General features: G+C 58.1%; 90 protein-coding genes. 41 read left to right on the forward strand and 49 right to left on the reverse strand.

Annotated features, from left to right (window positions below):
• Positions 1 to 205: 205 nt before the first annotated feature.
• From MN188_RS16425 to MN188_RS16435, 3 genes are all read right to left on the reverse strand, one after another.
• A complete protein-coding gene (locus tag MN188_RS16425; protein ID WP_242110372.1) occupies positions 206 to 430 on the reverse strand; it encodes a GDCCVxC domain-containing (seleno)protein in 225 nt (74 codons plus the stop codon).
• A 193-nt stretch (positions 431 to 623) separates the two neighbouring features.
• Positions 624 to 911 carry a cation transporter gene (locus tag MN188_RS16430; protein WP_242110373.1) on the reverse strand — a complete coding sequence of 96 codons (288 nt, stop codon included), beginning with the start codon at positions 909 to 911 and terminating at the stop codon, positions 624 to 626.
• 10 nt (positions 912 to 921) lie between these two features.
• Positions 922 to 1,365 carry a mercuric transporter MerT family protein gene (locus tag MN188_RS16435; protein WP_242110374.1) on the reverse strand — a complete coding sequence of 148 codons (444 nt, stop codon included), beginning with the start codon at positions 1,363 to 1,365 and terminating at the stop codon, positions 922 to 924.
• Between the two features lie 37 nt (positions 1,366 to 1,402).
• Here MN188_RS16435 and MN188_RS16440 point away from each other — a divergent pair, with 37 nt between their 5' ends.
• The 8 genes from MN188_RS16440 to MN188_RS16475 all read left to right on the forward strand — a co-directional run bounded on the left by MN188_RS16440 (position 1,403) and on the right by MN188_RS16475 (position 9,707).
• On the forward strand, positions 1,403 to 1,798 hold the full coding sequence (locus MN188_RS16440) for a MerR family transcriptional regulator (RefSeq protein WP_242110375.1): 396 nt from the start codon (positions 1,403 to 1,405) through the stop codon (positions 1,796 to 1,798).
• Between the two features lie 404 nt (positions 1,799 to 2,202).
• The gene (locus tag MN188_RS16445; protein WP_242110377.1) at positions 2,203 to 2,541 is read left to right on the forward strand and encodes a DUF736 domain-containing protein; all 339 of its coding nucleotides are present in this window, start codon (positions 2,203 to 2,205) and stop codon (positions 2,539 to 2,541) included.
• Positions 2,542 to 2,805: 264 nt separating this feature from the next.
• Positions 2,806 to 3,933, forward strand: a complete 1,128-nt coding sequence (gene repA, locus MN188_RS16450; RefSeq protein WP_242110378.1) for a plasmid partitioning protein RepA — start codon at positions 2,806 to 2,808, stop codon at positions 3,931 to 3,933.
• A 2-nt stretch (positions 3,934 to 3,935) separates the two neighbouring features.
• Entirely contained in the window at positions 3,936 to 4,907 is a 972-nt protein-coding gene (gene repB / locus MN188_RS16455; protein WP_242110379.1) for a plasmid partitioning protein RepB, read from the forward strand.
• A 272-nt stretch (positions 4,908 to 5,179) separates the two neighbouring features.
• Positions 5,180 to 6,475, forward strand: a complete 1,296-nt coding sequence (gene repC / locus MN188_RS16460) for a plasmid replication protein RepC (protein WP_242110380.1) — start codon at positions 5,180 to 5,182, stop codon at positions 6,473 to 6,475.
• Positions 6,476 to 6,616: 141 nt separating this feature from the next.
• A complete protein-coding gene (locus tag MN188_RS16465) occupies positions 6,617 to 7,708 on the forward strand; it encodes a MarR family transcriptional regulator (RefSeq protein ID WP_242110381.1) in 1,092 nt (363 codons plus the stop codon).
• On the forward strand, positions 7,705 to 8,592 hold the full coding sequence (locus MN188_RS16470) for an antitoxin (protein ID WP_242110382.1): 888 nt from the start codon (positions 7,705 to 7,707) through the stop codon (positions 8,590 to 8,592). The genes MN188_RS16465 and MN188_RS16470 overlap by 4 nt, the downstream gene beginning before the upstream one ends.
• Before the next feature lie 215 nt (positions 8,593 to 8,807).
• Positions 8,808 to 9,707: an ArdC family protein gene (locus tag MN188_RS16475; RefSeq protein ID WP_242110383.1), complete on the forward strand. Its 900-nt coding sequence runs from the start codon at positions 8,808 to 8,810 to the stop codon at positions 9,705 to 9,707.
• 133 nt (positions 9,708 to 9,840) lie between these two features.
• On the opposite strand, the gene MN188_RS16480 is transcribed toward MN188_RS16475, so the two are convergent.
• Positions 9,841 to 10,257 carry a MerR family transcriptional regulator gene (locus MN188_RS16480; protein ID WP_242110384.1) on the reverse strand — a complete coding sequence of 139 codons (417 nt, stop codon included), beginning with the start codon at positions 10,255 to 10,257 and terminating at the stop codon, positions 9,841 to 9,843.
• 70 nt (positions 10,258 to 10,327) lie between these two features.
• On the opposite strand from MN188_RS16480, the gene MN188_RS16485 reads away from it, so the two are divergent.
• The 10 genes from MN188_RS16485 to MN188_RS16530 all read left to right on the forward strand — a co-directional run bounded on the left by MN188_RS16485 (position 10,328) and on the right by MN188_RS16530 (position 19,884).
• Complete coding sequence (locus MN188_RS16485; protein WP_242110386.1) at positions 10,328 to 11,098, forward strand: transglutaminase-like domain-containing protein; 771 nt, start codon at positions 10,328 to 10,330, stop codon at positions 11,096 to 11,098.
• On the forward strand, positions 11,098 to 11,733 hold the full coding sequence (locus MN188_RS16490; protein WP_242110388.1) for a cation efflux transmembrane domain-containing protein: 636 nt from the start codon (positions 11,098 to 11,100) through the stop codon (positions 11,731 to 11,733). The genes MN188_RS16485 and MN188_RS16490 overlap by 1 nt, the downstream gene beginning before the upstream one ends.
• Positions 11,734 to 11,824: 91 nt before the next feature.
• Entirely contained in the window at positions 11,825 to 12,280 is a 456-nt protein-coding gene (locus MN188_RS16495; protein WP_242110390.1) for a methyltransferase family protein, read from the forward strand.
• 463 nt (positions 12,281 to 12,743) lie between these two features.
• Positions 12,744 to 12,944 carry a hypothetical protein gene (locus MN188_RS16500; RefSeq protein ID WP_152456230.1) on the forward strand — a complete coding sequence of 67 codons (201 nt, stop codon included), beginning with the start codon at positions 12,744 to 12,746 and terminating at the stop codon, positions 12,942 to 12,944.
• A gap of 71 nt (positions 12,945 to 13,015) precedes the next feature.
• Positions 13,016 to 13,375, forward strand: coding sequence for a DUF2958 domain-containing protein (locus tag MN188_RS16505; protein ID WP_242110392.1), 360 nt, complete (start codon positions 13,016 to 13,018; stop codon positions 13,373 to 13,375).
• The gene (locus tag MN188_RS16510; RefSeq protein ID WP_242110394.1) at positions 13,372 to 13,599 is read left to right on the forward strand and encodes a hypothetical protein; all 228 of its coding nucleotides are present in this window, start codon (positions 13,372 to 13,374) and stop codon (positions 13,597 to 13,599) included. Before MN188_RS16505 ends, MN188_RS16510 begins: the two co-directional genes overlap by 4 nt.
• A 435-nt stretch (positions 13,600 to 14,034) precedes the next feature.
• Entirely contained in the window at positions 14,035 to 14,724 is a 690-nt protein-coding gene (locus tag MN188_RS16515) for a hypothetical protein (RefSeq protein ID WP_242110396.1), read from the forward strand.
• A complete protein-coding gene (locus MN188_RS16520) occupies positions 14,717 to 16,645 on the forward strand; it encodes a relaxase/mobilization nuclease domain-containing protein (protein ID WP_242110398.1) in 1,929 nt (642 codons plus the stop codon). The genes MN188_RS16515 and MN188_RS16520 overlap by 8 nt, the downstream gene beginning before the upstream one ends.
• 14 nt (positions 16,646 to 16,659) lie before the next feature.
• The gene (locus tag MN188_RS16525; RefSeq protein ID WP_242110399.1) at positions 16,660 to 18,555 is read left to right on the forward strand and encodes a type IV secretory system conjugative DNA transfer family protein; all 1,896 of its coding nucleotides are present in this window, start codon (positions 16,660 to 16,662) and stop codon (positions 18,553 to 18,555) included.
• Between the two features lie 171 nt (positions 18,556 to 18,726).
• Positions 18,727 to 19,884 carry an Imm7 family immunity protein gene (locus MN188_RS16530; protein ID WP_242110400.1) on the forward strand — a complete coding sequence of 386 codons (1,158 nt, stop codon included), beginning with the start codon at positions 18,727 to 18,729 and terminating at the stop codon, positions 19,882 to 19,884.
• A gap of 27 nt (positions 19,885 to 19,911) precedes the next feature.
• On the opposite strand, the gene MN188_RS16535 is transcribed toward MN188_RS16530, so the two are convergent.
• From MN188_RS16535 to MN188_RS16550, 4 genes are all read right to left on the reverse strand, one after another.
• Complete coding sequence (locus MN188_RS16535; RefSeq protein WP_242110401.1) at positions 19,912 to 20,163, reverse strand: hypothetical protein; 252 nt, start codon at positions 20,161 to 20,163, stop codon at positions 19,912 to 19,914.
• 329 nt (positions 20,164 to 20,492) lie between these two features.
• The gene (locus MN188_RS16540; protein WP_242110402.1) at positions 20,493 to 22,694 is read right to left on the reverse strand and encodes a TRAP transporter permease; all 2,202 of its coding nucleotides are present in this window, start codon (positions 22,692 to 22,694) and stop codon (positions 20,493 to 20,495) included.
• A gap of 84 nt (positions 22,695 to 22,778) precedes the next feature.
• Positions 22,779 to 23,750, reverse strand: a complete 972-nt coding sequence (locus MN188_RS16545) for a TAXI family TRAP transporter solute-binding subunit (protein WP_242110403.1) — start codon at positions 23,748 to 23,750, stop codon at positions 22,779 to 22,781.
• Between the two features lie 114 nt (positions 23,751 to 23,864).
• Positions 23,865 to 24,779, reverse strand: coding sequence for a LysR family transcriptional regulator (locus MN188_RS16550; RefSeq protein ID WP_242110404.1), 915 nt, complete (start codon positions 24,777 to 24,779; stop codon positions 23,865 to 23,867).
• Positions 24,780 to 24,977: 198 nt separating this feature from the next.
• Between MN188_RS16550 and MN188_RS16555 the strand changes: the two genes are divergently transcribed.
• Genes MN188_RS16555 through eno form a run of 4 tightly spaced genes read left to right on the forward strand, consistent with a single transcriptional unit; the run spans position 24,978 to position 30,065 of the window.
• A complete protein-coding gene (locus tag MN188_RS16555) occupies positions 24,978 to 26,051 on the forward strand; it encodes a tartrate dehydrogenase (RefSeq protein WP_242110469.1) in 1,074 nt (357 codons plus the stop codon).
• Positions 26,052 to 26,061: 10 nt separating this feature from the next.
• The gene (locus MN188_RS16560) at positions 26,062 to 27,318 is read left to right on the forward strand and encodes a glycerate kinase type-2 family protein (protein WP_242110405.1); all 1,257 of its coding nucleotides are present in this window, start codon (positions 26,062 to 26,064) and stop codon (positions 27,316 to 27,318) included.
• Positions 27,319 to 27,349: 31 nt separating this feature from the next.
• Positions 27,350 to 28,762 (forward strand): pyruvate kinase, encoded by a 1,413-nt coding sequence (gene pyk / locus MN188_RS16565; RefSeq protein ID WP_242110406.1) that lies wholly within the window; start codon positions 27,350 to 27,352, stop codon positions 28,760 to 28,762.
• Positions 28,763 to 28,787: 25 nt separating this feature from the next.
• On the forward strand, positions 28,788 to 30,065 hold the full coding sequence (eno, locus tag MN188_RS16570) for a phosphopyruvate hydratase (RefSeq protein ID WP_242110408.1): 1,278 nt from the start codon (positions 28,788 to 28,790) through the stop codon (positions 30,063 to 30,065).
• A gap of 216 nt (positions 30,066 to 30,281) precedes the next feature.
• Here the strand turns inward: eno and MN188_RS16575 are convergent, their stop codons facing one another.
• Genes MN188_RS16575 through MN188_RS16640 form a run of 14 tightly spaced genes read right to left on the reverse strand, consistent with a single transcriptional unit; the run spans position 30,282 to position 41,434 of the window.
• On the reverse strand, positions 30,282 to 31,262 hold the full coding sequence (locus MN188_RS16575) for an ATPase, T2SS/T4P/T4SS family (protein ID WP_242110410.1): 981 nt from the start codon (positions 31,260 to 31,262) through the stop codon (positions 30,282 to 30,284).
• On the reverse strand, positions 31,259 to 32,671 hold the full coding sequence (locus tag MN188_RS16580; RefSeq protein ID WP_242110412.1) for a TraB/TrbI/VirB10 family type IV secretion system protein: 1,413 nt from the start codon (positions 32,669 to 32,671) through the stop codon (positions 31,259 to 31,261). Before MN188_RS16580 ends, MN188_RS16575 begins: the two co-directional genes overlap by 4 nt.
• 2 nt (positions 32,672 to 32,673) lie before the next feature.
• Entirely contained in the window at positions 32,674 to 33,393 is a 720-nt protein-coding gene (locus MN188_RS16585) for a TrbG/VirB9 family P-type conjugative transfer protein (protein ID WP_242110413.1), read from the reverse strand.
• A gap of 2 nt (positions 33,394 to 33,395) precedes the next feature.
• A complete protein-coding gene (locus MN188_RS16590) occupies positions 33,396 to 34,052 on the reverse strand; it encodes a VirB8 family type IV secretion system protein (RefSeq protein WP_242110414.1) in 657 nt (218 codons plus the stop codon).
• A 3-nt stretch (positions 34,053 to 34,055) separates the two neighbouring features.
• Positions 34,056 to 35,081: a TrbL/VirB6 family protein gene (locus MN188_RS16595; RefSeq protein WP_242110415.1), complete on the reverse strand. Its 1,026-nt coding sequence runs from the start codon at positions 35,079 to 35,081 to the stop codon at positions 34,056 to 34,058.
• The gene (locus MN188_RS16600; RefSeq protein ID WP_242110416.1) at positions 35,081 to 35,467 is read right to left on the reverse strand and encodes a hypothetical protein; all 387 of its coding nucleotides are present in this window, start codon (positions 35,465 to 35,467) and stop codon (positions 35,081 to 35,083) included. Before MN188_RS16600 ends, MN188_RS16595 begins: the two co-directional genes overlap by 1 nt.
• A complete protein-coding gene (locus tag MN188_RS16605) occupies positions 35,464 to 36,228 on the reverse strand; it encodes a type IV secretion system protein (RefSeq protein WP_242110417.1) in 765 nt (254 codons plus the stop codon). The genes MN188_RS16600 and MN188_RS16605 overlap by 4 nt, the downstream gene beginning before the upstream one ends.
• Positions 36,225 to 37,343, reverse strand: coding sequence for a lytic transglycosylase domain-containing protein (locus MN188_RS16610; protein ID WP_420839010.1), 1,119 nt, complete (start codon positions 37,341 to 37,343; stop codon positions 36,225 to 36,227). Before MN188_RS16610 ends, MN188_RS16605 begins: the two co-directional genes overlap by 4 nt.
• On the reverse strand, positions 37,343 to 37,519 hold the full coding sequence (locus MN188_RS16615; RefSeq protein ID WP_242110418.1) for a hypothetical protein: 177 nt from the start codon (positions 37,517 to 37,519) through the stop codon (positions 37,343 to 37,345). The genes MN188_RS16610 and MN188_RS16615 overlap by 1 nt, the downstream gene beginning before the upstream one ends.
• 8 nt (positions 37,520 to 37,527) lie before the next feature.
• Positions 37,528 to 39,918, reverse strand: coding sequence for a VirB4 family type IV secretion/conjugal transfer ATPase (locus tag MN188_RS16620; RefSeq protein ID WP_242110419.1), 2,391 nt, complete (start codon positions 39,916 to 39,918; stop codon positions 37,528 to 37,530).
• Entirely contained in the window at positions 39,893 to 40,171 is a 279-nt protein-coding gene (locus MN188_RS16625; RefSeq protein ID WP_242110420.1) for a VirB3 family type IV secretion system protein, read from the reverse strand. The genes MN188_RS16620 and MN188_RS16625 overlap by 26 nt, the downstream gene beginning before the upstream one ends.
• A 15-nt stretch (positions 40,172 to 40,186) precedes the next feature.
• Positions 40,187 to 40,468, reverse strand: a complete 282-nt coding sequence (locus MN188_RS16630) for a TrbC/VirB2 family protein (protein WP_242110422.1) — start codon at positions 40,466 to 40,468, stop codon at positions 40,187 to 40,189.
• A gap of 17 nt (positions 40,469 to 40,485) precedes the next feature.
• Positions 40,486 to 41,100 (reverse strand): lytic transglycosylase domain-containing protein, encoded by a 615-nt coding sequence (locus tag MN188_RS16635; protein WP_242110423.1) that lies wholly within the window; start codon positions 41,098 to 41,100, stop codon positions 40,486 to 40,488.
• A complete protein-coding gene (locus MN188_RS16640; RefSeq protein ID WP_242110424.1) occupies positions 41,072 to 41,434 on the reverse strand; it encodes a hypothetical protein in 363 nt (120 codons plus the stop codon). Before MN188_RS16640 ends, MN188_RS16635 begins: the two co-directional genes overlap by 29 nt.
• A 127-nt stretch (positions 41,435 to 41,561) precedes the next feature.
• Here MN188_RS16640 and MN188_RS16645 point away from each other — a divergent pair, with 127 nt between their 5' ends.
• Entirely contained in the window at positions 41,562 to 42,143 is a 582-nt protein-coding gene (locus MN188_RS16645; protein ID WP_242110425.1) for a hypothetical protein, read from the forward strand.
• Here the strand turns inward: MN188_RS16645 and MN188_RS16650 are convergent.
• The 5 genes from MN188_RS16650 to MN188_RS16670 all read right to left on the reverse strand — a co-directional run bounded on the left by MN188_RS16650 (position 42,140) and on the right by MN188_RS16670 (position 47,100).
• On the reverse strand, positions 42,140 to 42,343 hold the full coding sequence (locus tag MN188_RS16650; protein WP_242110426.1) for a hypothetical protein: 204 nt from the start codon (positions 42,341 to 42,343) through the stop codon (positions 42,140 to 42,142). The genes MN188_RS16645 and MN188_RS16650 overlap by 4 nt on opposite strands.
• Before the next feature lie 34 nt (positions 42,344 to 42,377).
• Positions 42,378 to 42,599 (reverse strand): helix-turn-helix domain-containing protein, encoded by a 222-nt coding sequence (locus MN188_RS16655; protein WP_242110427.1) that lies wholly within the window; start codon positions 42,597 to 42,599, stop codon positions 42,378 to 42,380.
• A gap of 203 nt (positions 42,600 to 42,802) precedes the next feature.
• Entirely contained in the window at positions 42,803 to 44,074 is a 1,272-nt protein-coding gene (locus MN188_RS16660; RefSeq protein WP_242110428.1) for a multicopper oxidase domain-containing protein, read from the reverse strand.
• A gap of 103 nt (positions 44,075 to 44,177) precedes the next feature.
• Positions 44,178 to 44,573 (reverse strand): Cu(I)-responsive transcriptional regulator, encoded by a 396-nt coding sequence (gene cueR, locus MN188_RS16665; RefSeq protein ID WP_089894358.1) that lies wholly within the window; start codon positions 44,571 to 44,573, stop codon positions 44,178 to 44,180.
• 19 nt (positions 44,574 to 44,592) lie between these two features.
• The gene (locus MN188_RS16670; protein WP_242110429.1) at positions 44,593 to 47,100 is read right to left on the reverse strand and encodes a heavy metal translocating P-type ATPase; all 2,508 of its coding nucleotides are present in this window, start codon (positions 47,098 to 47,100) and stop codon (positions 44,593 to 44,595) included.
• Between the two features lie 149 nt (positions 47,101 to 47,249).
• Between MN188_RS16670 and MN188_RS16675 the strand changes: the two genes are divergently transcribed.
• Positions 47,250 to 47,450, forward strand: coding sequence for a heavy-metal-associated domain-containing protein (locus tag MN188_RS16675; RefSeq protein ID WP_242110430.1), 201 nt, complete (start codon positions 47,250 to 47,252; stop codon positions 47,448 to 47,450).
• A 1-nt stretch (position 47,451) separates the two neighbouring features.
• Here the strand turns inward: MN188_RS16675 and MN188_RS16680 are convergent, their stop codons facing one another.
• Positions 47,452 to 47,985 (reverse strand): hypothetical protein, encoded by a 534-nt coding sequence (locus MN188_RS16680; protein ID WP_242110432.1) that lies wholly within the window; start codon positions 47,983 to 47,985, stop codon positions 47,452 to 47,454.
• Positions 47,986 to 48,070: 85 nt separating this feature from the next.
• Between MN188_RS16680 and MN188_RS16685 the strand changes: the two genes are divergently transcribed.
• Positions 48,071 to 48,661 (forward strand): Crp/Fnr family transcriptional regulator, encoded by a 591-nt coding sequence (locus MN188_RS16685; RefSeq protein WP_275116261.1) that lies wholly within the window; start codon positions 48,071 to 48,073, stop codon positions 48,659 to 48,661.
• On the opposite strand, the gene MN188_RS16690 is transcribed toward MN188_RS16685, so the two are convergent.
• The 10 genes from MN188_RS16690 to MN188_RS16735 form a co-directional block, all read right to left on the reverse strand.
• A complete protein-coding gene (locus MN188_RS16690; RefSeq protein WP_242110435.1) occupies positions 48,646 to 49,122 on the reverse strand; it encodes a DUF411 domain-containing protein in 477 nt (158 codons plus the stop codon). The genes MN188_RS16685 and MN188_RS16690 overlap by 16 nt on opposite strands.
• A 101-nt stretch (positions 49,123 to 49,223) precedes the next feature.
• A complete protein-coding gene (locus MN188_RS16695) occupies positions 49,224 to 49,715 on the reverse strand; it encodes a c-type cytochrome (RefSeq protein ID WP_242110437.1) in 492 nt (163 codons plus the stop codon).
• 43 nt (positions 49,716 to 49,758) lie between these two features.
• Positions 49,759 to 50,925, reverse strand: coding sequence for a multicopper oxidase family protein (locus tag MN188_RS16700; RefSeq protein ID WP_242110438.1), 1,167 nt, complete (start codon positions 50,923 to 50,925; stop codon positions 49,759 to 49,761).
• Positions 50,926 to 51,059: 134 nt separating this feature from the next.
• Positions 51,060 to 51,695, reverse strand: coding sequence for a DUF3047 domain-containing protein (locus MN188_RS16705; protein ID WP_242110439.1), 636 nt, complete (start codon positions 51,693 to 51,695; stop codon positions 51,060 to 51,062).
• A gap of 20 nt (positions 51,696 to 51,715) precedes the next feature.
• Positions 51,716 to 52,459 (reverse strand): DsbA family protein, encoded by a 744-nt coding sequence (locus tag MN188_RS16710; protein ID WP_242110440.1) that lies wholly within the window; start codon positions 52,457 to 52,459, stop codon positions 51,716 to 51,718.
• Between the two features lie 13 nt (positions 52,460 to 52,472).
• On the reverse strand, positions 52,473 to 53,909 hold the full coding sequence (locus MN188_RS16715) for a multicopper oxidase family protein (protein ID WP_476726578.1): 1,437 nt from the start codon (positions 53,907 to 53,909) through the stop codon (positions 52,473 to 52,475).
• A 17-nt stretch (positions 53,910 to 53,926) separates the two neighbouring features.
• A complete protein-coding gene (locus MN188_RS16720) occupies positions 53,927 to 54,826 on the reverse strand; it encodes a c-type cytochrome (RefSeq protein WP_242110472.1) in 900 nt (299 codons plus the stop codon).
• Position 54,827: 1 nt separating this feature from the next.
• Entirely contained in the window at positions 54,828 to 55,415 is a 588-nt protein-coding gene (locus tag MN188_RS16725) for a c-type cytochrome (protein ID WP_242110441.1), read from the reverse strand.
• Positions 55,416 to 55,807: 392 nt separating this feature from the next.
• Positions 55,808 to 56,266 carry a c-type cytochrome gene (locus tag MN188_RS16730; RefSeq protein WP_242110442.1) on the reverse strand — a complete coding sequence of 153 codons (459 nt, stop codon included), beginning with the start codon at positions 56,264 to 56,266 and terminating at the stop codon, positions 55,808 to 55,810.
• Positions 56,267 to 56,298: 32 nt separating this feature from the next.
• A complete protein-coding gene (locus MN188_RS16735; RefSeq protein ID WP_242110443.1) occupies positions 56,299 to 56,880 on the reverse strand; it encodes a L,D-transpeptidase in 582 nt (193 codons plus the stop codon).
• Between the two features lie 258 nt (positions 56,881 to 57,138).
• On the opposite strand from MN188_RS16735, the gene MN188_RS16740 reads away from it, so the two are divergent.
• From MN188_RS16740 to MN188_RS16750, 3 genes are all read left to right on the forward strand, one after another.
• Entirely contained in the window at positions 57,139 to 57,363 is a 225-nt protein-coding gene (locus MN188_RS16740) for a DUF2933 domain-containing protein (RefSeq protein WP_242110474.1), read from the forward strand.
• A gap of 287 nt (positions 57,364 to 57,650) precedes the next feature.
• Positions 57,651 to 59,792 (forward strand): protein-disulfide reductase DsbD family protein, encoded by a 2,142-nt coding sequence (locus tag MN188_RS16745; protein ID WP_242110444.1) that lies wholly within the window; start codon positions 57,651 to 57,653, stop codon positions 59,790 to 59,792.
• A gap of 243 nt (positions 59,793 to 60,035) precedes the next feature.
• Complete coding sequence (locus MN188_RS16750; RefSeq protein ID WP_242110445.1) at positions 60,036 to 60,701, forward strand: L,D-transpeptidase; 666 nt, start codon at positions 60,036 to 60,038, stop codon at positions 60,699 to 60,701.
• 27 nt (positions 60,702 to 60,728) lie between these two features.
• On the opposite strand, the gene MN188_RS16755 is transcribed toward MN188_RS16750, so the two are convergent.
• From MN188_RS16755 to MN188_RS16790, 8 genes are all read right to left on the reverse strand, one after another.
• The gene (locus tag MN188_RS16755) at positions 60,729 to 61,031 is read right to left on the reverse strand and encodes a hypothetical protein (RefSeq protein ID WP_242110446.1); all 303 of its coding nucleotides are present in this window, start codon (positions 61,029 to 61,031) and stop codon (positions 60,729 to 60,731) included.
• A gap of 227 nt (positions 61,032 to 61,258) precedes the next feature.
• Positions 61,259 to 62,419 (reverse strand): c-type cytochrome biogenesis protein CcmI, encoded by a 1,161-nt coding sequence (gene ccmI / locus MN188_RS16760; RefSeq protein ID WP_242110447.1) that lies wholly within the window; start codon positions 62,417 to 62,419, stop codon positions 61,259 to 61,261.
• Entirely contained in the window at positions 62,416 to 62,889 is a 474-nt protein-coding gene (locus MN188_RS16765) for a cytochrome c-type biogenesis protein (RefSeq protein ID WP_242110448.1), read from the reverse strand. The genes ccmI and MN188_RS16765 overlap by 4 nt, the downstream gene beginning before the upstream one ends.
• Entirely contained in the window at positions 62,889 to 63,452 is a 564-nt protein-coding gene (locus tag MN188_RS16770) for a DsbE family thiol:disulfide interchange protein (protein WP_242110449.1), read from the reverse strand. Before MN188_RS16770 ends, MN188_RS16765 begins: the two co-directional genes overlap by 1 nt.
• Before the next feature lie 2 nt (positions 63,453 to 63,454).
• Positions 63,455 to 65,455, reverse strand: coding sequence for a heme lyase CcmF/NrfE family subunit (locus tag MN188_RS16775; RefSeq protein WP_242110450.1), 2,001 nt, complete (start codon positions 65,453 to 65,455; stop codon positions 63,455 to 63,457).
• 70 nt (positions 65,456 to 65,525) lie between these two features.
• On the reverse strand, positions 65,526 to 65,846 hold the full coding sequence (locus MN188_RS16780; RefSeq protein WP_242110451.1) for an SHOCT domain-containing protein: 321 nt from the start codon (positions 65,844 to 65,846) through the stop codon (positions 65,526 to 65,528).
• A gap of 19 nt (positions 65,847 to 65,865) precedes the next feature.
• On the reverse strand, positions 65,866 to 67,251 hold the full coding sequence (locus MN188_RS16785) for an ATP-binding protein (protein WP_242110452.1): 1,386 nt from the start codon (positions 67,249 to 67,251) through the stop codon (positions 65,866 to 65,868).
• Entirely contained in the window at positions 67,248 to 67,970 is a 723-nt protein-coding gene (locus MN188_RS16790) for a response regulator (protein ID WP_242110454.1), read from the reverse strand. The genes MN188_RS16785 and MN188_RS16790 overlap by 4 nt, the downstream gene beginning before the upstream one ends.
• A gap of 170 nt (positions 67,971 to 68,140) precedes the next feature.
• Here MN188_RS16790 and MN188_RS16795 point away from each other — a divergent pair, with 170 nt between their 5' ends.
• The 9 genes from MN188_RS16795 (at position 68,141) to MN188_RS16835 (ending at position 76,688) form a co-directional block, all read left to right on the forward strand.
• Complete coding sequence (locus tag MN188_RS16795) at positions 68,141 to 68,758, forward strand: EF-hand domain-containing protein (RefSeq protein WP_242110455.1); 618 nt, start codon at positions 68,141 to 68,143, stop codon at positions 68,756 to 68,758.
• 101 nt (positions 68,759 to 68,859) lie between these two features.
• Positions 68,860 to 69,246, forward strand: coding sequence for a DUF302 domain-containing protein (locus tag MN188_RS16800; RefSeq protein WP_242110456.1), 387 nt, complete (start codon positions 68,860 to 68,862; stop codon positions 69,244 to 69,246).
• A 22-nt stretch (positions 69,247 to 69,268) separates the two neighbouring features.
• Entirely contained in the window at positions 69,269 to 69,739 is a 471-nt protein-coding gene (locus MN188_RS16805; protein WP_143037449.1) for a rhodanese-like domain-containing protein, read from the forward strand.
• A 114-nt stretch (positions 69,740 to 69,853) separates the two neighbouring features.
• Positions 69,854 to 71,206, forward strand: a complete 1,353-nt coding sequence (locus MN188_RS16810; RefSeq protein ID WP_242110457.1) for a multicopper oxidase domain-containing protein — start codon at positions 69,854 to 69,856, stop codon at positions 71,204 to 71,206.
• A gap of 226 nt (positions 71,207 to 71,432) precedes the next feature.
• Positions 71,433 to 71,954 (forward strand): TVP38/TMEM64 family protein, encoded by a 522-nt coding sequence (locus MN188_RS16815; protein ID WP_338023257.1) that lies wholly within the window; start codon positions 71,433 to 71,435, stop codon positions 71,952 to 71,954.
• Complete coding sequence (gene lgt / locus MN188_RS16820) at positions 71,951 to 72,874, forward strand: prolipoprotein diacylglyceryl transferase (protein WP_242110458.1); 924 nt, start codon at positions 71,951 to 71,953, stop codon at positions 72,872 to 72,874. Before MN188_RS16815 ends, lgt begins: the two co-directional genes overlap by 4 nt.
• Positions 72,875 to 72,924: 50 nt before the next feature.
• Positions 72,925 to 75,315, forward strand: a complete 2,391-nt coding sequence (locus MN188_RS16825; protein WP_420839011.1) for a heavy metal translocating P-type ATPase — start codon at positions 72,925 to 72,927, stop codon at positions 75,313 to 75,315.
• A gap of 22 nt (positions 75,316 to 75,337) precedes the next feature.
• On the forward strand, positions 75,338 to 76,273 hold the full coding sequence (locus tag MN188_RS16830) for a cation diffusion facilitator family transporter (RefSeq protein ID WP_242110459.1): 936 nt from the start codon (positions 75,338 to 75,340) through the stop codon (positions 76,271 to 76,273).
• Complete coding sequence (locus MN188_RS16835) at positions 76,263 to 76,688, forward strand: hypothetical protein (protein ID WP_242110460.1); 426 nt, start codon at positions 76,263 to 76,265, stop codon at positions 76,686 to 76,688. The genes MN188_RS16830 and MN188_RS16835 overlap by 11 nt, the downstream gene beginning before the upstream one ends.
• 92 nt (positions 76,689 to 76,780) lie before the next feature.
• Here the strand turns inward: MN188_RS16835 and MN188_RS16840 are convergent, their stop codons facing one another.
• Genes MN188_RS16840 through MN188_RS16850 form a run of 3 tightly spaced genes read right to left on the reverse strand, consistent with a single transcriptional unit; the run spans position 76,781 to position 80,192 of the window.
• Complete coding sequence (locus tag MN188_RS16840; RefSeq protein ID WP_242110461.1) at positions 76,781 to 77,380, reverse strand: SLATT domain-containing protein; 600 nt, start codon at positions 77,378 to 77,380, stop codon at positions 76,781 to 76,783.
• Positions 77,370 to 78,686 (reverse strand): SMODS domain-containing nucleotidyltransferase, encoded by a 1,317-nt coding sequence (locus tag MN188_RS17730; RefSeq protein WP_242110462.1) that lies wholly within the window; start codon positions 78,684 to 78,686, stop codon positions 77,370 to 77,372. Before MN188_RS17730 ends, MN188_RS16840 begins: the two co-directional genes overlap by 11 nt.
• A gap of 3 nt (positions 78,687 to 78,689) precedes the next feature.
• The gene (locus MN188_RS16850) at positions 78,690 to 80,192 is read right to left on the reverse strand and encodes a phospholipase effector Tle1 domain-containing protein (RefSeq protein WP_242110464.1); all 1,503 of its coding nucleotides are present in this window, start codon (positions 80,190 to 80,192) and stop codon (positions 78,690 to 78,692) included.
• Positions 80,193 to 80,430: 238 nt separating this feature from the next.
• On the opposite strand from MN188_RS16850, the gene MN188_RS16855 reads away from it, so the two are divergent.
• The 4 genes from MN188_RS16855 (at position 80,431) to MN188_RS16870 (ending at position 84,896) form a co-directional block, all read left to right on the forward strand.
• On the forward strand, positions 80,431 to 81,492 hold the full coding sequence (locus MN188_RS16855) for a helix-turn-helix domain-containing protein (RefSeq protein ID WP_242110465.1): 1,062 nt from the start codon (positions 80,431 to 80,433) through the stop codon (positions 81,490 to 81,492).
• Positions 81,493 to 81,499: 7 nt separating this feature from the next.
• Positions 81,500 to 81,985 (forward strand): PIN domain-containing protein, encoded by a 486-nt coding sequence (locus MN188_RS16860; protein WP_242110466.1) that lies wholly within the window; start codon positions 81,500 to 81,502, stop codon positions 81,983 to 81,985.
• Between the two features lie 552 nt (positions 81,986 to 82,537).
• Positions 82,538 to 82,906, forward strand: a complete 369-nt coding sequence (locus MN188_RS16865; protein ID WP_242110467.1) for a phosphoglycerate kinase — start codon at positions 82,538 to 82,540, stop codon at positions 82,904 to 82,906.
• A 124-nt stretch (positions 82,907 to 83,030) separates the two neighbouring features.
• Positions 83,031 to 84,896: a ParB/RepB/Spo0J family partition protein gene (locus MN188_RS16870; protein ID WP_242110468.1), complete on the forward strand. Its 1,866-nt coding sequence runs from the start codon at positions 83,031 to 83,033 to the stop codon at positions 84,894 to 84,896.
• The last annotated feature ends 99 nt before the right edge of the window (positions 84,897 to 84,995 follow it).

Below are 84,995 nucleotides of genomic sequence, written 5' to 3' on the forward strand. Positions count from 1 at the left end.
AACTGGCCCCGCATCACGCGGGGTCTTTTTTTGTCCAGCGATCACCCAGGAACCTGGCCTCCAAAATTGTCCGGCGGCGGGGCAGAAGGCCAGGCCCCCTGCCCCGCCGCCGGACCGGCGGTGTCCGCGCGGGAGCACCGCTTGGGCGGTGTGGGAAACTTCAATTGAGTATCGCCAACAGTAGATGCGATCCGACGATCGCTTCTCATGCGCAGCAGGACTTGCCTTCCTGAATTGGGGGGCATGGCACAGTCGCGTAGGAACAGTAGACGCAGCAGTCACCTTCGAGTGGTTTCAACACCACGTGGCAAGAGGTGCATTCGTAAAACCACTGGCACGCGTCCGTCGGCATGGTCTCTTCAACCGAGTGGCCGCATTCCGGGCAGGTGATTGTCGATTGGAGAGTTATTTTTGCTGTCTGCGTCGCCATAAGGCATACCCCGTCAGTAGGAAGATCCCGGCCAAAAGCGGCAAGAACATATCGTCGCGATAGACGTATCCCAGTCCCCCGCTGATCCCCGAGAGCGAAGTACCGCCAGGCAACAGCGGGGATACGCAACTACTATCGCCAGTGCGCTGCCCGCCAGCCCCAAGCTTACAAAATCGGGCGACCGCGGCGCGGTCTACGAGTTACCATCAAACACCGTGGCTTCGTAACCTGCATTCGTTGACGCAGCAATGATCGCTTCAAGCGATGCGACGGCGTCGTCGTAGATCACCAAAGCCGTGCGCTGCTCTGCATCGGCAAATACCGAAACCACGCCGTCAACCTCTTGGATTGCTGCTTGCACAACGAAGGGGCAACTGGCGCAAAACATGCCTGGAACCGAGAGGTTGACGGAACGTTCCTCGGCAAAAGCTGCGGTTGCGAGTATGGCGTATGCTGCCGTGAGTTTGAGAAGCCTTTTCATCATTTTCCTTTCAGAGACCGAGCAGGATCGGGGCAACTACGGGTGCGATCCAATTCCAAAACAGAGCGATTAGCACCAATGCGGTCGACACCCAGAGCGCCGTTTTCACAAGCCGATTTGGCAAGGGGCGTGCGCAAGCTGCGCCGTCATCGCACGGCTTGGGCTGGCGATAGACCAGCCAGTAACCGTAGCCAAGGAACCCTACGGAAATTGCGATGAACTCTGGCTTATATGGCTCAAACGCCGTGAGGTTGCCGATCCATGCACCCGATATGCCAAGGCTAAACAAGAGCAGGGGGACAATGCAGCAGGTCGATGCCGCGACTGCGCCCAGAACTCCTCCAACCGCTATCCACCAGGTTTTCGTTGATTGCTCATCAGCAAAAAGCTGAGTCCCGGTCTCATTTGTGACTGTGTCGCTGCGTGTTCTTGTATTCATGGTCTCTTTATGCATCCTGTAGCTACTACAGGATCAAGTGGGATGGCATCACGTGTTTGCGATTGGAGAAGCCTCAAGACGTAGTGGCGTATCGGTCGAGACGATCCGGTACTACGAGCGCGAAGGGATTACCGCGAAACCTGGCCGTGCAGCAAATGGGCGGCGGCTTTACAGCGATGCGGAGATTTCAGAGCTGGCGTTTATCAAACGGTGTCGTGACCTCGGGTTTTCTTTGCCGGATGTTCGAGCATTGCGATCATTGTCCGGGAATGCAGAGGGTGCTTGCTCTGAGGTGTCGACCTTGGGGAAACGTCACCTTTCGGATGTTCGAAGCAAAATCTCCGACCTGAGAAAGATCGAAGCCGCTTTGGAGGACTTAGTGGCTTCATGCGAAAGCGGCGAGGCGAAATGCGCGATGCTTGAAAATCTGTTGGCAGACAAAGATTGAACCGGACTCCTCGGCCGCACCAAGCCGTTTCCTGCAGAGCGGTCGTTCGCCTGATAGCTGCAAGTCCGCGCTCAGGTCATCCACCGCTGCTGCTATCGGTGTCTGTTTCAGAGACTAGGCTTTTGCTTCTTTCCAGCTGCCGCGTTCCGCAAGACGTCTTCGAGCAGTTTAATTAGTGGCTCAATTTGCTCCTTCACTTGGAGTTGCATGACATGCTGGTCGCAGGGGTCGCCCCGGACACAAAGGGCGGTTGCCAGAATTATCCCCTGCCCCGCCAGGGCATTCCTCGCGGAACAAAATTCAGGCACCCTGCCCTTCTCCGCTTCGCTTCGCCTTCGGTGTGTTCGGGACATTGTCCCCTGCCCTCTGACCATCATTGCAACACCAGATGAAGGAGCAATCAAATGACCACCAACTGCATCAAATTCGAAAGCGCCGATGTTGAGACCGCTAAAGGCGCCGGTTCGATCTCCACCCTGACCTTCGACATCGATATCACCGTCGAGCCGGTCGTCAGCGACAATCCGATGGCCCCGACCCATCGCGTTCTCGGCCGCTCTCCCCGCGGTCGCCTGGTCGAATGCGGCGGGATCTGGAAGAAGCAGAACCGCGACACCGGTGCCGACTACTTCACGCTGACGATCCGCGACTACGGCTTCAACGCCAATCTCGGCAAGGCAGCTAACCAGGACGATGCCGCGCTTCAGGCTGTTATCCCCTGGGGACCGAAAGAGGCTGTCTGAGGAAAGCGCCGGACCGTTTTTGACGGCCCGGCGCAACCGCGTCGCCGAAGCAGTTAACAGCTGTTAACTGCATGAGGCCGTACGCCTCCCTAGTAGGCCAACGGTCTGACGGCACAAATTGTGGATAAAATCCTTGACTTAACAGGGTGAATCACTGCCATTAGAGTCAAGTTGCGCAAATAAGCGCGTTCGAGCAGAGAAATAGCAACTATGTTCCAGACGGCACCCATAGAAGCAGCCACTCAGTCTGAACTTACAAGTCAGATGGCCGCGCGTCTACACACAGCGCTTACCACGCATCTTCAGCAAGCCTATGCGCCGGATCAGCGCAAGAAATTGAGACTATTCACCGCAACAGAGACTGCTGAGCTTCTGGGGGTCACCGGACAGTTTCTGCGCAAATGCCATAGCGAGGGGTCCCTGCCTGAGCCGGAAGTCGTCAAGAACGGGCGCAGATTCTATTCCGGCGAAGAGATGCTCCAGATGCGGCGCCTCCTTGAGACGACTTCGCGTACGCCGGGCAAATACCTCCCTGGCCGTCGGGAAGGCGATAAGCTCCAAGTCATCCAGTTGATGAACTTTAAAGGCGGCTCAGCGAAGTCCACGTCAGCCATCCATCTTTGCCATTACCTCGCCTTGAGCGGATATAGGGTCCTTGCAATCGATTTGGACCCCCAAGGAAGTCTCACCGGGTTTTGCGGGATTCAAACGGAGTTGGAGTTCGAAGGCGCGTCGATCTATGACGCTCTACGCTACGACGATCCGGTGCCGATGTCTGAAGCCATCGTCGAGACCTATTTCGCGGGTCTCCACCTTGCGCCTGCGCGTCTTGTGCTGAGTGAATTTGAAACCGAAACCGCAGTCAATGCGGGACGAGGTGCTGCATTCTTTGAGAAGCTTGATCATGCCATCCAGTCTGTAGAGAGCGACTACGATGTGGTGGTGATCGACAGCCCGCCGGCACTCGGGTTTCTGACGCTAACAGGGCTCTATGCCGCGACATCGGTCATCGTCCCGATGACGCCAAGTATGCTTGATTTGGCTTCAACTCAGCAATTCGTTGAGATGACATCCGCGTATTTGGGGGTCATTGAGGATACTGGTGTTCAGCTTGACCACGACTTTTTCTCCTTTCTCATCACACGCGACGATCCGAGCGATATTCCCAGTCAGCAGATTGTGAGCTTGATGCGGGCTCTGTTTCAGGATCGTGTCGTCTCGGCGACAGGCTTGAGAAGTACGGCGATCGGTGACGCGTCAATGCTGAAGATGTCCATCTATGAGGTTTTGCGCTCGGAGATGACACGCTCGACTTACGACCGAGCGAAATCGAGCATGGACGCTGTCGGCGGCGAAGTCGCAAAGATGATCCAGCAAGCTTGGGGGCGTTAATCATGGCGATGGGGAAAAACAAAACCGGGATCATGGCCGCGATTACTGCGGCAGCCGAGGCGCCCAAGGACAGTGGATCGGATCGCGCGCACAGGACTTTGCCAAAAGGGACCATTGGTTCTGTCCGCGCAGGCTTGGGCGGCATCCAGGAGATTGATACCAATTTGGTGCTTGGCTGGGGGCCGAAAGATAGGCTCGACATCGAGTTAACAGCTGTTAACAGCGATGGGCCGCATGAATCCATCCAGGAGCTCGCGGCAAGTATTGCGGAAGCGGGGCAGCAAGTTCCAGTCCTGCTGCGCCCCTCCAAGGAGCGCGACGGACATTTTGAAGTCATTTATGGCCAGCGTCGGATCTTGGCATGCCGCCACCTCGGGATACCTGTTCGGGCGCTGATCCGAACTCTCGACGATACCGACGCCTTGATGGCGAAGGGGCTTGAAAATGCCGGCCGTGCTGAGCTTAGCTACTACGAGCGCGTTCGGTTTGCCCAAGCGATCCTCGAGCAAGGGTATTCTCGCGCTGAGGCCTGTCAGGCTCTGGCGATCAGCAAGAACACGCTCTCCCAACTGGAGAGGATCAATCGCCTGGTGCCCTCTGCTCTTGGCGAAGCGATCGGTGCGGCGCCGGGCGCCGGGCGACCTAAATGGATGATCCTCGCGACCGCTTTTGAAAAAGCGCAACTGACCGAAAAACACGTTCTCGAAATTTTGAGCGGATCTGCGGAATTGGATTCCGACCAGAAATTGGAAGTTGTGCTTCACGAAATCGGAAAGCGCGGCAAGCAGGACCGTACCACCCAAGAGCGCTCTCCGGTTCCGGGCGTGCAGATCAAGAGCGGAAAATCCGGGCTCGCAGTTACTGTCAAACGCGCAGGGGTGAACAAGAATTTCGCGAACTGGCTGGACCAGAACTTGGACCAACTAATTCAAGATTCCTTCGAACGGTTTCAATCAGAGAACCCCGAAGGGTAGGGGCGGTTAACAGCTATTAACTGTCAGAGTGAAGGCAACGAGCAGAAAGGAGGACGGCACAAAAAGAAACCCTCGAAACCGAAGTTCCGAGGGCTGCTGCGCACAAGGCGCGATTTGTTCTAACACCACAATCCTAGCAGCCCGCGAATCGCTAAACAATGAAAAACGTCTTCGGGCGAACTGGTTTTCTGTGCCGATTTAGGTAAATGACAAATTTCAATGATGCTCCACATGGAGCGACTGAGACAGGCATGCCTCAGAACAGTAGAGGTATGTCCAATATCAACCAACCGTCTGGATGGCGCAAAGCAACGGCAGGACTCGCCATTTCCGAGCAACTCGCACAAGCCGGTGAACAGGTGGCGTTTCCCAAGGCGCGGGCCTTCGTGGCCGTAAAGCGCGTGGGTGCCCATATCGGCCTCAAGGCTGGTGACATGATGCTTCTCGACACGCTCGGGGCCTTTACACAGGCCCAGGACTGGGAGGAGGGGCGCCGCCCGATCGTCTGGGCATCGAACGCCTATTTGATGGAACAGACGGGCTTCTCGCTGTCCGCGCTCAAGCGCCATGCGCGGCGCCTGGCTGAGATCGGGGTGATCTCCTTCAAGGACAGCCCCAACGGCAAGCGGTGGGGCCGCAGGGACGTGGATGGCGTGATCATCGAGGCCTACGGCTTCGATCTGTCGCCGCTGTCAGCGCGTGTCGAAGAGTTTGAGCAGCTGCGCGCTGAATTGCAGGCCGAACGCGAACTTTGTCAGCGCCTGAAGCGCCAGATCACGGTGGCGCGCCGTATGATCCGCGCCCGGATCGAGGCGGGCCTCAGTGGAGCGCTGAGCGGCCCTTGGACGCAGCTTGCAGGGCTGTTCGAGGATCTCCTGGCGCGACTTCCACGCCGCAATGAGGCCTCGGAGAGGCTGGTACGGCTCCTGGCATGGTTCAAGGAGCTTCAGGGACGCGTGGAAGCGGCCTATCTCAACGCAACTCAGGCAGATGAAGCTGTGGAAAACACCGCTGAAAACATCGAACAAGGCACTAAGAAGACTCAAGAATTGAACCCCAGGGAGGTCATTTCCGAACCTCATATACTAATTACAACTCAACTTCATCCTGTAACCTGTAATCGCTCAGAAACTGAGCAAGCGGCGGGTGTGGTGCCAAATGCGTCTCCCGAAGAGCAGGTTGATAGGGAGTTGGAGGATTGGGTTGCTGAAACCCGCAAAAAACGCGGGGCAGCGCTTGATTTACCGACTATCATGCAGGCTTGTCCTGAATTCGCGTCCTGGGCGCGCAGTATGGGCGGGTATTTGAAGGATTGGAGCGATCTTCACCGGGTTGCAGGGCAGCTCAGGCCAATGATCGGTGTCTCAGAGCACGCCTGGAACCTCGCTCAAGACCGGCTTGGGCCTCAGATCGCGACGGCAGCGCTGGTTCTCACCTTCGACAAGCACTGCGCAGGCGAAGTGGCGTCTCCGGGTGGATATCTGCGCGGCATGGTCGAAAAGGCCGGGGCAGGGGAGTTGCACCTCGAGCGCAGCTTTTATGGCCGGTTGAGCGGGCAGGCAGCATGACTGGGGCATCACTGGACTCACCACGAGGTGGGGTTGGGCTGTCTTGGTCGGGTAATCGAACCGCGCAGATTTGCTGAACAGTGAATATTGACATTTTATCAAATATGAGGAATAGAGGGCTAAATCTGCTGAACAGTGAATATGGATGAAACTGCGAACATAGAACCGGAACTCTTGGAAAGCCTGCGCAACAGCCTTGCGACGATTCCAGGCGCTCAACTGGGCGAAATCTCCTGGCAACCGGGGATTGGCGGGCGTTTGCGCCCCGATGCGGTCCTGGATGCGGTTGTGGCGGATCATGATCTTGCATTCGTGGTCGAAACCAGAGGTGATGTGTATCCGCGGGACGCGCGCGAGATTGTCTGGCAGCTCAAACGATATCTGCAGGAGCTGGATAACTCCAATCGGCGATTTGTTCCCATGATCCTCGCGAGGTCGGTGTCGGAAGGGGCGCGCAACTTTCTTCAGGACGAGCGGGTCGCATACCATGACCTGAGCGGATCGCTCTTTATCAGCGATCGCGACACGTTTGTGCTGATTGAGAGGCCTAAACCCAAGCGCGCCAAGCGTCGGGATGTGAGCGTTTTCAAGGGAACCCGGGCGCAGGTTTTGCATGTCTTGTTCAACCATCCAGGCGAATGGGTCACAGGCTCGGAAATCGCCGAATATGCGGGCGTGTCCCCGGCAACCGTTTCTGAGACCTTCAGGGATCTTGAGCGTCGCGATTGGCTTGATGTGAGAGGGGAGGGGCCGGCGAAACGGCGCAGGCTGATCCGACCGGATGTCCTCTTGGATGCCTGGCGTGACAGCATTCTGGCAAGCCGCGCGTCGAGGCGAAGCCGTTACTATGTTCCGCGAATGAAACCCGAGGACATGGCCCGCGAGATCGAACGGGAAAACTACTATGACGACTTCGATCTGGAGTTCACCGGGCAGTTTGCCGCCCAAGCCTACGCGCCATTTCTTTCCAATGTATCTGACCTGACGGTTCGGGCGTTTGGGAAGCGGACACGTGACTGGCTCATCTCAACCCTGGGTGCCCGAGAAGTCTCCGAGGGAGCAAACCTGGTCGTGATTGATGGAAAACCCACGAAGCGCCATCACAGGATGCACGATGAGAAAGAGCGTCTGCTGGCCTCGCCGCTTCAGGTCTATCTCGACCTGCTGGAAGATCATGGCCGTTCCAAAGAAATGGCAGAGCATTTGCGGTCCCAAAAACTGGTGTGGCGATGAAGAAACCGACGGCAATTCAGGGCTACAACCAAACTGTCACGGATGCCTGTGAGCGCGTTCTTGTCACGCTGATACGCCATTTGGGACCTTGGCGAGACTCCATCTTCCTCGTAGGCGGGCTGACGCCCCGCTACCTGATCAAGGAACGTCCGCCAGCGGTGCCTGCGCACGCAGGGACTGGCGATGTTGACGTTGTCGTCGATATGAAACTGCTCGCTGACACCGAGGCGTATCGAACCCTTGAGGACAACATCAGGGCCATCGGGTTCGCGCGATCGGAAAACGACAAAGGCCAGAAGCAGTCATGGCGCTGGCAGCAGGAACTGGTCGACGGCACAGTTCTGATCCTGGAGTTTCTGGCCGACGCGGGAGAGGAGAAGGGTGGGGCGCTACAAGAGCTTCCCTCTGAGGGCGCGGTCTCCGCAATTCACATCCCACATTCGGCGATGGTACTTGATCACCACGAGACCGTCGACATTACCGCGGAGTTACTCGGCGACGGCGGTGTCACAACTGAGACCATTCGGCATGCCGACATTGTCAGTTTCACTTGCCTAAAGGCCTTTGCGTTTGATCAGCGCGGCGAGTTCAAGGACGCGCATGACCTCTGCTATTGCCTCACGCACTACAAGGGCGGAACGGATGCCGTACGAACTGCTTTCGAGACAGCTCTGGCTGGCAAACACGCCGGAACAATCAAGGCGGCAATTGATATCCTGGCTCGGCGGTTCTGCGATGGCGACGGTTTTGAGGGCTATCAGAAAGACGGTCCTGTCGCTGCGGCGCAATTTGAAGGCGCAGAAGACGGTGATCGCGACAAACGGATTCTTCGGCAACGTGATTTGAGCGCCGTCGTTCAGGACACCATCGGACCTTTCATCTGAACCTGGCCAGGCGGGGTAGGGGGCTTGCAGCCTCGGTTCCTCCGTCTCATCCCCGTGCGAGCAAGGGGATCGCGGTTATGGCGGTCGCCGCCGCCCGCGCAATGGTCTGCCCACTCCATTCGCTGACGCTCCCGTGTTGACCATGCCCGGGGCGGCTAAACGCGCCCGCCATTTCCTTCCGCGTCCCGCACGGGGACGAGACAATGGAGGATCACATGGCACCGAAACCCGACATCTACACTCGCATCACCGAGAAGATCATCGCCGATCTCGAGGCTGGCACCCGGCCCTGGCACAAACCCTGGAATGCCGAGCACCTTGCCGGTCGTATCACCCGGCCCCTGCGCCACAATGGCGTCGCCTATCGCGGCCTCAACATCATCCTTCTTTGGGCCGCGTCTGTCGCCCATGGCCACGCCGCACCCACGTGGATGACGTATCGCCAGGCTCTTGAACTCGGCGGGCAGGTTCGCAAGGGGTCCAAGGGCCAGCTCGTCATCTACGCCGACAAGCTGCGCAAGACTGAAACCGATGATGTCGGCCAGGATCGCGAGGTCGAAATACCCTTCATGAAGGGCTACACAGTCTTCAACGTCGACCAGATCGAAGGATTGCCTGAGCAGTACTACGCCGTGGCCGAGCCGTTACCCGAGACCACTGAGCGCGATGCATCTGTTGAAAGGTTTTTTGCCGCAACTGAAGCCGATATTCGCAACGGCGGCAGCCAGGCATTTTACGCGGTCGATCCGGACTACGTGCAGATACCATCCTTCGAGACATTCGAAACTCCAGAGTCATATTATGCGACGCTCGGCCACGAGATCACGCATTGGACGCGCCATCCAAGGCGTCTTGATCGCAGCTTCGGCCGCAAACGCTGGGGCGACGAAGGCTACGCCCAGGAAGAGCTGGTCGCCGAACTCGGCGCCGCGTTCCTTGCCGCTGACCTGGGTCTGTCGCCTGAACCTCGAGACGAACATGCCGCCTATATCGCGCATTGGCTCGAAGGTCTTCGCAATGACAAGCGGTTCATCTTCCAGGCTGCGGCTCATGCGCAGAAGGCCGTCGATTACCTGCATGGATTGCAACCTAAATCAGACGAGGTCGCCGCTTAGGCGGCCTCATATAGAGAGGGCTTTACGCCGGACAGCGGGGAGATTTTGGACCCTCGGTGCACCTGGCGCTGATGTTGGCAGTGCGTGACTAGCCTGTCCTTTGAATTACACGCAATATGTCCGCTATCGTAGATCAGTGTTCTCTTTCGCAAAGTTCGTGATCAGCCAGTGAGGCCAGAACGTAGCAATTTTCGGACACGCCGTGTCCGTCACAGCCATCAGAAATTCGCTTGAGTTCTTTCTCCAGCAACTTCAATCGCTTGATCTTCTCACGCACGTCTGCAAGCTGCGAAACGGCTATGTCTGTCGCGGTCTCGCACGATCTGTCCGGGTGGTCTTGCAACTCGATCAGGGACAAGATCGCCTCAATCGAAAAGCCTAGATCGCGCGCATGGCGGATGAAGCTGAGCCGTTCCAGCCCGGCTTTGTCATAGCGTCTTTGGTTGCCGCTCGTGCGCTCGGCCTCCGCCAACAGACCCATTTCCTCGTAGTAGCGGATGGTCGGCACCTTGACCTTGGTGCGCCTTGAAAGCTCGCCGATGGAAAACATGAAGAAACCTCTTGAACCTCTAGTCACTAGAGATTGTAGATAGAGTGGGACACAGCTGCAAGAGACCATCATGACCGACCAATACCTGTCCCCAACATCCCTTCTGGATTTCGAGGTTGGGCCCATTCAACGCCTGATTGCTGATCGTGGCTGGATGACCCTTTCCCAAGCCGACCGTATCGGGGCGGCCTATGACTTTGTCCGTAACGACGTCCTTTTCGGCTATAACTCCGATGATGCGCTGCCTGCGTCCAGAGTGCTGAGCGATGGCTATGGGCAGTGCAACACGAAAGGCACCCTGCTCATGGCGATTCTGCGCGCCCTTGGTGTGCCGTGCCGCTTTCACGGCTTCACCATCAACAAGCGGTTGCAACGCGGGGTCGTGCCAGAGCTGGTCTATCCGCTTGCCCCTGCCAACATCATCCATTCATGGGTCGAAATCTATCATAGCGGGCAGTGGCTGAACCTGGAGGGCTTCATTCTGGATGCACCCGTCCTGGCGGCCCTGCAAAATGCCTTTCCGATGCGTCAATCGCTCTGCGCCTATGGTGCAGGCACGGATTGTCTTCAGAACCCAAACGTCGAATGGCACGGCGCCAGTACCTACATTCAAAAGACCGGGATCAACCATGACTTCGGCACCTTCGATGATCCCGATACATTCTATGCAACCCACCGTCAGCTCACCGGCGTGAAGGGGCTTCTCTATCGTCTCGTCATTCGCCATTGGATGAACCTCCGCGTCAGGAGGATGCGCAAAGGCCACGTGCCGGATATTCCCGGCGGCGAAGCAGCCCTTGTTCCAGATCAATCAACCCTTGAAACGCAGGAGGCAACCTAATGTCTGGATGCTGTGGACACGATGCCAAATTCGAAGGCGTCTCGGACGACTATAAACGGCGGCTTTGGGTCGTCATTGCCCTGAACGCAACGATGTTCGTGGTCGAGATGGCTGCGGGCCATCTGGCCAAGTCGCAAGCCCTGCAAGCGGATGCCCTCGACTTCGCAGGCGACGCTCTGACCTACGGCATTTCGCTGGCAGTCATCGGGGCGTCAATCAGGGCGCGCACGAACGCCGCCTTGTTCAAGGGGATCAGCCTTCTGTTGATGGGGGTGTGGGTCTTTGGCTCTACCATCTACCGCGTCTTCTATGTCGGTGTCCCAACCGCCGAGATCATGGGCGCAGTGGGCTTTCTTGCCCTCCTGACCAACCTGGCAAGTGTCCTTTTGCTTGTCAGATACAAGGACGGAGACGCCAACGTCCGTTCAGTTTGGCTGTGCTCGCGCAACGACGCTATCGGAAATGTCGCGGTCATGTTTGCTGCGTTAGGCGTCTGGGGAACAGCTTCTGGCTGGCCGGACCTGATCGTCGCAACTATCATGGCGGGGCTGTTTCTGTCTTCGGCCTATCAGATCGTGCGCCAGGCTCTCGCGGAGCGCCGCCAGATGATCGAACACGGGCATGTAGAAACATGATGCAGACCGTTATTATCTATCTCGGCTTCGGGATTGCAGCAGCGACGCTCACAGCGATCCTGTGGTCGATTGTCTTTCCCAAGCACCGCGTATGGCCTCCGCAACGTATACCGCCCTCACGCCGGTACTCGTCTGGGTCCCGACATTCGCCCTGTTCGTCATCCTCATTGTCTTGGGGATACTGGGCTGGGGCAACGTCGCCATTCCCGGCTGGATGCGCTTCGGTGTTGGGCTTCCGCTTCTCGTGATCGGCAATATCATCGTTTGGTTGGAGGTCTCGCACTTCGGAGTGCCCCAGACGGGTGGTGCCAAGGGCACGCTGCGCACCGAAGGCATGTATCGGTATTCTCGGAATCCGCAATACGTGGCCGATATTGCTATCGTCGGCGGGTGGATGATCTTGTCAGCTGCGCCCTGGGTGTTCGCGGTTGGCGCTTTGGTAATTGCAATATTGGTGGTCACCCCATTCGCTGAAGAGCCCTGGCTTAAAGATCGGTACGGCGGTGCGTTTGAGGATTATGCTAAACGGGTCAGACGGTTTTTCTAAGTTTTTGTCCACAACGGCAAAGCCGACCTTCGCAACCTTGCGGCATCGGTCAAAGTGAGGCCCAAATCGGCCACTCTCTGCGCCAGCCCCAAATGTCTGCGTCGGAGACGTGAACCGAAATCGCCTAGTCACAACCCGTCGTAGGTTTTGTGGCCTGTGGCTGAAGCGGACTTTCCAGCAAGTTGCTCGGTATGCGTATAACACCTGATTGCTGCACCAAGACATCCGAGCGTATCGGTGGTGGTGACGCACGTCGCGCGCCCAATTCGACCCCCTTCGTTTTCTTCCTGATGCAATCTCCGTGACCTGGCCCGGCGGTCGGGCGTGCGCGGTGCACACCCCCTTCAAGCAGAACTTTCCCCTGCCTGCTGCGCAGTCATTCCTCGCGCACCAAAGTTCCGCCTGACAGCCGGGCCGGGCGGTCCCGGTCTCCCGTTTGCATCGAAAACGAAAGGAGACCGACATGACCAAGTACTACACCGTCACCACCCCCGACACCGGCAAGGATGGTAAGACCCGCTTCCACAAGGTGGGTGTCGCCTTCCCGCAGAACGAAGGTGCCAAGTCCTTCATGACCATCCAGCTCTTCGCGAACCCGGTGAACGGCGAGCTCGTCCTCTTCGAGCCGAAAGCCGACAGCGACGACGGCCAGGTCACCGAGTAACCCGACTGGGGAGGGGCCTTGAGCCCCTCCCGCCACGCCTCGCATGCATCTCATATCGACGGACAGACATCATGGAACTTCTTCCCCAATCCATTCTCGACCAGCTGGCCGCGAACGGCCACGCCAACCAGGAGCGCATCGAAGCTGGCGAGGACACCATCCACCATCAACCGGTAGTCAAGCTCTTCACCCCCGATGGCGGCGCCACCTGGCTCCTGAGCGAAACCGATCCCGAAGATGCCGACATCGCCTTCGGGCTTTGCGATCTTGGCGTTGGGCATCCCGAACTAGGTTCAGTCCGGATCAGCATTCTTCAAGCACACCGTGGGCGCCTCGGTTTGCCGATCGAGCGCGACCTCCATTTCAAAGCCGACGCGTCACTCAGCACCTATGCCGAGCGCGCCCGCAAAGCCGGAGGGATCGTCACATGAGCACGAACATTTGCCCCGAACACATCAGCGCCTTTGAGGCGCTGACTTCGGCAGAGCGCGACAATTTCGCGCTGTTCTCCTGTTTCCTGAATGGCGAACCAGCAGTCGCGATTGTCGCTGTGACACCGCCGGAAGATGACGACGGCGAGTACCAGATCACACCGCTCTTCGTGGGTGTCACCGAGACTATGGTGCTGACAGATCACGATGGTGTCGCGGCCTGACGGTCCCGCAGTTTCGGTTCAAAGCCGCAGAGACCGCCCCATTCGGGCGGTCTCATTTTTGACGTCAATCCTCCTCATCTGAGCTGTTCCGAGTTCAGGGGCAAATCGCAATCCCTCTCTCTAAGCGTTCTGTGCTCTGGTCTTTTTGACCATCCGGACCCGCCCGGGTTATGGCATCATGTAGGCATGCCGTCGTGCTTTCATTCACGGCGTTATACTCGTGGTTCGATTGGCCATAATTCGCAATGACGGCCCGCGAAAAGACCTCATTTCTGGTGACATCCATGAGCCCGATAACGTCCAAACGACTCCCAGACTCGCCGTGTTGCTGGTAAAGACGAATTGACATGATTGTAGAAATTATATAAAACGTAGTATGAAGAGACATTGGCAGGATATGGCAAATGTATACACATTTTGTCCGAGGGGTCTGAAGTGGCGCGTACCCGGAAAAACCTGAAGCTTGAACAGCGGATTGAGATCGCACGTCGGTTCCAGGACGGCGAGGCGGCAGCGGGTTTGTCGGCGGAGTTTGGTGTGTCGGTTCGGCATGTGTCGCGGCTTGCGAAAGAGGAGATCGGCGAAGGAATTGCGGTGCGCGATCCGTCCGAGATCGTGAGTTTCCGGGCGTCCCGATCCGAGCTAGAAGCCTTCGATGCGGATTGGCAGGCACGCGGTTTTGCCAACCGCAGCCAGGCTCTGAAAGCCGTGGTGCGGGCGCGTTGCGGGTTCATGGATGTGACGGCAGATCGGCTTGACCAGTTTGTAGAAACATGGCGCCAATCTCGGGATTTGACCGACAGCGGCATGGCCTTGGCCAAGGCAGTGCGGCGCGGACGCCTGGTGCTTGCCGAGGAGGATCGGACATTGGTCTCTGAGCTTGTCGAGCTGGCTCAGAAGATGACCCGAGAGCTGAGCGCGATGAAGGAATTGGCGCAGACGCAGCGCGGGGCGGGGCTGCCGGAAGTCATTGATGACGGCGAGGCTGCGAGGGCAGGGGAGGCGGTTGCTGATGAGCGTTTCGGTTCAAAATTGGATCGGGTTTCGCTGCCTCTCGGCAAGCCTCAAACGCGAACCCCGATACATGTTTTGAGCGCCAAGAACCGGAACGCTCGACATGGCTGATCCACTTGCCCTCTACACCTCTGTCATGGGCCGCCTCTGGGAGGATGAGCGCATCCGTGGCAAGGCACAGGCACGGATCGATGCACGGCTTGCGGGACGCCGGCAGGGACGAAGCTACGCGCGTGTAGGGCGGCTCTCGGTGCGCAACATCGCCAAGGCCGCCTCGGGTCAAAGCCGGGCGGCGGTGTTCAAACGGATCAGGGCAGGGGGGTGCAAGACACGCGCCTCTCTCGGTAACCAGCTTTCCTATATCAACGACAAGGCGGTCTTCACCTATTCGACGATGACCAACCCGCTGGATGAGGCGGCGGTCCTGACGGGGGATCAGAAGGATGAGATCATTGAGGCCTGGTCCGATACCTGGCGGGGCACCACCAAGCTTGGTTTCACCTCGCACATGCTTCTGTCTTTCCCGACCGATGTCAGTACCGACAAGGTTCGTGACATCTCGCTCGACTGGGCGGAGCATTTCTTCGAGAGCGGCGAATACGGCGATAACTGGGATTACGTGCTGGCAGTCCATGACGACCGGGCGCATCGGCATGCCCACATCGTTCTGAACAACCGAGGCCGCGAGCAGGGGACCTGGTTCTCTTGCTGGGCTGAGGGGGTGATGTCGCCCCAGCTCATGCGCGAGAAGCAGGCGGAGATCGCCGAGGGCTATGGCGTCATGCTCGATGCCACCACCCGGCTCGAGCGTGGCATATTCGCGAAGGCCCCCGGCATCGAAGAAATCTACCGCGCCAAGGAAGAGGCGCGTTTGCCGCGCGACATCGCGATGACACCGGAAGAATCTTCCATCGCCCAGGCCCAGGTCGTGGGTTTTGCCAAGGACTACGCCAAGCTTGCCGATTTGCTGGATCGCATGGACCAGCGCAATTTAGCCCGCGCCGTGCGGGCAATGGCCAAGGGGCTTGGCACAAACACCCCTTACGAGTTCACCGCAGGAGAGATTGACATGAAGGACATCCAGACCGTCGGGGATGCGATCGAGTATTCCGAGCGCACCATCGAGGCCCTGCGGCTCAAGGCCGAGGACCTGGATGGTGAAGCACGCGCCAGCTTTGAGATGAAATCCGCCCCGATCATCCGCGATCTTTCCCAGATGGTGCCGGACCCGGACCTGCGGGCGCGCTTCGGGCGAGACCTAGCTGAGCCTTATCCACCGGGGGCAGGGGACACTCGCCTGATCGAGACGCTGCGGTCGGGGCAGGATGAGGTGCTGGAGGATATCCTGTCGGAGGCGCGTGAGGCCGGCGTTGATGGCGACGATCTCGTTGCCCGGATCGCGGCTGGCGGCACGACCAACTATGGCCTCGCACAGAATTGGGTCGAGCGCGATATGGGAGCCGTGCTGGCCAAGGAAGGCCTCACGGTTGAGACGGCGAATGACGACCAACTCGATGCCGCGCTCGAAAAGGTTGATGGCGTGATGGACCGCCTCATGGAACGGGCGCGTGAACTGGGTGTACCGGTTGGGGCAGGGCTCAACGCTGAGGAGGGAGAGGACCTCGCGCTGATCGACGACGCGGATCCCAACCTCAGGTCAGGCCCGAACACCTATCTGCAGGATTTGGCCGACATGCTGAAAGAGGGCCGGCTCACCGAGGAACAGGAAGAGATCGTCGAGCGAACTTTGCAGGCCGAGCTCTTCAAGGAGTTGGGTGAGGAGGGTCTGGCCGAGCTGCGAAGTGGCAATTTCGAAGTGCTGGAAAAGGTGCTGCCGAGCAAGATCGACCAAATCACCGTCACGCAGGAGTTCCTAGAGATGGCGCATGAGGAAACCGGGGACCAGGTGTTCACCGACCGCGCCGCGGCCCTGCAACAGGACAAGGTGACGGAGGTGGCGCGCCAGATGGAGGTCGAGCAGCGGCAAGGCCGTGGTCTCGGGCGCGACCTCGACGACGACCTTTCCTTCTGATCGGAGCCTCAGATATGAAATCCATTCCTCTTTGGGCCGCTTTGCCCTTCGGTCTGATCTGTGGCGCGTTGCTCGGCACCATCATCGCCAGCTTCTATCTCGCGCTTGCGCTCAGAACCGGATTTACCCAGTTCGACATGTTCGCTGTCTGGCGCGCAGGCGCGGGGGTACGTCTTGCGCATCCAGAGGCGTTCAAGGTCGCCTTCGGTGCCGTCGGGTTTGGGGCGCTTGGGCTTGGTGTGCTCGCCGCCGCCTGGAGCTGGAAGCGAGAGCAGGATGATTACGGCTCGGCCCATTGGCAGACCAGGGTGGAGCTTCGCAAGAACGGGATGCTGCAGCTACCCGGCAAGGGCTTTGTCTGCGGCAAGCTCGGAAAGCCAAAACCCAAGTCCGAGTTCATATCCTCGACCGAAATCCCCCACGTGATGATGGTGGGCCCAACCCGGGCTGGTAAGGGCGTCGGCTTCGTGATCCCGAACCTTCTGTCCTTTGCGGGCTCGGTCGTGGTGCTCGACGTCAAGGGTGAGAACTTCGACAAAACCTCGCGGCTCAGGGCACTGAACGGTGACGAGGTGTTTCGCTTCAGCCCGTTCGACTGGGCTAACAGCACCCATTGCTACAACCCACTTACCCGCATCGCCAAACACTCCAGTTTCGCGCAGCAGTTCACCGAGGTCTCGATCCTAGCCGATCTCTTTCTCGACAAGGACAACAAGACCCTCGACACCTTCTCGGAGGCCGGCAAGTCGATCTTCGTTGCCGCCTGCCTGCTGGCGATCCAGCGCGGCACGCCCACGTTGGGCGAGGTGAACAAGATTGTTTCTGCTGGCGACTACAAGAACGCCCAGTACAATGCCTATGCCGAGGAGGCGAAGGAAGAGGTTGTTCGCGAGCTCTGGACCAATGCTGCCAGTGCCTCGTCGCGCCTTCTGACCTCGAACATCCAGGCCTTGATGACCGCCGGTCTCAAGCAATGGGACAATCCGGCGGTGCGCTCTGCCACGGAGGCGAGTGATTTCGACTTCGCGCAGTTCAGGCGCAAACCGCATTCGCTTTACATTGTCGTCTCCGAGGATCACATCGCGACCCTGGCCCCACTCCTCAGGCTCATGTTTGCCGATCTCATCGCCAGCCTGCGTCTGAACGAACCCGGCCCCGACGAGCCCTGGCCCGTCATGATGATGATCGATGAATTCCAGCAAATGGGCGCCATGCCTTATCTTGAACGCGCAATCCATTCACTGGCGAGCTATGGTGGGCGTGTGGCGATGATTGCCCAGTCATTGGCGGCGTTGGACCGTATATACGGGTCCGAGGGTCGCGAGAGCCTTGAGAATGGGGCGGGGCTCAAGCTCTATATCACACCGCGGGATCAACGTACCGTGCGGGAGGTCTCGGCTGCAGTCGGCAGCACGACCCGGGAGGCGGTCACGCGCATGTATGGGCGCAACAAGGGGTTCCTAGGTGCGACCTCCACCAGCGCGCGGTTGGAGGAACGGCCGCTGCTGTCGGAAACGGAGGCACGGCTGCTAGATCCAGATGAAGTCATCATTTTGGCTTCACCCCAGCACCCGATCAAGGCTCAGCGGATCAAGTATTACGATGACCCGGTATTCACGGAGATGGTCGAAAAGCAGGAAGGGAAGGACTTTCCCTATCCGCCGGGCGTGGAGGGTGTGGGACCCTGGGTTGATGGTAGCGATGAGGATGGCGAGGACGGTGAACAGGAAGCGGCCAGTACGTTGAGATCGCGGCGGCGCGAGGCACGGGCGATGAGGGGGGCTGCTGTGAAATCTGGAAGCGAGGGCGCGCGGCTGGAAGATCTGGATCGGGAGGATGGGGTTCCGCCGGAATGGGAGCAAATGCTGGATCGGCAGGAGAGCTTCATTGAGGATCTGTTGGGCGAATAACGGCCCATTGCTGCCGTTCACTCCACCGTCCCGATGCTGCGGTTGCAGCCCGCATAGCCGCCGTTCGCCGCATCGCCGAAAACAGATGAAGGTCAAACTTACATATCGCGGGACAAAGTGACCGTTGGGTGCCGTGGTTTGAATGGCTGCTCAAGACTTTGGACGTGGGCTGTGCGACTGCTTTTTATTCAGCTATTATGCCTCCAGAAGAAATTTGATGCGAAGCAAGATATGATCGAATACCAAGGCTGGGCCACGATCCGTGAGGCGTTCTGCGAAGAGAAAGAGGACGAAGCGGCGCTAGCTATGATAGCCTCGAAGCTGGAGACGCTGGTTGGGGAGCTAGCGAAGCGAGCCTTATGCGAGGCTACCTTTCGAAATATCAATGGCGCCCTGAGACTGTCTGTTATGGGCTTTCGCAACCATGCCAGTGGGGATTGGCCTGATGTGATGGCACTGTTTGAATGGATCGCTGCGAACGCGCCGGGTTCTTACGGGACTCTTTCGTGCCATGACGACGAAGATGCCGAGGGTCGCGAAAATGAATTCCAGTTGTTTGTTCTGCGTCGGGGGACACTGACGCGCAGCCACGATCCGCACCTGTCGCCCTATTTCCCGAAGGTGGAGGATCCACCGCAGGATTCACCCTTCTTCAGAGAAACACTCGATGAAACGCTGATCCGAGAGGTCATTCGGCCAATGGGACTGCGCGATCTTGGGAAAGGGCGCTATACGCTCGACATGTTCCGAGACTACAGGTTCGAGATCGAAGTGGGTGAGGCTACTGATTTTGAAGGCGATGAGCCGGAGGTCGCGGTCTTTCTGACGCTCCATTGTCCACGTTACGGGCAAGTGATGGACCGCCTGCTGGCGCGGCGCCCGGAGATGTTCAAGAATAAGAGCGGCAAGCGGAGCAAGGAGGGTCGGGGCGACGTGCTACGGCTGGGCCTAGTGACTTTCTACCGGCATGATGGGCGATTCCAAGTTTCAAGTTTCAAGGATCACTTGGGAAATCTTCGCGAGAAACGGTTTGATGTGCGAGCGCATCTTGAACAACTCGCTGCCATATCTAAACCCGCAGAATTCCTCAACGAATACACGTTAGGGTTAAGCAATCAAGTCCTCACCACTCTGTCCCGATTCTGGGCCTATATGTTCCTGTGTCTTGAGTGCGAAATGTCCCCTGCTGCGGTGATGGACCTGTTCGACAGCCCCGATTTCGCGCAGACGAAAAAATCTTGGCGGCTGAAGGAGCCACTCGACACGGCGCATGTAAAGGAAATGATGGATGTGTTCGTACCTTGGGATTCAGTGGACTCCGATGAATGAAAGTGATCCGGGTTAACTCATGAAAAATCATAGATCGAAATCGTAGCGCAGATCACCGAAGCCGACATTGGAGCAAGGCGCAGCATCAGTCAAATTGGGCTCTTTGCAGTCATTGGAGGCAGCGCAGCATCCCGTGATGTCGAGCGCGATCCCATAGACACGCACGGCCCAGACTTGCCGTTCACATAATCGACGAGCGCTGCAACGCAGCTTCTCCAAACCAGCCGTTCGTGAACTGCGCAGAATTTTCAACAGGGCAATGACCAGGTCAGCGGACATAGCACCAGTTCACTCCCTCGCAAGAAATGAGCGTTTACGATCCTAAGCGGACATGGTCTTATCGAGCGCTGCACGAAAATTCTGAAGTCTTGCGACTGCAAGGAGGTCAGCAAAACTTCAAGAAAGCTGAATCTAGGTTCAAGCGTCTTGGCAGTGACCCAACAACGCGGAAATCGCCATATATAAACCTAACCAATACCACCATCACCCAAAAAAGCTGTGACGTAAGTTACTGGTGACTGGAGAGACGTTCGCGATCATCTGGACCCATTAACTTCTCTGGAACTTGTGTGGTCGAGGCGGTCAACATTTCGACCGCCTCGGTTTTACTAATCTGCGCCGTGCGCGAAATCTTTCGCTGTCAGAATGCGCTTCTGCAGGACCGCAATAAGCACAACAAGGCCAAGGCCAAAGGCGTCCGTCAGCCAGCCACCTGCGATCATTGACAAACCCGCTGCCAGAAGGGCAACCCGAACGACAGCACCTGCGTGTCCGATGAACCACCCCTGAACGGCACAGGAGAGAAGATAGACGCCTACAATCGCAGTGATAGCGATGTGGCCGATCTCGAACCAAGTGCCTTCAAGCAGCATCGCAGGGGAGTAGAAGAACATATAAGGGACCACAAAGGCCGCTAAGCCGATCTTGAAACTCTCGACGCTGGTTTTTACCGGGTCGGACCCTGCCAACGCAGATCCGGCGTAAGCCGCCAGGGCGACAGGCGGGGTGATCGCCGACATCACAGCGAAGTAGAAAATGAACAGGTGAGCAATCAACGGCTCTACGCCAAGATTGACGACGCCCGGTGCGATGACACTTGCTGCGACAGCATAAGCTGCGGTTGTGGGCATTCCCATCCCTAGCACGATGGAAACGACCATGGCGAAGAACAGCGCCAAGATCTGGCTCTGGTCCGCAAGCGCCAGCAGAACTGTCGAGAAGCGGGAGCCAATACCAGTCAGGGCGATGACACCCACGATGATGCCCGCGGTCGCGCAGACCGCCACCAGTTGCAGAACCATGCGCGCGCCATTGTCGAGCGCGTTAAACAACTGCTTCGGCCCCATCCGGTGCGGCGTGAGCCAGGAAACCACGGCGGCCGTAATCATCGCCAGGGTTCCGCAACGGATCACCGAGTATCCAGCGAAGAGGGCATATATCAGCACGATGATGGGGGTCAGAAGATAGATCTGGCGGATCAACGCGCCAAGCTTGGGCAGTTGATCGCGCGGGAGACCTTTGAGGTTCGCTTTCTGGGCCGCCAGATCGATCATGAAGTAAACGGAGATGAAATAAAGCGCCGCCGGAATGATCGCGGCAGAGACGATTTCCATGTAGGGAATGCCGGTGATTTCGGCCATGATGAAGGCACCTGCGCCCATTATCGGGGGCATGATCTGCCCACCAGTCGATGCTGCGGCTTCGACCGATGCGGCGGTCTGCGGCTTGTAGCCCACCTTTTTCATCATCGGGATCGTCAGCGATCCGGTGGCCACCACGTTGCCGGCCGAAGTGCCGTTGATCATGCCCATGAGGCCTGAAGCGAAGATCGCCACCTTTGCCGGGCCACCGCGCTTGTGACCGGCAGCGGCAAAGGCGAGGTTGACGAAGTATTCGCCGACCCGCGTGGTTTGCAGGAAGGCGGCGAAGATCACGAAGAGGATGATGTAGGTCGACGAAATCGCGATGGGTGCGCCAAGGATGCCGTTGTCGGTGAAGATGTAGGAGAAGAAGCGCTTAGCGTCATATCCGCGGTGTTCGAAGATTCCCGGCAGCCACGGGCCGAGGAAGGAATAGGCAACAAAGATCGACGCGATGATCACCAGCGCCATACCTGCAAGGCGGCGGGTCAGTTCGATGATAAGGATCACGCCGGTGATCGCCGCCCACATATCTCCGGGCAGCGCCATGGGCATGCCAGCGCGCAGCTGCAACTGGCGCGCGAAAAAGATCAGGTAGGCGGTCGCGACCAGCGCGGCGACGGCTAGCAGGATGTCTCCGGCGGAAAATGCGTGACGGTCCCGTTGCGGGAAAAGCCAGCCATGCAGGATGGCCAGCGCCGAACCCGCGGCCAGCGGAATTCCGAAGGTGGACATGGCCCAGGCAGGGGGCAGCGCCACGCCCATGAGAGTGCCATTGATCCAGATCGCGGCAACAGCGACAAGCGCATAGCCAATTCCCGCAGCGGCAAATCCCAGCAGAGCCAGCGATGCCGGGTTGCGGTTTTCGTCCCGGGTGTTTTCGGACAACGCGCTTGCGCCGAACAGCAGAAAGCCGAGAAAGAGCCCCCCGCCGACATGGCTCAGGCGGTAGGCCCAGGTCTCGAGCGGATAGACGTTCATGACCATGAGATGAAAGACAGAGTAGGCGACGCACATGGCGGCAACCACCAGGTTACGCGTGCCGGTGAATTCCCGCTGGTTACCGGCAAGCGGATCTTCATCGACGCTTGCCTTTGCGGTTTCCTGTTCGATCAGCGAAAGATCCGGATCCGCGCTGGACGGGCCTTCTTGGTGTTGAGCATTGGACATGATGTGCCATCCGGGAAATGGGATTGAAAAGGGACACGGGCAGGAGCGTACTCGACCGCCCGTGTCATGCAAACGCGAGGACGTTTACTTGAGGTCCGCCGGGATCGCGTAGCCGTTCTCTTCGAACCAGCGCACGGCACCGGGGTGGAACGGAATGACGGCATTCTTCAGAACGTTTTCCGCCAGCGTTTCCTTGGCGGCGGCGTGGTTCTGAACCATGCGGTCGTGGTTTTCCATCGCAATCGCGGTGATCTCGTAGGCCAGGCTTTCCGGCATGTCCTGATGCGCGATGGCAAAGTTCCAGAGCGACACCGTGCGCAGGTCCTCGGGTTGATCTTCGTAGGTGTTGGCCGGGATCGTGAAATCCTGCATCGCCGGCGCCAGTTCCTTGATCGTCGCCAACGTCTCGTCGCCCATCGACAGGAAGCGGACGTCGTTTTCCACGGCGAGTTGCGCATAGGCACCCGTGGGCAGACCTGCGGCATAGACAAAGGCGTCGATCAGCCCATCCTTGAGCTGGCCTGCGGTGTCCGATCCACCAGCGTTGGAGATATTGGCGGTGTCGTCGGTGGCGTTGAAATAGCGCGTCCAGTAGGTCGCCGAGGTGCCGCCCGCCGGGCCGACCCCGATCCGTTTGCCAACGAGGTCCTGGAAGTTCTGGATGTCAGAACTGGCCAGCACCGCGGCCTGAAGCGGCGTCTGATACATTGGGAACAGGGCGCGCACATTATCGTGCGGGACACCGGGCATCAGCGGGCTTTCGCCGCGGCGCGCTTCGTCTGCCGGGCCCAGGGTGACAAAGCCAAGCTGATGCTCGCCTGTTTCCACCAGCGTCACGTTCTGAACCGGACCACCGGTAATTTCGACGCCCGCGTTCAGGCCCAGAACTTCACTAAGCATGGCGCCAAAGCCGCTGCCATAGGTGAAATAAGTGCCGCCCTGGCTGCCGGTGCCGATGGTGATGCTGTTCGGCCAGCCGTCGCGATCCTGTGCGGCGACGGGCATCGCGATCGTGGCGCACAGCGCCGCGACTGCGGAAATGGTCTTGAATTTCATGGAACTTCCTCCTCCGATGCGCCCCGTATTTTGGGGGCAGCAACAATAAACAGATCATGCGGGGATGGACGGCCTTGGGCTATGCGCCAAATTTTATATTCAATTATGAAATAATCAGGCCGTAGCTTCCAACTCCGGCAGATGGCTTTCAAGCACGGCCAGAAATGCGTCGCGTGCCGGATCTCTTGTGCCGCGCGTCCATGCCGCCGCGAGGATCAGTTTTGACCGCGTCGTGCCATCCGGAATGGTCAGGGGAACGAAAGTCACGCCCGGAACCTGAAGCCGCGACGTCCAGCGCGGGACGATGGCGAGGCCTGTTCCCGCCGCAACGAGGTTGACGATGGTTTGCTTTTCTTCGGCCACCTGGGCAATGCGCGCGGTCAGTCCGACATCGACAAAGAGCTTGATTGTCAGATCGTGCGAATGTGGACGGGACCGGCGATCCGGCACGATCAGAGGTTCGTCTGCCAGATCAGAGATCGCAATACTGCTTTGATCAGCCAACCGATGGTTCTCTGGCAAGGCGACTACGGCGGTTTCGAAAAACAGCGCCCGGAAGTTGAGCCGTTGATCGCGCACATCCGGAGGTCGACAGAAAGCGATATCGAGCGAGCCGCTCAGCAGTTTCGGCAAGAGGTGGATGGTCTTCTGTTCGAAGAGCTGGATTTCGAGATCAGGTTGCTCCTCACGCACCAGCTTCAAGAGTTGCGGGATCAATCCTGCGGCCGCGCTATCGATGGCGCCAACTTTCAGGACCGGCGTCTCTGACTTGCGCACGTTGCGCACCTTTTCTTCAAATTGCTCAGCCTGCGCGACCAGAGCGCGAGCCTCTTCGAGAATGCTGGTGCCCGCTTCGGTAAGGGATACGCTGCGCGTGGTCCGGAGGAACAGTCGCGTTTCAAGCTTGTCCTCAAGTAAGCGAATTTGCCGTCCCAGAGAGGCAGGCAACATATCGAGCGATTGCGCGGCCCGCCCGAAATGCAGGGTTTCCGCGACCGCAAGGAAGCATCTGATCTGGTCGGTATCCAATCTCGCGGTTCCAATAGCCACTATTTCACATCTGTATATAATCTTACGCAGATTGAGGGCGGCAAGTCCAGAGCTGTAGCGTCATGTCAAGTGTCGGACTGACGTCACACAGGAGGAGATAAGATGACGATCCAGCAAACAGCCCCTGCAAATGGCGCATCAGTGCAGTCGCAGGAACTCAACGAACGGACCCAGGAAATGAAAACCTACAAGATCGCCTCCATTCCCGCCGATGGTATCGGCCCCGAAGTCATCGCCGCCGGGCACCAGGCGCTGGAAGCGTTGGCACGCCGTGACGGCGGTTTTGCGTTCGATGTTACCGAGTTCGATTGGAGTTCAGAGCGCTACAAGAAGACCGGGGCATTGATGCCAGAGGACGGCACCGAACAGCTGAAAAATTTCGACGCAATCTTTTTCGGTGCGGTTGGCGCGCCGGACGTGCCCGATCACGTGACGCTCTGGGGTCTGCGCCTGCCGATCTGCCAGGGCTTTGACCAATACGCCAACGTGCGCCCAACTAAGATCCTGCCGGGAATCTCCTCGCCGCTGGCCGGTGTTGGCCCGGGCGATCTTGACTGGGTGATCGTGCGCGAAAACTCAGAAGGCGAATATTCCGGCGTAGGCGGTCGCGCCCATCGGGGAATGCCGGAGGAAGTGGCGACTGAAGTGTCGATCTTCACCCGCGTCGGCGTAGAGCGGATCATGCGCTATGCCTTCAAACTGGCACAGTCGCGCTCTCGCAAATTCCTGACTGTCGTGACCAAGTCGAACGCACAGCGCCACGGCATGGTGATGTGGGACGAAATTGCGCTGGAAGTATCCAAGGATTTCCCGGATGTGACTTGGGACAAAATGCTGGTCGACGCCATGACCGTTCGCATGGTTAAGAACCCGAAATCGCTCGACACGATTGTGGCCACCAACCTGCACGCAGATATTCTGTCTGATCTTGCCGGCGCGTTGGCGGGGTCTCTCGGCGTTGCGCCCACCGGCAACATTGACCCCGAGCGCCGCTATCCGTCAATGTTCGAACCAATCCACGGTTCGGCCTTCGACATAACCGGCAAGGGGATCGCCAATCCAGTTGCCACCTTCTGGACCGCAAGCCAGATGCTGGAGCATCTGGGCGAGACCGCTGCGGCGGAACGTCTGATGCGCGCCGTGGAAAAGGTGTGCGCCGAAGGCATCATGACCCCGGATGTGGGCGGCACAGCGACCACTCAGGACGTCACTGATGCGGTCTGCGACGCGATCCGCGGCGAGAATATCTGAGGACAGCCAAATGACCGAGGACGATGTAAAGGCGCTGCTGCGCCGCATGATGACGGCTGCCATCGCGGCAGCTGACCCGGCGACGGTTCTGGCACGGCACCTGCCTGAAAAGCCCACGAGTCGCTGCATCGTCATCGGCGCGGGCAAGTCTGCCGCGGCTATGGCGCGTGCCCTGGAGAAGGCCTGGCCCGATGTCGAGCTTTCGGGCGTCGTCGTAACCCGCTTTGGCCACGCGGTCCCCACCGATCGCATTTCGGTGCGAGAAGCCTCCCATCCCGTACCCGATGCGGCAGGCTTGGAAGCGGCACGCGACATTCTTCAAACGGCAAAAGCCGCCAGAAAGGGCGATCTCGTGATTGCGCTAATCTCGGGCGGCGGATCGGCGCTGATGCCTATGCCGACACCGCCGCTGACCTTGGAAGAGAAGATCACGGTCAACAAGCTGCTGCTGAAATCCGGCCTGACCATCGACGATATGAACCGCGTTCGGCGCAGGCTGTCGAAGATCAAGGGTGGCGGGTTGGCTCAGGCCGCAAGTCCAGCGAGATTGGTGACTCTTGCGATCTCCGATGTCCCTGGCGACGATCCTGCGGCTGTTGCGTCTGGACCGACTGTGCCTGACCCCACTTCGGGCGACGACCTCTCGCAGCTGGTCGACCGGCTTGGCCCGGACCTGCCGTTGACTGCGCGTGAAATCCTTTTAGCTAAAGCCGAGAAAACCACTGATTTCGAGGTCGATTTCAGGATGATCGCGACACCGCAGATGTCGCTGGAGGCCGCAGCGACGGTGGCGCGAGAGGCTGGAGTGACGCCGGTTCTGCTGGGGGACGCCTTGGAAGGCGAGGCGCGCGAGTTGGGCATTGCCATGGCGGGCATCGCGAAATCTGTTGCCCGTCACGCTGCGCCAGCGCGTGCCCCGGTGGCCTTGCTGTCAGGGGGTGAGACAACCGTGTCCATTGGCGATACTTCCTCGGGGCGCGGCGGACGGAACACCGAGTTCCTGCTGAGCCTCGCGATTGCCCTGAACGGCCATCCCGGCATTCACGCCCTGGCGGTGGACACCGACGGAATCGACGGCACCGAAGATGCCGCTGGTGCTGTGATCGGCCCAGACTTTCTGGAGCGCGCGCAAACAAAAGGCCTGGATGGCACTGTCAATCTGAGGAACCACGACAGCTATTCGCTGTTCGAGGCCACTGGTGACCTGATTCGCACCGGGCCGACCCTAACCAATGTGAATGATTTCCGCGCCGTCGTGGTGCTTTGACGCCTGCTCAGGCCTAACCGAAGGACATCCCATGATCCGCGAAAGACGCGCCAAGATCGTTGCAACTGTTGGGCCAGCCAGCGCCTCGCCGTTCATGTTGCGCAGCCTGTTCAACAAGGGGGTTGATACCTTCCGGCTGAATTTCAGCCATGGCGAACATGACATTCATGCGACCACCATCGCAGCAATCCGGGCTTTGGAAAGCGAGGTCGGCGTGCCGATTGGGATCCTTCAGGATTTGCAGGGACCGAAGATCAGACTTGGGCGAATTGCCGGTGGCGCTCGTATTCTCGACCGACATGAGAAGGTATGCTTTCTACCGGTTGAAACGGCCAAAGACGATACATGTCTGCCTTTGCCTCACCGTGAGATATTCGCGGCTATTGAGCTGGGCCATCGGGTGTTCATCGACGATGGGCGCGTGCGACTTAGAATTACCGACAAGCAGGCGGGCAAACTTGAGGCCGAAGTCATCGAAGGCGGCAAGGTCAGCGACCGCAAAGGGGTCAACCTGCCCGACTGCGTGCTCGACTTGCCGGTGCTAACCGAAAAGGACCGAGCAGATCTTGAGTTCGGCCTTGCCCACGGCGTCGACTGGGTGGCGCTGTCTTTCGTGCAGAAATCCTCCGATCTCGATGAAATCGCCCGGATCATCGACGGCCGGGCTGGTCTGATCTCGAAGATCGAGAAGCCATCCGCGCTCGACGGCATCGACGCGATCATCAACCGGTCCGATGCCATCATGATTGCCCGTGGCGACCTCGGCGTGGAAATCCCGCCCGAAGACGTGCCCGCGCGGCAAAAGGAAATCATCGCGCTGTGCCGCCGCGCCTGCCGCCCGGTGATCGTGGCCACGCAAATGCTGGAATCCATGACAGCCTCCCCCGCGCCCACCCGCGCCGAAGCGTCAGACGTCGCCACCGCAATCTATGATGGTGCCGATGCCGTGATGTTGTCGGCGGAGAGCGCGACCGGAGCCTATCCGTCTGAGGCCGTCGAGGTGATGGACCGGATTATCCGATCAACCGAAAGTCATGCGTTTTACACCAAGGCGATGACAGCTTCGCGCGAGCCATCACAGACGGATGCCGATGCCATTGCCGATACTGGTGCAACGCTCGCATGCGCACTGCACGCAAAGTGCATCATGGCCTATTCCATGTCAGGGTTGACAGGCCTGCGCATTGCGGCACGACGTCCAAAACTGCCTTTGATCGTGATGACTCGCGACCAATCCGTATCGCGCCGAATGGCTTTGGTCTGGGGCGCCCGCTCGGTTCTGGAGGCGACAGCGGAGGACTATGACAGCATGGTCGAAACAGCCAGGTCGGAATGCCAGCGCCTTCTGGCACCGAATGTCGGGGACAAGATGGTGGTCTTGTCAGGTGTCCCTTTCGGGCAAGTGGGAAGCACCAACAACATCCGTGTCGCGACCTTCCGCTGATCAAAATGAACAAGGCTGAAACACCATGAGCTCCATCATCGACATCCACGCACGCGAAATCCTTGACAGCCGGGGGAACCCTACTGTCGAAGTCGATGTCACCCTCGACGACGGCACGCTTGGCCGTGCTGCCGTGCCATCGGGGGCCTCCACCGGCTTGCACGAAGCGGTTGAGCGCCGCGATTGTGATATGGCGCGCTACATGGGCAAGGGAGTTCTAGAGGCAGTGGCGGCGGTCAACACAGAGATCGCCGAGACCATCGTCGGCTTTGACGCTACCGAACAGGTGGCCATTGACATGGCCATGTGCGAACTCGACGGCACCGAAAACAAAGGTCGCCTTGGCGCAAACGCCATACTCGGAGTGTCGCTGGCCGTTGCCAAAGCAGCGGCCAAGTCCACCGGTCAACCGCTCTTTCGCTATGTCGGCGGAACTTCGGCACGCGTCTTGCCTGTGCCCATGATGAACATCATCAATGGGGGAGAGCATGCCGACAATCCGATCGACATCCAGGAATTCATGATTGTGCCGGTTGCGGCGGCGAACATACGCGAAGCCGTGCGCATGGGCTCGGAAGTGTTCCACACGCTGAAAAAAGAGCTTTCGATGGCCGGCATGTCGACCGGCCTCGGCGACGAAGGCGGCTTCGCTCCAGAGATCGGCTCGACCCGCGATGCGCTGGACTTTATCCTCAAATCGATTGAGAATGCAGGCTACAAGCCTGGCGAGGACTTCTACCTGGCCATGGATTGTGCTGCGACTGAGTACTACCGCGACGACAAATACAACATGAATGGCGAAGGCTTGTTGCTGACATCCGAGGAGAATGTCGACTACCTCGCGCGGCTCTGCGACGACTATCCTATCGTCTCGATCGAGGATGGCTGCTCGGAAGATGATTGGGACGGCTGGAAGTTGTTGACCGACCGGCTGGGTGACAAGATTCAGCTCGTAGGGGATGACCTGTTTGTGACCAACCCGGCGCGTCTTGCGATGGGCATCGAGCGGGGATGCGCAAACTCGATGCTGGTCAAGGTGAATCAGATCGGCACTCTGACCGAGACGCTCGAGGCCGTCGGTATGGCGCACCGCGCCCGCATGACCAATGTCATGTCGCATCGGTCGGGTGAGACCGAAGACTCTATCATAGCTGATCTCGCTGTTGCGACCAACTGTGGTCAGATCAAGACCGGCTCTCTTGCACGCTCGGACCGGTTGGCGAAGTACAACCAGTTGATCCGTATCGAAGAGATGCTGGGCGCGGTGGCCGAGTACGGAGGTAAGAGCATCCTGGTGAGCTAAGGCCAACTTAAGGCAATTGTATATTTGACAAACCTGTGTCGTGAGTGTCCGTCGTCGGGGTAAACTGACTCAAAGGACGTACAGGCTCCAAATAGAAAGCCAAGGTTGTCGATGCTTGTCCCGGTGTTTGGGACGAACTCTTCATATCTCAAATAGGTACTTCTCAAAATTCGATAGCAGCGAAAGTCTGCTTCCCGCCCTTGCCGGAGGGAAAATTCACTCCATGACCAGCAACTCAGCAATGCCTCGTAGGCCATCTGACCGCCCTAATTGCACGATCACATCAATCGACTTACTGATGTAAGTCTGTACCTCGGCGAAGGTCAGCGGTGTCCCGGCCTGCAGGACCATGATCGCCAGCCGATCAATGGCCAGCTCTGCGGTTTCTGCGTGGATTGTCGAAACCGACCCGCCATGCCCTGTGTTGATCGCCTCAAGATAAGTAAGCGCCTCCGGCCCTCTCAACTCGCCCACCACGATCCGATCCGGTCGCATCCTCAATGAGGCTTGCAGCAACGCGCCAGCCGAGCGGGGGCTGTCCTTTACCCGATCCGCAAGCAGGCAAACAGTATTCGGCTGATGCGGGAACAACTCGAAAGCATCTTCAATGGTAATGAGCCGCTCGGCATCCGGAACATGAGTCAGAAGGTGGCGCGCAAATGTGGTTTTGCCTGTCGATGTCCCACCGCTCACGAGGATGTTGAGGCGGTTTTCAACCAGTTGCCCAAGTGCGCCAGGAAGATCGGTTTCGGCTTGCTTCGCGATCGCCTTCAGTTTCTCGGCACGGATATCGGACAGGGAGACCGCTTTGCCCTGCAAGTAGGCAGGCTCATAGGCTCGAATGTCAGTCTCTCCAAAGAGCCGGACAGTGATCGCCGCGCCTTGCTCCACAGCAGGAGATACCACGACCTGCACCCGCAATGGACGTCCGCGGAATTCCACTTTGCCGGACACAAGCGGGTTCTTTTCCGAGACCTTGGCCTTGGCGTCACCGACGATGGTTGTGCCGAGATTGATTGCATCAGTTGGATCAACGACTTGATCGGCAAGTTCCATGGCGACGGACGCACGGCGTTCGATCCACAACCGGCCATCGGGATTTATGGCCAGTTCAATGACGTCGTCATCGGTCAGCCAGCGCTTGAAAGGCGCGAGGTAGCGTTCAAGGTAGGAAGTGGGTAGGGGCGTCTCATTCAATAAACTACGACGTCCCTGTCCACGAGAACGGTCACGCTGGCGCCCTGGTCAACATAGATCGTCGGCGCCAAGGAGACTTGATCCGCGATGACCGAACTGGTGGCATCCGACAGGTCGGAACCGATATTCGCGAGCACATCTGCGGCAGTCTCATCCTGAACCCGTTCTGCGGCCACAGACGGTGCGGCACCGATGATCGAGATCAGGGCGGCCCCGCCAAAGCGTTCAAGGAACTTGGTGTCGACCAGTCCGGTCAAACCGGATCGACCAAGCTGATCCCCACCGACCGCCGAGATATCGATTGAGGTTCCATCGGGTGTGAGGATGCGGGTCCAGAGGATCAGGATGCGTTTCTGGTTCACCTCGATGCCGGAGCGATATTGGCCGAAGAGGCGTGATCCACGCGGGATTAGAATCCGATCTCCGGAAAACGCTGGCACGGGTTCGGAGACCACCGCGACGACATTGCCCGGCAAGTCGCTGTTGATCGCTGTCTGCAGCGCGGCCTGGATCACTGATCCTTGCGCGAGGGTGCGGTCCGGGAATTCCATACGGGAGGCTTCCTCAACCTCAAGCGGCCGGGCGGCGGTTTGCAGATAGGCTTCGTTTTCGGAGAGCGGGGTGCCTTGTCCGGCTGGTGTTGCCCCCGGCGTTCCCGGTGAAGCAGCTGTAGCGCCGTGACCATCGGCATAGACAATAGCGGGTGACCTGATTTGCGCGGTGAGGAGTTCCGCCGCCGCGCGCTTGGCTTCCCGTTGTCGCTGTTCTTCTTCCTGCCGACGACGTTCCTCGAGAAGACGCTGATCGGCAATGAGGGCACCCTGATGCAACTCGGCCTCGAGCGCTTCCCGCTGCGCGCGTTCCGCATCGAGCAGGCTTTGCAGACTGCTCATGCGGGATGCGTTTTCCCGCTCCAAGGCTGTCAGCTCACGCTCCCTTTCTGCGATCTGCTCTTCGAGCGCTTTGGTTTGGGCATCAAACGCATCGCGCAGATCACCAACGGCGGCTTGGATTTCCGCATTGCGCTCGGATTGGCTGGCGGCGAGGGCCTCGCGCAGTCGGGCCAGTTCGTCGAGCACTTCGCGGCTCGGTTCCGGGGCAGGGGTGGCCGGCACGTCCAGCGCCTCTTCAACCGCGATCAGCGCGTCATTGACCCGCCGATCGGTTTCATCTGGGGGGAATTCCAGACGTCCGCCGCCGGGCCGTCCATCCTGGAATGGCGTGACTTCGGATGTCTCGAGCGGTGTGGTGCCGACTTGGGCGCTGGTAGCGAGCCAGTAGGCCACACCAGCGCCGCCGAGCCCTATTGCTATCGCGAAGGCACCCACACCAATGCCGCCCGCGCGGGGCTTTGTCTTGCCGTCCTTGAACGTGTCGAGGCGTTCCTGCAGATCGGGATCATCAGCCATGGTTAGTTGCTCACATAGATGGCGGTGCGATCCCGCGCGACGCAGAGCGCCTCGTCATCGATCCGCAGAGTCCAATAGTCATTCACACCGAGCACGCGGACTGTGTTGCCATCCTGGGTCCAGTTGACAGTGCGTTCACGACCCGCGTCGTCAGCCTTGAATATCGCGGGCTGGCGACCGTTTTCGGGGAAGGTGAAATAGGTGTAGCGCCCATCGTCATAGACCGTTGCCGGGCGGAAATCGCTTTCGCCGGAGACGAGATAAGAGTAGTTGCGCGGCGCCTCAAAGCCCTTGGGTGTGTTTGTCCGTGCCCGGCGCGCATCCTCCGGATAGCGAAACCGTACCTCGAAGAACATGCCCGTCCGGTTCGGGATCGAGCCTTCGCGCAGATGGAAAGAATAGCTCCGCCGATTGGTGATCACCGTCATGTTGGTGGAGGCCCCTTCAACATGGGGCTTGATGGTGAGCACGTTGCCAAGTTCAGGGATTGGATCAACCTGGAAGCTTTCCGTGTCACCGACGATCACAGCTTCGAACCGCTCGCCACGCCCGAAATGGATCGTGGTCGAATGGCGCAAATCGGTCTCGATGCGGAACACCTGGTTTTCGTTGTAGACGGCGTAGCGGATGCGAACATCAAGCGGACCGCCTGTGGGCGTGGCCTCGGCGAGGGCGGTGGCTGGCAAGGCAAGTGCCAGCAAGAGAAGGGGCAGCAGATTCATGATCAGTTCTCGAGAGTTTCGGCATCGACGCGGTAGGAGGTGACGACAAAGCCAAGGGGGTTGGCCCAGACATCCTGCAGGCGCTGGCGGGTTTCCGGGCGGAATTCATAGGCGAGGGTGGCGACATAGGGCCGGGTCACGGTGCGCGTGTCGCGCTCACGTCGGAGCGTTCGGGTGAAGCGGACCTGGGCGACGCCCGGTTCGATCTGGTTCACCGAGCGGATGACCACGTCGATCTTGGCCTCGCGGCCATAGACGGTGATCGGGTAATCCTCGTTGGTCGAGGACCAGAGATCGCGCAGGGTGCGGGCGGCATCGCCTTCGGAACGGTCAAGCACCGAGTTGATGCGTTGCTCACCATCGGTGAGATCATAGGTCTCACGGTCATCAACATAGGCGACAAGATTGGCCTGGATGATGGCGTCGCTTTCATCGAGGGTGAGGGCGGCGACTTGCGATACGCGATCCATCTCGCCGGTTTCCTTGTCGACGACGACGACAAAGGTCTCGACGGATTTGAGCGGGAAGAGTGAGACAGCGCCGAGAAACCCGGCCAGCCCGACGACCACGCCTGCCGCTGCCACGAAATACGCAAATCGCTCACGCCGCCTTGGCCCATAGATGAAATCCGCCTCGAAGGCGTCACGTGCTTTGCTCATGGATCAGGTGGCCTCGTTGGAACTGCGAAGGGATTTGGCGCGGGCAAGAACGGCGCCTGGGGTTTGGCGAATGACCTGGCCGGCCTTAACCACGCCATCGCTGGTGGCGCGTTGAAGTTCATGGGGTGTCTTGCCGGTGGCCATACGGGCGGCCCCACCGGTGCCGTATTCGCCCGCGTTCACGACGCCCTGCCGCGCGAGGCCCGTGAGACCGATGGCATTGGATGCGATGCCGACGACGCCGGTGAGATTCGAGGCGATGTAGGGCACCGAGGCCATGATGCCAGCACTCAGGATAAGGATGACGAGGAAGGGCAGGATCAGGCTGACCGTGGCCACGTTGTCGGGATCGGCGGAGGACGCCCCTACGCTCTCGGCGATGGCGACGATGATGCCGGCGGCACCGGCTGCGGCCACTGGCATCAGGGCGTAGCCAATGGTGGCGCGCGACCAGGCCTCAAAGAGCGATTGGGTGGGTTTGAACAGTGAGGCCAGTATCATGAAGGGCGCGATGACAATCATCAGGGTGAAGACGATCTTGGCGAAGGCGATGATCCCGGCGGTGACAGCAGCAAAGATGGCTGACAGAACAAAGAAGATCGCACCCAGGACCGCGCCGAAGACCCAGCCCGCATTATCCCCGATCGCATCGCCATAGGCGGTGATGCGATTGACCATGGAATCGAGGCTTTCATAGACGCCGGCTTCGTCGCCGGATGCCGTGAGAGATAGGATGCGGGCCCCGATGGCGTCTGGAACGTCCGTTGCGATCCCGTAGATGATGGAGAAATTGTCCCAACTCTGGGCGAATAGGCCGACCAGGGCTACTTTGATCCCAAAGGCAAACGCGCTTCCGAAATTCATGGGTCGTAACTGCATCACGACATTGACGCCGAGTAGTATCAGCAAGACGCCTGAACCGATGGAAATCACGTCGCCGATTTGGCCTGCGGCCTGGACAAACCCAGCTTCCGCGACGGAGTCGATGGCGTCATCCACCTCGCTGAGTATGTCGCGAATGATCCCCATTACTCTGAGCAGACCTCTTGGAGCTCGGCTTCCAGAGCGCCGGCTTCTCCTCGCAGAGCGATAACATCGAAGGGGAGTTTTGGGTTGTCAGACGTCTGGAACCGTTCATGCGCAACGATGGCGTCATCCCATGACACCGCATCGAACTGGCAGCCACAGTTGCGCGCCTCAATGGCCCTTTCCGCCGCGATGATACGGAGGATTTCTCGGTAGCCATTGCGGACAAGGGCGAAGGAATGCAGTTCGCGCGGCGGTCGCGGTGCCACACAGGGCAAGGCGGGTTCTTCAGGCTGAGCCATGGTTTCAAAGCTGCCGGAAGTCTGGGCGAAACCCGGGCCTGCGAAGGCCAGCAAAAGCCCAAGCGCGATATCGATACGTCGGATCATTCCGGAACCTCCATGGAGCGGAAGCGCCGTTCGGCGGCGAGAGTGGCGGCATCGACAACGCCGAGTTGGCCCGCGCTTACGCCCTGGGCCGCTTCGAGCCGCCAGATCTGGGTCATGATGATCCCAAGCTCGGCGGTGACACGGGTGTTGAGATCGACCGCCGCCTTCAGCCCGTCCTGATCATCAATGAGGCCCACCATGGTTTCCAACCGCTCAAGGCTGGCCCCGGCCTCCCCGTGGGATTCTTGCGCTGCCACCGAGAGCATGGCGCTGGCACCTGCCGAGGTGGCGAGGCGGTTGTCGGCGGGTTCCGTGGAGGAGGATAGGTCAGACAAGTGTGTTGATGTGAGACCTGTTCCGGTGAGTGCGGTCTCGACCTGGCCCGACAAGTCCGATCCGGAGATAAACCCGGAGGTAAAATCCCCGTTCGCCAGTGCCTGCAAGGTTTCGAGGGGTCCGACCATGGCGCCGCGCAACTCTTCGAACTCTTCGATCGTGGCGAAGAGATCACCAAGCCCGTTGCCGTTGATAAGAGAGCGCAATTGGGCCTCAAGGTTTTCGAGCTGCATGAGTTGGGTTTCCAACTCACGCCGGAGCGTGGTCAACTGCTCGTGCTGGATGCCGAGATCCTCAGCCATGTGTTCGAGTTGCAATAGAAGCTGACGAAGGGCCTGGCCATCGAAGGTCGGCACGCCCTGGGAAAGGGCAGGGGATGTGCAAAGGGCAAGCGCGGTGACTGCGCTAAGTAGAACGCGTTTCATTCGGAAACCTCCATGGCCATGAACTCCCTCTCTTCAATACGATTCACGACCAGATGCTGGGCATGGGCTGCCTCGCGCATCTGGTTTGCCGCCATCAGTCGCACACGGAGAGAGAGAATGCGGGCGATCTCGGCCCGCGCGTAGGTGTTGAGTTCGATCGCGGCCTTCACGTTCGGCTGTTCATCGATTTGCCGGATGATCGCCGCGAGACGGTTGACCACCTGCTCGGTCGTGGCATGGGCATCGGCAGCGTAGTAGAGGCTTGCATCCGAGATGTTCGAATACTCCGCCAGCGCCATATCGGCAGGTGTCAACGTGCCGAGCGCGTCCGCGCCGCCAACCACGGCCAAGTACTCGTTGTAGAAACGCGAGATATTGCGCACGTAGCCCTGGGTTTCCGGGAAGGGCGGGACACCACCATATTGCTGCACACGACCGGGCCCGGCGTTATAGGCGGCCAATGCGTGCGGGATGTTCCCGAAACTGTTCAATTGTGTGGTGATGTAGCGCGCGCCGCCGCGCAGATTGTCCATCACGTCATAGCGGTCGACGCCCATATCAGAGGCGGTGCCGGGCATGAGTTGGGTGAGACCGTAGGCGCCGACGGGGCTTTGCGCGGTGACGCTGAACCGACTTTCCTGTTTGATCAGGGCTTGGAACAGGCAACGCCATTGGGTTGGGGAAAGACCGGCCCGCGCCACGCCGGGCGATCCGGCATATTCCGCGGCGACCTGCACGATCATCATCTCGATGGTCTCGCGGCCCTCCCCAAAGAGGCGGCTGTCCATCGGATGATTAGAGGTAGACGGATAGATCGCCGAGGCCGGAAAACTGGCATTGCCCTCAAGGGACTGGATGTTGAACCCCTGTCCGGTGATTGCATTAGTGATCTCTTCCAGCACGCGCAGCTGTTCGGCCTGGATCTCGGCCAGTTGTTCTTCGGTAGAAAGAACCTCGCGTTGTGTTGCCGCATCCTCGCCCAACTGACCAAGCATTGCGACCAGCTGCCCTAGCCCGGAATTGTCCTGGACCGGTACGCCTTGCGCGAGCGCGACAAAAGGCAGGCAGACAGGCAGACAGAATGTGGCTGCAGATATGAGGAGGGCGGTACGCATCAGCCGCCCAGCACCGGCTCGAATGCGCAATCACTATCGATGTCGGGGGATTTCGTGGAAAACGACAGGTGTGGGGTCGCGTTGCGAGACACCACCGGTTCGCCGTTCTTGCCAAAGCAGGGCGAGGTTTGCTCGGTGTAACGTTCACAAGCTGCAACGCCGAGAAGGGTGATCATTAACAAGGTCACTCGCATGGTTTTCTCCAGAATTCAGGGTTGCTGCGCCAATCGGCGCCGACCTGCGCCTCTCCGGTCCGACCACCCCCAAGGATTGGGAGCAGGTCCCCAAGGGCGGACAGATCGGCATCGACAAAGAGGCTGTCACCGGCGGAGCGGACCAGAGCGATGCGCTGACCGGCCGTTGGTTGGGTGAGCAGGGCGGCCTCCTTTTCCGAGACGCGCAGGAAGTCGTAATCGGTGGGCGTGGCGCGATCGTTGGGGAAAAGGATCTGGGTCGGGACGGTTTCAACGATGGTTTTGCCGACCCGCGCATCGCGCAATTGGCTTGGATATTGCGTCATCATCACCACGACGCAGTTCATCTTGCGCAGCGTCACCAGCCAGTTTTCCAGTCGTGCGCCAAAGTAGGGATCATCGAGAAGCTTCCAGGCTTCATCGAGTACGATGATCGTGGGACGGCGATCCTCGACCACGCGTTCGATCTGACGAAAGATGTATGAAAGCACCGCCATGCGCTCTGTCGACATGTCGAGGATCTCGGTCATGTCAAACCCGACGATGTCACTGTCGAGCGCCAGGGTGGGGCCGGAGGGATTGGCGGCGAAGACCCAGCCATAACGTCCACCCGGCACCCATTCGCCGACGCGGGATTGCAACTCGCCGCCATCGTCGAGTGCGCGGAACAGGGTCTCGAAACTCTCGAAGGATTGCAGCGAAGCCCCGGCTTTCGCGTTCTGGCGCACCGCGCTTTGGATATGGCGGGACTGTTCGCCCGAGAGGGTGCCGTGGGTGGAAAGAAGCGTGCCCAGCCAGTCCGACAACCAGGCACGACCGCGTTCATCGGTTTCCGTGGCCAACGGGTTGAGCCCTGTGGGCACACCGGCCCGCACCTCGTGATACTTGCCGCCCAAGGCGCGCACGGCCATCTCGAGGCCGCGGTCCTTGTCGAAGAAGAACAGCCGCGTGCCGACGCGTTGCGACTGCGCCGCGAGAAAGGCCGTCGTCAGCGTCTTGCCGGTGCCGGTGCGGCCCAGCACCAGCGTATGGCCGACAGTGGGTTCTTTGACCGCGTCACCCGCCTCGTGGAAATTGAACCTATAACCGGAGGTGCCAACGCTTGGCAGCACGGTGATCGGCTCGCCCCAGGGACTGTCCTTGCCACCGCGTCCTTCGACCGATCCATGCAGCGCCGCGAAATCCGCGAAATTGATCGAGGAGATCGGCGTGCGTCGTGCCCGGTAGCCGAAGTTGCCTGGATGTTGTGCAAAATAGGTGGCTTTCAGTGCCATGTTCTCGCGCACGATCACCGCCATGATCTCCTGGCCCGCGCGCTTGATCTGTGCCGCGGCGCGTTCGAGCATGTCGCGGCTTTCTGCGTAGACTGCGATGGAGAGGTGATGATTGCCAAAGGCGATGCGGCCCGCTTCCTGATCATCTGCGGCAATGGCGAGTTGGTCGCGCAGTGACACGGCAGCATCGTCAGAGGCGTGCATCTGACGGATGATCCGCTGGATGCGCTCGGCCATGATATTGGTCGGGATCGGGGTGAAAGAATTGGTCAGCACCACGTCAAGCGGCAGGTCGAGCCCGTCGAGCAGCGTGACATCCGTGAGGGCCGGGTAGGATTTGATACTGAAGAGCGCCCCGTATCGGGTCGCACCGGTGGTGGCGCACTCAACCCGGACCGTGTCGCCTTCGAAAGTTGCACGGACATCGCCCAACTGATGAGACAAGGGCAGGGCGCTTTGGCCAAAGGCGACCGGGGCAAACGATCCGGAGTTCAGCGTGTTCAGAAACCCAAGCCATTCACCACCCGCCCTGGTCAGGCGCATTGGCTTGGCATTGGCAAGCGCAACCTCGAAGAACCCTACGACTTCGTTCAACTCCTGCATCCGAGCCGCGCGATCCTTGACCCAGCCTTTACGGGCAAGGCCACGCAAGAGCGGCAGCCGAGAGGTCAGTTCAGGACGGCGCAGGATGGTGAGGTAAAGCTGTGTCTTCTTTGGTTGCAGGTCTGTTACGTGGCGCTGCCAACGCCGATCAATCTCAGCGGCAAAGCTGTCACCTTCAATGGGATGCAGCGAAAGATCCTGCGGCACCGAGATCCGATGCACATAAAAGCCAAAGAGATCGCCGGTCTGGGCGACGATGGCCGCAACGGCCCGGCGCAAGGCGTCGAGTTCGACGTCCGGCGTGGTCATCGGGTTGAGACCGTCAAGGCGAAGGGTGGCCATCAAGTCACCCTCACGCAGGATCATCACGTCTTCAGAGACCCGCGCAAAATACGGCAGGTGCTCTGCGAGAAAGCTTTCCCTCGCGAAGGTGCTCCCGTCCGCCGCCATGAGGGCGGGGGAGGTGGGTTTTGAGCCATCAAGCGCCAAAGCTATCGCCCCCATGCAAGGTACGGTTCTTCGTGCTTCGAACCGAGCCATAGGAAACCCGCAACACTTCGAAGAAATGCGGCTCCTTGTCGGCCACGAACCAGAGCACTGGGTAGGCGATGAGTCCAATCAGGAAGAACACCAGCGACTTGGTCCAGATGAAGGGCAGAACGACCCCCATGGCCAGCACGACGAGGTAGCCGACAGGGAGGCCGAGATATTTCGGCGGGCGTGCAAGGCCCAGAAAGAGGGGGGAACGTTCCGACATCGCTCTGGCTCGCTCTTAGGTGAAGCCGTCGACGATAGTGCCAGCCGAGAAGATCAGCACGATTCCGATGATGACGGAGGCGAACCATCCCCAGTTGAGGCGCCCCATCATGCACATGAAACCAGTGCCGATGACGGCAAGCGTGGCCACCGCGATGCCGATCGGCCCGGTGAGGGCAGCTTCGACCGTTTCCAGCATGGTCTGGATGGGGGAAAGGTCTTGCGCGAGCGCAGGGGTCGCCAGAAACGCCAAGGTTGTGGCGCATGGCAAAAGGTATCTTGGTCTGAGTTTCAGCATGGTTTTCCTTTTTGAGATCAGTTTAGGTCGATGACGACCGGTGCACGCGTCGGTCCAAAAGTGGCGACGCGAATGACGGGCTTCTCAATTGGCAGCCCGGAAAGACGTGAACGAATGCGGTGAATCCGTGCGATATAGGCGCGTGTCTCGGTGAAAGGCGGTACACCGCCAAACTCGCGGACGCGGTGCGGCCCGGCGTTGTAAGCGGCCAGCGCCAGGTCGATGTCCCGGAACTCGGCAAGTTGTGCGAGCAAATACCGTGCAGCCCCTTCGAGGTTCTGATTGGGGTTGGTACGATCAACGCCCAGCTCACGTGCTGTCGCAGGCATCAGCTGGCCAAGCCCATAGGCCCCTTTTGGGCTGACAGCAGTCGGGTTGTAGCTGCTTTCGGCCTCGATCAGGGCCTGAAACAGAACATGCCAATCGTTGGCGGCTAGTCCAATCACACTTAGGCTGCGGTTTGCAGCATGCCGATCAGAGGTCGCGCGGATGGCCGCAAGAACCTCGCGTGCGGATGCGGGAACAGGCGGCGATACGCGTTCGACGGCGGGCTCAGCAGTTTCTCGTTCATGATGTGTCCAGCCGGATGTTCTGACGCTGCCGTCAGCCGAGATCACCATCAGATCCGCCATCGCCCTCTGGGGCGTTGCGGATATCGAGATCGATAGAGACAGGGCGACCGTCACCATAATTGGTGTGATGATTGACGAGCCCCGGCCAAACCGCGAAGTGGCGGACTTTAGGCCCGTGTTTCTGGACCTTGGCAGCGACCAGGATGAGCTCTTCATCCCCAACCACATAGATGCACTGGTAAAGCGGCTTACCGTCACCTGTGCCCCCCACGAGCTCATACCGACAGGTGAAGTCCACCTTCCTCGCAATGAGGTCTTTCACACCATCCAGTGTGATCAGACTCAGGTGTCTTGCTATCGGCATGGTCTCTCCCCTTGAGAGACCTTCATACATGATGCAAATGACACGGAAACTACAGTTAGAGTCAATATATATAAAACGTAGAAAATAGAAAAAGATAGCAAAACGTCGAATTCGCCGCTACGTTGAGCCCGAATTCGGCTACCACACGGAGGGGTAGATGCGGCAACTTATTCTCAGCTTGGTTGTTTCAGCGGTGATTCTACCGGTCTCGGCCAAGCCATCGCGCGCCTACGACATGGACTGCGCAATCATGCTCTGTATGGCGGGTGGGTTTCCGCCGAGCCCGGTCTGTTCAGCGGCCTATGCGACCATGATCCGTCGGATCACGCCCTGGCCAGTTTTGCCGCCATTTGGCATTTGTACCTTCGCCGCCGTGCCGGTCGAATTGGGCGGTCCTGGTGGCGAAGGGGAGGTAGATATCTCTGTGCCTGAGTATGCCTGGTTGCGACGGACGCGGGTGCTTTGGTTTCAGGGATATGCTCAACGCGATCGGGGCGGCGACATTCTGTACTGGGTTTGGTGGATCAATGCTTGCGATCACGAGAACAGCAACTGTCGGCGCCATATTCGCGTCGGTAGCTCATCAACACCGTGGTCCGGGAGTTTTGTTTCCCCAAACGATCAGAGCATCCCGTATCCAACTCGCGATGGTTTAGGGCGCTACTATTCGAGAGCTGTGATGGTTGAGTATGGCGACTTCGAGGGCAAAATGGATCACTCGGATTGGTTCTCATATTAAGAGGCCTTGCCACTCGTTTTCTTGCATTCGACCGACCGCACTTTGATTTCGAGACCTTCCGCGGAGTCCGGATCGATATGCCAATCGCGAACAACTCTTCCCGTGTTCCAGCGGTAGTCGCGCCATACAACCTTAATCATTCCAGAAATCTCCGCGATACCCTCGCGAATAGGTTGTGCTGACAGGCGTTTCTTATTCATGAAAAGACTTACTTGATACGAAAATCGGAAGGGGTTACTTGCGGTTGGTGCGCGGCTTAACCAATTCGCTAGGATCGACTCCCAGGGCGTTGGCGATCTTTTCCAGGGCGGTGAGCGACATGGCGTTCTTGCCGTTTTCGAGCTTGCCCATGTAGCTGCGGCTAAGACCGGCCGAGAACGAGAGCGCTTCCTGGCTGAGCCCTCTGGCTCGCCGGACATCCTGAATGTTCTGTCCTACACGCTCTGGTAAATTCATGACCGGACATCGGCCATGTAGAGGATTAATTTGCCACGCAATATAGTTCGCATTCGACCTCGGCGACACGAAACCTTCCGAGATGTGCGAACGACTAATTTGAGGAAATCACTTGGGTAGGAGCACTTGATTCTGACATAATATCAGTGGATTGGTGAGTGGCGCGTAATAGTTGTTATGTTAAATAATGCGCGTGTTGCCCTCTACGCGACGACCGAGAATTGGCCCATCATTCCTCCATCTTCGTGCTCAAGAATGTGACAATGGAACATGTATGGCAACGCTTCGGTGGCTGGTCGGGTGAACCGCATCAGGATATCTGCCTGACCATTGATCAGGATCGTGTCCTTCCACCCCGTGTTCTGCGGCGCAGGGGCTTGTCCGTTTTCACTGAGCACTTGGAACATGACGCCGTGAACATGAAACGGGTGCATCATCATGTTTGCCGACACCGTCCATTTCTCGACCTGCCCAACCTGGGTCGAGAAGTTGATCTTTGACATATCAAAGGCCTGTCCGTTGATGGAAAAGCGGTTTCCAGCGCCGCGCATCATCATGCCGGGGCCCATGGCCATGTCGAGGGTGATATGGCGTCCAGCGGCATTGCTCGCGTCCATATTCGGGCGAGAGCCGCCAAGGCTGTCAGGTATACGGGTCATACGCACCGGAGCTGCCGGATCAACGGTAAAGGGCAAAACCTCGAACGGGGGACCAGACGGGCGGCGTCCACCCATCATGCCCCCCATCATTCCTTCATTGATATTCTGCCCACTTAGAAGCGAGAGGTTCCGACCATCGCCGAAATCCACAAGCACCTCATAGCGCTCGCCTGGTGCAAGGGTCAGTTCGTCCAGCACGACTGGGCGATCCAGAAGGCTGGCGTCAGCACCAACGAGGTGCATCGGACGACCATCCGACAGGGTCAGGGTATAGATCCGGGCGTTGGAGCCGTTGAGTAGACGCAGGCGCACCACCCCTTTGGGCACGACCGCCGTGGCCCCAACCTGCCCATTGACCAGCATCGTGTCCCCTAGGAACCCCATCATCTGGTCAGGCATGGACAGCTCATAGGACATGCGCCCTTCCTGGTCGAAGCGGCGATCCTGAAGGACAAGTGTCAGGTCATCCACGCCATAATCCGTCGGCAGTCCGCGGGCATCATCCTGACCGTCAGTCAGGTGCAAGACACCCGCCAGGCCCATCTGCACTTGCCGGGCTGTCATGCCATGCGTGTGGCTGTGATACCAGACGGTCGCGGGAGGCTGGTCGATCGGGAGGACAGGAGACCAGGTTTGGCCAGGTTGAACCAGCTGGTGCGGTCCGCCATCCACGTCCCCGGGCACGACAAGCCCATGCCAATGAACCGAGATTGCCTCGTCCAACGCATTGCTGACCTCTGCGGCGGTTTCAGACTGGTGATGCAGCCTCAGCGTCGGCCCCAGAAAGGGCTGGTCGTGCCCGGGGACGTGGCCCAAGCGCGTGTCGGCAGTTGCGCCAGCATGGCAGCAGAGCCCATGCCGGACAGAAGGGTGCGACGTGTGATCATGTTCGAAATTCCTTGTGGGTCAATGGGACGGTTCAATGGCAGGGATCGCCACTGAGACCTTCGAGAATGGGGCAATCCGGGCGATGATCCCCCGCGCATTCCTTGGACAGGTGGGTCAGGGTCTCATGCATGGCTTGCAGATCGATGATCTTTGCTTCGATCTCTTCCAAATGCTTGTTTGTTATTTCTTTTACCTCTGCACTGGCGCGGGTTTCATCCTCGTAGAGCGCCAGCAAGTTGCGGCAATCACCAATGGTGAACCCCAAGGCACGGGCGCGGCTGAGAAAGATCAGCTTGTGCAGGTCAGTTTCGCGAAAGACGCGATAGTCGTTCGTGTCACGCAGTGGTTTGACCAGGCCGATATCCTCGTAGTAGCGGATGGTTTTGGCGCGCAGACCGGTGCGCTTGGATACTTCGCCGATGTTCAGATTCATGTCGCTTCCTCGCTTATCCGACTAGTGCCGGGTTCAGGGTCTCGGTTTCTTGCATCGGGATGGCTGCTTTGTCGTTCAGCACCGGCTTAACCCAACGCAAACGCAGTGCATTTGTTAGCACGAACACGCTGGACAGAGCCATCGCCCCGGCTGCCAGAACTGGCGACAGGAGCAGCCCGAAGGCCGGGTACAAAACGCCTGCAGCCACAGGGATCAGCAACGTGTTGTAGCTGAAGGCCCAGAACAGGTTCTGCCGGATGTTACGCATGGTGCGCGTCGATATGTCGAAGGCGTTGACCACGCCGGTCAACTCGCCGGACATCAAAACAACATCTGCCGCTTCGATGGCAACATCGGTTCCGGTGCCGATAGCAATGCCCACATCCGCAGTGGCCAGCGCAGGGGCGTCATTGATGCCATCGCCGACAAAAGCCAGTTTGCCACGCGTGCGCAAATCTTCCAGTGCGGCGACTTTTCCCTCGGGCAGGACCTCGGCCACAACGATATCAATGCCCAATTCTGCGGCGATGGCTTCAGCCGTCCCTTGATTGTCACCGGTAATCATGGCCACGCTCAACCCCAGATCATGCAATGCAGATATGGCTGCTGGAGTTGCTGGTTTGACCGGATCCGCCACGGCAATCGCCGCCGCAATCTGCCCGTCGATTGCTGCATAGAGCGGGGTTCGCCCCTTGCGGCCCAATTCGTCGCCGATCTGGGCAAGTTTGCCCATGTCGATCCCCTCGCGCTGCATTAACCGGTCAGCTCCGACAAGAATGCGGTGACCGCCAACGGTCGCCTCGACGCCGTATCCGGTGATCGACGTAAAGGCTGTGACCTCGGCGCCATCCAACCCTCTTTGGGTGGCGGCACGCGTGATGGCTTCGGCAATGGGGTGTTCAGACTGGGCCTCGATGGCGGCAACCAGTCGCAGCACCTCATCGCTGTCAAACCCATCCGCCGCGATCAGGTCGGTCAGCTCGGGACGGCCCTGGGTCAGAGTACCGGTCTTGTCCAATGCGACCACACGCGCTTCCTGTAGCATTTGGAGCGCATCGCCTTTCCGGAAAAGAACTCCCATTTCGGCAGCCCGACCGGTACCGACCATGATCGACGTAGGCGTTGCCAGTCCCATCGCGCAAGGGCAGGCAATGATCAATACGGCGACGCCTGCAATTAGCGCAAAGCTCAGTGCCGGGTCAGGTCCAAAGACCAGCCAAGTCAAAACGGTTAAGGTGGCAACTGCCATGACCGCAGGGACGAACCAGGCGGTAATCCGGTCTACCAAACCCTGGATCGGAAGCTTGGCCCCCTGCGCCTGCTCAACCATCTGGATAATTTGCGCCAACATCGTGTCAGCACCAACCTTGGTTGCCTCGAAGATCAATGCGCCAGTGCCGTTCACCGTTGCACCGACGATCTCTGCCCCAGTGGATTTCTCAACCGGGACGGGTTCGCCGGTGATCATGCTTTCATCGACATAGGAATGGCCGTTGATCACTTTGCCATCCACGGCGATTTTCTCGCCAGGACGCACGTGGATAAAGTCACCCACGATGATCTCCTCGATCGCCAATTCGACAACCTCGCCCTCCCGTTCCACTCGCGCGACCTTTGCCTGCAACCCGACAAGCTTGCGGATTGCCTCGCCTGTACGTCCCTTGGCGCGTGCTTCCAGAAAGCGACCCAGTAGGATGAGAACGACAATTACAGCCGCTGCCTCATAGTAGACATTGGCAGTGCCTGCGGGCAGAACTCCCGGCGTGAAGGTGGAAATCAGTGAAAACCCGTAGGCCGCTGAAGTGCCAAGCGCGACAAGCGAGTTCATGTCCGGCGCGCCCTTGAACAGCAGCGGAAATCCCTTTGTGTAGAAGCGCAGACCAGGGCCGAACAGAACGATTGTGGTCAGGACAAATTGCAAAAGCCGGCTGTTTTGCAGGCCGATGCTTTCTTCGATCCACATATGCATGGCCGGAAACAAATGACCGCCCATCTCGATCACAAAAACCGGTAGGGCCAGAATTGCGGCGACCAAGGTAAGTTGCCCAAGTCGCGCGATCTCTGCCGCCTTGCGGTCCTGTTTGCTGAGGTCTTCTCCAGCTTTGAGTTTGGCGGGGTATCCAAGTTCGGTGGAAATCCTGGCCAAGTCCGCCGGCGTAGTTGCCCCGGTAGCGTAGCGTATGGTCGCGGTCTCTGCCGCCAAGTTTACCTGCGCATCAATTACGCCGTCACTGGCCTTCAATTTGCGCTCAACCCGGCCAACGCAGCTGGCACAGGTCATGCTTTCGACGTCCAAAGTAATCTCGCTGGTCGTGGCTGGATAGCCCGCTTCACCCAACGTGTCGATCAACCCTGCAAGGTTGGCGGGGGCGGCAAAGCTGACCCGGGCTGTTTCATTCGCCAGGTTGACCGCGGCATCGGACACGCCGGGAATGCCGGCAAGCGTTCTTTCAACACGGCCGACACAGGACGCACAAGTCATGCCTTCGACCGACAATGTAAGCGTTCGTTTCTCTGACATGACACTCTCCGCGATTCGTGGTTCTAAATATGGTTTGGGGGGTTCCAGTGTGGGTAGGGTCAAGCCTTGAATATCACGTTTTCTTGATGCTTGACCTTACCCCGTGGGAACCCCCAATCCCTTCATTGAACGAAAAAACGGAGACTACCATGAGCAAGTTCAATGTACCCGATATGAGCTGCGGTCATTGCAAGGCTGCTATCGAAAAGGCCGTTGGTGCCGCCGATGGAGATGCGGTTCTGAGTTTCGACCTGGAAGCGCGTACCGTCGAAGTCACAAGCAGACTGGGCGACGCCGAGCTGACAAAAATCCTGGAAAAGGAAGGTTACCCCAACACGATCGCTGCCTAGGTCAATGCACCATCTCGCCGGTTGCCATGCCAAGGTGATGTGCTTGATGGTGGCCCCCTACGGCCATTAATCCAACGAAGCCCAAGGCGCGAATGACATCGACTTCGTCGGATGAGGTCACTGTCCATGTGACCTCATGCCTGCCAATCGCGGCTACACTGGACCAGCCCGTCTCTATTGCCAGAGCCGGTGCATGTGCTGGCACCATGCGCCGAACGGCTTCACCACCTGGCCCAGTCAACCCGACACGGAACATCACGCCATGTGGGACCTGTTCGACAGTAGCCTCGGCATGCGTGATCAGGTTGTCCATATCAATTAAATGCTGACGCAGACCGGCAATATCCACGCGACTCCAATTCGTGTCCGAATCCGCTCGTAGCAAGGCTACAATTTCGGCGATGGATGCAAACGCCCCCTGCCCCGGCTCCTCTGGCACGGCCATACTTTGTCCGCCGGCACTGTGGTCGTGGCTGTTGTGTTGTGCCGTGGCTGTGGAACTGGCCAGTAAAACTATGAGTACAAGTCGGATCATGGGTGGCTCCTGTTAGGTCGCGAGACCTCCAATCTGGCGCCTGATCCTCTTCTGACATATGATTGAGATCATAATGTCACATCTGATGTCTCTGCCCTCTCCATTCAATCGTCTCCCGAAATGCGGTCAGGCGCGGCGTCAGCTTGAGGCTGATGAGTACTTGTTTCGCCAAGGAGACCCAACACGTGCGATGTACTTTCTTGAACAGGGCGCAATCAGCCTGATCCGCCACACAAAAGATGGGCAGAAAGTGACGATGTTTCAGGCCAACGCAGGCGATACCCTGGCGGAACCGGCGTTGTTTTCGGACCACTTTCATTGCGACGCGACAGCCCAATCAAGTTGTTTGGTCCTCTGCCTGGACAAGACCGAGGTGCTGGAATTCATGACAAAGGACCCGAGTTTTGCCGCAGCTCTTGTTCAACGCATGGCAAGCCAAATTCAGACCTATCGTCGCCGACTGGAATTGTTGGCCATCCGCCCAGCCAGGGACAGGGTTCTGGCCGGTCTGGCGGATGGGTGGCTCACCGGGTCGATAATTGAATTCGCAAGCGAGCTGGGCCTGACCCACGAGGCCGTATACCGAGCCCTGTCAACCTTGGTGCGCGAAGGCCAGGTTGCGCGCACCGCTCGAGGTTCATATCGCGTGAAAGGCGCCGATCAGGCCGCATTGTAGTGGGCGAAGATCTCGGTTGTGCCATCATTTCGGATCAAGAAGACCGAATAGGCGTCACGTTCGCTCGCGGGACCCATGCCCGGTGATCCCCATGGCATGCCTGGCACAGACAGACCAATGGCGTCGGGCCTCTCGCTCAACAGGCGGTGGATGTCAGCCGGCGGTACATGGCCTTCGATGACATATCCGTCAATACGTGCCGTGTGGCACGATGCCATGTCTTCGCTGATCCCGCTTCGGACCTTCAAACGCATCAAGTCGTCATACGTGGCTTCGCGAATGTCCATTGCGTATCCCGCATCAGCCATGATGTCGATCCACGCACCACAGCACCCGCAATTAGGATCCTTGAACACTTGCACCAGCGGCGGCGTAGCAGCCAGAGCGGGCACTGTCATTCCGAGCCCGGAGGCGCCCAAGCCGCACAACAAAACGCGGCGATTGATGGTCAGGTTGGTCATTGTGTCTCCTTTCAGGCCAGATTGCCCAGTGGTGTTCAATTTCGGATTTATCTTATCGTTCTCGCGGTGTCAGATCCTGACAAAGGTCAAGCAAGGGGAGCTTACGATCCGCCCTGCATCTGTTCCCCTTCAGTCCGCACCTCTTGGGTTTCGCGCATACGGTCTGGCCAGGTGGACTTTATGAAGGCCAAAATGTCCCAGATCTCCTGGTCGCTCAACTGCTCTCCAAACCCGGGCATGCCACTGTTGAAATTCGTCACACCGCTTGCCTCCAGGGCCGCCTGCCCGCCCAACTTGGTATAATCGAACAACAAGGCATCTCCATGATGCCAGGTATGGCCGGTCCGATCATGCGGCGGAGCGGGTAGCGTGCCGTCGTCCTTTGGGCTGCGCCAATCGGGTTCCCCTTCCAGCTGTGCCCCATGGCACGAGGCACAGTTTTCCGCGTATAGCACCGCACCGGCCTCAGAATCAGACTGCTCCGGCTGCTTCGGTGGTCCTGCATTTGCTTGGTCCGTGCTCAGAAATACTGCGGCACCCGAAAGGCTCAATATGGCGGCGATGGCAGCAATCAGAATTTTGGGGCGGGACATCTTTGCACTCCATGGCATGATTGTTCAGGGGTCTGTATTTCCGTCATGATACGTCAATCCAGGTTGCCATGCCGTCTGCACTGTGACTGAGCATGTGACAGTGGAACAGCCAGCGCCCCGGATTGTCGAAGACACAAACTATTTCGCGCGTTTCCCCCGACGCGACCAAGAGTGTGTCACGCAGAGGGCCAAACGTCCCATTTTCCGAGATTTCACGGAAATGGTGGCCATGCAGATGAATGCCGTGGGCAAACCCGGTTGGGTTTAACAAGACGATCCGGGCTGTTTCCCCTTGCCGGAACTGGCCAAACGGTTTGTTGGGAAGGCCAGAAACTCCATTGAACACCCAGGTGCCAAAGCCGCCGTGGTTCCGATCCCCTTCCCCGCCCCTCATCAAGAGCTCAAGCGTCTGGGTGATTTGGCCGGGCTCGGAGAGCTCATGCATCGGCAACGCAGTTACGGGGCTACGGTCCGGTGCTGAGTTCTTGCCGGACAAAGCTATGCTTGCGATCGGATTGCGCGTGTTACCTTCTGTCAAATTGAAGGTGATTTCAGATGTTGCAAATCCAATGATATCGATACGCTGTGCAGGTGCCATGATCAGGTGCTGCAATTGCATCGGGGACTCCAGCGGCATGCCATCCAAGGCGACCACAGAGCCATCTATGCCGTCAAGATCGAGACGAAACACTCTGTCGATGGCCGCATTGACCAAACGCAATCGAACGCGATCTCCTTGTCGAACGGTTTTTTGGCTGAGAAAAACCCGCAAAAGATCGCCCATGCGACCTTTGCGCGAAAAATCATCCATGACCCCGAAATCTGTGTCAAACATCCCGTCAGATGTAGTTCTGAAATCCGCCAACATTGCCGTGATATCGTGATCCACATTGGGTGGATCACGTTCTTCTACGATCAAGGGGCCAAACAACCCGCGGCCAACTTGTTCATAGGACAGGTAGTGCGAGTGATACCAGAACGTGCCAGCATCAGGCAGTTCGAAATTATAGTCGTAGTGCGCGCGCGGTGGCACAACCTCTTGGGTTAGTATTGATACCCCATCCATTTGGTTGGGAACACGGACCCCATGCCAATGCACCAGCGCTCCGTCTTGCAACCCGTTTTCCAGGCGAACATCCAGCTGATCGCCCTGTCGAAATCGCAGCTCGGGACCTGGGATTGAGCCATTGAACCCGAGTAGGCCAGGCATTTCCCTATCATGACCGGGCCATCGAACAGCAACCGGTGCGGGACGCAGCGTATGTACGGGTTTCTTGGCCAAGGCGGGCCTTGGCACCATTATTCCGGCCATTGCACCCAGGAGTATTTGGCGGCGGGAAAGCCTCATTGCTCTGAGACCAGTTCCAGGTTCTCAATTGAAGCAAGGATGCGCCCGCCCGTATCGTCACTATCGGCCGAAACTCCAATCCCGACGAGGATACTCTTCTCAGCCCCAAAGGCAGTGTGAAAATCCGCTTCAAGATCAACGTCTTCTATATGGCGACCGACGCCGCTGGGTCGAAGCACGCGAGTGATCATCCGCGGATGGTAAGGGCTTATCAGAAAACTGCCTGAATTGTGGTTGCCCCCCCAGACATAAACCAACGCATGTGTTTTCTGGTTGCGCAGCAATCGGCGTGCCGAATTTCGGCTCAGATTGTGCGCCGTTTCAGCGTCTGTGAACACGAAGTAGATCGCCAGATTTCTGTCGTCACCGCCTTTGCGCCGCAGATCGGTCCCCACGACACCCTCACGCACTTCCCAGATCCACCTGGCACCGTCAGCGTTGCGCAGGCCGGGCTCAAGCGCACGCCAGACAAGCGATACCGTGCCGTCAGAAGTCACATCCAACTTAGGGCCCAGGAACTGGTACTCGTTCGACCAAAGGCGGAGAAAACCCTGTTCTTTCCAGCTGCCGTCAAACAGCAATGGCCCAGCAATTGCGGGACCCAATGTGGCCGCATACAGGAATACGGCCACGAATAGGCGGCGGGAGGGGGTCATTCTGCGGCTTTTCTCGCCGCCTCGACGACTTCCACCAATTCAGATTGTTCCACGAACCCTGGCACCAGTTCCTCACCGACAACGAAAGATGGGGTGCCGTTGAAACCAAGCGACTGCGCAAGGTTCATGGAGGTCACCAGATGCTCTTGGATTTCCGGTGCTTCCATGTCTCGGCGCAACTGGTCAACATCCAGCCCAACTTCGGCCGCGACGCGCATGACACTTGCCTCTTCAGCACGACCATTCATACTCATCAACGCCCAATGGAAAGCCTCGTATTTTCCCTGTTCACGTGCTGCCAAAGCAGCTTTGGCCGCGAAAACAGACCCTTCCCCCAGAATTGGCCATTCGCGATAGACGAGACGCACATCTGGGTCCTCATCAAGCAAGCCTTGCACCACGTCCATAGCACGGCGGCAATAGGGACAGTTGTAGTCGAAGAACTCCACCACCGTCACATCCCCATCGAGATTGCCCAGTACCGGTGCATTCGGGTCCAGTTCCAGCAGATTGCGCTGGTTGGTCAGCACGTCTGCGCGGGCCACATCTGCGGCGGCGGCCTGTTGCTGTTCCAGAATGGCGACGGCCTCCATAACGATGCCAGGATTTTCACGGATCGTCTCAAGCACCAGTTCCTTGACCCGATCCTCATCCAACCCGTCCGCCCAGGCTCCGATTGGCGCTGCCAGGCTGATAACCAAAGCGAAAATCCCGTTAAATAGTTTCATGCTCTTCTCCATGTTTTAGTACCGATTATGTTACGTCGACCCAGGTCGCCATGCCCGAGGCCGTGTGGGCCAACATATGACAATGGAATATCCACTTGCCGGGTTCGCCCGCGACAAAGGCGATCTCTCGTGTTTCATCCCCGAAAACCAAAAGCGTATCTCTCAGAGGTCCAAGCTCACCGCTATTCAGGACTTCGCGAAAGTGCATTCCGTGCAGGTGCATTGCGTGGGGAAAGACCGTGTCATTTTGTATGCTAACTCGCGCGGTTTCTCCTGATGACAGTTGCGCGAGTGGGGTGTCGGTCATGCCGACGACGCCATTGAACGACCAGAACTGGTTGGCGGCGGCCAACTCACGAAAGCTCATTTCCTCACCGCCCAGCCTCGCTTTTTGAAGGTTGCCCATGGCGCCGCCTTCCATCCTGAGGTCGAACCGACGTGCCGCATCCACCCCGGGAACGGACATATTCGGATTGGGCGGCAGCGGTTCCGGTGTTTCACGCAGCTTTATCGGGTCCCCAGCAGGTCCAACCGGAAAGGCAGCTTGTGAATACCCCTCTTCGTCGTCGATACGCACCAAATGGGCAACTTCGCCTGCGGCGGCTGTAACATCGACGAACAGGTCAACCCGCTGACCGGGAGCCAACAAAAAGTTACCGTCAACCTTCTCCGGTACCTCCAAGGGCATACCGTCATAAGCCATGACCCAGCCCTCGAACCCCGACAAAGCGAGCTGGAAAATTCGTGCGTTGGCTGCATTTATCAGGCGCAACCGCAAGCGCTCGTTCGGCTTGACCGGCAGTTCCGTTTCTGCGGTCCCATTCGTCGCAATGTAGTTCCCGCGACGCCCGGCATGACTTCGGTCATGCGGGGCTTCAAACTCGGGGTCCAGCTGCGCCGTATCCGGATTCAGAAGCCAATCGTCAAGGATCAGAAGCTCTTCGCGGTCAACGTCAACCGGCTCAGCTTCTTCAACAATCAGAGCCCCATAAAGCCCACGCGCGACCTGTTCCATGGAGCGATTGTGAGCGTGATACCAATATGTACCGGCATCGTGCGCGGTAAAATCATAGTCGAACGTCCCGCCTGGCGGCACTGCATCCTGGGTCAGTCCGGCCACGCCATCCATTGCGTTGTCGATGCGAAGCCCGTGCCAATGAACCGAACTGGCCTGAGGGAGGTCGTTCACAAAACGCCGCATTATGCGGTCGCCTTGTTTCACCCGGATCAATGTGCCCGGCATTTGCCCGTCGTAGCCCCAGATACGTGTCTTCGGATAGTCCGGTGGGGCGAGTTGGACGTCTGCAACGCTGGCAGTCAGAGGCATGGGAGTGGGCGTAGCCGCGCGAATTGTTCCTGGGATCATTGTTCCAAGCCCCAGGGTAGCCCCCATGCGCAAAATGTCTCGTCGGGTCTGTGTCATTCCGTGTCCTTTTGCGGAAGGGGCCGTAGCCCCCTCCATTGTTTTGCTCTTCGACCTCAGCCGCCGGTGTGATCGTCCATCAGATAGGTCGCCATGGCTTTGCGGTCTTCCTCGGTCAAAAAACCAGTTCCATACATCACGACTTCTCCCATCGACCCACCAAAGGCGTCGCCGTCGGGTTTGACCCCGGTGCGAAGCGCATAGGCCAGGCTGTCCACAGTCCACCCGCGCATTTGTAGGGTTTCATAGTCGATGGCCGGAGCTTTCCCGCCGCCGGGTAGTGAGGTACTTCCCCTGAAGTGCTGACTGTCCGATTTCCGCGCGCCTGCAAAGTTTCGGGCGGTGTGACAGGCAGCACAATGCGCGGCCCCTTCCACAAGCTCGCGGCCTCGGTTCCAGACCTCGTCGTTGCCTTCAATGGGCTCTGTGCGCGGTGCGGTCAAAAATGCGGCCCGCCACAATTTCAATCCCCAACGCTGGTTGAATGGAAAGGCCATCTCCTGATCTCTGGATGGTTCGGCAACGGCAGGTACAGTCTGAAACGCCGCCCACAGATCAGCAATTTCCTGGTCCGTGAAGTTGCCGTAGAAAGGATAGGTGAACGCAGGATAGTAGGGTTCACCCTCGGGCGAGACCCCTTGCCTGACTGCGCGAGCAAACTCGTCAATCGACCAATCACCGATCCCGTGCTCGGGGTCGGTGGTCAGGTTGGGCGAATAGAGAATGCCGAAAGGCGTCTCCAGTTTCACCCCTCCGGCCAAAGGCACACCGCCTGCCTCGACATTCGTGTGGCAAGCAATGCAGCCGCTGGCACGGGCAAGATATGCGCCGCGGCTTGCATCTCCTTCCAAACTGATGGGCCCGTTGATCTGACCTATCGGCCAGGCAACGAGCGCCCCGGTCACGACGACACCGAATGCCGCCCCACCCAAGGCCAATCTTAAAATACTGCGCATCTTACTGGCTTTCAGCGCGGAATTGCGTGTGGCACGCCGAACAGAGCTGGGTAACCATGGTGAAGGCACCGTCGACAGGCATCTCGGAAATCTGTGCGGCCGTCATGGTGTTTCCCATTGCTCCAGTGCCGCCCATCATGCTGGACCCACCCCCCATCATGCCGGATCCCCCGCCCATCATGGTATCTGTCGACATGGCGCTGCTGCCTGTCGCCATCAGACCGTTGTCCGCTGCGCCTGCCAGTCCTTCGGAGACAATCCCAAGCTGTTCCGCCAGTGCTGAGAATTCCTCCCACTTGCTCCAGATCGCGTCCTTGGCCTCCGAGGGCATTCCGCCGGAACCTTCGGGAAAGAGTTCCGTCATCGAGTCACCAGCGTGACGTGAGAATGTCGCAGCTGCCCGCCGCACAACGTCCGCATCATAATCAATTTCGCCGCGCATCATGGGCGTGACGGCTTTCACAGCCTTTCCCATATCCGCCATGGCATCCATGCGGTCTTTCACGATGCCAGTCGCACCACCGTGTGCGAAAGCGGTAAGGGCGGTTGAAGTTGCGACGATCGCCGCGAGAACAGTGGTCTTTTTCATAGTTTCAATCCTTGATCGGTCGAGTTTTCGAGTGTTCTGGGATCAGGATTGGATGCGCGGTGGTGGTTTGTCTGATAGAGGTGTCCAGCTTTCGCCTGCAAGCCAGGGAAGCCAGATTTCCGACTTACCGATCTCTGCTGGGCCAGGCTGAACCGGTGTCAGAAGGAAGGCTGCGGCAGTAAAGCAATCTAGGCCTGGATGACAATGCCCAAAAGATGCTGCGACCTCGGCATGGTGGTCGAGGTCATCTTTGCCTCCGTGGTCCGCGTAGGAACTGTCCGAGTTCCCAGCGTGCCCACGAGCGCTATCCGGGAGACCCGCGAATGCGATCAGTCCGCCGAACATGACGACACAGATCAATCGGAGCAGGGATAGGCTGGGTTTTGGAAGCATCAATTGATCCCGTTTTCGCGCTGCAACTCTCGCACGTACCGCGCGATGTACTGTACATCACCACGCGTCAGTCCAGGCACCGGAGGCATGTTCCCAAACTTCCAATGATGGGCGCGAACGCCACTTTGCGCGGCCCTCTGGAACGCTTCATCCGAATGGTGGCTTGGTTCGTAAATCTTGTGCACAAGAGGTGGGGCAACCCCATTTTGACCTGCCGCATTTGCACCATGGCAAGACGCGCATTTGGCATCAAAGGCACGCTTTCCAAGTACCGCGTCTGCTGACAGTTCTTGTGGCAACCGAACATCCTCAATCGGGTCTCCCATTGCGACGTTGCTCGTGTCAGGCGGTACCATTGAGTGACCTTGCTGCACAGGTGTTGGTTGAAACGCCTGCCACCCGGCGACTGCGACACCGGCAAGCAGTGCACCGCCCACGAAAAGTCCCCATTTACTCATTGTTCTATCCTTTTGAGGTGTTCATGCGGCCTTCAGATCAATTTGACCTGAGTGCCGACAGGGACGCGGTCGTAGACCTCTTCGATCTGCTCATTGTAGAGACCGATACAGCCATTCGAAGATCGTCGGCCGATTTTGCGTGTGTCCTGAGTGCCGTGAATGCGGTAGTATTGCCAAGACAGATACAACGCTCTTGTGCCAAGGGGATTGGCCGGGTCACCACCCTTGATGATCGCCGGCCATTCGGGGTTGCGCTCTCGCATGGATGGCGTAGGAGCCCAACTTGGGTTTTCCCGCTTTTCCACAACCTCTGTATATCCACGACGGGTCAATTCGTCGGTCAACGGAACTGATGTCGGATAAATCCGCATCTCACCATCCGCTGTCCAGTGCTGAAGGACGCGTGTGGCGGTATCAGAAAGCAAGATCCCCTTGCCCAATCCGTCGAAATGGTCCTGCCATTCATGCAGAGCGAAGGACGATATGTTACGCCGCACCACCGGTTCCGGGATACTGGACGGTGTTTCCTGTGCCCACAGGATTGAAGGTGCGGTCAAAACCGATGCCACACCGCTCACCATCAGGCGTCTGTTAATTTTGCCATTGCCTGCCATGTCGCCTCTCCAATCGTATCACTGGCGTATTCGTGGGCTATTTTTTCGCCTGATCCGTCTCATTCATCAACAGTTCCGAGCCCCGAGATTTGTATCGAAATGTATCCTTGACCTTTCCTTGGGTAAGGCCTGCATATGGGGTCAGCGACCTGGAAGAGGCACCCAATGAGTCAGAAAACAGACACGAGCTCCACCGAAAGAACGCGGTCTGGCCCCAAGGCAATGCATTTCGCAATGATGGCCTGTTGCGTCATCATGATGCCGCCGATCGCAGGCTATTTTCTGGCCGGTGGCGCGCTTGGCGGGCTCGGGTCGAACTTGCTGACGTTTGCACCGCTACTGCTTTGTGTAGGGGGCCATTTTGTAATGCACAAAGTGATGGGCAAGAGCTGTCATACAAGCGACTCTCGGCGCGAAACAGAAGATCCCAACGCCGTTATCCACGACGTGGCGTCGACCGTGCCGCAGGTACGCCGAGGCTGACCGGGTGCCTGTTTCCGGCTTTGTGCGTGCCATGTTGGCTGGGTTGGTTGTGAGTGGTTGCGCCACTTCCGGCAAGCAATGCGAAAAACCAGATCGGACCAGTCTTTCTTACGGCGATGTAACTATGTTTGCGCCGGAAGGGTGCTGGTTCACCGACGAGGGGAACAGCCCAGTTCGCTCGATTGCGTGTAGCGACGGTCGCCAAGGTTTGGCAATTGCCGACGTATCTGACGTCTCGGTGGAGGCTGATGAATGAGAAATGACATCGCGGAAATCAGGATACGACGATGCTTTCAATCGTGAGGTTGCGCGCCTACTGCATGAGGTTTGTTCTATTCGTCGGCTTAGGTTTTTTGGCAACCAGCCATGCTATAGCTGCGACGTCAGATGACTTTTCCTCAACAGCCCTCACCGCCAGACTGATCACTGTGCAGGATGGTGTGCCTCCGGGTGCTGAAACGCTTTCGGCGGGTCTTGATTTGACGCTTTCGGAAGGCTGGAAAACCTATTGGCGTTCTCCTGGCGAGGTCGGCATTCCCCCACAGATCGATTGGAGCGGGTCAAGCAATGTCGCGGGGGTCGAAATGCTTTGGCCGGCCCCAGAGCGGTTCACCGCATTCGGTATCGAAAACTTCGGGTATCATGACACCGTTGTTTTTCCCCTTCGGGTCACGCTGGAACGGCCAGGTGAACCGGTTGATCTTACCGGAGCTGTAAAACTGCTGGTCTGTTCTGAGGTCTGCGTCCCACAGACCTTCGATTTGACACTGTCTCTTCCCTCGGGGTCGGATATCGACACCGTTTCCGCATCGCGCATAAGCACTTTCCTGTCTCGCGTTCCAACCGAAGGGGATCAAACCGGAGTTTCGGACGCAGTAGCGTCAATCGACGCGAAACAGACAACCCTGACGCTTGAACTGCAAAGTGCCACCGCATTTGGCACACCGGATGTTTTTGCCGAGCTTGGAGCGGGTACTGCTTTAGGCAAGCCTGACATCCGGCTTGGAGATGGGGGCCGCAGACTTTGGGCGCGCATCCCGATCCTTACCGTTCACGCCGAGCTGTACCACGACCCTGTTTTGACCGTGACAGACGGGCCTGCCCGCGCCCTGACTTTGACGCCGCAGCTGATATCGCCCCCCCCTGCCCCACCATTTAGGCTTGAACAACTGGTGCCAGGTCTGGACAAACTGGCATGGATAGCCCTGGTGGCCTTTTTGGGTGGGCTGATCTTGAATGTGATGCCCTGTGTCCTTCCGGTTCTGTCAATCAAACTGTCATCGGCAATTAAGACCCAAGCGCGTGGCGCGCGGTCCGTTCGCATTGGCTTTCTGTTCGCTGCCGCTGGCGTCATGAGTTTCATGTGGTCTCTCGCCGCTATTCTCTATGCGTTGCAGATGTCTGGCGTGGCCGTTGGTTGGGGGCTGCAGTTTCAGAACCCGGCCTTCCTGGCCTTGATGTTTCTTGTGCTCGCAGTTTTCTCCGCAAACCTGTTCGGTCTGTTCGAGCTGGCGTTGCCTTCCTCACTTCAATCTCGCTTGTCCAACGCAGGTGGCACCTCAGGACATGGGGCTGATTTCGCGACCGGTTTTTTCGGTGCGGTCATGGCAACTCCCTGTTCGGCACCGTTCCTTGGGACCGCGGTGGCATTTGCGCTTGCCGGGCGCGGTGTCGACATCATCATTGTCTTCACAGCTTTGGGGTTGGGGCTTGCATTGCCATATCTTCTTATCGCCCTTGTGCCCGGACTGGTAGCGGTTCTTCCCAAACCAGGGCGATGGATGGTTGGGTTGAAACTGCTTCTTGGAGGGCTTCTTCTTGGGACAGCAATCTGGCTTTTGTGGGTTTTGTCCAGCGTCGCAGGCCCGCTTTCGACATTCGTGGTCACAGGCCTTTCAATCGCCTTGCTTGCAGTCCTGATACGGCGCCCTTTGCCCCCTGCCTTGCGCAATCTGGCCGTTATCCTGCTTTCCGTCCTACCAATGGTTTCGGCAGAGCTTCTGGCACGTCAGGCCCCGACTGAGGTTGAGCGGCTGGGCGGGCAGATCAATTGGATTGCTTTCGAGCGTGGAGACATTGCACGCCGCGTTTCGCAAGGCGAAGTGGTTTTTGTCGATGTCACTGCGGATTGGTGCCTGACTTGTAAGGCCAACAAGGCCTTGGTTCTGGAACGTGATCCGGTTTTGTCTGCCCTGAACGGTGAAGGGGTGATCGCGATGCAAGCCGATTGGACACGCCCCGACGAACGTATTTCGCGGTATTTAGAAGCAAATAACCGCTATGGCATTCCCTTCAATGCAATCTATGGGCCGGGGGCACCGAACGGTATTGTCCTATCCGAGATCCTTTCTTCACAGGCTATTCTAGCAGCCCTGGATTCTGCCCGCGCAATTGGGATTCAATCCAGCACTCTCGAGACCGAACAATGAAGCAGTGCCGTGTGACATATGAAGCGGCTCAAAGGCAAAAAAGACTGTACCGGTTAGGAACGAAATGAACGACGTCGAAAAGCGCACGGATACCAAAACCCGCCAAACTTCGGACTTTGCAATGTTGCCACGATTGCAGACATTAGCTTGGATTCACAGGTATGTGACTGGTTTCGCGAATGATCACACGTATCCTTGTGATCTATCGTCTAAGGAACCGCCGGAAATGAGGATTGTGAAACTATGTTGACCAGACGCCACTTCATCGGTTCGACAGCCGCGCTGTTTTCCGCCCCGATTGCAAGCACCGGTTGGGCCGCGCCGACTTCTGACCGCTCAAAGTGGTCTGCATGGGACGCGCAGATTACGCCTGTGGATTATGATCCGGCAACGTCAAACCCTTGGGGGTTTCACCCGCGTTTCCTGCCCCAGCTCGTCGAGGCGAATCCCGGCCTGACACCAGGCGACATCCACGTCGATGCTGTGGCGAGATATCTGTACCATATTCGCGAAGACGGCACCGCAATGCGCTATGGGGTCGCGATTGCGCGTGGGAACCTATACGAACCCGGTACCTACACGATCAAGCGAAAAGCGAAATGGCCGACCTGGACCCCGACTGCAGCCATGATCAAACGAGACCCAGGTCTCTATGAGCGACATGCAGACGGAATGAATGGCGGCCCAACAAACCCGCTTGGGTCGCGCGCGTTGTATCTGTTTGTCGGAAATCGAGACACCTACCTCCGGATCCACGGTTCACCAAGCCCGCGATCCATTGGAGGGAGGGCCAGTTCGGGCTGCGTTCGCATGGTCATGGCGCATATCAATGGCCTATATGAACATGTATCGACGGGTTCGACCGCCTACCTTTATCCGCCTGAGGATACGGTTTCGGCACGAAGCTGAAGGGTGGATTGGCCGAACAGAACGGGACTAGCCAGTGGCCGCCTCTTCGGTGTCTGCATCTGGCAGTTGGGTGCAGATCGGCCGCCCTCTCACGGATCTCAACGGAAGGAACGTCGTTTCGACCGGGCCAACATGGCGATAGACATAGCACCCATCCGCCGGATCAATTCGCACCGCTGCAAGATCCTGGTAAGGCGCGGCAATCGCAAGCACGCCCTCGGGCAGCTCCTTGATGAACCCGTCAGAAGAGACGCGCCTGCCGCCTTCGTAGGTTTCACAAGATGCGAGCAAAAAGACTGTGCCCCCCAGCAGCCAAGTCAAGTTTCTCATTGTTAGGTCCTCTCGATAGTTCACTTAGAGTGATCAGTTTTTCTTTGGAAAACCAGTGCTTTCTGTGAGAGCAAGTGCATTTTGTGTGCCTCTGAGGGAACGCAATAACGCTCTAGGGTTTCGTGATCGATTTCGATCAATGGGATGAAACGTTCCACCTGGTTCTGAACAGCCACCGTTACGACTCGTGCGCGGTCTTTCTGGTCGCGGAGGCGCCAATGCGCTCGTCACTGCTTCAACTCGGACAGGGCCTGCTCGACAACTCGGTGGCGGGGATCACTTGGAGCGAGGTCGGAAAGCAGCGTTGAAGCCCTTTCAAAGGCTGACACCGCATTTATCTGCTCCCCCAGAACCGTATAGGCGTTCGCCAATTGCAACCACCCATTCAGATCGTCAGGGTTTTCCTCAAGCCGTTCGGCCAGTCGATTCACCATTGAACGGATGAACTCCCCACGATCTTCAGCGCTCATTTCTCCGGCTGCGGCGATGTCTTCGGCTGTTGGACCCGCTCCGCCACTGGCCATCGGGGCGTAGTCCGTCAGAGCAATTGGGTCACGTCCAAGTGTTTGTGCAATCTGGTTCGCTTGCGCGACAAAGGCCTCCATCCAGGGTGCAAAGCCGTCAGCGGTTTCCAGATGAGACAATAAGAGCGCATGGGCCGCCGGCTCTTTACCCTCCTGCGCCAATGCCATTGATTTGTAGAAAACACCGGCAGGATTGCTCGGATCCAGCGCGATTGCCCGGTCGATGGCAGTTTCTGCTCTGGGTGTAACGATACCTTGTTCAGCACTGACCAGAGCTTCGGCCAGCATCGAGAAGGTTGCCGAGGTTGCGTCATCACGAATTGTCACGGTCTCGAATGCCGCAGCGGCCCGCGCGTATTCCCCCATTCGATAATAGGTTTGCCCAAGCAGCATCCAACCTTCCGATGCTCCACCGTTTGGCTCGGATGTCAGGCGAGCGTAGAGCTTGTCCGTGAGTTCGGTGATTTTCTGCTGTTCGGCGCGCTCGGCTTGGCGATCCGCATAGGCAAGACTTGAAATCTCCGGTGATCCCATGATGGCGTAGTATCCAACGGCCACAAGCGGCACGAAGAATGCGGCAAGAAAAAGGGTGCCCCGCCCGCTTGTGTTGTCTGCGACCTGTCCAGATGTTGCGCGTCTGGCCGCGGCCAAAATACGTCGCTTGATTTCCTGCTGTGCGGCTGCGGCTTCCGAAGTCGATATCACATGTCGGTCAAGGTCACGTTGGACCTCGTCCAGCTGATCCACCAGAACTGCAGGCGTTGAATCCAATGCCGCCGACGGCACTTGTCTCTGCCAAAGCAACGGAAAGACAACAAAGCCGACCGACAATACAGTCAACAGCACCATCCATGCGAAAATCATATGTTCTCTCCTGCTTGCTGGTCATCGATGAACTGTTTGATTTCGTGTTCCTCGGCATCACTTAATGCGCGCGGATCAGGCTTTTTTCTCCTGCGCAGCAAGGTCGCTAAACCGACGCCCAGGGCCATCACCAGCATCGCCGGGGGTGCAAACCACAAGACGTAGGTTCTCGTGTTCAAAGGGGGTTTAAGCAGGACATAGTCCCCATAGCGTGCCCGGATGAAGGCCAAGGCTTCGTCGTTGCTGTCCCCGGCGACAATGCGTTCACGGACCAGCAAGCGTAGGTCCCGCGCCACTCCTGCGTTTGAACTGTCGATGTCCTGGTTCAGACACACGACGCAACGAAGCCCCTTTGACACCTCACGGGCGCGTGCCTCCAACACTGGGTCATCCAGCATCTCGTCAGGCTCGACGGCCAGCGCAGCCATCGGTATGGCCATTGCAAAGAGAAGAACAAAAAGTCTCAGCATCACAGATCCTCTCTGAGCAATGCGCCTGCCTGCACAAGGGCTTCGCGAAATTTTCCGACCGCAACCTCTCCCACGACCGGGCCGACATGCCGGTAGAGCACAGTGCCATCAGAGCTGACGATGAACGTCTCCGGCACACCGGAAATCCCCCACTCGATCCCTGCACGCCCCGAAATGTCAGAGCCAATTCGCGCGTAAGGGTTTCCGAGCTCGGTCAACCACCTTGCGGCGTCCTCAGGCTCGTCTTTGTAGTTGATGCCAAAAAGGCGGATGCCGTCCCGCTCGGCCAGGCTGGTCAGCACCGCATGTTCTGCGCGGCATGGCACACACCAAGATGCGAAAACATTCAAGATAACAGCTGTTTCAGTGCCAACCAGGTTCGAGCGCGACAAGCCAGGCGTTTCCACGCCCACAACCGGTTCTAAATCAAAATCCGGCGCAGGTTGTGCGATCAACACGGACGGGACTTCGTTCGGATCCCGATCCGGGTTCAGACCCCAAAGGAAAAAGCCGCCAAAAACGACCGCAACCAGTAGTGGGAGGAATGCCAGTATTCGTTTCATGACTATTCCGCCGGAGTTGAGAGCGCGGAGGTCGCGCGTGTGCGTTTTGGTGCGCCAACCCGAAGCCGCCGATCTGATAGGGACAATGCGCCCCCCAGGATTAGAAATGTGCTTCCCAACCAGATGAAATTGACGAAAGGTTCATACAGAATGCGCAGGGTCCAGGCGCCACTCAGCTCCGCGTCTTCTGACGCCGGTTCGGCGATCGAAGCGTAGAGGTCCCCTGCAAGGGTGGAGCGAATTGCGCTTTCCGTTGTTGAGCTTTCAGCAATCGGATAATACCGCCTCTCAGGGAATAGTGTTGTAATGCTCTCCCCGTTTCGCGTGACATCCAGCGTGCCGCGGTCTGCAAAGTAGTTTGGACCACGTACGCGCTCAACGCCTTCAAAGGTCACTTCGAACCCGGCAATCTCGATTGTTGATCCAGGTGCCACAAACACAACCTCTTCAACCTTCCAGGCGCTGGAGCCGATAAAGCCGAACATTGCAACCGCAAGCCCTGCATGGGCCATTGTCATTCCGTGTGACGCACGTGGCAGGTTTCGGGCCCGGCGCAGTGCTTCGGAAAAGGGTACATCGAACAACCGGATGCGCATTGCCCATTCCCGTAGTGTTGCGAGCAAAAGCCAGGTGGCCAACAAGATCGACAGATGCGCTAGAAGCGGCCCTCCTTCCTGAAGATACCAAAGCACCAGAGTTGCGATGATCGACGCCAGAGCGACAAACCACACGCGTTGCAAAACGCCTGCCAAGTCGGCGCGCTTCCAACTCAGGAAAGGGCCCACCCCCATGAAAAGCACGAGAGGCAGCATCATGGGGATAAAGGTTGCGTTGAAGAAGGGCGCACCGACTGAAATTTTTTCCCCGGTGACGGCTTCAAGAAACAACGGGTAGAGCGTGCCGAACAGCACTGTTCCTGTCGCCGCGCCAAGGATCAAGTTGTTTACCAGCAAACCGGCTTCGCGGCTGATCGGCTTGAAAATCCCGCCAGCTTCCATCATTGGCGCGCGCCATGCGTAGAGCGCCAGTGAACCGCCGATAGACAGGGCAAGCAGAAACAGAATGTACAGTCCACGCTCCGGATCAACGGCAAAGGCATGGACCGAGGTCAAAAGCCCAGAGCGGACCACGAAGGTCCCCAACAAAGAAAGAGAGAATGTCAGGATCGCAAGCAAGATCGTCCAGCTTTTGAACGCATCGCGTTTTTCGGTAACGATCGCAGAATGAAGCAGCGCAGTGCCAAGCAGCCAGGGCATGAAACTGACATTTTCGACCGGGTCCCAGAACCACCAGCCGCCCCAGCCGAGTTCGTAATATGCCCACCACGAACCAAGCACGATACCGGCCGTCAAGCTCATCCAGGCCGCGAGGGTCCATGGGCGAACCCATCGAGCCCAAGCCGCATCGACCCGTCCCTCCAGCAAGGCTGCAACCGCGAAGGAAAAGACGATCGAGAATCCGACATAGCCCAGGTAGAGGAACGGCGGGTGCAAAGCGAGACCCACGTCCTGCAAGAGCGGATTCAGATCCTTGCCGTCTGCAGGCGGCGGAAACACACGCGTGAACGGGTTTGAGGTGAAAAGCATGAAGGACAAGAAACCGGTGCTGATCCACGCCTGCACAGCGAGAGTACGGGCTTTCAAAGGATCAGGTATATTGGAGCCAAACAAGGAAACGCCTGCGCCGAACAGGGTCAGGATCAACACCCAGAGCAAAAGAGACCCCTCGTGGCTGCCCCAGGTTCCGGCAATCTTGTAGAGCATGGGTTTCAGCGAATGAGAATTCGATGCCACGTTGACCACGGTAAAATCGCTAATGATGAAACTGCGCATCAGGGCGCCGAATGCAAGCCCGACCAATAAGAGCTGTCCAATCGAGGTCGCGCGTGCAGACTGCATCCAGAGCAGCTTTCCACGACTAGCCCCGATCAAGGGGACTACGCTTTGGATCAACGCCAGCGCAAAAGCGAGTGCCAGGGCAAAGTGGCCGATTTCGGGTGTCATGATGCAGTCCTGATGATGCGGGGAAGTAGGGTGCTCCCACCCCCTGAAGGGTGAGAGCTATCCGGTGAAGTCAGTCTTCGAGTGCAGCTTTGCGCTTGCGGAACTCGTCTTCGTCCAGTTCCCCCTTTGCAAAGCGGGATTTGAGGATGTCCATTGCATCCGAAGAGGCACCTCCACCGGGGCGGTCACCGGCGAACCAACGCACCGCCATCACGATCAGGACGATGATCACGCCCCAAAAAGCCAACATCATGAGCCCACCAAACATTCCGTATCCTCCTCCCCAAGTCATGTGGCCAAACCCCCGACCCCAATCATCTGCGCCATCCGCGTGGGCGATGTTCGCGGCAAACAAAGCCGCAAGGGTTGATAAACTGAGTTTCATGGTCATGCTGACCTCCTTTCATTGACTAGTCGTTCGCAAAAGGGATCGCGATCGTCGCCCGCAGCCCCCCCTCATCTCGGTTGGAAAGTGAAATATCGCCGCCGTGGGCGCGAAAGATCGTCCTGGCGATGGACAAGCCCAGCCCGTACCCCCCTGTCTCCAGGGACCTAGATTGCTCAAGGCGAAAAAACGGGTCAAAGACGCGTTCCAATTCCGGGGCAGGAATGCCGGGGCCATCATCATCTACAGTTATGATGAACTCGTCGGTTCGACCCCTATGGGAAACGCGAGTCGCACCACCATAACGATCAGCATTTTCGATGACATTGCGTAGAGCGCGTCTCAGGGCATGAGGGCGAATCCGTGCCTTGACAGAAGGCCCCACCTCCAGAACGAAAGGTGTCATCATGTCCGATTTCAGGGCTTCAAGGAACTCGCCGATGTTTACATTCTCGGGCTCCTCAGATCCGGCAAGCCCGCGGGCAAAAGTCAGTGTGGCTTCTACCATGGACTGCATTTCTTCAACGGAGGCCACAAGGCTGTCGCGGGTTTCATCGTCATCAACCATTTCGGCCCGCACCCGCATGGCCGTAAGCGGGGATCGAAGATCATGTCCCAGGGCGGCCAACAGCCGGGTTCGATCCGCCACGAACCGGGTCAGGCGATCCTGCATGCGGTTGAAAGTCGAGGTCAGGTCACGCACTTCGGTCGGTCCAACCATCGGCAAGTCCGCAATGTCTTCGCCCCGTCCCAGCCGATCTGCCGCCCCAACGAGTCGCCGCAATGGACCAGTCAACCGGGTCATCAGGAACCAAAAGACCACGACCAAGATCACTGCCGCAGACAGCGCAAAGGTTAACATCGAATAGACAGGCCACTGGATTGGCGGCCGTTCGAAACGGGTTCCAACATTCAGCCACTGTCCACCCGCGATCGCAATGGACAAGTTCATCTCGACCGCCGACAGCTCGCCGCGCATCATCGCCATATGCATCTCGGCCATTTCCTGCGAAAGGTGCGGGAGCGGGAGTATCTGCCCTTCAATTTCGTGTAGTTCGACCCGGATGTCGCGACTATAGCCATCATCCAGGAGCGCGCGGATGCGCCCCTCGACCAAGCCACCATCCGAATGGTCGGTGTGTTGCACGATCGGCTCCTTTGCCAGGTCAAAACGCACAAGGGGCGAATTGGCGGCACGTAAGATCGACATGCGTAATTCTTCCGGAGCTTCTTCGATCAGACGCGCTACATTGGCGGAGCGTCCGGCAGCCTCAAATCCAAGTGCTGCCCGAACTGCCAGGCTACGTTCATCGGCGAAAAGCCATAAGCTGATAAGCTGGGCGCCGGTCAATGCCGCTACCACCAACAAAGCCAGTTGAACCCGTAGGGTGTGAAAGGGTCCCAATGTCATTCCGTCACCTCTACATCGACTGAGAGGCAATACCCGCCATTGCGTATCGTCTTGATGATTTTTGGTCGCAGGATGTCGGGCTCTATCTTGCGACGAAGTCGGCTGATTTGGTTGTCAATCGTGCGGTCCAAAGGACCGGCTGCCCGGCCTGCTGCCAGATCCAATAGCTGGTCGCGGCTGAGGATCACCCGAGGACGCTCAAGGAGCACCAGCAGCAGCTTGAAATCTGCACTTGTCAGCGCAGTTTCGTCACTGTCGCCTCCCAGCAGAACCTGACGGTCGACATCCAAGGCAAGATGCGCAAATCGCACGGTCTTACCAGCCAGGTCACCCGCCATGGTTTCAGCCTGCGGTGCGCGACGTAACACCGCCTTGATCCGTGCCAGCAACTCGCGCGGGTTAAACGGCTTCGCGATATAATCATCAGCGCCAATCTCCAATCCCACGATGCGATCGGTTTCCTCGCCCAATGCAGTCAGCATTATTATCGGAATGCTCTTGTCAGCAGCGAGGCGCTGGCAGACCGATAGCCCACTTTCACCCGGCATCATCACGTCTAAAACCATCAAATCGAAATGCCCTTTGGCCAGCTTCGCATCCATATCCTGTGCATCTTTGGCGGATGTAGCTCGCAAGCCGTTTTTCTCAAGAAAGCGGGTCACGCTGTCACGGATCTGCTGGTGATCGTCAACGACGAGGATATTCGGTGGGTTCGACATGTTCTCTTTCTAAGTCATCAATGGAGGGGTGGTCAGACCCATTTTTGTCACCGATTGTATCAACAGCCGGGCATTGCGACAGACGGTTACAATCCGGATGATGCACACCCTTCTATTTCGAATTCTTATGCCGATGTGAATGAGGCAAAGAAACGAAAAGAGAGGCTACGATGTCCAAGATAACAAATACCACACTCGCCATCACCCTGATCGTCACCACGACAGGCGCCGCGCTTGCCGATGCAGGTCACCACAGTGGTGGTAAAGCCGGGTCGGAGAAGGCCGCGACCCAGAGCCCTGGGGCAATGGGGGGAGGCGCGGGACAAATGGGCATGATGGGCGGCAGCCATCACGACATGATGCAAGGCATGATGAAAATGATGATGCAGATGCACGGCGGGATGATGGGCGGAGGCATGGGTGCCGCTGGACCGATGGGTCTGATGGATCAGGACATGATGTCCCTCATGCGTGGGTCGATGATGGGTCAATTTGATGCTGACGCGGATGGCGATGGCGCCATATCCGGGGATGAAGCACATGGTCAACTGCAGGCGATGCACGCTGACGCTGACACAGACGGGGATGGGGTGCTGACCTTGGAGGAATTCGAAGTTCTGCACGGTGAAATGATCCGGGCGATGATGGTTGATCGGTTCCAGCACCTGGACACAGACGGAGATGGCATGGTGACAACTGGAGAAATGACGGCGCCGGCTGACCGCATGAACATGCGCCCCTCGGCCGAACAGATGATGGGTGACGAAATGGTCACTCAGGACAACTGAGCCGCTCAATTGGGTGACGCCATTAGGGTGCATCCAACGCCCCGGCTGACATCACAGATCCCCAGGGTCGGTCGGGGCATTTTTTCAAAAGGAGAAATACGATGACATACACGTTCAACCGGCTGCTGTCTGGTGTGACCATTGATGATGCAGACATGCGGGTGCGTGATGCTCTCGGCGAGCAAGGGTTCGGCGTTCTGACCGAAATCGACGTCAAAGCCACGATGAAAAAGAAGATCGACGTGGATATGGACGGCTACCGCATCCTGGGCGCGTGCAACCCCAACATGGCCCACCAGGCCATCGGATTGGAGCCGCGTATAGGGGCGATGCTGCCTTGCAACGTCATTCTGCGTCAAGTGGACGGCGGCACCGAAGTCAGCTCAATCGACCCGGTCGCATCCATGGCGGCCGTTGAAAACAGCGGTTTGCACGCTGTGGCTGGCGAAGTTCGCGACATGCTGCGCACGGCGATTGAAGCCGCGTGAATCCGTTTGAAGGGAGCAGAAGATGTTACTGACCCGTCGTCACACCGTGACCCTCCTGGCATTCTTGCCGGTTCAAGCGCTCGCGACCACCGCCGTGGCCCAGGGCCGCGATGTCTGGACTGCAGCCGAAGCGCTCGAGGCCCTGTTACAGGACCGAATTCGGATGCTTGATATCCGCTCGTCAGAGGAATGGCAGGAGACTGGTGTTGCTCAAGGTGCTTGGCCTGTGAGCCTGCATGATGAACGTTTCCCGGAGCGTTTGTTTGCTGCGCGAGACCTGGCCGAAACCCGCGCTGTCGCCTTGATTTGCGCGACAGGTGGCCGGTCCGGCGCCGTGATGACCAACCTGCGCAAGTCCGGGTATGACAGTTTTATCGATGTGTCAGAAGGCATGCTTGGGTCACGCCAGGGCCCCGGTTGGATCAAGGCTGGTCTGCCCATCGTCACCGCTCAAGAGGCAATCTCAGCATTGCCATCCACCCTCAAGCTGTGACCGGAGGGTGGATGCATGAGACGTCGAACTTTCCTTGGGGGCCTTTCTGCCAGCGCTTTGGCTGCGGGGACTGCGTCCTTGTCCTTTGGCCAAGTGGCAGCAAAGCGGTTGACCATGCCTCCGCTCCTGGACGCCACATCTTCAGGGCAAGTTCGATTGGAGGCGCAAAAGGGGCGAACCGCATTTGTCGGTTCGTCCCGCGCCGACACTTGGGGGTTCAACCAGCCCTTCCTGGGCCCGACATTGCGGATGTCGACCGGGCGTGCAACCCAAGTTGATGTCCTCAATTCGCTCGACGAAGAGATTTCGGTGCATTGGCACGGGCTTCTTGTGCCAGGCACGGTCGATGGCGGCCCTCATCAGACAGTTGAACCGGCAACAACTTGGTCACCCGAACTCGAGTTAACACAGCCAGCGGCGACGGCTTGGTATCATTCCCACATCCACGGCGCTACTGCCCGTCAGGTTCAAATGGGTTTGGCAGGTGTGCTTCATATTGACGACGGCCAGGATGATGCGCGTGGGCTGCCCTCTCAATATGGTGTCGATGATCTGACCTTGGTTTTGCAGGATCGGCGGTTTTCCCGGCGGGGAGAGATTGATCTTTCTCTCACCATGCCTGACCGCATGATGGGGTTTCTTGGCGATACGATCCTGGTCAATGGCCAGGTTGGGACCATGGCTGTTGTACCCAAAGGGCTGGTCCGTCTTCGTCTTCTGAACGGGTCAAACGCGCGTATCTATACGCTTGCATTATCGGATGGGCGACCCATGCATCTTGTCGCCACGGACAGCGGTTACCTGGACAAGCCGACCCGATTGTCGAAGCTGCGTCTCTCCCCCGGTGAGCGTTTCGAGGTGCTGGTTGATTTTTCAGATGCACGCGATGTCACGCTGACGTCTGAACACAACCCCAATACCGGGATGATGGGTGGCATGATGGGAGGTCGGCGCCAGCAAAGCGGCCGTTTTTCCGTGTTGCCGTTTACTGTCGATCCCACCCTTCCCACGCGTATCACAAGACAGCCCGACGACCTCGGTGGCAGCCGCCCAAACGGTGATGCCGCAAACGCGATCTGGCGGCGTCTTTCGTTGGATATGCCTATGGGAATGGGAATGATGCTTGGCCGTTCCGACCGGCGCTTCTCTATAAACGGAGATGCGTTTGCGATGGACCGGATCAATTTCCGTGTGACCCAAGGGACCATTGAGCGATGGACGGTGAACGCGGATATGATGATGCACCCGTTTCATGTGCATGGCGTCAAGTTTCAGGTCTTGTCAGAAAACGGCCGTGCACCGCAACGTCAGAATACAGGTTGGAAAGACACTGTTCTGGTCAATGGTTCGGTCGATCTGTTGATCCGCTTCGACCAGCCTGCCCCGGCCAATGCCCCCTTCATGTACCACTGCCATATCCTCGAACATGAAGACGGCGGGATGATGGGCCAGTTCACTGTCGGCTGAGTGGGCCAACGTTGAGCCGCGTCCAATGTATTTAATCGGGATGCTTGAGATGCCAGAAAGGAGATCGACAATATCAATCGTGCCCGCTGTCGCCTTGCTAAGCGCCTTGGGGCTCATCGGGTATTGGCTATTGTATTCCCCAGGATGGTTGCAAGTCGATGCGCAGGCTGTTGCCCGATGGGTCGAAGGCCTTGGCCCATTCGGTCCACTGGCAATCATAGCCCTCATGACGCTCGCAGTTGTTGCAAGCCCCATTCCAAGCGCGCCCATTGCCCTGGCGGCAGGCGCAGCCTTCGGGCAAATTGCTGGTACACTCTACGTGGCGATTGGGGCTGAGGTCGGGGCCTTGGCGGCGTTTGGCATCGCCCGCGTCTTGGGTCGGAACACGGTCGACAAGCTTCTTGACCCCCGGGCAGTTACGGGCCTGCTTGGGTCGCAAAATGCGTTGACTCTCGCTGTTTTTGTAAGCCGCTTGCTGCCGTTCGTATCATTTGATGTGATGAGTTATGCCGCTGGTTTGAGCCGGATTCACCCGTGGCGGTTCATCCTTGCTACACTGGCAGGCATTCTCCCAGCAAGTTTTGCCTTGGCCTATCTGGGCGACGAAGCCATGTCGGGAAGGTTCAGTTCTGCCGCCTGGATTGCCATTGGTCTTGGCCTCCTGACGGCCACGCCAATCCTCGTTGTGGCGCTGCGCCACAAGTCTGGCACTGTTCCCCCCTCCCCCCAATTGGAAGATCCGAAATGAACCTCGCCGCCATCCCCTTCCCCGATATCTCACCCGAGATTTTCTCCATCGAGATCGGGTCCCTGACTTTTGCCCTCAGGTGGTATGCGCTTGCCTATATTGCCGGATTGCTGCTGGGATGGCAGCTCTGTGTTCGGCTTATTCGAAACGTTGAGTTTTGGCGGGATCAAACTCCGCCTATGACATCTCTGCAGCTGGAACAGCTGCTGAATTGGGTTGTTGTGGGTGTAATTCTGGGTGGGCGGCTTGGTTTTGTGCTGTTCTATCAACCCGATTATTATCTGGCGCGGCCTTTGGAAATTCTCAAAGTGTGGCAAGGTGGAATGTCCTTCCACGGCGGTTTTTTGGGCGTATCGGTTGCGGCGCTGGTGTTCGCTTTGCGCAACCGGTTGGAAATTCTCGGTTTGGCAGATCTTCTAGCGCTTTCGGCCCCGATCGGCCTGCTTCTGGGGCGGGTCGCAAATTTCATAAACGCCGAACTTTGGGGGCGCCCGACCACCCTTCCCTGGGGCGTAGTCTTCCCGGGCGAGGCCGCCCAGTCTTGCGCCGGAGCAATAGGATTGTGTGCCCGGCACCCGTCTCAGATTTATGAAGCCGCGTTGGAGGGGTTGGTGTTGGGGGCGGTTCTACTGACCCTCGCCCTGCGTCGCAAATGGTTGCATAGCCCTGGTGCTCTGACCGGGATGTTCCTTGCGGGCTATGGCTCCGCACGCTTTCTGGTCGAGTTCGTCCGCCAACCCGATATGCAATTTGTTACGGAAGAAAACCCGATTGGTCATGCACTGCATTTCGGCACTGGGGGACTGACCATGGGGCAAATTCTCTCCCTGCCCATGATCCTGACCGGAGTCGCTCTGATCTGGTGGGTCCGATCGGACCGGGCCAACCGGAAGCCGAAAAAACATGTCGAAGTGGGTTGATCCTACCCCCACGGGAACCCCCACGCTTGTCGCATAGATTGGAGAAAACGATGTCAAATAAGACCGATCATCACCACGATCACCAGCATCATGACGCGGATCCAGAAGGGCATTCCGACATGGTGTTGAAAGCTGTTGACCCTGTCTGCGGTATGAGCGTGGAGGTGACGCAGGACACGCTCTCTAAGGATCAGGAGGGGGAAACCTACTACTTCTGCTCGGACCGGTGTCTTACCCAGTTCAAAACCGACCCCTGGCTTTACGCGTTCAGCGGCGGCGCGGATGGCAGGATGCATGAAGGCGCGCCTGGTGCTTCAACCACTCCGGTCGCTCCGGGCACAAAATGGACCTGTCCGATGCATCCGGAAATCATCCGAGATGAACCCGGATCCTGCCCGATCTGCGGGATGGCCTTGGAAACCGTTTTGCCCTCGGACGAACAAAACGAAGAATTGACTGATTTCACCCGTCGCATGTGGGTCAGTTCCGCTGCGGCGGTACCTCTGGTCGTTCTCACGATGGGCGAACTTGTCGGATTGCCCGTGCGGGATTGGCTCGGCCATCAGCTGGCAACATATGTCGAGTTCCTGATTGCCACCCCAATTATCCTTTGGGCGGCGCAACCGTTCTTTGCCCGAGGTGTTGAATCGGTACGAAACCGGTCACCGAATATGTGGACCTTGATCGCGCTTGGGGTTGGGGCAGCCTATGTTTACTCCCTATTCGCTACATTCCTGCCAAACCTGTTCCCTGACCAGTACAGAACTAAAGGTGGGGTCGGCACCTATTACGAGGCCGCTGTTGTCATCATCGCGCTTGTTTTTGTCGGTCAGGTCCTGGAACTTCGCGCGCGCGAACGCACCGGGGATGCGATCCGTGCTCTGCTCGATTTGGCACCAAAAATGGCGCGGGTCATTCTGCCCGATGGACTGGAGCGGGATGTGCCTCTTGAGCAGGTCGTTGTCGGAGATTTACTGCGGGTTCGGCCGGGTGACAGCATTCCGGTCGACGCGACCGTGATCGAGGGCCATTCATCGATTGATGAAAGCATGATCACTGGCGAGCCAGTGCCGGTTGAAAAGACAGAAGGTGACCGGGTGACCGGCGGCACAATTAACAAGAATGGATCTCTTGCCGTCCGCGCAACCCAGGTAGGCGCTGATACAGTCTTGTCACAAATTGTCGAAATGGTTGCGGGTGCCCGTCGTTCGCGCGCGCCAATTCAGGGCCTTGCTGACCGCGTGTCATCTGTATTCGTGCCGACTGTCGTGTTGATCGCTATCGTTGCATTTGTCTCCTGGGTGGTCCTGGGCCCTGAGCCGGCACTTGCCTTCGCTATCGCGGCGGCCGTGTCGGTTCTGATCATCGCCTGCCCCTGTGCGCTTGGCCTGGCAACTCCGATATCGATCACCACAGCGGCTGGGCGGGGCGCGCAAGCCGGAGTTCTGATCAAGGATGCGGAAGCGCTTGAGCGTATGGCGCGTGTGGATACGATTATCGTGGACAAAACAGGCACTCTAACCCTTGGCAAGCCCGAGCTGACCAATGTCGTGGCCTTTTCCGATCTCACGAGTGACACCGTTCTCAAGCTCGCAGCAGCACTCGAGTTGGTATCAGAGCACCCGTTGGCAGAGGCGATCGTCGAAGGGGCGCGGAGTCGAGGAATTACCTTGCCCAAAGCCGACAGCTTTGAAGCCGTGACTGGCAAAGGTGTTCAAGGCACCATCGCAGGTCAAACCGTTGCGCTTGGGAATACCGCAATGATGCAACTCTTGAGTATCGAAACCTCGGGGATTGAAGACTCCATGGATGCCCTGCGCATGGAAGGTAAGACGGCAATGTTTGTCGCCCTGGACGGCGCACTTGCAGGGGTTGTCGCGGTTGCCGATCCCATCAAGCCGACGACGGCCGGAGCCATTCGTGACCTGCACGATTTGGGGCTCAAGGTGATCATGGCAACAGGTGACAACCAACGAACCGCCGAAGCCGTCGCCGGCTCACTGGGTATTGATGATGTTCGCGCTGGTGTTCTGCCCGAAGACAAGAAAGCGCTGGTGGAAGAACTACACGCCCGTGGACATCGGGTGGCGATGGCCGGCGACGGGGTCAACGACGCGCCTGCATTGGCGGCAGCCGATGTGGGGATCGCTATGGGGACCGGAGCTGATGTCGCGGTGGAAAGTGCCGGTATCACACTGCTGGGCGGGGATCTTGTCGGTATCGTACGGGCACGCAAATTGGCCAAGGCGACACTGCGCAATATCAAGCAGAACCTGTTCTTCGCCTTTGCCTACAATGCGGCGGGCGTGCCGATAGCGGCAGGTGTCCTTTATCCGCTGCTCGGCATTTTGTTGTCGCCAATGATCGCTGCAGCCGCAATGAGCTTGTCTTCGGTCTCGGTGATATCCAACGCGCTGCGCTTGCGTCGCGTCAAACTCTGATCCGCAAAAAAGGGGGCTAGCCATGGCAAACGGGCATCAAGGGCATATGCCTTCCAGCGGGCGGGCTTTGGTGATTTCAGCTTGGCTGACGGGCGTGTATTTCGTCATTGAACTTGGAATTGGCCTTTGGACGGGCTCAATCGCCGTAATCTCGGACGCGTTTCATACCTTCTCAGCTGTTGGAGGAGTACTCGTTGCCATCGTGGCGGCTAAGCTGGCAAAGCGCCCAGCGGACGATCAGCGCAGTTTCGGATGGGCCCGGGCGGAAATTCTGGGTGCGCTTGTCAATGGCGGGTTCTTATTGGCTATGGCACTGGTCGTCATTGTTATGGCCGCAATGCGCCTCGCCACCCCTCTGGATCTGCCAACAGGCCCGATGTTGATTGCTGCGGCTGGCGGGCTGGTTACCGAGTTTATTTCGCTTGGTTTGATCTGGAGGCAAAGCAACGACGATCTCAACACGAAGGGTGCTCTATGGCACATCATCCAGACATTTGTCGGTAGCCTTCTGATCATCATAACTGCGCTGGTCATTCGCTTTACGGGCTTCCTCCTGATCGACCCGCTCTTGGGTATGGCTTTCGGTTTTGTGCTGCTCTGGGCCAGCTGGGGCATACTCAATGAAGCGGCGCACTTCTTGATGGAGGGGACACCGCCAACGGTGCATCTGCCCGAGGTTCTGCAAGCGCTCGCAACGCTCGATGGCGTCGAGAATGTTCACCACGCCCATGCCTGGGCCTTGACCAGCGGTCGCCACGTTTTCTCAGCGCACCTGCGCGTTCACGACGATGCCGCACAACGGCGTGTCCTTCCTGCGGCCTATTCCCTCCTGCGCAAGGAATACGGCTTCTTTTTCGTCACGCTGCAAGTTGAGGGCGAGTGTTTGGACGAAAGCGGGGCTGAAGAAATTGATTTGTCTGCAATCGCGAAAGAAGGAGACCACAATCATGACCAGTGAAAAATTCCACCCATTGCTTCGCATGTTCATCATTGCGGTGGTCCTTACCACGGGTGCAGAGATGTTTTATCTCGTGGTTTGGGGCATATTCCTGTTTCCCGACGGCAGCATCCTGGGAAAAGTCGTCTGGACCATGACCTGCGGCATCGCAATGGGGCTAGTGATCGGCGCCCTAACCTACTTGTGGGTGGAAGACCGATTTCAAGGGCGCGAAGCTGTCATAGGGGCTGCGTTGGTGATGGCGGCGGTCGGTAGCTACTGCGCCTGGCTATGCAGCAGGATCGACGCTCGATTTGGGTATTTTGGGGGAGACGAGAATACGGCGCTGTTCATTCTGAGCGGGGTCATCCCGGCCATTCTAGGTGGTTTTCTCTACGGCTGGATTGTCTACGGCCGATCCCCAGAGGCGGTGTGACTTTAGCATCGCGTTACTTAGATTGCGCCTTACCCGCTAATGGCTTTGTCGCGTTGTTGCAAAGGGGGAAGCGTGTTCTGGTCAGTCACAGGCTACTCCTGGCCTCCACCCTGATTGTCGTTTGGTTGTTTGGGTCGCCCGCCGGACCGCTTCAACGACAAAGGTAGGAAACAATCGATCTCTTCGTCGGAGAAGGTCATGTCCTCCATTGTCTTAAGTCGATCCTGTGCCTCCGCGTAGGCCTTTCCATTAGTCCGAGGCGCGCCGACGTAGAGAGCCGCAAGCATTGCCTGGAGCTCGTCACGGCGCTCAACGACCTTTTCATGTGGGAGCCGCGGAAGATCAGTCAGCAATGAAAGATAGCATTCGCGGACATTCCAGAGCTTTGCTCCCGCATCCCGATGCTTTTGAGCCGTAGCACCTGGCTCAAAGTTCTTGAGATATGCCGCCACCAACAAAGTCAAAAAAGACACGATGGCCGTAGCCAACTCGATCCAAAACTCATCTCGGACTACAACACCCACGGCACCGGCGCTTGTTAGTGCAGAGAGTACAATCTGAGCCCATTTGAAACGGCGGAGGTCTTGACTGCAGCGGTCTGCCATCCGTTCATGAGTCTTATGGGTGTAGACAACTCGTGCGAAACACTCTCGAATTTGGTCTTCAAACGTGATGTCGTAGCTATGCGGCATATTCTTCGTCCTGGGCGTCTCGCACGCGGATCGGAACTCGGATCGTGTCGCGTGCGACGACAACGCCCCTACTGACGGCATAACATTCCACCAGGTGATCTCCCCTGAAGGTAGTCGTCTCCTGGCGCTCACCCCGACCGACATCACGGACGATCTGACCCCGGATCATATCACGCCGCTCCGCCTCATAGCCGCGGTTCAAAACTTTCCAGTGAAACTCAACGCCATCGGGCAGGTCCGATGCATCAGCCACAAAGAACCGAAGTTTCTTTTCCGGCCGCAGGATACCCACGCCCTCCAACAGCTCACGAAGCATCGTGGGCCTGAAGCCATTCTGCGTAACTTCGCAATTGATCCGTAGGTGGTGTCGAATGTCGACAATGAACCTGTCCTCTATAAACTCCTCAGTGTTCTTGAAGACATGCGCATGTGCCTTTTGCTCCAGCTTCGCAGGTGCAGGAAAAGCTTTCCCAAAAACATCCCGCCACTTTTGACGCTCATTCTTCTGACCCGAAGCAGCGATAGCATTCTCGCAAAGCTCATAGGCCTTCTTGGCTTTCTTCTGGAACTTCTTCTTGACGCGGACCCGTTGGCGACTGCCAAGCGCGGCATAGAACTCGTGGTCTTCTTCGTTGGAGAGATACTCAAAAAAATCACGGCTCATATAGTCGTAAAAAAAGTAGCTCCGCTCGTCATAGGCATCCGTGGATTCCAGGAAATTGTACGCCAACGTGTCGATCAACAAGCCGCCCACAGCAATGCCATGCTTGTTTTTCCAGGCTCTCGCCATTTTACACAGCCGTCGCAAATTCCGGTTTTTCCGGTCATTTGAAGCCGCTATCTCTTCCATCTCTTCACGCGGTTTCGTGATTTTCCAGGAACCGTCCCCGGCCGTGTCGGGGTACTTGAAACTCCCGTCATCCTGTTCAAACGCGGGCTGCACTTCAATGTGGAAGTCTTTGTAAAGTACGCGAACGACTAGGCGATCAACTTTGACTGTGGTCGTAGGGTATCGGGCTCTGATCGCGTCTTTGGCGGACTTGAGCAATTTGTATTGCCCACCGCTTTTGTAGTCGTCCCACTTGGAGGCGGGCATGATGTAGATCATGTCGAGATCGGACACCCCGTTGATGGCCGTGAAACGCCCAATCGAGCCGACCCGCAAACTGTTGGCAGTTTTTGAATCTGTGTCTCGAAATTCGCGATTGAGCGCGGAAGTAACCTCTCCATAGCGAAGGCTAATTGTCCCGCTATTCGCCAATTGCAGGTTGTCCAGCAATTCTTCAAAATCTTCGCCTATATCCACGTATCAGTCCTCCAAAACAGGCTTTACGGATGCGTCGCCATTTTGGGGTTTCCGGGTTGGCCCCGTTGCCGCCGCTTGGCTGTCCTCGTAGAATTCACGCGCAGCAAGATGGTCCTTGAGCTGTTCGGGTCTGTAAGGCTTCATTTCACCCAAATGCGAAACTGTATCGGCTTTCAGGCGTTCCAGAACCGACGGGTGGAGCGGGAAGTCGGGGTTCACCATGCGGGGTTTTGCAGGCCACCGTTTCTGGATGGGCCCAAATTTGAACATGAAGGTTTCTTCATGCTGCATGCCCGTTGGGTCGCCGGATGTGACCAGTTGATCGTCGTTGATCAGTATCTCCGGTACACAGTCGCGCACTTCCCCGACCATCCATTCGAGCGAGATATCACTCAGCCTTGATTCAGGTTCGAGATAGCTGCCCCCGATATCGCTGTGGCATCCCGCGAACCAAATCTGCTTCAACCACTCAGGGTTTTTACCGGCGTTTTTCTTCTCTTCGGCATGCATGGCCCATTTTACACGCGGAAAATCCCTGCGGTGCTCGTCAATTGCCAAGGCATGACGTGCGAAGCCGACATCCGAGTCCAGCCATTTGTCGTAGTTTTCGCGGTTCCAAACCGCCCGGTGCCCGAATTTCCAGATCTTGGGCCAATCTCGGATGTTCGAGATTTTCAGCGGCCTGTCTTCATCAGGCGAAAAGTACTTGAACTGCGACCACCGCAGTTTGCCGTACCAGTAGAGGATCACCAATGCCAGGATGCTCGGTGGCGTCCACAGGAGCCAATGCCATGAAGCGTAAATCATGAGGAGAACAATTGCCAAAAGCGCGGCAAACGCTCCCGCTGCGGCAAATCCGACCAAGACGTTCCCGAGTGCTGCTACCGTATCGAATACCCCAACGAATGTGGGTTGCACGTTGCCCTGTACGTCCTTTTTTGCATCCGGAACAAAGCTGCCATATTTGCGCCGAAAGCGGCGACCGAGCTCCTCCCGTCGGTCGAGATAGGGCTGCTGGCCTCGGGGAAGCCCATTGCCGTGGTTATAGACATAGTTGACGGCGTCACTCGCGATCTTGCGCAGCCGTGGCCCATGCCTTGGCACCGGCGTGCCATCTGGCATCGTTGTGGGAACCCCGCAAAGGTTCATAACATTCGTGACAGCCCGGACGGTATAGGCGCCCCGCGAAAACCCGAACAATAGGATGCGATCGCCCGGCTCATAGTAAGAAATGATTTTCTCGTAGCAGTCGATCACGTTTTCATCGATGCCTGTCCCAACAGCTGCCGAAAGCACATTCCTGACCCGTTGAAATGTTAGGCCACCAACCTCGCCTGCTCCAAGGCCGGCATCATAGTAGCAGACCTGCTGTTCCGGCTTGATAGGTGAAGATGGGCCCGGCCGCATAGCCCGGTACATTTTGTAAACGTTGGAAAGCCGTTGGTCGGGGCGCAGGCCCCCCACTTGGCCAGTACCATCAGAAAAGATGAGAATGTTCTTTGGCATCTTGGCCCGTCCTGCTTCATTTCAAATCGAGGCTCTCACCCTGTGATGCCCCGAGTTTTTGCCTGTGTTTCGTGAGCCCCGAGGTCTTGGTCTCGGCATGGCTCCGGTGGTTTACAAATTTGCCTTCTTTTTGGCTTCATGTTACCATATAGAGGTGATACGCCGCGCTTTCAAGCGTTGTAGTTTACAAAATATCAATCATATGGGTGGAATGTAAACCACTCACTGGGAGGACGATATGATTGGCAAGCGACTCAAAGGAGCCCGGGCTGCATCCGGCCTTTCGCTCCGTGCACTCTCCGATGCCATGGAAAACAAAGTGTCTGCTCAGGCTATTGGTAAGTATGAGCGCAACGAGGACATGCCTGGATCGGGCGTGCTGCTGGCACTTGCCCGTGCGCTAAACGTTTCGGTGGATTTTCTGCTCAGTGACGATGAGCTCGAGTTGGACGGTGTCGAGTTTCGAAAATCCGCAAGCTCATCCGCCAAGGAGGTGGCAACGATTGAAGCCAAGACGCTCAACATGGTCGAAAAATACCTCGCTATCGAAAGCTTGCTGAATCTGTCGAGCCAGGATTGGGATGCACCGCTCGAGGCCCCGTACTGGGTGGCTGACCCTAGAGATGCAGAAGATGCAGCTCGGCATATGCGTGCTTCCTGGCAGCTTGGGCACGACCCAATTCCAATGCTTGCAGAACTCCTCGAAGAGCACGGGGTCAAGGTATTGTCGCTCGACGTTGACCGGATTGATGGGTTGGCCGCAAAGGTTCGCCGGAAAGGCGATCATTCGGCCCGCGTTATCATGGTCAAGAAGCACACTTGGTCAGAGCGAAAACGATTTAGCCTGGCGCATGAATTGGGGCACATGGTTCTCAACGTCGCAGATGGTTGCGATTCCGAGCGTGCGGCTAACCGGTTTGCGGGCGCGTTTCTCATCCCTGGCGAAGTGCTGCGCCACGAGATTGGTGCTCGTCGAACGGATATCAGCATTGGTGAGTTGATCAGCCTGAAGGATCGCTTTGGTGTGAGTATTCAAGCGTTGACTTATCGCTGTAAGGATTTGGAAATCATCAACCAGGCCACATTCGCGCGGCTGTTTAAGACTTTCAAAGAACGTGGGTGGCGTGATGAGCCATTTGAGGAACCTCATTCCCTCCCTTGGGAGAAGGAAGAGCCTGGGCGTTTTCAACGACTTTGTTTCCGGGCTCTTTCTGAAGGATTGATTGGGTTGTCTCGAGCTGCCGAACTTCTCGAAATACGTGTGAAAGAGCTGGAAGAGCGGTTGGACCACATGGCATAGTGCCCATGTGCAAGTCCTTGTTTCTGATACCTCTGTCCTGATTGACATCGAAAGAGCCTCGCTCACCGCGAGGCTCTTTGACCTTCCCTATGAGTTTGTTGTTCCCGATCTTCTCTACGAAGCGGAACTCCTCGACTGGATGGGTCCAGATCTGGTCGACCTTGGGCTGAGAGTTGAAGAACTTACGCCCCAAGAAACCGCACAAGCGACAGAACTCAAACGAGCGAAAGCTATGCTATCGACGCCAGACGTTTTTGCGTTTTGTCTGGCGGCGGAAAGGGATTGGGTTCTCCTAACCGGTGATGGAGCTCTAAGGGCAGAAGCGGAAAGCCAAAACCTCGCGATGCATGGTGTCTTGTGGGTATTTGACGAAATGGAGCGACATGATGTTTGCTCAACGGCTGTGCTCAAATCGGGTCTTGAGGTGGTTCGTGATCATCCGAGGTGCAGACTTCCGGTTCGGGAGATCAATCGCCGCCTTGTAAGATATTGAAAACAAATTAAAATAGATAGATCTCTGCCATTACGATGGCACACCAGCGCGTAGCGCTGACCAGGCTCTTGGCTGCGCCCGGAGCTGCCTGGAGGCGTCTCCGCCCATCCGGGATACGATCCCTCGTGCAATTCACAGGTGAGATCGCGGGCGAAACTGCGATCCCTTGAACCAGCGGTCAGCCGGGTCTCCGCTCCGCTCTAACCCGGCTGGCAGGTTCCCAATCTGATATCCGCCTGCCATCCGGCCGGCGTCCCGAACAGGGGCTCTGGTGTCGCGCGGCGCGCGCGCCAGCCTCCACGGAGAAATCCGGCTCCTCCCGCGCGAAGCGCGGGTCCCTCCCGATTTCACCGCTCCGGCCCCCTGTGTCGGGCCGCCGTCCGGCCGCAGGTGGGCTTGCGCCCTCCCCTGCTCTGCCCAGCCGAAAAGCACGGGGGCTTTTCAGTCTGTGAGATCAGTCGAGGCCTCCGCCACTGGCGGAAGCGGGCCAAGACCGATGGGTCGGAACAAAACAGAGCACCGCGCCGCTCCAACCGCGAAAGGAGTTAGGCCATGGGCCTCGATCAATACGCATATCTGAAAACTGCCGAGAGCGGCGATGAGGGCGAAAGCGCCAAATTCGTCTGGCGCAAGCATTCGAAGCTGCAAACCTTCATGGAAGGCCTCTATGTCGAGCGCACCGGGCTGTCCGCTACCGATCTGAACTGCGGCGAGTTGAAGCTCGAAACCACCGACATCGATACGCTCGAGCAGGCCGTGAAAGGGAGCGCCCTGCCCCACTGTGAAGGCGGGTTCTTCTATGGCCATCAGTTTCAGGACGAGCAGGCCACCCAATACCGCGACTACGACCTTGAGTTCTGCGCATGGGCGCGAGCAGAAATCGCGCAGGGATCGACCGTGATCTATTCCTGCTGGTGGTGACGCCCTGGGGCCGAGGCGCTCAGGCGCGTCGGCCCCCTCCCCCACCCCCTCCCCTATCAAAATGGCCTCAAAGCGCTCTCCGGCGCTCTGAGAGGCCCTGACAACGCATCAAAGGACCAAGATAATGACCAAGCAACAATCCATCCAGACCGACGCCGCCAGCGCCGTGATCCTGCAAATCCCGTTGGAGATGCTTTCCATCTCCGATCTGAACCCGCGCAAAGCTGTCTCTGAGGCCCATATTGAAAGCCTTGCGGACAGCATCGAGCGCTTCGGCCTCATCCACAATCTCGCCGGTCTCATGGACGAGGACGGAAAGGTTGGGGTCGTCGCGGGCGGCTGTCGCCTTCGCGCCATCCAGATGATCGCGGAACGCTCCAAGACTCATCCGTTCACCACGGTGCCCGTCAAGCTTGCCGCTGACGCCACCGAGGCCGAGGACTGGGCCAGCGCCGAAAACGCGGCCCGCGAAGACATGACCCCAGCGGATGAAATCCGCGCCTTCGGTCGCATGAAGGAACGCGGGGCCAGCGTGCCGGAAATCGCCCTCGCCTTCGCCGTGACCGAGGCCCGCGTCTATCAGCGTCTTGCCCTCGCAGGCCTGCCTGAACCCGTGCTCGACGCGCTGGCAGCGGGTGAGATCAGTCTCGGCACTGCCAAGGCTTTCACCCTCTCCGATGACGAAGCCCTGACCTTGAGCCTACTGGATCAGGTGAAAGATCAGGCCGTGTCTGAGGCCGCGATCAAGAACGCTTTGCATCCCGACGCCATCAAGGCCACGGACCGCCGCGCCAAGTTCGTCGGCATCGAGGCCTACGAGGCCGACGGCGGCACGGTCACGCGCGATCTCTTCTCGGACGAGGTCTTCCTCGCCTCCCCTGCCCTTCTGGATCGGTTGTTTGCTGAAAAGCTGGACGCCGCGCGGGCCGATCTGGTCGAGAAAGACGGCTGGGCATGGGCCGAGGCTCGCAACGAGGCCTGGCTCAATTACTACGAGTTGGACCAGATGAAGCTGGCCCGCCTCTATCCCATTGAAGGTGACCTAACCGAGGCAGAAGCAGAGGACTACGACGCGTTGGCCGATCTCGCCAATGGCGGTGTTCTGGATGAAGACGGCGAAGCCCGGCTTTCCAAATTTCAGGCCATCCTCGACGGCGATTATTCCAAGGATCAGCTGGCCCATGCGGGTTGCATTATTCTCGTGAACGGCTCAGGCAAGATCGAAGTCACCACCGGTTTGGTACGTCCGGAGGACAAAAAAGCGGCCATCGAGGCCGGTATCCTGCAAGCGCCGCAGACCAGTAAGTCCGACACCCCAAAATCCCCCTACTCGCAAAAGCTGGTGGCGGATATGCAGGCGATCCGACTGGCCTCCGTGCAAGCCGCCCTTTTGGCCAAGCCGGAACTGGTGCTGGACCTGCTGGGCTTCGGTCTGTCTGTCGCCTCTGGCAGCTTTGAGAGCGTTTTCGGCATCCGGCTGGACCGCCCGACCAACGCGCCGAGCGTAGAGGATGGCTTCATCTCCGAGCCACGTCTCGAGCACGGGATTGATGCCTGCGAATACTGGCAGAAGGGCACCCGCGTTGATGATCTCGCCGAGGCCTTTGCCGCTTTCCGCGAGGGCGGCAAGAAGGCCCGCAACGTCCAGATCACCGAAGCGATCGCGCGCACCCTGCCCCACCGGGCTGGCGGTCCAGAATTCTTTGGCTTGATCGCCGAGGAAGCCGGGGCCGATATCCGCAAGCACTGGACGCCCACGGCGGAGAATTTTTTCTCGCGCGTTTCAGCCGGACACCTTGTCGATCTGCTCTGCGAGTTCCTCGACTGTGATGCCCGTGATGAACACGTCACCGCGTTCGCCAAGCTCAAGAAGGCGGAAAAAGCCGAGAAGATGGAGAAGCTCATGAGCGATCCCACCACCCAGAAACTCATGGGACTGACGCCCGATCAGAAAGCCAAACTCGACAAATGGGTGCCCGACTGCACCTGACGGCTCCTTCGTGGGAAGGACCAACTGGCCCCGCATCACGCGGGGTCTTTTTTTGTCCAGCGATCACCCAGGAACCTGGCCTCCAAAATTGTCCGGCGG

This window comes from Aliiroseovarius subalbicans (assembly GCF_022678625.1).
Lineage (GTDB): Bacteria > Pseudomonadota > Alphaproteobacteria > Rhodobacterales > Rhodobacteraceae > Aliiroseovarius_A > Aliiroseovarius_A subalbicans.

What these genes read in the sequence shown, in the direction of transcription:
- MN188_RS16865 (WP_242110467.1), top strand. Translation starts at nt 82,538, where the DNA reads ATGGGCCTCGATCAATACGCATATCTGAAAACTGCCGAGAGCGGCGAT.
- MN188_RS16465 (WP_242110381.1), top strand. Translation starts at nt 6,617, where the DNA reads ATGGATGAAACTGCGAACATAGAACCGGAACTCTTGGAAAGCCTGCGC.
- MN188_RS16435 (WP_242110374.1), bottom strand. Translation starts at nt 1,365, where the DNA reads ATGCATAAAGAGACCATGAATACAAGAACACGCAGCGACACAGTCACA.
- MN188_RS16595 (WP_242110415.1), bottom strand. Translation starts at nt 35,081, where the DNA reads ATGGGGATCATTCGCGACATACTCAGCGAGGTGGATGACGCCATCGAC.
- MN188_RS16805 (WP_143037449.1), top strand. Translation starts at nt 69,269, where the DNA reads ATGTTACTGACCCGTCGTCACACCGTGACCCTCCTGGCATTCTTGCCG.
- MN188_RS16765 (WP_242110448.1), bottom strand. Translation starts at nt 62,889, where the DNA reads ATGCTGAGACTTTTTGTTCTTCTCTTTGCAATGGCCATACCGATGGCT.
- MN188_RS16545 (WP_242110403.1), bottom strand. Translation starts at nt 23,750, where the DNA reads ATGAAATTCAAGACCATTTCCGCAGTCGCGGCGCTGTGCGCCACGATC.
- MN188_RS16850 (WP_242110464.1), bottom strand. Translation starts at nt 80,192, where the DNA reads ATGCCAAAGAACATTCTCATCTTTTCTGATGGTACTGGCCAAGTGGGG.
- ccmI (WP_242110447.1), bottom strand. Translation starts at nt 62,419, where the DNA reads ATGATTTTCGCATGGATGGTGCTGTTGACTGTATTGTCGGTCGGCTTT.
- MN188_RS16840 (WP_242110461.1), bottom strand. Translation starts at nt 77,380, where the DNA reads ATGCCGCATAGCTACGACATCACGTTTGAAGACCAAATTCGAGAGTGT.
- MN188_RS16695 (WP_242110437.1), bottom strand. Translation starts at nt 49,715, where the DNA reads ATGTCCCGCCCCAAAATTCTGATTGCTGCCATCGCCGCCATATTGAGC.
- MN188_RS16525 (WP_242110399.1), top strand. Translation starts at nt 16,660, where the DNA reads ATGAAATCCATTCCTCTTTGGGCCGCTTTGCCCTTCGGTCTGATCTGT.
- MN188_RS16625 (WP_242110420.1), bottom strand. Translation starts at nt 40,171, where the DNA reads ATGTCGGAACGTTCCCCCCTCTTTCTGGGCCTTGCACGCCCGCCGAAA.
- MN188_RS16655 (WP_242110427.1), bottom strand. Translation starts at nt 42,599, where the DNA reads ATGAATTTACCAGAGCGTGTAGGACAGAACATTCAGGATGTCCGGCGA.
- MN188_RS16720 (WP_242110472.1), bottom strand. Translation starts at nt 54,826, where the DNA reads ATGCGCAGTATTTTAAGATTGGCCTTGGGTGGGGCGGCATTCGGTGTC.
- MN188_RS16585 (WP_242110413.1), bottom strand. Translation starts at nt 33,393, where the DNA reads ATGAATCTGCTGCCCCTTCTCTTGCTGGCACTTGCCTTGCCAGCCACC.
- MN188_RS16685 (WP_275116261.1), top strand. Translation starts at nt 48,071, where the DNA reads ATGTCTCTGCCCTCTCCATTCAATCGTCTCCCGAAATGCGGTCAGGCG.
- MN188_RS16680 (WP_242110432.1), bottom strand. Translation starts at nt 47,985, where the DNA reads ATGATCCGACTTGTACTCATAGTTTTACTGGCCAGTTCCACAGCCACG.
- MN188_RS16835 (WP_242110460.1), top strand. Translation starts at nt 76,263, where the DNA reads ATGACCAGTGAAAAATTCCACCCATTGCTTCGCATGTTCATCATTGCG.
- MN188_RS16470 (WP_242110382.1), top strand. Translation starts at nt 7,705, where the DNA reads ATGAAGAAACCGACGGCAATTCAGGGCTACAACCAAACTGTCACGGAT.
- MN188_RS16540 (WP_242110402.1), bottom strand. Translation starts at nt 22,694, where the DNA reads ATGTCCAATGCTCAACACCAAGAAGGCCCGTCCAGCGCGGATCCGGAT.
- MN188_RS16590 (WP_242110414.1), bottom strand. Translation starts at nt 34,052, where the DNA reads ATGAGCAAAGCACGTGACGCCTTCGAGGCGGATTTCATCTATGGGCCA.
- MN188_RS16785 (WP_242110452.1), bottom strand. Translation starts at nt 67,251, where the DNA reads ATGACATTGGGACCCTTTCACACCCTACGGGTTCAACTGGCTTTGTTG.
- repC (WP_242110380.1), top strand. Translation starts at nt 5,180, where the DNA reads ATGTCCAATATCAACCAACCGTCTGGATGGCGCAAAGCAACGGCAGGA.
- MN188_RS16725 (WP_242110441.1), bottom strand. Translation starts at nt 55,415, where the DNA reads ATGAAAAAGACCACTGTTCTCGCGGCGATCGTCGCAACTTCAACCGCC.
- MN188_RS16635 (WP_242110423.1), bottom strand. Translation starts at nt 41,100, where the DNA reads ATGGCGGATCTGATGGTGATCTCGGCTGACGGCAGCGTCAGAACATCC.
- eno (WP_242110408.1), top strand. Translation starts at nt 28,788, where the DNA reads ATGAGCTCCATCATCGACATCCACGCACGCGAAATCCTTGACAGCCGG.
- lgt (WP_242110458.1), top strand. Translation starts at nt 71,951, where the DNA reads ATGAACCTCGCCGCCATCCCCTTCCCCGATATCTCACCCGAGATTTTC.
- MN188_RS16645 (WP_242110425.1), top strand. Translation starts at nt 41,562, where the DNA reads ATGCGGCAACTTATTCTCAGCTTGGTTGTTTCAGCGGTGATTCTACCG.
- MN188_RS16490 (WP_242110388.1), top strand. Translation starts at nt 11,098, where the DNA reads ATGTCTGGATGCTGTGGACACGATGCCAAATTCGAAGGCGTCTCGGAC.
- MN188_RS16770 (WP_242110449.1), bottom strand. Translation starts at nt 63,452, where the DNA reads ATGAAACGAATACTGGCATTCCTCCCACTACTGGTTGCGGTCGTTTTT.
- MN188_RS16675 (WP_242110430.1), top strand. Translation starts at nt 47,250, where the DNA reads ATGAGCAAGTTCAATGTACCCGATATGAGCTGCGGTCATTGCAAGGCT.
- MN188_RS16480 (WP_242110384.1), bottom strand. Translation starts at nt 10,257, where the DNA reads ATGTTTTCCATCGGCGAGCTTTCAAGGCGCACCAAGGTCAAGGTGCCG.
- MN188_RS16740 (WP_242110474.1), top strand. Translation starts at nt 57,139, where the DNA reads ATGCCGCCGATCGCAGGCTATTTTCTGGCCGGTGGCGCGCTTGGCGGG.
- MN188_RS16735 (WP_242110443.1), bottom strand. Translation starts at nt 56,880, where the DNA reads ATGGCAGGCAATGGCAAAATTAACAGACGCCTGATGGTGAGCGGTGTG.
- MN188_RS16650 (WP_242110426.1), bottom strand. Translation starts at nt 42,343, where the DNA reads ATGAATAAGAAACGCCTGTCAGCACAACCTATTCGCGAGGGTATCGCG.
- MN188_RS16750 (WP_242110445.1), top strand. Translation starts at nt 60,036, where the DNA reads ATGTTGACCAGACGCCACTTCATCGGTTCGACAGCCGCGCTGTTTTCC.
- MN188_RS16505 (WP_242110392.1), top strand. Translation starts at nt 13,016, where the DNA reads ATGGAACTTCTTCCCCAATCCATTCTCGACCAGCTGGCCGCGAACGGC.
- MN188_RS16830 (WP_242110459.1), top strand. Translation starts at nt 75,338, where the DNA reads ATGGCAAACGGGCATCAAGGGCATATGCCTTCCAGCGGGCGGGCTTTG.
- MN188_RS16510 (WP_242110394.1), top strand. Translation starts at nt 13,372, where the DNA reads ATGAGCACGAACATTTGCCCCGAACACATCAGCGCCTTTGAGGCGCTG.
- MN188_RS16630 (WP_242110422.1), bottom strand. Translation starts at nt 40,468, where the DNA reads ATGCTGAAACTCAGACCAAGATACCTTTTGCCATGCGCCACAACCTTG.
- MN188_RS16560 (WP_242110405.1), top strand. Translation starts at nt 26,062, where the DNA reads ATGACCGAGGACGATGTAAAGGCGCTGCTGCGCCGCATGATGACGGCT.
- MN188_RS16615 (WP_242110418.1), bottom strand. Translation starts at nt 37,519, where the DNA reads ATGATCACCCTTCTCGGCGTTGCAGCTTGTGAACGTTACACCGAGCAA.
- MN188_RS16620 (WP_242110419.1), bottom strand. Translation starts at nt 39,918, where the DNA reads ATGGGGGCGATAGCTTTGGCGCTTGATGGCTCAAAACCCACCTCCCCC.
- MN188_RS16430 (WP_242110373.1), bottom strand. Translation starts at nt 911, where the DNA reads ATGAAAAGGCTTCTCAAACTCACGGCAGCATACGCCATACTCGCAACC.
- MN188_RS16580 (WP_242110412.1), bottom strand. Translation starts at nt 32,671, where the DNA reads ATGGCTGATGATCCCGATCTGCAGGAACGCCTCGACACGTTCAAGGAC.
- MN188_RS16745 (WP_242110444.1), top strand. Translation starts at nt 57,651, where the DNA reads ATGCTTTCAATCGTGAGGTTGCGCGCCTACTGCATGAGGTTTGTTCTA.
- pyk (WP_242110406.1), top strand. Translation starts at nt 27,350, where the DNA reads ATGATCCGCGAAAGACGCGCCAAGATCGTTGCAACTGTTGGGCCAGCC.
- MN188_RS16715 (WP_476726578.1), bottom strand. Translation starts at nt 53,909, where the DNA reads ATGGAGGGGGCTACGGCCCCTTCCGCAAAAGGACACGGAATGACACAG.
- MN188_RS16605 (WP_242110417.1), bottom strand. Translation starts at nt 36,228, where the DNA reads ATGAAACGCGTTCTACTTAGCGCAGTCACCGCGCTTGCCCTTTGCACA.
- MN188_RS16495 (WP_242110390.1), top strand. Translation starts at nt 11,825, where the DNA reads ATGGCCTCCGCAACGTATACCGCCCTCACGCCGGTACTCGTCTGGGTC.
- repB (WP_242110379.1), top strand. Translation starts at nt 3,936, where the DNA reads ATGGCGATGGGGAAAAACAAAACCGGGATCATGGCCGCGATTACTGCG.
- MN188_RS16710 (WP_242110440.1), bottom strand. Translation starts at nt 52,459, where the DNA reads ATGGAGAAGAGCATGAAACTATTTAACGGGATTTTCGCTTTGGTTATC.
- MN188_RS16500 (WP_152456230.1), top strand. Translation starts at nt 12,744, where the DNA reads ATGACCAAGTACTACACCGTCACCACCCCCGACACCGGCAAGGATGGT.
- MN188_RS16640 (WP_242110424.1), bottom strand. Translation starts at nt 41,434, where the DNA reads ATGTATGAAGGTCTCTCAAGGGGAGAGACCATGCCGATAGCAAGACAC.
- MN188_RS16810 (WP_242110457.1), top strand. Translation starts at nt 69,854, where the DNA reads ATGCCTCCGCTCCTGGACGCCACATCTTCAGGGCAAGTTCGATTGGAG.
- MN188_RS16700 (WP_242110438.1), bottom strand. Translation starts at nt 50,925, where the DNA reads ATGCCTGGCCTACTCGGGTTCAATGGCTCAATCCCAGGTCCCGAGCTG.
- MN188_RS16730 (WP_242110442.1), bottom strand. Translation starts at nt 56,266, where the DNA reads ATGAGTAAATGGGGACTTTTCGTGGGCGGTGCACTGCTTGCCGGTGTC.
- MN188_RS16600 (WP_242110416.1), bottom strand. Translation starts at nt 35,467, where the DNA reads ATGATCCGACGTATCGATATCGCGCTTGGGCTTTTGCTGGCCTTCGCA.
- MN188_RS16755 (WP_242110446.1), bottom strand. Translation starts at nt 61,031, where the DNA reads ATGAGAAACTTGACTTGGCTGCTGGGGGGCACAGTCTTTTTGCTCGCA.
- MN188_RS16815 (WP_338023257.1), top strand. Translation starts at nt 71,433, where the DNA reads ATGACGCTCGCAGTTGTTGCAAGCCCCATTCCAAGCGCGCCCATTGCC.
- MN188_RS16535 (WP_242110401.1), bottom strand. Translation starts at nt 20,163, where the DNA reads ATGTCCGCTGACCTGGTCATTGCCCTGTTGAAAATTCTGCGCAGTTCA.
- MN188_RS16870 (WP_242110468.1), top strand. Translation starts at nt 83,031, where the DNA reads ATGACCAAGCAACAATCCATCCAGACCGACGCCGCCAGCGCCGTGATC.
- repA (WP_242110378.1), top strand. Translation starts at nt 2,806, where the DNA reads ATGGCCGCGCGTCTACACACAGCGCTTACCACGCATCTTCAGCAAGCC.
- MN188_RS16690 (WP_242110435.1), bottom strand. Translation starts at nt 49,122, where the DNA reads ATGACCAACCTGACCATCAATCGCCGCGTTTTGTTGTGCGGCTTGGGC.
- MN188_RS16445 (WP_242110377.1), top strand. Translation starts at nt 2,203, where the DNA reads ATGACCACCAACTGCATCAAATTCGAAAGCGCCGATGTTGAGACCGCT.
- MN188_RS16555 (WP_242110469.1), top strand. Translation starts at nt 24,978, where the DNA reads ATGAAAACCTACAAGATCGCCTCCATTCCCGCCGATGGTATCGGCCCC.
- MN188_RS16855 (WP_242110465.1), top strand. Translation starts at nt 80,431, where the DNA reads ATGATTGGCAAGCGACTCAAAGGAGCCCGGGCTGCATCCGGCCTTTCG.
- MN188_RS16780 (WP_242110451.1), bottom strand. Translation starts at nt 65,846, where the DNA reads ATGACCATGAAACTCAGTTTATCAACCCTTGCGGCTTTGTTTGCCGCG.
- MN188_RS16825 (WP_420839011.1), top strand. Translation starts at nt 72,925, where the DNA reads ATGTCAAATAAGACCGATCATCACCACGATCACCAGCATCATGACGCG.
- MN188_RS16800 (WP_242110456.1), top strand. Translation starts at nt 68,860, where the DNA reads ATGACATACACGTTCAACCGGCTGCTGTCTGGTGTGACCATTGATGAT.
- MN188_RS16795 (WP_242110455.1), top strand. Translation starts at nt 68,141, where the DNA reads ATGTCCAAGATAACAAATACCACACTCGCCATCACCCTGATCGTCACC.
- MN188_RS16670 (WP_242110429.1), bottom strand. Translation starts at nt 47,100, where the DNA reads ATGTCAGAGAAACGAACGCTTACATTGTCGGTCGAAGGCATGACTTGT.
- MN188_RS16520 (WP_242110398.1), top strand. Translation starts at nt 14,717, where the DNA reads ATGGCTGATCCACTTGCCCTCTACACCTCTGTCATGGGCCGCCTCTGG.
- MN188_RS16485 (WP_242110386.1), top strand. Translation starts at nt 10,328, where the DNA reads ATGACCGACCAATACCTGTCCCCAACATCCCTTCTGGATTTCGAGGTT.
- MN188_RS16610 (WP_420839010.1), bottom strand. Translation starts at nt 37,343, where the DNA reads ATGCGTACCGCCCTCCTCATATCTGCAGCCACATTCTGTCTGCCTGTC.
- MN188_RS16790 (WP_242110454.1), bottom strand. Translation starts at nt 67,970, where the DNA reads ATGTCGAACCCACCGAATATCCTCGTCGTTGACGATCACCAGCAGATC.
- MN188_RS16475 (WP_242110383.1), top strand. Translation starts at nt 8,808, where the DNA reads ATGGCACCGAAACCCGACATCTACACTCGCATCACCGAGAAGATCATC.
- MN188_RS16425 (WP_242110372.1), bottom strand. Translation starts at nt 430, where the DNA reads ATGGCGACGCAGACAGCAAAAATAACTCTCCAATCGACAATCACCTGC.
- MN188_RS16775 (WP_242110450.1), bottom strand. Translation starts at nt 65,455, where the DNA reads ATGACACCCGAAATCGGCCACTTTGCCCTGGCACTCGCTTTTGCGCTG.